We start from the raw sequence: 112,796 nt of genomic DNA on the forward strand, positions 1-112,796 counted from the left end.
CGCATATAATATTGCCACTTCTTATAATTGGTTAAATGCAATAAACAGGGGAATACCCTGATCAAAAAATTGATTTTTCTAAAGTCTTGTTAAGCAGGGGAAAAATGCCTGCTACAAATAATATTGATGTAAAGGTTGTAGACAATAGGATAACATTCAAATGGGATGAAACCATTATAAACGAAAGAATGAAAGGAACTGACAGGGTAATGTTACTGGCTTACTTACCCCAGGAAAATCGTGCAATATCTCTTATCGGTGGCGCAGAACGATTAGAAGGAGGTGAATATTTAATTATTCCGGAATGTAAAGAGGGGATTCATATGGAGACTTATGTTTCTTTTCTTTCTGCTGATTATAAAAGCATTTCCAATAGCGTGTATTGCGGAAGCTTTATAAAATAGTACAAAAAAAATGGCCGGAATTTCTTCCGGCCACGACTTCCCTAAGGCAGCCTTTAAAATAAATTATTTGAGTATCCACATGAGCTGATTATTATCATCGCTCCCATTATACTGACTAGCGATAGCTGCAGTAACATTACCCGAATTATAATTAAGTTCTGCCGATGGATAAAACCAGCGAACCGGAAAATTAGCAGACGGAATATTTAAACTCGTTGAAGCGTTCAGCTTGAAAAACGGATAGCCCGTTCTTCTATTTTCAAACCAGGATATAAATTTACTGCCCTGTAAGAAATTAGCCAGATATTTCTGTGTAATGATCTGTGAAATCTGCTGCTCAGATGAACCACTTAAAAGAACACCTTCTGTAGATGGGTACGCATTGATATAAGCATCATCCATTTTCATATTGTGGTGATAATCTGCCAGATCAGGCGTATAAACCGCAATAAATTTCATCGAATTAGAAATCCCTGCTGCATAATACGTCTGAGCCGAAGCTCCCCCAATCCAACCTCTCACAGTTGCCTCAGCAAGTGCGAACTGTAAATCCCAGTAACTAAAAACATTTACTGGTTCAGCATTTACCAATTGTGCATATCTGTTATTTAAATCAGAGTAATCCTTACTTCCTCTTGTGGTTTGCAATGCTGTAAAAGTATCTGATGGTTCTACACCAACATAGGCTTTATAAGCTGACTGATCTTCACCAGCAGCTATTTTAACTGGTGAAGGTTTTGCAAAATAGAACAACCGCTTATCCTTCATTACTTTCAAAGGATCAATCAATACGTTTGACAACATGGTATAATTTGACTTCACAAATGAGTTTCCTGATCCTGCAGGCACATCTGACCATGGATAATTCTGACCAGCCATTGAGGTATAAGCCAGGGCAAAATTATCTTTATAATCGCGCATCAACGGACGGTTGGCTACAATATCTTTAAAGCGCTCAATAACATTTAGGTCTGCATCACCTGTTTTTTTATACAAATTCAATAGCACATGCAACTGAAAACTATTAGCCAGCCTGCGCCAGTTGTCGGCCTTTCCACCGTAGATTGGATCCCCCTCAAAGTTAGCACCAGCAGCAAATAATTCATTTGCCTGATCCAGTTCTTTAAGAATCCCTAAGAAAACAGCTTTTTGTGTATCATACTTTGGCTGTAAAATACGATCTGATTCTCCTTTGTTTGCTTCAGAATATGGCATATCACCTACTTGCATTGTGTTGATAAAAAACTGATATGCACTGATGAAATGACCTAAACCTTCATAAGACTTCCTTAAACCATCACTCGTGGCATATTTTAACATTGGAGGAATGTTTCTTAAGACCTTTACAGAGTCAAAATCAGCTCTGCCCAGTTTATTATACTGAAAGCTTTCCTGCCCCTCGCCCCAGGTCAGATATTTACCCAGCAAAAATGGCTGCATAAAAGATTTCTGTGAGCTGATCGAATTCCGGGTAATATTCAAAATCAAAGTTGTAGCGAGCATAGATGAATTTACCTGCGTCGTTGCATTCGGATTAGTGTTAATTTCTTCATACTTCTGACAACCACCGATAACAACTGCTAAACCTGATAACAGTAAAATATATTTTAAAATCTTCATAATATCTTTCTTAAAAAAAATGCTAATTAAAACCCAACTCTCAGATTAAATCCGACCATACGCATTGACGGTGAATTCAGGTCTTCTTTGTTTACATCAGGATCAGAATATTTGAATTTTGTCCACATAAACAAGTTTTGTCCGGTCAGTGATAAAGACGCCGATTTAACTCCCAGCTTGCTGGTAAAAAAAGCAGGCACCCTATATCCTAATGAAACCTCTCTCAGCTTAATAAAGGAAGCACTTTGTATTCCCATATCGCCTCCTCTGTAGTTCTGAGCAAAATCCTGATAACCTACCTTCACATCGTTTGGCGCATATTGACGGGTATCACTGGTGATATTTCCATATTTATCATAGGTAGCCACTCCTGAGACAACTTTGACTTTGACTCCCTTACCTACATAATTATTCAGGCCATTGACCACCTGATCGTAACGATATTGGTTATCAGACTCTGGATTGGTACCGGAATCCCACATTTTATCATAGATATAGTTATACATCAGCCCACCGATCCTGCCATCTATATTAACACCAAGCATCCAGTTCTTATAAGTAAAGTTGTTAATGAAGCCAAAGCTAAAATCAGGTTCACTATAACCATACTTCTTATCGTAATCACTGCTTACGGGAATTCCATTATTATGGATCACATTTCCTGAAGGATCTGTCAGCCAGTAACTCTCTGTATAAGTGTCTAAACGCTGTCCTTCTTTTACCCATTGATTATCCTTTGAATAAACTGGGTCCAGCTGATCGTAATACCGGTGCTGATTAGACCAGTTCACTGTAGAATACCATTCAAAATTCTTGCTTTTCAGGATAGAACCATCAACTGTAATCTCCAGTCCACGACGTGTATAGGTTTCTTTTGTATTGACCAGTGTAGTTGCAAATCCCGAGGTAGCCGGAAGATTTGCATTGGTTTGCTGGTTGTAGTAATACTTGTTAAAATAGGCAACATCAAAATGCAGGCGCTTTTTAAACAAATAAGCAGCCGCACCAATCCCCCAGGTACGCTGTGTGAACTTGGCAGAATATCACTTGCCCCTGCCAGTTTATAAGGATAACTTGCCGAGTTTAAATTCCCCCATACAGCACTATTAGTTTTGTAAACAGTATTTGTTTCAAAAATACCAGCAGGTGTTTTAAAGACTGCAAATGATCCTCTAACCTTAAACATATCGATCACTTCCGGTAATTTAGCAAGCTGTGAAATCACCACACTTGAACCCACCGAAGGATATAAATAAGAACCTGTAGCTTTAGGCTGCGTTGAAATCCAGTCATTACGGCCGGTAAAATCTAAAAACACAGCATCATTCCATCCTACCGCAGCTCTTGCGTACAAACTACTGGATTCTTTAGGTGAAAAATAAGGAACTACTCTGGGCGGCTCTATAGAACCATTCAAAGAAAAATAAGTTGGTGAAATCAGCCCGTTTTTAGTTACGGCATATAACCCTTCATCTTCTTTATGAAAAAAGTTTCCTCCTGCCAGCGTTTCAAAAGAGAACTTATTTACTCTTCTTTTATTGTAAGACAGAATTAAGTCATTACTTGTACTATATCCTTTTGTATTGTTGATACTGTACATCCCTTTAGCATCCCATCCCCCACGGGTAGAGTAAATATTTGCTGTCGGATTACGCATGGTTTCCCTGTTACTATAATTATCATATCCCAAACGAAGCATTAAATTCAGGTCTGATGTAATTTTATAATTAGCAGTAATACTGGCGTTCACAGTGTTTTCCTGAATTGCATTCAGCTTTTCGTTGGCAATCAGGTAAGGATTGTCATACCAGTTGGTATACATCCAGTTTTGTGTCTGATTAGGTACTTTCCAGTAATCTTTATAATCCCGGATATCATATTCTGTACCAGTCCACATGACCAGCTGATATAAATAGCCTTGATTCTGATAACCACCACCCCATACCTGAGGAGCCGTACGTCTGCTTAAACCAAAATGACTTTCAATTTTAAACTTATCGTTGATTTTAATTTCACCACCAGAGGTTAAATTAATCATGTTCAGGGTCTGATTAGGAAATTGCCCTTTATTATAAACATGGTTAAAACCAATTTTAAAGCTCCCGTTTTCACCGGTTTGTGCAATGGTTATATTATTATTGGCAATAATCCCTGTGCTCGTAAAATTCTTCAGATTATCTTTCCCTACAGAACGCAGAGGCATATTATCTTCAAATTGTTTAGTAACCGGATTCCAGTCTCTTCCTGTTTTACCAATATCCAGATGCGGGCCCCAAACGTAATCATTGTTTAAATTTCCATTATCACCACGCGCATAAGAACTCTGAACTTTAGGAATTGCTAAATAGCCCAGCTGAAACATCGTATTGCTATTCACATCAATAGAAAACCCTTTTCCCGCTGCACCTTTCTTTGTCGTGATCAGATATACCCCGCCTTTTGCTCTTGCTCCATATAAAGCAGACGCAGTCGGGCCTTTCAGAATATCTATACTTTCAATATCATCCGTAGGAATATCTCTCAAAGTTAAATTGTCGTAATCAACACCATCCACAACTAAAATAGCTGCCTCACCTCTTAGTTCAAGTGTTGGTCTGGCATTAAATTCAGTAGAATTTTTCACTACCAAACCTGCAACCCTACCCGTTAAAGAAGTACCAATATCTACACCTTTCACAGATTGCAATTCCTTACCCGACACCTTTTGTACTGCATAACCTAAAGATTTTTCTGAACGTTTGATTCCTAAAGCTGTTACAACAACCTCAGTTAACTTGTTCTCTTCCGCTTTTAGCGTGATGGTATAGTGCTGATCATTACCTACGACAAGCTCTTTTGCACCATAACCAATAAAGGAAATTACAAGTGTAGTGCCCTGCGGAGCATTCAAATTGAAATTACCATTACTATCAGTAACCACCCCCGTTTTGGTTCCTTTGATTAAAATACTAGCCCCAATAACCGGCAGACCACTCTCATCAAGGACTTTCCCCTTAATCGGATCGAAAACAGTTTTTCTCAATGTCGTCTTTCCTTTTGAGTACAATGTTTTTTTCAAAGACTTTGTAAGTTAAAGGCTGATTTTTAAGACATAAATCCATTACCTGTTCTATCGAACCCTCATTAATATCAACAGAAATTTTCGCTGCGCTTTGCAGTTCCAGATTATCATATAAAAACAGATAATCACTTTGTTTTTCTATTGCTTTCAGTACTGTTTCTATGGAAACATTTTTTTGTCTGAGTGTAATTTTTTGGCTATACACACTGGCATGGACTTGCATAAGCCCTGTAAACAACAGGATTACAAATAGTTTCATCACTAGTAAAAATTGAGAAGATTTAAACTGTATTCGCGGTACAGTCTTAAAGAGTGCACTAAAATTCATAAATTGCAGTGGGTTTTAAAATATTATTGCTTAGATAATTTTTATTCCGGATCCCGGACAATTGTCCTTAAGGAATTTTAACCCTAATACAGCGGGGTTGGTTCGAACAACTCCGCTTTTTTTTATTGGTTAACCGTTTAACAGAAGAATGAGAGTAATGCTATTTCATATTAATGGGTTTTAAAGGTTCATAATTATTTGAGCTGACAATTCTTTAGCGCTGACTAACAATAATCTTATTATTTTCTACACGGCAGTGGATACCAGAATAAGAAAGCATCTCTATCAAAGTTTTCACATTAACGCTTCTTGGAATCTTACCGGAGTATTCTTTTCGGGGAATTTCGCCCTGGTACACCACATCGGTCGCATACCATCTTGATATTTGACGCATTAAAGAATGGAGATCTGATTTTTCAAATTGGAAATACCCGTTTTTCCAGGCAATTACGCCTGATGCATTTTCGATATCCCGGACACTGATCAAACTGGAAGAAATACCTGTTCTTGCCTGCTGACCAGGTTTCAACAATGATCTTTCTGTCCCTTTGCTTATTTCTACCGAACCTTCCAGCAAGGTGGTATGCTGCGCATTTTCGTCGGCATAAGCCATGATATTGAAATGCGTTCCCAGAACTAACTTCGGTTTGTTCCGTTTTCACAATAAATGCTTTTGACTTATCTTTTGCGACTTCAAAATAGGCTTCGCCTGTAAGAGATACCTGACGCTTGTCACCCGGAAATGCCGTAGGAAAAGTTAAAGAAGAATTGGCGTTGAGCCAGATTTTTGTACCATCAGCCAGCAGCAGCTGATATTGTCCACCGCGCGGCGTAGAGATTGTATTAAATTTCGCACCGGCATGGCTATCGCCGATAACTTTATAAATTAATCCGCCGTTCTCTGTTTTGGTCACGATAACACCTGCCTGCTGCGCAAGTTGCCCGTTTCCTGCATCCGACAGACTAATCTTACTGCCATCTGCTAAAGTTAGTATTGCTTTATTGGTTCCTGGAGTGATTGTATTGTTCACTGCATGAGCCAGATCAGCAGACTGATGTACTGCTGAACCGTTTGGCTTATTAAAATATAATAATCCAATATTAAATAATACACAGAGAATTGCAGCCGCAGCAATCCATGGATGGATATAGTCTTCCGGACTTCGTAGTCCGAACAGGGGCTGGCTGATTTTCGCCGATCTGTTCTTTTACCCTACTATATAATTGTTCTTTCAGATTGGCCGCCTCTGGCAAAACTTCCTCTTTATGGAGCCGTTCATACCAGTGTTCAACCAATGCCCTTTCTTCGGTAGTTGCTGTATTATTATTGTATTTGGCAATGAGTGCCCTGAATTGTTCCGTATCCAAAATCCGTTCGTTTCTTATCTATCCGCTGTGGAAGAAGAAAGTACTATACGGATTTGAAAAAAAATAGGATTTTTATCAAAATAATGGAAAGGCCTGCCAGATTAGGGTTGTATTCCCTTAATTTCAACCTTAAGCGATTATAGGCATTTTGCAACTGGTTCTTAATCGTTTGTTCTGAAAGGCCTAATTCTTCTGCAATTTGCTTAATGGAGAAATTATCATCCTTTTTTAAGACATAGATCTCTTTCATTCTGGAGGGCATCCGGTTGATTTCACCTTCAATAATTAATTTCAGTTCTTTTTCTAAAAGCAGTTCATGGGAACAAAGATCAAAAGAAGAATCTACCGGGCAGATTTGCAAAGCATGTTTTAACCGCACTGCGTCTTTTTCAAATATTTTAAGGATTTTATTTCTTAGAATACCATACAGATAACCAGGGATGTTAAAGCCTTCGTTTAAAGAATCGAGGTTATCCCAAAAAGCGATAAAAACGTCCTGAACAAGATCCTTTGCTAAATCTTCTGATTGCACTTTGCTATAAGCCTTGCGATATAGTGGCTGCCAGAATTCATCAAATAGTTTTTCGAATGCTTTATTCTTATCTAAATCAAGAAGAGAAAAAAAGTCACTTTCAAACGTTTCAGGCATAAATCAGGTGGCTTAAAGAGGTTAATTTCAGACCGCAAAAGTAATATGCTGCAATTAATTGAATATTAACTTATCAATAAATTACAGCCACCAGATACCGTTCATACATTGTTCTGATTTATACCTAATATATAGATAATCAGGCATAGCTAAAAGGAGGAAGGAGAAAAATTTCACGCAAACGTTTGTGTTAATTATTTACAGAGCTCCCAGGAACTTTCTGATTTCAGCGGTTTCTTCCGGACTGTTTACATTGGAAAGCGCACGCTGGTGAACAGGATTCAACAAAGTGATCTCATTTTTAAGCAAGGCACTGCGGGCGGATAAAAGCCCCGTTGTTAAGGAAGCCTTTAATATGGGATAAGCTAAAGGTTCCCATATCGCGATTAAAGGTTCAGGCAAACCATTTGCTGCTGCAAAAGCGGTTGCCATCAAAGCTGGATTTCGATGTGTACTGAGATAGTCTAAATGCTGCTTATCCATCAAAGGTAAATCGCAGGCGACAACCAGCCACGCCGTATTTTCATCTTGTTCAAAAGCAGATAAAATGGAGCCTAAAGGCCCTGAATCTGTATAATTATCATGCAGCGCAGCATACCCTCCCTGCTCAATTTCTTCCTTTTGATCTGCACGGCAGGAGATAAATACTTTTTGGCAATAAGGCTTGAGCAAATCAGCCATATATTCACGCTGAGGCTTACCATGCCAGTTGATCAGCCCTTTATCCTGCCCCATCCGGGTACTTCTGCCACCGGCCAGAACCAGGCCATTCAGCTCAGGAACCCGGGACATGTTTTTTAATTTTAATGACGATCAGTTTCCCTATCGGGGTATTACTTTGATCAGAAACACTGTTAATAGGCATCAGAACATTTGTTTCCGGGTAGTAAGTTGCGGTGTTACGCTCCGGTATACTGTAAGGAACCACCACAAATAGTCTGGCTATGCGTTCTACCCCATCCCCATAATTGAACATATCTACTTGATCTCCTTCCAAAAAACCAGCCTTGTCCATATCTTTCTGGTTCATAAACACCACACGGCGTTCGTTTTTGATTCCCCGATAACGGTCTTCCAAACCATAAATAGTTGTATTAAACTGATCGTGGCTACGGATAGAGGCCATCATCATGTATTCATGTATTCATCGTCTGCTAAATTATGTACTGGCAAATCTGTCAGTGTAAACGGTGCTTTATCAATAAACTTTTCAGTGATAAACTTGCCTTCCCTTGGCCCGTTTGGCAAATAAAAAAACCACCGGGTATACGTACTCTTTTATTATAATCCTCAAAACCAGGAATACACTGTTCTATTAAATCACGGATCGCATCATAATCATTCGCATATTTATCCCAGTTGACTACAGAACGGCTGCCTAAAGTAGCCTTCGCCATTTCACAGACAATCCGGGTTTCGTTCATCATCTGGTCAGAGACGGGGTCTAAAATTCCTTTCGAAGACTGTACTACGCCCATTGAATTTTCTGTACTGATAAACTGAGCTACACCATGATAAAGATCTTTATCACTCCGTGACAATGCCGGAAGGATGAGTGCTTCTTCGCCATGGATCAGATGACCGCGGTTCAACTTGGTAGAAACTTGTACGTTCAGCTTTAGTTTACGCATCGCATCGGCAGTATAATTTGTATCGGGCGTAGCCGAAAGGAAATTACCCCCCATTCCGAAAAACACTTTTACCTTACCTGCATGCATCGCTTTAATCGCGTTCACTACATCATAACCGTTTGCTCTTGGTGGTTCAAAACCGAAAACAGATTTTAACCTGTCCAGTTGCTTTTGTGTTGGCTTCTCTGAAATCAGCATCGTACGGTTTCCCTGCACATTGCTATGCCCGCGAACCGGGCACAAGCCTGCCCCTGGTTTACCGATGCTCCCTTTCAATAAAGTGATGTTAACAATCTCCTTTAACATGTCTACTCCATTTTTTTGTTGGGTCAGCCCCATTCCCCAGCAAAATATAAGTCTGTTTTTCGGGCCGATTATAGCTGCAGCTTCCCGGATTTGTGCTAATGGAACACCCGCTTGTTCAGCAAGATCTTCCAGCTGATAGTTTTTCAGATGATTCATAAAATCTCCGTAACCAACGGTATGATTAGCGATAAATTCATGGTCAAAGACTTTCCCGGGAGATTTGAGTTCGGCCTCATATAAAAGGATTTCCAGTGCTTTAAAGATCGCCATGTCACCGTTTATTTTCACCTGAAGAAACAGGTCGGCAAATTTTGTACCTGAACCGAGTACGCTCCTAACCTCCTGAGGATTTTTAAACCCCATTAAACCAGCTTCGGGCAACGGGTTAATAGCAATGATTTTGGCTCCGTTCTTTTTCCCTTTTTCCAAAGCACTCATCATTCTGGGCGCATTTGTTCCAGGATTCTGTCCAATAATGATAATGACGTCAGTATCGTAGAAATCTTCGAGTTTTACAGTGCCTTTTCCAATACCTATAGTCTGTGATAAAGCAACACCACTGGTTTCATGACACATATTAGAGCAATCCGGCAGGTTATTGGTACCGAACTCTTTGGTAAATAACTGGTATAGGAAAGAGGCTTCGTTGCTTGTCCTTCCGGAAGTATAAAATGCAGCTTCATCCGGCGACGCTAAAACTAAGATGTTGTTCTGCTATTTTTTTAAAAGCATTGTCCCAACTGATAGGCTGATAATGTGTCCCGCCTTTGGGCAGGTAAACAGGCTCAGTTAAACGCCCCTTCTTCCCTATTTCATAGTCTGATAATGCTGATAAATCAGCTACCGAATGCTGAGCAAAAAACTCAGCAGTAACCTTTTTTGTAGTTGCCTCTTCGGCTAAAGCTTTGACTCCGTTTTCACAGTATTCACCAAGTGCAGACCGGTCATCATCAGGATCTGGCCAGGCACAGCTTGAACAGTCAAACCCGCCTTTCTGGTTCATGGAAAACAAGGCACCTCCACCACGCAGGAGAGTGCTTTCTTCAACAATATCTGTCATTGCAGCAACCACAGCAGGAATACCGGCCGCCCAGGTTTTTGCTTTGGATACTTTTAAGTTCAGTAACTTTTCCGGATTCTCTGCATCGGGCAGTATTTTACCTTCGTCTTCCATGTTCAATATATTTGTGCCAGTATTAATTGTAGCAGCTAAAGGATTAGGGAAATTATCACTCTGATCTTCTTCTACATTGTCTAAACAGGTAAAGTCCTTTTCAATCAATAGGTATAAAGTATTTCCCTGATGACTAAACCCTACTTTTTCTGTATCTGCTAATTCCTGAACCATCGCTTTAGAAATTAATAAGGTAATCTGATGACCCGTGAATTCAGCTTCCAGCTGTTCAGTTTCTTTAACTTTTATGGCGTAAATCAGGGTCTGGTTTGCAAAAGCTGTACTTTCCTGTAAATAGCCACCCTGAACAAGAGCAGCAATGTCCGATCTTGTTAAACGATATCGCAGTGAGTTTCCTTTAATTCTTATCTTCATTCGTATAGGTATGTATTTTTGTAGTGTTTATAGCAATGCGATGTGCTCCGGTATAGATATTAAATCTTTGATTGCGCAAAAAACCAATCAGGGTCATCCCAAATTCTTCGGCTAATTGTACCGCCAGACTTGACGGTGCCCCTACTGCGGCAAAATAATCCGGATACCAGCCATTGCAGCTTTCTGTACCAGTTCAAAACTGACCCTCCCGCTTAATAACAGAATGGTTTGCGTCAGCGGGAGTAAATCTTTAGTTAAAGCAGCACCAATCAATTTATCAAGGGCATTATGACGGCCCACGTCTTCTCTTAAAAACAGTAATTCTCCGGAAGGGGTAAATAATGCAGAAGCATGTAAACCACCTGTGGCCTGAAAGACTTCTTGTTGTTTTTGCAGGGTGAGCGGTAATTGGTTCAGTGTTTCCTGACTGATAAATAACTGATCATCTTCTTCTTGCTGAAAAACACTGACTGTACGGATCGCAGCAATTGAACCTTTTCCACAGACGCCACAACTTGAAGTGGTATAGAAATTACGTTCCGCATTTTGCAACGCAGGGATCTCGTTTAAGGTCACCTGAATTACGTTTTCTTTGTTTTCAGCACACGCGATGAAGCAGTGGTCAACTGATGCCAGTATTTCTTTGTTCCTATAAATGCCTTCGGTAAACAAAAATCCTATAGCAAGTTCTGCATCATGGCCAGGTGTACGCATGGTGACAGAGATATTTTTGATAAGCTGTTGTCCACCTGAAAGATAACTCACCCGGATTTCCAATGGTTCTTCAATAGCGAGTTCGTCAGTTACCGGTGAGGTATCTTTTTCATTCACTTTGATAATCGAAAACCGCTGTATTGAATCCGCTTGCATTTTATAAATTTACGATTTATTTAAATGCTGTATTTAAGTTTAAGAGATAAAATTACCTGCAGGTCATTTTAGTCTTAACAGGAGGACACAATTGATATTTTGTTTAACTTGGTATTATTTCCCTAACTCTGATAATATGTTTATAGTATCCATAACCTATAAGGTTTCAATCGATCTAATTGAGACACATTTAGCTGCACATGTAACCTACCTGAAAGAACAATATGCACTTGGCAATTTTATTCTTTCAGGTAGAAAAGAACCCAGAACAGGTGGCATTATCCTGTCTAATGCAGACAGCATAACATCTCTTAAAGCCATACTGGATAAAGACCCTTTTAAAAAGCTTGATCTGGGAGACTATGTTATCACTGAATTTCTACCAAGCATGGCTGGAGAGGAATTTACTTTCTTATTAAATTATTAATGACAACATTCTTTTCTATTATCTCTTTTTTGAAAATTAGTTTTTGATTTCCCAGCCTCCTAACTGCTGTTTAATATTCCATAGATAATGGCATTTGAACAACTTTCGAAAAAAAAATAAATCCGTTCTGAAATCAGCTTACGAAGCAGACTGTATTCTTCTGTACAGCATTTTAATACTGCATTTAATAAGAAATTTGGTATTTCTCTGGGGAAAGTGAAAATGAATTAGTTATTTTGATAAGCTAATTTTCTCTTAAATGGTGTCCTAATCTTTTTCAAATAATGGAATACGAAGATCAATTGCTCAAAGAGTTTCTTGCTAAAAAGTCAGCACATTCCATTATTCTTTTTGAAGAACTGAATGCAGCATTCCAGCAAATTGGCAAAGTCAGTTTTCATTCCACTAAAACTATGATAGCTTTTTCTACGAGGATTAATTTTGCCTATATCATACAAATGGGTAAAGATTTCATTGATGTCGTATTTCCTTTTAAAGAGGTGTATGAACATAATTTATGCTTTCGTAAAATAAAACAAGTTCCAGGCAGTAGTGACTACAACCATCATATCAGGATTTACGCTAAAGAAGATCTGAATGAAGAAGTAAAAGGCTATATGATAAAAGCTTATGAAAATGGTCTATAAACAAGAAAAAGCTGCCTTTATCAAAAGACAGCTTTTTCTTATTAAATGATATTGTTTGTACAACCAGAATTTACCAGCCTTTAACAGCTCCGCCTTTGAATATTCTGGCAGCAGCTTCGGCTACTTCATCTGATTGAAATGCTTTTACAAATTTCCTGATCTTCTCTTCATCTTTGTTATCTTCTCTTGATACAATGATATTTACATAAGGTGATTTCTTATCTTCTACAATAAGTCCGTCACGGTCTGCAATTAATCCTACTGATGTAGCAAAAGTATTATTGATCACAGCGATAGTCACGTTCTGATCATCCAGAGCTCTTGGTAATTGAGGAGCTTCCAGTTCAAGAATTTTTATCTTTTTAGGGTTTTCAATAATATCATTTACTGTAGGTAATAAACCAACACCATCTTTAAGTTTCAGCAATCCTGCTTTTTGAAGAAGAAGCAAAGCTCTGCCCCCGTTTGTAGGATCATTGGGAATGATGATTGTGTTACCTTCTTTTAACTCTTCAATTTTCTTGATTTTTTTAGAATAACCTGCTAGTGGGAAAACAAAAGTATTTCCCTGAATAGCGAACTTATATCCGCGTTGTTTAGTTTGAACATCAAGATATGGTTTATTCTGAAATACGTTAACGTCCAGATCACCCTGGCTAAGTGCCTCATTAGGCATTACGAAATCGTTAAATTGTACCAGTTCCACTCTAAACCGACCGAATTTCTCTTTTGCTACTTTCTGTGCCGCCTGTGCCACTGCATATTCAGGCCCCGATTCTACACCAACTTTAATATGATTCGGATCATTCTTTTTGGCACCTCCTCCGCAACTGAATAAAGTAACCGAGGCCATAACAGCAACAGCTGCCAGTAATTGAATTTTTGTTTTCATTCGTATATTTTATTTTTTTTTCTTCGTAATTATTTCCTGTGGTCAACACGTTTGGCGATCAGGTCACCCGTAAATTGTATACAGAATACCAGGGCAACCAGCACAATTAATACTGTGTTCATGACCAGTACATCATAGCCCACATAGCCATATTGATAACCGATTTGTCCTAATCCTCCGGCACCAACCGCACCACCCATAGCTGAATAACCAACAAGGGTAATTAAGGTAATAGATGCGGTATTGATCAGCGAAGGCATAGCTTCCGGCAATAATACTTTATAAACGATTTGAAAAGGGGTTGCTCCCATTGCTCTTGCTGCCTCAACCAGTCCACCCGGTACTTCTATCAGGCTATTTTCTACCATCCTCGCGATAAAAGGAGCTGCCCCAATACTTAAAGGCACTAATGCCGCTTCAATACCAATTGAGGTTCCAACCAGCATACGGGTAAAAGGTATCATCCAGACAATCAGAATGATAAATGGAATAGAGCGGAAAACATTCACTAAAACTGATACCACATTATTCAGCGTTCTGTTTTCCAGTACCTGGCCTTTGCGGGTCAGATAGAGCATTACCCCGGTAGGCAGTCCGATGACAAAACCGAAAAATCCTGAGACGAAGGTCATGACTATAGTCTCCCATGTTCCTTTGAACATCATTAAAATCATAGACTCAGACATAACCTAAAACCTCCACTTTAATCTGTTTATTTTCATAATATGCTATTGCTTTCAGACTGTCTTCCTGTGTGCCGAAAACTTCAATGACCATTGCCCCGAATTTGACCCCTCCGGCATATTCAATTTGTGCGTAAATATATTGTTATTGAGATTGAACAATCTGCTCACTTCCGAAAGTACCGGATCATCTACCGACTGTCCTGTAAATTCAAGTTTCAATAAAGGTCTTTTATCTGCCGAAATGGTATCACTTAATCTTTCCAGATAAGTTTCCGGAATATTGATTTTTAAGGACGAAGCAATAAATTCGCGGGTAAGATCAGCTTTAGGATGTGCAAATATTTCACTGACAGTACCCTGTTCTATGAGTTTACCTGCACTGATTACTGCAACTTCATCACAGATACTTTTTACGACATCCATTTCATGGGTGATCAGTAAGATCGTAATGTTTAGTCTTTTATTGATATCTTTTAATAAAGTCAGGATAGATTTTGTAGTTGCCGGATCCAAAGCACTTGTAGCTTCATCGCATAAAAGAACTTTCGGATTGCTGGCCAGTGTCCTTGCAATTGCAACACGCTGTTTCTGTCCGCCTGATAAATTAGCAGGATAATCTTTTCCTTTATCTTCCAGCCTACTAAAGCAAGTAATTCTGCAACTCTTTTCTCAATTTGTTCTTTAGGAACCTTATCCAGCTCTAAAGGAAAGGCAATATTTTCAGAAACAGTTCTGGATGATAAAAGATTGAAGTGCTGAAAGATCATTCCGATCTGTCTTCTTTCTTTTGCTAATAAAGATGGCGACAAACCAATCAGGTTAAGACCGTCAACGATAACTTCTCCTGATGTGGGTCTTTCCAACAAATTCACACAGCGGATCAGGGTACTTTTTCCTGCACCTGATGCTCCGATCACACCATAGATTTTACCTTTAGGAACGGTTAATGAGACGTCCGACAAAGCCGTAATCTCCCGATTTTTCTGATGAAATTGTTTAGTTATATTTTTTAATACAATCATGTTCGCCGCAAAAGTAATAATAATCATCAATAGTCTATCATATTTATAGACTTTAACCATCAGGATGATAATAAAAGAGGCAACTGAAAGCTGCCTCTTTTATTTTTTTTTATTGTTCAATCTAGATTTTAAGATTTTTAATTCAATGATCATAAGATTACCCGCTTCTTAGTTCAATGATGCCATATCAATCACAAAACGGTAATGAACATCACCGGCAAGGGTACGTTCATAAGCTTCGTTAATCTGATCGATATTGATCATTTCCACATCCGAAGTGATATTGTGTTCTGCACAGTAATCCAGCATTTCCTGGGTTTCTTTTATCCCCCCTACTAATGACCCAACCAGGCTGCGACGGCCACCGATTAATTGAAAAGCATGTACATCCGAAGGTTTCGGCGGTACACCTAACAATACCATTACCCCGTTGGTACGCAATAAAGCAAGGTATTCGTTATAATCATGCTCCGCAGAAACAGTATCAATGATATAATCAAAATTGTTAGCCAGCTTTTTCATGGTTTCTTTTTCCGTAGTAATTTCGAAATGATGTGCTCCTAATTCCTGAGCATCTTTTTCTTTACTTTTAGAACGGCTTAAAACAGTCACCTCTGCTCCCATAGAAGCCGCAATTTTCACTGCCATGTGTCCTAATCCTCCTAAACCAACTACCGCCAGTTTATCTCCTTTTTTAACATTCCAGTGTTTCAGCGGAGAATAAGTAGTAATACCGGCACATAATAAAGGAGCTACTTTTTCAAGAGGCAATTTATCAGATACGCTAAGTACAAATTTCTGTGTAACTACGATATGACTTGAATAACCACCATAAGTAATTGTTTTTTTATCCTGTAACATAGAGTTATAGGTCTGTGAATGCCCATTTTCACAATATTGTTCATTGTCTTCTGCGCAGTTTCTGCAATGGCCGCAAGAGTCTACAAAACATCCCACACCAACAGTATCACCAACTTTAAAGCGGCTGACTTTGTCTCCAACACGGGTTACTTTACCTACAATTTCGTGTCCTGGGACAACAGGGTACATCGTTCCTGCCCACTCGTTTCTTGCGGTATGAATATCTGAATGACATACTCCGCAATATAAGATCTTGATCTCTCGTCATCGGCTCCCGGCTCACGACGGTCTAACTGATATGGAGCAAGAGGTTTATCTGCGCTATGCGCTGCATAGGATTTTACTGCTTTCATCTTTTTCAATTATTTAGTGTTACAACAAATATAAATACAAAAGTCAGCGCTATTTTGTTCATTATATTTAAGTGTATTATCAAATAATTACCCCCTGAGCTGTACATTTTGCTTATAAACCCTGCCGATTGGCAATTCATGCCCAAGCTTTAATTTTACCGTGCTGGAAGAATACGATTCAATATCCTGAGCAAGAACAAGGTAAGACTTATGTATCCTGATAAAACCAAGATAAGCATATTGTTCAGCGAACTCACTCATCCTTTGCAATAGTGTAAAATTCTTGAACCTTCCGACTAATTTAATATACTCTCCAAAGCCTTCAACCCAAAGTATATCAATCAGGCGCATCCGCTGGATCATATAATCAGATTTAAACATAATAATCTGCTCGTCCGCATCATTAAATGCTGTGTAAACCTTTTATATTCCATTGCTTTATTAACCGACTTTTCAAAACGCGCGAAAGGCACTGGTTTAATCAGATAATCGATTACATCCAGTTCATAAGCTTTTACAGCAGAGTGCAGGTCAGCGGTAATAAAAATACAAAGCGGTTTATAGTTAATTTGTTGTAACAACTCAAGCCCTGTGAATCCTGGCATCCTGATATCCAGTAACAACAAATCCACCTTGGTTTTCTCCAAAAACGAGATGGCTTCCTTTGAATTCGAGAACGTTTTGATCAGCTCTATTCCCGGCACCATTTCACAATACTCCTTCATCAGTTTCAAAGAAGGAAGTTCATCATCTACACAGACCGTTTTTAATCTCATAACAATTTTAACATAAGTACCGCTTGATAAACATCCCCCTGCGTATCAGTTTGCAGTGAATAATTACCAGATCCAATTTCAATATTCATTAGCTGTCTGATCAGCGTTAAACCTATCCCCTTGTATTCATAATGTACATTAATCTCCCCTGAACCAGAGACACTGTTCCGGACTTCAAAATGCAATTTATCTCCCTCAATAGCTATATTTACCTTAATCCACGCTTCAGGATTACTCCCAATCGCAGAATGCTTTAGTGCATTTTCATATAACGTTAAAAAAACTGCCGGAGGTATTTCTACCTCATCCATCCAGTCTTCCTCCGTATACTCGAACTGGATATCCAGTACATTTCCATGTTTCAGCTGATACAATCCAGTCAATGCCGTAATCATTTGCAGTTCCTTAGAAATACTGATTCTTTTATGATCAGTTTCATAAATGGTATACTGCAATAACTGGCTCAGGTTAAGCACTGATTGTGATTGCAGCTCATTGATATTATCCCCTATAGCATAAATATTATTCAGTGTATTCAATAAAAAATGAGGATTCACTTTAGACTTCAGCAAATTCATATCCGCCTCCTTTTTGATACTTTCAAGCAACACCAGGTCATTCTCAATCATAAACTTATGCTTTGATATCCCGAGCAGGCCCGATACTAAAATACAAATCCCATGAGAAGTGTAAATGAAGATAAATAGAAGCCCCTGTTCAATTCTGAGAGGTGGTCCCGCAGTCATTCCTGGTTCTATCAGGATCCGGAGCAGACTAAAAACGACAAATATCAAAATCGTATAAAGTATATACTGCGAATAGTTTTTGGTGATATAAAACTCCGGAACCAGCTTATTAAAGCTTATATAATAGATAAACGCATTACAGACCAGTGCAATCAAAATACAATACAAACTATACGGAAACCCAACAAATGAGATATAGAAATACACATTCACAAAAGAGAAGATCACCCAAAACAAGATGTGCTGCACCAAAAGTAATACAGGCCAATCCTTCTTTAATATCGATTCAATAATCTTTTTCTCAAAAGACAGCCTTAAAATCAGCACTAAAAAAATAATATTTATCAGCATTATCATCAATCCAAAGTTATAATTAAAAACCTAACCAACCTTCCTTCAAAAGCAATCCAACATGCGTCTCCTTAATCAATCCTCAAAAGTAATCCAACATGTATCTCCTTAAATCAACCTTCAAAAGTAATCTAACATGTGTATCCTTAAATCAACCTTCAAAAGTAATCCAACATGTGTCTCCTTAAATCAACTTTCAAAAGCAATCTAGCCAGCATCTCCTTAAATCAACTTTCAAAAGCAATCTAACATGTGTCTCCTTAAATCAACTTTCAAAAGCAATCCAACATGTATCTCCTTAATCAACCTTCAAAAGTAATCCAACATGTGTCTCCTTAATCACCCTTCAAAAGCAATCTAACCAGCATCTCCTTAAATCAACCTTCAAAAGTAATCCAACATGTGTCTCCTTAATCACCCTTCAAAAGCAATCTAACCAGCGTCTCCTTAAATCAACCTTAAAAATTAACCAGATCAGTTTCTTCTTAAATACCAATCCAACCAGTTTCGCCATTAACCAACAAACCTCCCATCAAGAAAGCAATAAATCAGCATCCAACAAGCTCCCAATCAGGAAAACCCTGTGAATTTCAAAAAGCAACATGCTATGTGATGGCATAGCATGGCCGTTGCCCCGAAGGGCAAAAGGAAATGCAGCCATCACATAGCATGTTGCTTTTTGAAACTACGTCGTTCACCTGATTTTCTTGTTGTTCGCTGAGTTTATTTCCGATCTAACAGTTATACCAGCATATTACAATCCGCAGCCAGATATTCCAACCTGATATCCATCTGCCACGACCATTAATTCTAACCAAATTAAACATGAAGCAAGTACTATTAAGCGCAATAATAGCACTGATAATCAACCTGTCAGCCTATTCCGTCGCCACTGCCCAACCAGGCAAATTCAATCAGTTTTACATGTTCCTTGCCAGAGCAAAAGTAGCCCCGCAATGGACAGTTACCTCATTGGTCCAGTACAGAGCATACGAAGGTGACATCACTGACACCAGGCTTTTTCTAATTAACACTTATGCAGATTACAAGTTAAAAAATGCCCCTGTTCAATTTGGAGGAGGATATATGTACCTTGAAATCTCACCCTATGATGAAACAGGAACAGAAAAGAAGACGATACTCGAGCACAGGGTTTTTCAACAGGTAACTATCGGTCATAAGCTAAATGATCGCCTCGATTTATCCCAAAGATATCGTTTCGAAGAGCGCTTCCTTTTTTCCGACCGCTTTATCCTGCGGGCAAGACACCTGTTAACTGCAAATTACAAACTTGGTAATTTGGAAACCGGTAAATGGACACTGATCGGAAAAAACGAGATCAGGATGAACCTCGATAAAGAAACAGCTTTTGATAGTTTTCGTTTATGGGGCGGTGCCGGATATAAAGTTACAAAAACCTTTGAAGTAGAATCCTATTGGATGAGTCAGTTCGAATCCGGAGGAATTTTCAATTTCGCTGTACTCTCACTGCGTAAGAGCTTCGATTTTACCAAAAAAAATAAGAATTAAGAACCCAATAACCTTATACTATGTTATGTTAGCTTTTTTAGGATTTTTGATGATCATTACTTTTATGCTCCTGATCATGAGCAAGAAAATGTATGCATTGACAGCTTTGATAATAGTCCCTATCATTTTTGGTCTGATCGGTGGCTTCGGAAACGAGCTCGGTGCTATGATGATGGATGGAATCAAAAAGATAGCCCCAACGGGCGTTATGTTGATTTTCGGTATTATGTATTTCAGTATTATGATTGACGTAGGACTTTTCGACCCGTTAGTTTCCAAGATTCTGAAACTGGTTAAAGGCGATCCTTTGAAAGTCACCATCGGTACAGCTATCCTTACCTTGATGGTATCTCTCGATGGAGATGGAGCAACCACTTATCTGATCGTCGTTTCGGCAATGCTTCCACTCTATAAAAGACTAGGTATCCCTGCCCTTAAACTCACTGCAATTATTATGTGTGCAGGTGGAGTAATGAATGTATTACCCTGGGGTGGGCCTACCGCAAGAGCAATGACTCTCACTGCACTTAGGCTCCGCAGAGTTATTTATTCCTGTATTACCTTCACTTGTTTTGGGAGGCATCTGGGTTATATTTATGGCCAGAATTTTCGGAATGCAGGAAAGAAGAAGAATGCAGCTGGCAGGCATTGATATCAATGCAGCAGAATTTGCAGCCGAAAATGATAACCATTTAAAATTTGGGGAATCAGGCGACCAGAGCCTGAAACGCCCTAAACTACTCCTATTTAACTTTTTACTTACAGCAGCCCTACTTGTAGCTATGGTTCTGAATGTGCTGCCTCTTACAGTCATGTTTATGATTGCTTTCGCCATTGCAATTATTATCAATTATCCACGACTGGAAGAGCAGCATGACAGAATACGAAAACATGCAGACAATGCCTTATCCGTATCAGCCATGATTTTTGCAGCGGGAATCTTTACAGGAATTTTATCCGGAACCAAGATGATGGATGCGATGGCCATGACTATGATTAGCGCTATCCCTGCACAGTGGGGCAGTCATTTACCATTGATTACGGGTCTTGCAACCCCACCGCTTACTTTTTTCATGAGTAATGATGCTTATTATTTCGGCATACTGCCATTAATAGGACAAACAGCGCAGCACTTAAACGTGCCCATTGCAGAAGTAGGAAGAGCAGCACTCTTTGGAGGTCCCGTACACTTACTTAGCCCGCTTGTACCCTCCACCTATTTACTGGTAGGCCTTGCCGGAGTAAGTTTTGCTGATCACATGCACTTTACCCTCAAATGGGCCAGCATCACCTGTCTGGTTATGCTGGCAGGAGCATTTCTATTTGGTGTGATCTCTTTTTAAAAACTATATAATGATAAATTCGTTAGATTTGAACGATAAATTTTTAAATACCTGATAGATTGCGGAAGATATTTTCCAACCTGGCCTTCCAGGTACTTATAGCCTTAATTGCCGGTATAGCTGCAGGGATCTATTTCCCTGCATTTGCTATAAAACAGCGTTTTATAGGTACCTATTTTATAAGTGCAACAGAGTGGTTTGTTGCTCCGGTTATTTTTCTCTCGATTACTACGGGGATAGCCGGTATAGCCAGTCTAAGGAAACTGGGACGTATAGCATTGAAATCAATTATTCTTTTCGAGGTGCTGACCACTATCGCCATCATTTTTGGTTTATCGATGGCTGCCTTGCTTAAACCGGGTACGATCAATAAGGGAAATCTACAGGAAATCATCAAAATTCATTTTAAGTTACCTTATCATGAAACATCTTCCGGATGGAGTAGCTTCCTCCCCGCTCAAAATGTATTGTGGATTTTAACCCTCGCTATGGCTGTAGGGCTCCTGCTTCACTTTCTTCCGAAAAAAGACAAGTATATAATGAAGCTGGAAAAGATAAGAGATATGATTTTCCGGGTAATCACGTTATTTTTCAGCCTTACGCCAATGGCTGTTTTTAGTGGTATGGCTTATACCATTGCTAGTTTTGGACTGCATTCTATTTTACCTATGAGAAACTGGTTGCAGTAATGTATCTGCTTGTTATCATTTTTGTTTTTGTCTTTTTAGGGCTGCTGTTACGTTATTATAAATTCAGTATCTGGCAGTTACTGGTATTAATCAGAGAAGAAATACTGATTGTTTTCGGTACATCTTCTTCCCGGACAGTGATCCCGTTACTGATTCCCCGCCTCGAAAATTACGGGTGCAGCAAACAGGTAACCGGTTTTGTGTTATCTATGGGTTATTCCTTTAACCTGATCGGCACCTCCATTTACCTTGGCTTGTGTACCATGTTTTTGATTCAACTGTATAATATAGAAGTAGATATGTATACCTATTTCAAGATCATCATGATTCTGATGCTTGTCTCTAAAGGTGCTTCCGGTGTGCCGGGTGCAGGATTTATAGCTTTAAGTTCTGCTATTTATATTCTACCGGAAATACCTTACGAAGGATTACTGTTCATTGTAGCCGTAGAAAGGTTTCTAAATGAAGCACGTTCAATTACCAATACGATTGGAAATGCGGCTTGTACTTTAGTGATTGCAAAAAGTGAGAACGAATTCGCAGAACAATAAAACCGCGGATATTCCTTAAAAAATACCCGTGGTTCATGAAAATAGTAACGGATTATTATCCGGAGATTAAAACCCTGTCCTTAGATAACGATTACCGTTTTACCCAAAGCCTTTCCAGTTTTACTTTTTGCTATAGCGCCCGGCGCCTCATTTAATGAAATCGTTTGAATTGGGATTTCAATACTTCCAGCTTCAATCATTTCACTTACCCCTTCTAGTAAAGCCACACTACCTTTTACCTCAAAATTACCGCCACGGATATTTCTGGCTTCCAGTTTTGCTGCATTCGCAGATCCGATAGTAGTAAAAGCAATTCCTCCCGGTTTCACTACCGATATTATCTGATCAAATGCATCCGAATTACTTGCCAGATCGATCAAGGCATCCACCCCTTCAGGATAAGCTTCTTTTACCTGCTGTGCAAGATCTCCTGTGAGTAATCAAAAGTATCAGAAGCACCTGCCTTTTTAATACTATCCTCCGCGTCTTCTCCCCTTGCTGTAGCTAATACTTTAATCCCATTTAAAGCAGCAAAAACAGTTGCAAATGTACCTACGCCACCAGTAGCCCCTACAATAAGTACAGTGTTTCCTTTACTCAGCCCAAGATTTTTTACCAGTTGAAAAGCCGTCATACCGGCTACCGGAGAAGCGGCAGCCTGCTCAAATGATAATCCTGGAGGCATTTTGGTAATGATAACCTTTTCAGGTACAGCAATGTATTCAGCATAAGTACCTTCTCCTATCGGAGCATGCAGCATTTGACCGTATACCTTGTCGCCAACTTTAAAACGACTGACTCCTTCTCCAACTTCTTCAACTATCCCAGCACCATCTACACCTAATATTAATGGGAACACATGCGGCATTTTCCCATCAAGCATACCATCTGCTATACGCCAGTCTGTTGGATTAAGTCCTGCGGTTTTAAGCTTAATCAATATATACCCAGGCTGTATTTCGGGTTTTAAACTTTCTATCAATTCTGGAGCATCCTTAAATGCTTTTACTGCAACTGCTTTCATAGGTTTGATTTAAATACTAATTGTTTTTCAGTCTATTAAGCAATATATATCGTGCCACAAGTTCGAAAACGAACTCCATTATGGCTTTTTTAATGAAAAAATTGAAATAATGGCACCATAAATGCTAAAACCCAATTATCATACAAAAAGGCCTCCTGCCTACAAAAACAAGATCATATGGATAAATTAGAACTCAACTTATCACGTTTGCTGGACACTTTTATCAGCAAAGTCCCTACCCTTTTACTTGCATTAGCTACTTTATTAATAGGTTTCTGGTTAATCAAATTTTTAGTCCGCTTTTTGAATAATTATCTTCACAAGGGCAAAATTGACACTTCACTTTCTAATTTTTTAATCAGTATTCTGAAAGTTATACTTTATATCCTTTTACTGGTTACAGTCGCTTCAACTCTAGGTATAGAAACAACTTCTTTTGTAGCTATTTTAGCTTCTGCGGGACTTGCTGTAGGTTTGGCACTGCAGGGAAGTCTTTCCAATTTTGCAGGCGGGGTATTAATCCTGTTATTCAAACCATTTAGAGTAGGTCATTTTATTTCTTCAAGCAATGGTGTAGATGGTACTGTTCTTAAGATCGATATTCTGTACACTACATTGAGAGCGAAAAACGGGACTACCTTATATGCGCCAAACGGGCCTTTGGCAAACGCAGTACTCAATAACGTTTCAGATAATGAAACCCGCATGCAAGAATACAGTATCGGGATTTCTTACCAGGCGAATATTGACATCGCCAGAAAAGTTATTTTAAGTACACTGGCAAATGACCCACTAGTCCTTAAAGATCCGGCACCAGTGGTTTTGGTTGCTTCATTAGGTGATAATGCAGTAAATCTGACTATCAGATCATGGTCTGCCAATGCCGATTTCTGGCCAACTTATCACCGCAATTTCCAATTGATCAAAGAAGCACTTGATCAGCATAACATTGGTATTCCATATCCGCAACGCGAGATACATATTATACCAGCCAGCACTGATTTACCAGACTAAACGAGCTCATGAGACGGGTTCAAAATTACCCGTCTCATTTATCCTTATCCCGTCAAATTTCTACCATGCCTTTTTTAAATAATAATTAAATTGATAGCTTTATCCAATGAAGCACTTGTTTATCTTTCTATTATCATTTATTTTATCCATTAACGTTTCCAAAGCTCAGGATAAATCTGCAGTCATTCAAACCTCTGCACGTCCATTCGAATTGGGTGTAACAGACGAGATCCAATCTTCCCAATTATCAGAGAAGAGAATCCTGAATATCTATTTGCCAGAAGGTTATGATCAGGATCTTAAAACAACTTATCCGGTTATTTATCTTTTAGACGGATCAGCCAGTGAAGACTTTATCCATATAGCTGGTCTGGTTCAGTTTTCTACAATGATACAGGCTATGCCAAAATCAATAGTTATTGGTATTGCAAATATTGATAGGAAAAGAGATTTCACCTTTCCTACTACTATTGCAAAAGATCTTAAGGATTTCCCAACTACTGGAAAATCAGAAAGATTCATGGCTTTTGTAGAAAAGGATTTACAGCCTTATATCCAGCAGAAATACAGAACCAATAGTTCCAAAACAATTATTGGCCAGTCACTGGGAGGTTTATTCGCTACCGAAGTACTGTTAAAAAAGCCTTCTCTTTTCAATAATTATATCATTATAAGTCCAAGTTTATGGTGGGATAATCAATCATTACTAAGCAAAGCACCTGAATTATTAAAATCGTTATCCGATAAGAGTATCAATGTATATGTATCAGTGGGTACAGAGGGTAAAGTCATGGAAAATGACGCAAGCAACCTTGCTGCAATTCTAAAAAAATCAACTGATAAAAATCTGCAGGTAACCTTTAACCCTATGCCGGCAGAAAATCATCTGACCATTTTACACAATAGTGTGTACAAAGCATTTGGAATATTAAATGCCAAAAAATAATTGATTTATCAGCCGATGCAAAATAGCCTGAACACAGAAAGATTGCTGATCAACACAGTTACCCTTGATGATGCCCCTTTCATTCTGGAACTGCTCAATACTCCGGGATGGCTTAAATTTATTGGGGACAGAAATGTTAAAACAATTGAAGACGCTAAGAATTACATTTTAAAATTAACAGGAGGTCCGGGTACAAACTACTTCCTTGTAAAATTGCTTGACCAGCAGGTTCCTGCAGGGGTTATCACTTTAATGAAGCGTGACTACCTTGATCATCATGATATCGGGTTTGCTTTTCACCCCGACCATGCCGGCAAAGGATATGCTTTTGAAGCTGCAAAAGAAGTTTTGGATCAGTTAAAAACCGACCCTTCCCATACTTATATTCAGGCTATTGTGTTAAAAACAAACACAAAATCCGTTCAATTAATTGAAAAACTAGGTTTAACTTATGAAAAAGATCTGAAGAGAGATGACGAGGATCTTTTCTTATATTCGCTTGCTACAAAAGATTTTCATACAGCCATTTAAACATGCAGGTATCACCATCCATTGATTTGTCAGCATATATTAAGCATTACCTTTTTTTAACTACTAAAAACAAGGAGGTTAAAAAATTACGCTTATTTTCTGATGGAAATACAGGGATGGTATTTTCTTTTAAAGATCAGCTGATCTCACAATTCAATAAACGGAACACTCCTTACTACTTGCCAGACTCTTTTATATATGGACAACTGAGTTCTTTTAAGGATCTGTATTGTATGGGTGAAACATCATTAATGATCGTTGTTTTTCATCCCCACGGCTTAAGTAATATTTTAGCCATCCCATCAGATGAACTCATAAACAAGAATATCAAAACGGATGAGTTATTTGGTTCAAAGGGTGACGAGCTGCACGAAAAATTATCTAACAGCAATAATATACAGGATAAAATTACCCTGGTGGAAAACTTTTTCAGAAAGACAATTGCAATCAGAAATCTCCCGAACCAACCATTAATCACCGCTTCTATTAACTACATTACACAAAATAAAGGTTTGCTTCCAATTAGCAGGTTAACAGAATTTACTGGTTATCACGAGAGGAAGCTTGAACGGACTTTTATTCAATCTATAGGAATCAGCCCTAAAAGATTCAGTAATATTATCAAACTGCATGTGTTTTTAAAACAGCTGAGAGATCAACCAGCTCAGGCTAATTTCACTTATCTTGGATATGAAGCCGGTTATTATGATCAGCCCCACCTTATCCGGGAATTCAAAAAATATACCGGGCTGACTCCCAGCCAGTATAATAGTATCACAAATCCGCTGGCTATCAATTTCCTGGGATTCTAAAAAATCGTTACACTGTCGGATTTGTACATTTTTTAAAAATCCTCCTATCCTATCTTTGTTAAAAAAATTGATAAAGATGGAGAAACTCAAAATAGCCACAGCACAATTTGAAACAAAAAGCGGAGATAAGAAATATAATCTTTCTGTAATAGCGGAACTTGCCGGTAAGGCAGCAGCCGATGGCTCACAGGTAATCGCTTTTCATGAGTGTTCAATCACAGGATATACTTTTGCCAGAAATCTATCCAAAGAACAAATGCTTGATTTAGCAGAATTAATCCCCTCAGGAGAAAGTATTTTAGAACTTACCGCCATAGCGACCAGATACAATATCGCAATTCTGGCTGGTCTTTTTGAAAAAGACGCTGAAGGTAATCTCTTCAAAGCTTACGTATGTGTAGACCAAAATGGGTTGGTTGCTAAATTCAGAAAGCTGCATCCTTTTATTAATCCTTTCCTTACACCGGGTGATGAATACTGCATTTTTGAGCTTTATGGATGGAAATGCGGTATTTTAATCTGTTACGACAATAATATCATTGAAAATGTAAGGGCTACAAAACTGCTTGGTGCAGATATTATCTTTATGCCTCATGTAACGATGTGCACTCCTTCGACAAGACCAGGAGCAGGATTTGTAGCTCCAGAACTTTGGAAAGACAGGGAAAACGATCCTACCTCTCTTCGTCTGGAATTTGAGGGGATGAAAGGTCGTGACTGGTTAATGAAATGGCTACCTGCAAGATCTTATGACAATGCCATTTATACCGTATTCTCTAATCCGATTGGTATGGATGATGATCAGCTAAAAAATGGATGTTCCATGATTATTGATCCTTTTGGGGACGTATTAAGTGAATGCAAAACTTTGGGTGATGGTTATGTAACTGCCGTTCTGACTCCTGAAAAACTGAAACAAGCTGGAGGCTATCGTTACATTCAGGCCAGAAGACCAGATCTTTACAGCCATATTATCGGCAGCCCGCATAAATCAGAACAAAAAGTAGTCTGGCTTAATGAATAATCAGCATATAGCCTACCCCTCTGATATTTAAAATTTCAATTTTAGGATCCGATTTAAGATAAGACCTGAGCCTGGATATAAAAACATCCAGGCTTCTTCCTGTAAAAAAACTTTCATACTCCCATAACTCCGAGAGGATATCTGATCTTTTTACAATCTGGTTCCGATGTTCCAATAGCATTCTTAAAAGTTCTGATTCCCGATATGACATTTTCCTTTCTTTACCATTTACAGATAGCGTGTTGTACATCGCATCAAAAGAATAATTGCCAATCACATATTTAGTAGGAATAACTTTATCTAATCGTTTTAGCTGAGCTTCCATACGAACAATTAATTCTTCAATACTATAAGGTTTTTTCATATAATCATTAGCCCCAATACCAAAGCCCTTGAGTACATCAGCTGTTTGAACCCTTGCTGTCACGAAGATAATTGGGATTTTATGATCTATTTCCCTGATTTTTCTCGCCAGATCAAAACCGTCTAACTCCGGAACCATGACATCTAAGATCACTATGTCTGGCTTAATACTTGTGAAATGCTGAAATGCATCAGCTCCGTTAGTATAATGGGTAAGAATATCCCCTTAAATTTAAGACAATCCGATACGATTTGGGCCAAATCCATTTCATCCTCAACAAATAATATATCAGCCATAGTTTAAATTATTTAACAGGAATTAAGATTGTAAAAATACTGCCACTCTTTTCATTACTGAAAAGAGCAATTGTACCACTATGCTGATCAACAACTTGCTTAACATAAGAAAGTCCCAGACCAAACCCTTTAACCCTTAGCAATCTTTTGTCAGGAACCCTGAAAAACTGGTCGAATACACTTTTCTGGTAAATTTCGGGAATACCAATTCCATTATCACTTACAGTCAGAAGCCATCCTTTTTTAGTAGTCTGGCTCCTGATTACAATCTGAGGCTTTATCAATGTATATTTTATTGCATTGTCTATCAGGTTTCTGATTGCATTTCCAAGATGAACAGGATCAGCCAGTATTTCGGGGGCATCATCCAGGTATAAATGTATATCGGCAGGTTCTTCCGCCAGGGAGTATTTCTTAACTATACTACTGATCAAATGATTAATATCAATAAGCTCTCTGAACAGAATCATTTTATGGTGTTCAAAAACTGAAAGCTCCAATATCATTTCTATCAAACGGGAAAGATGATCCAGTTCATTTTTAGACACATTTAAATACAAATTGGTCTTATCTTTATCTTCCAGAATCTCATAGTTTCTCATCGCTTCAATAGCAACGGAAACCGTTGAAAGCGGTGTTTTCAACTCGTGGGTCATGTTGTTGATCATATCGTTTTTAACAACTGATAATTTCCGCTGCATAAAAATGGTAACCAGCATATAGATAAAACAAGAAGTAGTAAAAAGGATCAATAGAATCGAAGCTCCGAATTGCCATTTCATCTTTTGCAACACATGTAAGATCGGAGCTTTATAGGGAACTGCCCGGTAAATTTTTGCAGCACCACTTTCTTTAACTATGTAATTTTCGGTTGTGTTCCTCGATTTAAGATCTCCAGGAGATAATTTTCTTGCTGCAATTATAGGACTCGAAGTCATCACGCTATTCTTTCTATTAAATTTGGCGGGCAAAGCTTCAATAGCTAATGTTGCAGGGTACGCTACTATCGCTGATAACCCTGGAGTTACAGTTCCTGGCTGCATATTTTCCATTCTTTCAGCTGGCCTTGTGGTTCTGCCAAACGTAACTGGGCTTGCTTCTACTGTTGTTGAGAAAGCAATTATAGACTTCGCGTCCGCAGGCTGAGCTCCCAGTGTTTGCACTGGCAGAAACATATCAAAATCTTTTGAGAACAGGGGCTGTCCACTATAATAAGTATAATCTTTATATAACCAAAGCCCCTGAGTAAGTATCACACCTAGTATACAGATGGTCATTAAACCTAAGATATATTTTATGCGGTTTGTCATCTTCTTTTATCTTCGATCATGGCAGCAAATGTAATTTGCTCATCTTAAGTAACACTATCACTTAACTCTTTTTAACATATTGTAACCTTCATTAACACTATTCCAGCTCAGCTCTATTTGACCAAATAATTTTAGTTAAACATGAGACACACTTCTACATTTTACCGATTAACCTGTCTGGCATTTTGCTTTACTGCCATTCTACTTAGTGCTTGTAAAAAAGGTCAGACGTTCAGCCCGGGAGCTCAGGATGAACTCCATGTAGAAACCGTAGATACCGTTCAAGTCAAGGCATCAACTTATCTGCTGGATTCATTACCTACCTCAAATAATGGAGTAATACTTCTGGGACAAATAGATGATCAGGATTTTGGAAAACTAGCTGCATCTTCTTATCTGCTGCTTATTCCTCCCCCGTCAGGTACACCTGATATCCCAAAAGGAGCAACATTTGACTCGTTCACACTGGTATTAAAATATAATAAAGCTTATTCAGGAGATACATTAACCCAACAAAACCTATCAGTTCATCGTCTGACTGAGGAGATGGTTTTACGTAAAATCCCTGGCCCCACTGAAAATGAACAAATCCCCTTATATGTTAAAGCACCTGCACTATATAGTACGACTAAGTTCAAACATGAAACTATCCCAATGGGTAATTTAGGACTACAGGTCAAACCTTTGGGCGGAGATAGTGTCATCATCCCGCTTAGTGAAACCTTAGGAAGAGAATTTTTAGACCTTATGGCTAAAAAAGACAGCCGTTTTGCAAGTGAGACTGAATTTATTAAATACTTCAAAGGAATCGTTCTCAAAACGACACAAGGAAACAGCATCACTGGATTCAAAGCGGATGCGGTCAAACTAAATGTCAACTATAACTATGTCAATTCAGGTGGATTCTCCAAAAAGGATCAGGTGATTTTTTCGGCAAAAACCGTTGATTATCAATTCAATCATTTTGATACAGACAGGAGTCAGACCAAACTTAAAGCACTAAGCAATACAAACAAAGAACTGAGTGCCTCACTTACAGGTCAGGAGCTATTTATTCAGGGAGGTACAGGTCTGGTAACTAAACTTCAGTTTCCTACGCTTGTCAATTTTCTATGAATCAAAAAAAGTAGTTAACAAAATAGAACTGCTCATTGAGACAAAACCTGCCTACTATTCTATTTTCAAGGCGCCTCCATCTCTTGTTTTATTTATTGCGAACTCAGCAAATGTACCTAAGACTATCCTGCAAAATGATTATAAAGAAGGAGATCAGACAGCTGCATTTGAGCCTGGTAACGACGTTGGATCAACTGGAAAATATCGGTTTTTACTGACACAATATGCGTCCGAATTAAAGAAAGGTACCTATAAAAATACTTCACTAATGTTAAGTATGCCAACAGATCAGCTATTGAGCTCTGTTAGCAGAGCTCAGCTGTCTACCAGTACAACAGCCCATGCTATCAAACTAGTAATTACATACACTAAATATTAAATTCTAAAACAATGATTAAAAAACTATTATCCGCTTCGTTTATTATCGCGATCATATTATTAGGAAGCTGTAAAAAAAAAAAGATAAAGACGACGACCCAAAAGAATGGGTAAGAGGGTCAGATTTTGAAGGCTCTCCCCGTAGTGCAGCAGCGAGCTTCGTTATAGATGGAAAAATCTATATAACCGGCGGATTTAACGGAGAGAAAAGATTGAATGACCTTTGGATGTATGACCCAAAGCTAACCAACTGGTATAAAATAGCCGATGCCGACTTTCCTGGCATAGCCAGAAATTATGCTGTAGCATTCAGTATGAATGGAAAAGGCTATGTAGGAACAGGTACAGACGGTACTAACTCTTTAAAAGATTTCTATCAGTTTACTCCTGAAACCAAACAATGGAAAAAAATTGCAGACTTCCCAGGCGAACCGAGATATGGCGCGATTGCCTTTTCCGGTACAGGTAAAGGTTATGTAGGTTCAGGTACTTCAATTAATGGTGACCTAAAGGATTTCTATAGTTACAACCCACTTTCAGATACCTGGGCGCAGGTTACTAGTTTACCAGGTACAAAAAGAGCATATGCTTTTACCTTTACACTTGGTGATCTTTCTTATATCGAAGTGGAACAAATAACGGTTCCAATTTATCAGATTTCTGGAGTTATAATACTCAAAATGATACCTGGATCAAAAAGAATGAAATCTATCGGGATGATAAAATAGAAGGCAATAAAAAATATCAGTATGATCTTAGACGCAGATCTGCTGCAACCTTTATAATTGGTAATAAAGCATACATTTCAGGAGGAATTTCCAGTGGTATAACCGGAACAACATGGGCTTATGATTCTACGATAGATCTTTGGGAACAACATCAGGATCTTGGTGGTGTCTCTCGTGAATCTGCAATTGGTTTTGGAATAGATGGCAAAGGTTATATTGCAACCGGAAAAAATGGAAGCTATTTTGATGATTTATGGGTATTCACTCCTAATAAATAATAATTCATGAAATTGATACTCTTTGTATTAAAAGAGTATCAATTTATTAATATACATTAACGATAACAGGCTATTTATTTTTCGGAATAACTACTGTAGCTTCTATCTCAATCAGGATATCATCTCTGAAAAGTTTGCTAACCTGAACAAGTGTGCTTGTCGGAGGAGTTTTGATATTAATGAATTTATCCCTGACTTCCCGCAAGAGCTTTATCTCTGAAACATTGATCATATAATAATTAAGCTTCACAATATCATTCATTGAGCCACCCGCCGCTTCAACGATGTGTCTGATATTTACAAAAACCTGTTCAGCCTGTTTAGACAGATCATTATTTCCCACCAGCTCACCGGCTTGATTTAAAGGAACCTGCCCCGAAAGCATAATCATTTTACTCGGCCCAAGATCAATTTCTACTGCCTGGCTATACCCCTTAGCTGAAGGTACTTTGACCGGATCAAAAAACTTAACTGGCTTTGAAGCTTCCTGTGCAAGACATGAAGAAGAAACACCTATAAAAATTAAACAAAGAAATCGGTTCATATGTCTTGTCTTTCTAATTGATTACCTGCTAAATTTAACCGTTTATATACAGAATTTCAAATCGATCATCCTTATTTTATAGCTTTTCAAAAGATACAATCAAATAATTCTTGCAGAATTAAATCTTTATGTTTTACTTTGTAATTCAAAGTTCTTTTAAAATGCAAGAAAAAGATATTTATTCAGAGCTCAGTTCTATTCGTAACCTGATGGAACGCTCCAGCAAGTTTATTTCACTAAGTGGTTTATCAGGAATCATGGCTGGGATATACGCACTGATTGGTTCCTTTATAGGCTACAAAATAGTTTACAATGACCACGGTGGTCTGCAATACAGAAGCAGTTATATCAGTCAGCCAGAAGTTTTGTGGCAATTAGCCCTGATCGCAGCACTTGTTCTGGTTTTTTCACTGGTTACAGGAATCTGGTTAACTATCCGCCAGGCGCGTAAAAAAGGAGAGAAATTCTGGAACCCGGTAAGTAAACGTCTTTTAGTCAATATGGCTATTCCCCTATTGACAGGAGGATTATTCATATTAATCCTATTGATACGCGGTGATTACGGAATTATAGCATCTGCCTGTCTGTCTGATCTTTTATGGCCTTGCACTCATTGCTGCAAGTCATTATACACTATCGGATGTGAAGTGGCTTGGCTTCTGCGAAATTGCTCTTGGTTTAGTTGCAGCATTACTTCCCGGATATGGCATAGTCTTCTGGACAGTTGGTTTTAGCATTCTGCATATTCTTTATGGTTCAATCATGCACTTTAAATACAACCAGTGAAACCATCATGTGCAGCAGAACACTAACCGAAATGAACCGAGCTTTTAGCGAGTTCCTGAACACAAATTCAAAATAAGAGCTAGTGAAAAACAAAATTGGGTAGCACATGATAGCTTCATCACCGATAAAACCACGTAGTGCTCTTGAGAACCATTAAAAACTTAAACACCACGAAAAAAAAACAATTATTATACTGATGAAAATCTCTTTAGAATCTTTCGATAAAGCCTTTGAAAACCGGTTGCGCCTACAGATTATGAGCGTACTGGCTGCCAATGATTATTATGATTTTAATGCTTTGAAAGAGCTGCTGAATGCAACAGACGGGAATCTTGCCTCCCACCTAAAAGCTTTGGAAAAAGAAGAATATATTACAGTCAATAAAAGTTTTATTGGCCGTAAACCCAATACCCAATACACTGCTTCGGCAAAAGGGATTATTGCATTTAAAAAACACCTTGAGGCACTTGAAAATTTAATTAAACAACAAAAGACATAATATTTTTTTTCTACTTATACTTTGAAATTCAAAGTACTTTTAAATAGCTAATATGAACAATCAACAACAACCACAGCAAAATGGATTCAGAACCTGGTTCTCAGAATCGGTAATAGTCAAATTATGTCTTATAGGCATTTTAACCCTGCTCCTGCTCATACCCTCGAGCCTGATACAGAACCTGATCGTTGAGCGACAGGCCAGACAGCAAGAGGTTAACAATGAAATATCAGATAAATGGTCTGGTAGCCAATTGGTAGAAGGCCCAATTTTAGTCATCCCCTATAAGACACAGTCAACCATAAAGACAGTGCAGGAAAAGTGACCGCTAAAGAAGTTTTAACCAATATTTACATCATGCCTGAAACTTTAAATATAGTGGGCAAAGCCGAGCCGCAGCTGCTCCATCGCGGGATATTTGATGCAGTAGTTTATAACTCCAAAATTAAAGTCAATGGTAAGTTCAGTGCTCTTGAATTAAGAAAATCGGGTATCAACCCCGATATGGTACAATGGGATAAAGCAAAAGTAGATATTGGGCTAAGTGATTTAAAAGGTCTGAAAAACAACCCGGTGATCAAACTGGCTAATAAGGATTACGCAGTTGAACCCGATTTCACCACACTTTCCTTATTTACAAATAACCTGATTATTCAGCCAGATTTGAGTGCGATTAAAAACACAGCACTTGATTTCAGCTTTGATCTTGATTTACGAGGCAGTAATGAACTCAACTTTCTGCATATTGGAAAAAGCACAACTGTAAAAATTGAAGGAACATGGGGCAATCCGAAATTTACGGGACGTTATCTTCCCGAACAGCGTAACGTATCAGCTACCGCATTTAATGCGACATGGAAAATGCCATATTTCAACAGACCTTTCTCTCAACAATGGATAGACGAAAACTCAACCCTGGTCACTGCTCCTTCAAAGAATAAAACTGCATCCAGAGAAACTGATGTTGAAACCCTGGTTCAAAATTCTTCAAGAGAAGGCGCTTTCGGTGTTCAGTTTATACTTCCCGTAGATCAGTATCAAAAAACTATGCGCTCTGGCAAATATTCAATTCTGATCATTATGCTAACCTTTATTTCGCTGTTCTTTACAGAGCTGCTGAACAAAAGAAAAGTACATCTTTTGCAGTACGTATTGATAGGTGCAGCAATGATTATTTATTATACTCTTCTATTATCATTTAGTGAACGGGTTGGTTTTAACATTGCGTATTTGATCGCCTCTGTTGCAACTGTTGCGCTGATAGGCTCCTTCATTGCAGCCTTATTGAAAACAAAAAAACCAGCAATGATATTTGTTGTTATCCTGACTATTTTTTATGGATTTATCTATGTGATTATCCAGCTGCAAGACCTTGCTTTACTTTTCGGAAGTATTGGTTTGTTCATTATTGTAGCTGCCCTGATGTTCCTGTCTGCAAAAATTGACTGGAACAGAAACCCATTAGCAGAACCAGAAGAGTCAGTTACGTCAGAACTGACTGAAACAACACAGAAATAACAAAACAGAGTCTTCAACTTAAAAGAATAAAAACAATTCTTCTAAAATAAGGAGGCCTTTGCCGGCCTCCTTTAATCTCAAATCCTTCTAAATATGTTTAGTTTTAACAAATACTACTTCGGGCTTACCCTCTTGTTATTTATTACCGAAGTCCTTATAGCACTATATGCACATGACCAGATTATCCGTCCATATGCAGGCGATTTTCTCATCGTTATCTTTCTCTATTGCCTGATCAGAACATTCTTGAACGCTCCGGCCAGACCAGTAGCTATATCAGTTCTATTATTCTCCTATCTTCTCGAAGCATCTCAATATTTCAACCTGATTCATCATTTAAACCTGGATGATTCAAAAATAGCTCCACTAATTTTAGGTAATAGTTTTAGCTGGATAGACATGCTTGCCTACACATTAGGAATCTGCGTTATTCTTATGTTACAATCATCTCCTGTGGTCTCACCCCCAATACGTTGAAAAACGTATTACTAAATGTAGAGACACTATCATATCCCACTTTTATAGCTACACTTTTAACATTTTCTCCGGAAATTGAGAGCAGTTCAACTGCTTTAATGATTTTATATAATTTGATATAACCAGCAACAGTTATTCCAATATCCTGCTTAAACAGCCGCTCCATAGTACGTGCAGAAAGATTGAAATTAGCCGCAACATCAGGTATTTTTATGTCATTAGCTACATTCTCTGTCAAATAATCAATCATACTCGCAATCCTTGGATTTCGAGGAACAGGTAACACAAGCGGTAAAGAAGTATCAAATGTTAAAGGAAGTATACCTATCAATGCTTTCAGGAAATCAAATTCCAGTGCGTCTTCCTCCTCGAGTCTTGACCATTGTTCTGTAAAAAGTATCATTTCTCTTAAAACCCTTGGTGTATGAAAGATATTCAGTTCCTTAAAAAACTTGTTATCTGCTGTTTTGCTTAAAAATATACAGCGCAGATATACAGGGCTTACAGGCGCAGACGTTTTATGCAAAAGTCCTGGCGGTATCCATGCACAATGATGGGTAGGCAATAAATAAGTTCTGTCCGGAGTATGCAAATATTGGACACCCTTTTCTACAAAAATAAGTTGTCCCATATGGTGAGAATGCCATTCGTCAGAAAACTTCCAATCAGCTTCGTGCCATACATAGGCCTCTTTTTGTACACTATCAACCGTTAAGTGGCAGAACCTTGATCTCTCCATTTGTCGTATTATAACATGCTATTGGCAAATATAGATATTTAAAGACATCAGGCTTTCATACCTTTGTAATCAATAATCCATAAAATAAATATAACATGAATTCAATAAATTTAATGCGTATAAAAACAAGCCTCCTTATTATGTTATGCATGTTTAGCGCTTCATTTTTAAAAGCACAAAGCAAAATGAAAGATGAACATTCAACTGTAAAAGTACTGGTACTCTTTAATACTGTAAATGGTGGAACTTATAAAATGGCTAAGGAAATTGCCGCCGGAATTGAGGATTTCCCGGGTGCTAAAGCTATATTAAAACAGGTTCCAAGAATTAAACCATTGGAAAATGAAGCTAAACAGCCATTCGCTGCTGTATCTTATGCAAACATCAATGAATTGCCAGATTACGATGGCATAGCTTTTGGATCTGCTGTACATTTCGGTAATATGAGTGCTGATATGCGTTATTTTCTTGATCAGTCTGTAAATATCTGGACATCCCGCAAACTAGAAGGAAAACCTGCAACCGTATTTATGTCATCGGGCAGCGGAGCAGGCAGAGAAGCAGCGATATTATCATTCTGGAATACATTAGCTATACACGGAATGATGATTGTACCAACCGGAATTATGGGAACAAGCGAAATAGATAAGTCTATCCCTCAGGGAAATACTGCATTTGGAGCTTCTTCGCTTGCAGGCATCCCACACAGTGAAAGACCTTCAAAAGGTGAGCTGCATATCGCCAGATTACAAGGTTATGCTTTAGCTAAAGCCGCCAAAGGTTATCAGTTAACAACTGATCATTCAGGCGGGCAAAAAATTGCTGGTCCGGGCGAACAAATATCTTCAGCGTCAAAAGAAGTACAGCAAACAAGTAACATAGAGACCAAATTAAAAGAACTGAATATCATTCTGCCTAAAGTACCTGCTCCGGTTGGCAACTATAAACCTTACCGGATCTCTGGCAAACAGGTTTTCATCAATCAGATTGCAATAAACAATGGTAAAGTAGATCACCCGGGGTTAATCGAAAAAGAAGTTACAGAAGAAGAAGCTAAATTAGCAACCCGTCAGACCATATTAAATGTTCTTGCGGTTTTAAAAGAAGCAGCAGGAGGAGATTTAGACAATGTAAAACAAGCAGTACAATTAACCGGTTATTTTTATACTCCGGCTGGTTATACAAAACATGCTGTACTGATGAACGAAGCCTCCAATCTTTTGGTACAGCTATTTGGTGAAAAAGGAATGCATACCAGGGCAACCGTAGGTGCCTCTTCGTTACCAATGAATTCATCTGTAGAAATTCAGGCAATTTTTGAACTGGAATAGATAAAACAATGATATGGTTCACCCCAGATAGGGCTGCGCCATATTATTTAAGCTACAAAATCTCTCAAATGATCTCTCAAATGATCTCTCAAAAAATCCTGGGAACACTTAAATCTGGCTACACTTGCAGCCTCATAGCCCTTTGCAGCTAATTCTATAGCCATATCCTCGTTTTCAGCAAACACGATTAACCATTTAAGTTCTCCTGTATCTGTGCAATTTCGTTCTGCTGCACTAAAATTGCTAATATGTATCTGTTCAGACGAATGGGCTTTACCAAATAGAAAATAAACTTTAAAAAATTTCATCAGAATATAGGTCAGATTGTAGATATACAAACGTATACTAAAACACTTTAGATGTCATTGAAATGTCATTTACAATATATGTATTTTAAGTATGTAATTGAGTCGCTATAGCAGCTAAATCTTTTAATCCTTTATCCAACCGGTCATTCCAGGGCGTACCATAATTTAACCGCATACAATGAGAAAATTGATTTTGAAGCGTAAAAAGCCTTCCTGGTGCTATACTAACCCCTTTTTTAATAGCGAGATCATATAGTTTGATAGTGTCAACCTTTTTATCAAACTCAACCCATAAAACCATACCTCCCTGTGGGCGGCTGACTTTTGTCCCTTGTGGAAAATAATCATTAATAGCCCGGATATATTGCAAGCTATTTGTATGCAAAATATTTCTGAGTTTACGTAAATGATGTTCATAGGGCCGGTTTCTAAAAAATTGGCAATAACTTCCTGCGTAATGCTTGTAGAAGCAATAGAGTGAAACAATTTCAGTCTTAAAATTTCAGATTTAAACTTTCCAGGTGATAACCAGCCTACACGATAACCGGGTGCGAGCGTCTTAGAAATAGAACTGCACCAGAGCACTAATCCACTTTCATCAAAACCTTTACAGGTACTCGGCCTGTTGGCACCAAAATATATATCTCCATAGATGTCATCCTCTATCAATGGAATATTATATTTTTGGATAAGTCTGACTACTTCTTTTTTATGCTCATCCGGCATCAGACTACCTAATGGATTACTAAAATTACTGACCAGTAAACATAAATTTATCTTATTAGCCTCTAATGCTTTTTTTAGTGCATCAATTTCTATTCCTGTTTGCGGATGTGTTGGCAGCTCCAATACCTTCAAACCAAGACTTCTGGCCAATTGTAAAACGCCAAAATATACCGGGCTTTCTACGGCTATCGTATCCCCCCAGGTTTTCCTAAAGCCATCATTGCATACGCAATTGCATTAATACAACCTGCTGTGGTAATAATATTTTCATGGCTTAAATCGGGCATATTGAAAGTGTGCCTAGCGATTTGCTTTCTTAATTTTTCATTTCCCTGGATTTCCCCATAAGCGGTACCGCTTCCTTTCAATTCCCGCATCGCCAGAATCAATCCTTTATTCAATTTGGCAATGGGTAATAATTCATCAGCTACAACAGCATGAGCAAGTGTAATGTTAATTGGAGCGGGATTACTATATACCTTTTCCAGTAGCTCTTCGATCACAATATTACCGCTCTCAGGGTCTGGCTGACTTGTTTTAGGCAGCTCAGGAATTCTTTTTAATGACCCGCTTATAAAGTAACCGGATTTAGGCCGTGTTTCAATAAGCCCCTTGCTTTCCAGTTCATAGTATACTTTAATAGCAGTAGTCTGGCTTGTGCCATAAATTTTGCAGAACTCACGAAGCGAGGGAAGTTATCCCCTATGGCCAGAACATTATTCTTAATTTGCTGTTCCAAACCTCTCGCTATCTTTTGATACAGATGATACTTCTGTGCTGATTTATTTTCCATAATCCACAACTGCTATGGTCAAATATATCAAAACTGCATCTGCTTTCACAACTATATTTAACTTAACTTTGTCTTAATTAATAAGATTCATTTATACAGAAATATCCGCAGAAAGAACATTTACTTATGGAAATAACCAATAGTACTCCAAAAGACATTGACGCAATCTTCAATCTTTATGATCAGGCAACCACACATCAGAAAAATATGGGGGCCGGATTGTATTGGCAAGGATTCGAAAGATCTCTTATTGAAAAAGAAATTGAAGAAAAAAGACACTATAAAATAACAGTAGACGGAGAACTTGCCTGTACTTTCTGTATTGCACATAAAGACCCTGCGATCTGGAAAGAGAAAGATAAAGATCCTGCTGTTTATATTCACCGCATCGCTACTAATCCTTTACTGAGAGGTAATTCATATGTAAAACACATTATTGCTTGGGCTAGTGAATTTGCAAAAGATAATCAACGTGATTTTATCAGAATAGACACAGGAAGCGGTAATGATAAACTAAATAACTACTACATCAGCTGTGGCTTTAACTATCTGGGTGTCACGCAGCTAGAGGATGTAAGCAGTCTGCCCGCACATTATAAACATGGTTCTTTCAGCTTATTTGAGATTCCACTTAACTAGATTATGAATAATTTAGAAATCCTCCCTCCTGATTTACCAATTCCTGCTGATGACGGAGCCTGTGAGCATTTACCAGGGTTAGCAATTCCAGGCCTTACTCTAAAAGCGACAAATAGAAAATTGATAGACCTTTCTGAGATTCAAGGGCGTCTGGTGATTTACTGTTACCCAATGACCGGACCTGAACATATTCCCCTTCCCGAAGGCTGGGATGCCATTCCCGGAGCCAGGGGCTGCACTCCCCAAGCTTGTTCTTTCCGTGATCATTATCAGGAGTTACAACAACTGAATACACAGGTTTATGGAATGAGCACACAATCAACAACTGATCAAATTGAATCGAAAGAGCGGCTGCATCTTCCATTTGAATTACTAAGTGATGAAAATCTGGCTTTTACGAAGGCATTAAATTTACCTCTTCATACTTTAGGGGATCTTAAATTCTTGAAACGTGTTACCCTAATCTTTGAAAACGGAATCATCGCTAAACATTTTTATCCGGTTTTTCCGCCTGATAAAAACATTGATGATGTACTTCAGTACTTAAGCTAATTTGATAAGAGTGAATTCCATTCACTCTTATCAATATAACCATTAAAAATCCACGCGTTCCAAAAACTCTATCACTTCACCATTTGGGCTGTAAACCAATGAATTGTGCACCGTAACAGCAGGATGACCAAGATGTAGTACCATCGGTGCATGGCAGGATGTTGCCCCACCTTCAAGAGCCATTTCATAAGCTTTTTTTGAATCTTTTACAGTCAGGCAGATGTGCAATAATGCTGTTTGAACAAATTCCTCCTGCTCCTGTTTTTTTCTTCCCTGTGCAGGAATATCAGCTGCACGGTCATATACTTCAATATAGCTGAGGCCATCGGGCGATTTTAACATAGCGGCCCGTTTAAGATTGAACTCAGGTAATGACCAGGTGTGACCAATTTTATACCCAAGGATTTCGGTATAAAAACCGACCGTCTGATCAAAATCTTCTGCCCTGATTGCAATATGATGTAAACCAGATAACCCGATATCATTTTTGGATGTTGCCATAATTTAAGAATTTATTGACAAATTTACAGATGGAGGTACCCACAACAATGAACTTACAAAATTGTAAGCGAAAACATAAACCTCTTCATCCAATGAAAAAGATCACCTCAACTAATTATATCAACGCAAAAACATTGCATGGACTATGTGATGCAGCTTATACTTTATCAATTCTCAGCGGCCGCTGGAAACTCACCCTATTAGTAAAATTAGGTGAAGGCAATAAAAGGTTTTCAGAGTTAAAAACACAACTTCCTGTGATTACTGAACGCGTATTAGCTTTACAATTGAAAGAACTGGAAAAAAGCGGACTGATTATCAAAAAAGAATCTGCTGTGAAAAGCAAATTATATAGCTATGAACTATCGCCAATAGGCAGATCACTGGATCAGGTAATCCAATCTCTTTCAAACTGGGGAAAAATCAATAATTTACAACCTGAATTGTAGTGTTGTTCTTATTGCAAAATTAGAAGGTGGTTCACCAGGTTCGCTTAAATGATCTCTTTGTGTTAGACGATGTAAGAAATCAATACGTATAAATTTAAAGATATTTTCGACTCCATAACCAACTTCCACATAAGGAACATTATTTAAACTGCGGTTCAGATTCGATCTGCCTCTTACAAAAGCCTCATTATTTTTGTTTGAAAGACTTCCCTGCAATACATTTAAAACAGCCACAGTACGCACATTTAATGATTTTAAAAGAGGAATACTATTGGTAATCAACCCTTCCATATGTTGCGTATAGTTCAGTGACACGAATCTGTCGCTGGTAAATTCCATAAAACGCATCGTGTTAAAACTATACCTGTGATTTTCCAGTAAAGGATAAGGCAACGCACTTGGAATAAATCCGGCAGTAAGAGAATAATCGCCTACTCCAAAAATCCCCAAACGTGGTCTCTGGCTAATATTAAAATAGAATTTATTATAATTAAAATCACCACATAAAGCTTTTGTACCTCTGATATATCTGAAAGTCAGGATCGGGTTACTATTCCCGTTACCGATAATCAATCTTTTATTAATTTTAGATGATTCCAGCAAACGTCTTCCGGGTGTCCATTGGATCTCTGTACCTATTTCAGAAACTTCATACCGGTTATATGTTCGCTGATCTGTCTGATCATGGTAATGAAAATTAAATAACGGATCAAATGTACGATGAGATAAAGTCAGCTTACCTCTTATCGTTGGCGTAATATCGGGTCTGAATGTAAGCCTGAGATATATTCTGTGTAAACGGCCCCCTTCTGATCACCCTGCCATTCCTGATAGAAGCCATAAATACATTATTAGCCTTATTAATGAAATTTTCGAACTGATAACCTGTCTGCCCGATATCATGCTGATAGGAAACCCCTGCCTGTACCCATGGTTTACGGGAAAAGATATAATCTACAGCCGCATTGTATTTAAACCGTTCATCTCTGAAACCATAACTTAAAAAGCCACTAAGAATTAGTTTATCACTAAAAGCTGGATTTGTAGTTGCCCCTACCCTGAGTACATTTCCCTCCAAATCATTGTAGCTATAAGTATAAGGGTATGGCCCAAAACTTACCTTGCCAACCTTATAATAACCATTGATCAGCATTCCTGCTATATCCGCATAAGTTTTAACCAAAGGCAGTTTTTTTTAACAGTATCTATCATTTTATACACTGCCTTATCCGCAGCAGTCAGTGAGTCTGCACGGTTTTTAATCAGTACTGATCATCTTTCTTATTGACATCATTGCTCATCACCAGGCTTTCTTTAAAATCAGCAACCGGGTAATCTTTATTGACTTCAATATTTTTATTAGACAGATAAAATTTTGCAATAAAACCTGATAATTTTTTCTGAGTTGTCCCCACATTGACTACAATACGGGTTTGTCCCGGTAACCAGTTAGTAGTCCCCGGAGCTTGCACCATGGCCTGCTGGATTCTGATCTTATTTAAAAAGTTCAGATTTGCATCCTGTGAGACCTTACAATCAATCTGATATAAAGCATAACTATCGCGTGTAATCCACATCACCCCATCAAATGCGAGATCATGCGATCTTTTGGGTTTGAACTCAATTTTATAGCATTCTCTGCCATTTATTTTATCATAGGAATCAATCAGCTCATAGTTATAATGGGTCTTCCAGTTATCACTTGTCGGCGATATAAAATCCTTATTAGCGAGTTTAAGAAAGTTATTATAAAAATTATACTGTAAAAACGTAGAGCCTACCAATTGAGAAATCAATGTTTCATCTTCGATCCCTACCCCGCTTACCTTAGTACGCAGCACATGTTCAGTTTTTCGTTCAGGGCTAGTCGTATACTTGTAATCAGACACCGTTTCAGACATAAATATAGGCAGAATTGGTGTTCCTTCTTCCCCGGCAATTTTCTGCAAGTTTTCCATCAATGGCAAAACCTGTTTGATCACCTTATTCTTCTTCATCTTTTCGCTGATATTCGTAACAGATATTTCGATACGGTTATAACTTTGATACTGATAACTTTTTAAATACTTCTGATCATTCAATGGTTTATTTTTAACCAGTTTATCCATGATTTCCCAGGCCGGGTTCACATACGTTTTAGGAGTAATTGTAACCCCGTTCAGGATGCGGCCGTTTACTGCCAACTGAAAATCGACCATCGTCTTAGGTGCTTTAGGCAATAATTTCTTCCCCGGTAAATAGCTGACGTACGCTGTATAAATAAATCATTGGCAATATCATGCGGGATAGCCAAATGATACAATCCATCAAAATCTGAAGCCGTAGCTCTCACTGTACCATTTTTAAGCTTTACAAATATAGTGGCATAAGGAATGGCTTCACCAGTTTGCGCATCAGTTATTTTTCCTGTTACAACAAGCGATTGTTGTGCATAGACAACATTAGCACATAAAACATTAAGGATTATTAATACAAGAAATGCATTACGCAGATTGCACCTTTTAGTAGAAAGCTGAAATAAAAAGAAAGTAAATTCTTTAACCTGCATAGAGTGATAAAAATTTTAAAACCGGGATATTATTATGTTACGCTAATCCTGAATATTTATTAGTAGAAAATTGTATCTGCTAATCCCCCTATTCCGGTCCATATCTATTACAATTTTTATAGATTAAAAACACAATGTAAAAAAAACTATTTACATAATGTCAATGCATAAAAAAAGAAAAAAGGAATGATAAAGAATCTGTGGGTTGCAATTATATGAGCGTCAAATGGTTATCTATTTCAAAAAAAGGTCACATCCTTCAAAACAACAATATCTGCTTCGAAACAAACCTGTTACAAATATAATGTTTGGTATAACGATTTAGGCCAAAAAGCTATTTGGTAATACAGATTTAACAAATTTTAACTTAATTCCTGCTATTTTACTGAAAGAAATATATCAACTTCACTATTATTCCAGTCTGCTGCTCTTTCATCATAAACTTCAAGATCTACTATATAGGCTCTTGGAAAATCCGTTTTCCAGATTTCTCTCCAACTATTAGCTACACAATCAGGAAATTTGCCTTTAGCTGTTATCTTCAGATAATTTCCAGATGGAATAATTAAAGTATCCAACCCTTCAGGAACTACAGTACCCTGGTTCACTTTACAGCCAATAAAAAAGGCATAAGGCTGTGTATAATCACCATCGTAAGCATAATAAGCAGCCAATACTTCATCATTCAGTTTATCAGGTATCTGTGCAGCAATACCATTACTACATAAACTAAACTCCTGCCACAGACCACCACAATCTATGCTGGATTGATTATTTTCGTTTGTTGTTTTCCCTTTCAGGGATAAACCAATTAATTGTACTTCCTGATACTCTGTATGATTCATGAAAAATTAGTTGAAAAATTTATATAATCTTAGAATTATCTATTTAACCATTCCGCTCTGGTAATTTTAAACCAGTCCTGCTCGTCCCCATCCAGATCAAATTTTTCTATATATCGCAATCCGATCTTCTCCAGAACAGCTCTCGAAGCTTTGTTCCCCGCATCTGCCCATGCATAAATTTCATTGAGTTTAAATCCTTCAAAACCATAATCAATTGAGGCCTGAGCAGCCTCTGTTGCATAACCCTTTCCCCAATATCTCTGGATAAACCGGTAACCGACCTCATAGTAATTGGTATGGTTATTATAAGAACCTTTGACTAACTTGAGTCCCGCCCAGCCAATAAATTCATTCGTGCCTTTTTTAATAACTGCAAGCCTGCCTGTTCCATGATCAACATATTGTTGTCTGATAAAAGCGATAGCTTCTTCAGTCTGTTCCATCCTGATAACGGGTTGGTTTCCTAAATATTTATGTACCAGCGGATCGGTATCCAGTTCATACATTCCATTTTTATCTGACAATAAAAGTTCTCTTAAGATCAGCCTGTCTGTCTCTGCAAAAAAAATTTTCATCCTATATTTTTTTCAGTAATAAGGTCAGTATTCGTGGAATAATTATCTTTTGATCATTATCAAAGTATTCATTAATATCTACGATTTCAAATCCATACTTTTTTGCAAGCTGAGTAAATTCCGAAACATGATGGTTATAACAAGTTACAACCTCTTGTCCTGCTTCTGTTTCAAAACGGGCCTTTCCTCCAGAATATTGTTTAAACGGATGTAGTTCACCTATATAAATATGTGCTCCTGCATCCATTACTTTCACTGATTTTCTAAAGATATCATCAAGATTTTCTATATGCTCCAATACCAGGCTAAAACTTACCAGATCATAGTTTCCTTTAATAAAGAACCACTCTTCAGTAATATCAGCCTGTATGAAATCAACAGCAGCAGCAGTTACTTTAACTTTTGCTTTTGCCAGCATTTGTTCAGAAAAATCTACCGCTGTAATATGTTTTGCCCTGGTTAGCAACCAGGCAGTATTTTTACCGGTACCGCAACCAATCTCTAAGCATCTTTCAAATGAAATCCCGGCCAAAGCTGTCTTTAAAACCTCGGCTTCCAGATCACGTGTTTTATTCAAATTTGTATCATATTGTTCCGACCAGCTATCATATGCTTTTCTAATACTCATACCCAAATTTAACAATAAACACCAATGGTGCAGAAAGATAAATTTATTTTAAATTAAACTTATCCCCAGAACCGTATATACTAAATCTTAAATTCTCAAAAGTTATCAAGTGATTTTCCCTGATTCTTACATGCTCAGGATCTGCTATTCTCAATACCTGGCTCACCCCAACTACAGTGATATTTTTTTTCCCCGTACTACAATGGCTGTTCCTTCATCAATACCAATACAATCAAATCCAGGATAAGCTGTAAGCGCAGACAACAAACGGTTATACCGGCTCCGCTTTATAAAATGCTGATCAATAATCACAGAATCCAGTAAGCCCATACCACTTTCAAACTCAATATTATCAGCTCTCAGCTTATTGAAAGTCTCCTTATAGTTCGTATCCAGCAATTGATTACCAGTAATCATATGTTTACTCATCACTGCTGCCCCGGCACTTGTCCCGGCTATAGTCGCTCCATTTTCATAAGCCATATGGATCGCATCATAAACCGGAGTATTCAATACCACTTTCATAAAACGGCTTTGGTCTCCACCAGTGATAAAAACAAGTCTTGCCCCCGCCAGAGAATCCAGCCATTGCTGATAATGAACTTTCTCTGCCGTAAAATTAAAACTGTAAATATTGTTATTAGCAGCTGCCGATAACTGTTTTTTAATGGCATCAAAAGAAGCCTCAGGCTCAGCAGTTGCCATAGGTAATACCACAATGTAATCATGCGGTCTCAGGTTAGCCGTTTTAATCAGCGCACTGATCAACTCCGCAGAACGGTCACCTCCCCCAATAATAAATAAACTGCCTTTTGATAAAACCGGCAATGCAGGTTTAGTTTTATATTGGCAAAACGACTGATTTACAGCAAACAACAAGACAAAAAGCAATGCATATTGAATGCGTGAACAAATTCTATTTAACATAATTTTACGCTATTTATAGATCAACACTTCAATTTTACCATCTGCCGTAACCGTCCCTCTGTACATTCCTTCAGTATTAAAAGGCATCGTTACATTACCTTTTGCATCTAATGCGATCAGCCCCCCATCACCGCCCATTTTCCCTACTTTATCCAATACCGCTTTTGCAGCCTCAGCTACGGGCATATTCTTATACTCCATCATCGCCGAAATATCATGCGCTACTACATTACGGATATAAAATTCGCCCCATCCGGTACGGTACAGGAAATCCCAGCAGTCACATTATTCGCATAAGTACCTGCACCAATAATCGGAGAATCACCAATACGGCCATATCTCTTATTGGTCATACCGCCAGTTGAAGTACCCGCAGCCAGATTTCCCGATTGATCTAATGCCACAGCACCAACAGTACCAAATTTATAATCGTGATTTATCGTGCCAAGTTTCATTGATTTTTTATTGCCATGATCTAAAACAGATTTAGTAGAATCTTCTTTTATAGCTTGCTGTAAACCATCCCAACGCTCTTTAGTATAAAAATATTTAGGATTGACAATTTCAATACCCGCCTGCCTGGCAAACAGTTCAGCTCCAGGGCCTACCATCATTACATGTTCTGATTTTTCCATGACCGCCCTCGCAGCGGATATAGGGTTTTTTAATCGTAGTCACACCGGCTACAGCACCGGCCATCAGTGTTTTTCCATCCATAATGGCTGCATCCATCTCATTTTTACCATCATGCGTAAATACTGCCCCTTTTCCGGCATTAAACAAAGGAGAATCTTCCATAATATGAATAGTAGCCTCAACAGCATCTAAACTTGTTTTTCCCGATTTCAAAACATTATATCCTGTTTGTAATGCTTTTGTTAACGCTGCGATATAAGCTGCTTCTTTTTCAGCACTCATATTTTTCCTGGTGATGGTTCCTGCACCTCCATGGATGACCATTACGTATTTTTGTTGCCCGTAAGCCATATTAGCTGCAAAACATAAGAGAAGGACAGCTATTGTTTTTAAGTTCTTATTGATCATTTTGGTTTGTTTTATTTTGGTTTAAGATTATCTTATGGAAGATAATGACAATTTTAGAAGCGTTTAAGTTTAGCCAGAAAAATCCTTCATAGCTCTTTAATAATTAGGATTTTGAACTGTTTTTTTATTTACAGAAATTTCCAGTGCAGGTATAGGAAGCGCATATTGCGCCTGAGCAGGTAATAATTTAACCGCACCAGAAGTATTTATTGCCTCTTCCGGCAATCTTTGTACAGGTAAACTTCTGCGTTTCAAATCAAAGAAACGATGACCTTCAAAAGCTAATTCTTTAAATCGCTCTGTATAAACAGCACTGATTAAATCATCCTTACCAGCAAAACTCACAGGAGCGTAATCTTTAATCCTGGCGGCACGCAAAGCATTTAAATCACCGGCAGCATCACCAGTACTTTCTGCTTCCGCCTCCGCTTTAATTAAGTACATTTCACCTGTCCGGAACATTTTAATATCTGCCAGGCCGGGAGCCAATATTGTACCCGGGTATTTACTAACCAGATATTCAGATTTTTTTGTTCCTCTTGTATTATCAAATTTGATATATGCCGTGTAACGGATATCATTCACCTTATCAAAAGAATTGATTAATTTAAAAGAAGGGGCATACAAAACCATTTTCGAAGCCTGACGATAAAACAAGTCACCTATCTTTGAATCATCCCCCAGCCTTTTAAGCTTCCAAAGCACCTCATGATCAGAAACATCTGTCCAGATATCCGGGAACTGCTCAGCTGTCGCCAATGGCATTGAATTGATAACCTCTGTAGCATAAGCAATTGCTTCTGCCCAGTTTTTCTCATATAATGCCAATCTCGCCTGCATAGCTGATACGGCAATTTTTGTCACCCTTGTTTTATCATCAAATGATAAAGGAATCAGTGCTTTAGCCGCCACTAGATCAGCCTTAGCATCAGCCACTACGATTTCAAAATTGTCCCTGCCAGGATAACCAATCGCAGAAGCTTTCATGTATGGCACTCCTAATCCCCCATTCTGATAGGCTGAGCCATACATTCTCAGTAATTCGAAATGACAAAATGCTCTTAATGCTAGTAATTCTCCACGGTAACGATCTCTGATTGCTGCATCTCCACCAGACACTGTTATCTTGTCCAGCCCCGCTAATACTCTGTTTGCCCTATCTATAGCCACATAATAACCATAATAGGAGTTTGTGACAGATCCATTGTCAGCTGTATAAATAAAGCCATCTGTGCGCGTCAGTATTGCTAACTGTGTTTTCTGCAGGCAACATCACTTCATCAGATATAATCGCGTTAATACCTATCAAAGCATCATCAAGCTGCGAATAAACCCCGATCAGCCCTAAATTGATATCATTTATATTTCGGTAGGCCTTCTCAGCATCTATCGTATCAGTAGGTTTCAAATTCAGCTTGCTACAGGAAGAAAAGAGTACAAATACAGAAAGTACTATTGTATATTTTATATGATTAATCATTGTCGTAATTTTAGAAGTTAATACTAATTCCTGCGGTATATGTTCTTGCATTTGGATATTGAAAAAGACCTGACACTCCATTATTTTCAGGGTCCAGTCCTCTCCATTTCGTCCAGGTCACCAGATTCTGGCCCTGTACAAAAACCTTTAAATTACTGACTATCTTTATTTTTTCAATCAGGGATTTAGGCAAGGTATAACTGATATTTACATTTCTTAACCTCAGAAACGAGGCATCCTGAATGTCTTTAGAACTAAAGTTTCTTGGAATATCAAAACGTTGTAATGTTTTCACATCACCAGGTTTCATCCAGCGATCATCAAGCATCCTGACAGATTGATTACTGGTAGCATAACGCTGATTTTCATTATAAAAATCTTCATTATTCCAGCGGGAAACACCAGATACAAAAGAAAACAAAGCACTTGCAGTAATTCCTTTCCAGCTTAAGCTAGTATTAAAACCACCTGTAAATGAAGGGTATAAACTTCCTGATTTGGCTACACTCTGCGTATTTGAATTATAAGTCGTGGTGATACTTCCATCCAGATTATAATACTGTGCCTCACCAGTTTGTGGGTTCACACCAGCCCATTGCGGCGCATAATAAGATCCATAAGGCAAACCAACTTGTAAAACCCGTGTATCTCCATCAGGATATGAATCAGCGACATCCGTTACATGAAGTACTACATTTTTATTATAACCTGCATTAACCCCAACTGTCCAGGTAAAATCTTTAGTTTTCAAAATGTCTCCACTCAAATCAAACTCTACCCCTCTGTTTCGCATCTTTCCTGTGCTCAAACTAAGAATAGGAAAACCAGCTGTAGCCGAAGGCGGCTGATCGATAAACATATTATCAGTGATTTTATTATAGTAATCGGCTGACAGACGTAATCTGCGGCTCTTCAATAGAGTCAGTTCAAAACCTGTATTGAACTCCTTCACATACTCCCAGTCGAAATTGGCATTACCTGCAGCTGACGGAACGATTCCAGGTTTACCACCATAATTTGCATTTACTATATAAGCAGGCAGGTATAAGAAATCTCCATTTCCAAAAGGACTGGCAGAAGTACCATAACTCACTCTGAAACTCAGGTCAGAAATCAGCTCACTATTTTTCACGAACTCTTCTTTCTTAGCGTTCCAGTTTGCTCCAACAGAGTAAAAGCCATGCCATTTATTTTGCGCTGCAACTTTTGTTGACCCATCATAACGGTAACTTCCTGTCAGGGTATATTTTACCATCATAAGTATATCTTGCTACACTCATCAATGAAGCCAGCGCACTGCTTGTTTTTGAACCTCCCACATTAGGCAGATAATCTATACTGTTGGTAATTGCAGCAGGCGTTTCCGGTAAACGGCCATCCAACCCAAAACCAGTAAAACCAAAAGAATTGTAATTATTATAGACATATTCATAAAAAGCAGAAGCTTCAAAATCATGTTTCCCATTAAATGTTTTAGCATAAGTCAATCCAGTAGTAGAAATGATATTAAAATTTCTCCTGGTTCCTTCGTCAAATCTTCCTTTTCCGCCTAAAGTGTTCGAATTATTGATCGATCCATAATAGGAATCGGGATTGATATAAGCCTGATCCGTTGAATTTCTATAATCGATGCCTGCTCTGGTTGTAATTTTCAGTTCAGGTATTATTTGATAAGCCAGGGCAACACCAATAATAGATTTTAACTGATCTGTTTTGCTGGATGAGTTAAACAAACGTTCCAATGCCTGGCTTCCTTCCCGCTGATCTGCGATAAAATACTGATCCTGATTACCAGGATGAATTAAAGTACCATCAGGAGCATAAGGGTTTTCATAAGGCAGTGCATAGTAAACTGCTGACATTGCTGTTCCTCCTCTGCTGCTGCCCTCCCCTTCAGTAAAACTCTGATTAGAATAGCCGATATTCAGGTTTACATTACCAGAGAACTTATCGGATTTAAAATCCAGGTTACTTTTCAAAACATATCTTTCTAAACCGGTACGTTTGGCAACACCATCCTGTTTGTAATAATTCAGGGAGTTATAAAAACGAACGTTCTCATTTCCACCGCTCACACTAACCTGTTGCTCCTGAAACTTACTCTGCTGATAGAATTCATCTCTCCAGTCAATATTGATATTTCTAATACTATCCAAGATATGATCTGCTCTTTGTCTGAAGGCTGCTGTCCCGGAAATATAGTCTGGATTTTTAGGAGAATATGTCCATCCCGGCCCAAGGTCTCTCTTCCAAAATCAACCCCCACCCCCTCTTCAAATGATAATCGCTGTGCAGTGTTCATCATTGTAAATTTGGGATCTGTCAGTTTCGAAAAACCATATTGAGAGGTGTACTGTACCTGTATTTTACCCGCCTTACCTTTTTTGGTAGTAATTACAATTACACCATTCGAACCTCTTGATCCGTAAAGTGCCTTTGCGGAAGCATCTTTTAATACCGTTACGTTTTCAATATCTGCTGCATTGATCGTTTGAAAAAAACTAGCTTCAATCGGTGTTCCATCCATAATGTATAAAGGTGCCGAAGAACCATTTACACTTCCAACCCCGCGAATAACAACAGCAGCACTTTGTCCCGGCTGACCAGAACTGGAAATCACACTCATACCTGCAACTCTGCCTTGTAAAATCTGGTCGAAAGTTAATCCTGCAACATCATTGATTTTATCGGCTGCGACCAGAGTTGCAGCACTTGCCGATTGAGTACGCTTATAATTTGTATATCCTGTTACGACCACTTCCTGCAAATTCCTGTTATCGCTTTTCAAAATAACATTGATCGTATTTCCATTGGCCGGAATGGTTTGTTTAATAAAACCTACATAAGAAAATTCAAGTATTGAAGCCCCATCAGGTACACGGATAACATAATTCCCCTTACTATCCGTTGTAGTAACCACAGTTGATCCGCTTAATTTAACAGATACACCCGGTAAAGGTAATCCCGCTTCATCCTCAACACTCCCGGAGATCACGACATCGTTTTGTGTTTTTGTGCCCGAATAAATAACTACGAGGTTACCCTCTTTCAGCATATAGGTTAACCGGGTTTCCTTTAAAATAGATTTCATCGCTTCATCCAATGTAACCTCATGCAGGTTCAATGTAGCCTTTTCATCTTTTGATAAAGTTTGATCACTATAAACAAACCGGTAATCTGTCTGCTTTTCAATAGTTTTAAGCAGACTCCTGATACTCATCTGGTCTGCACTAATGCTTATTTTCTGCTGTGCAAAACCGGAAGCAGAAACCTGCATACACATGATCAGTAAAATTAAGCCAGTAAGTTTCGTCAGCAGCAACATCCTGCTGCCTATCAAATACTTACCAGATTTCTCTAATAGTAAGGTTTTTCTCATATTGGTTAGTTTAAGGTTGTGGGTATAAATAGTATTGGTGGTTCGGGTTTTATTTGCTGATTGTAATCTTGTTTTGTTCAGCTTTAAATTCAAATGGATAGGCTATTTGTAAAGCTTCGAGCGTTTTAATCACACTCTCATTTTCAAACGTTCCGGAATAACGGTAATCTTTAACTTCTTTATTGGCGATATAAATTTCAATGCCATACCATTTTTGCAGTTTTTCTGCAATTGCAGCCAGTGGTTCGTTATCTATAATCATCCGGTTTCTCACCCATTGTATTTCTTCGGGTTTATGATCAGGGCGTTCGTGATCAAGTGATGAAACCAGGAATATCTTTTTAAGATCTGTACTTTTTCGGCAGAGAGATTATATTATTGTATAATAGTTTCTGGTCAGGTTTTAGTAATACAGTATATCCAGGATATCTTTTAGATTCTACCTGCACACTACCATGAATTAAAGAGGTTTCTATCACAGGCGATTGTGCATAGGCTTTCACATTGAAACTTGTTCCTAATACTTTAATATCATTCATAGAGGTATGTACAGTAAAAGGATGTCCGGCATCATGCTTCACCTCAAAAAAAGCTTCGCCTTTAAGCCAGAGTTCTCTTTTAACAGGGTTAAAATTCTCAATAAGCTTGATTTCACTGTTCTTATTTAAGGTGATGACTGTACCGTCCGTCAGTATTACGGTTTTTCTGATTGCATCGCCCGAAGAAAAAACCGATGCGGATAAAACTATTCCCGGCTGAGAGTTCTTTAGTGGCAAATAGTTTTGCTGAATAAAGTACAGAGAGGCCAGTATGACAACCGCCGCAGCTGCAAAACTTGTATACTTATAAAAACGATTGCGGGTCTGACTTAATTTTTCTTCCCCTTTACCCGGATTTAATAAAAGACTTAATGCTTCTTTCTGTTTAAACCCATTTTTCAAATCTTTGACTTGCTGTAGCCTGCTGCCTTGTTTGACTGTCAGTATATTGACCAGCTTTCTTGCATTTTCAATATCAGAAGCCCTTTCAGGTAAATTATTAACCCAATCTTCCCATAAAATATGATTTTCAAGACTTGTTCCTAAACAATACTGCTGAAAAGAGTCATTACAAATCAATTCTTCAATTAAAAAATCGTTCTCTGGCAATTGCATATCCTGGCTTTTCCTTATAGACGGAGAAATCCTGCTGTTTTCCTAAGAGAATCTGAAATATTTGTTTTTCACTAGCATTATTCAATGTTTCCTTTTTGCATGAGTTCCTGTAAAAAACAAATAAATGTTTCGATTTTAAAATAAGACAGTTTCGATTTTAAAATAAGACACAGCTGGGTACTGTAGGGTAAATATCATCAGGATAATAACCGCGTATTTATTTGAGCTCTTAATTTTATACTGAAACTATTTAAGGATTTTTCTGAGCATTTTTATTGCATCATAAACAGTATTATATGCAGTCTTTACTGTTTGGGAAGTCCGCTCTGCAATCTGCTCGTAGCTCAATCCCTCAAAGAATTTAAGCTGAATCAATTCAAACTGTCTTGGCGTAAGCTGTGCGATTGCAACTCTTAACTTATTTTTAGTTTCTTCATCCTGCTGTAAGCCAATCATAATATCTTCGTAAGAGAGCTCACTGGTTGTTTCCCCGTCACCCATTTTATTGACTGCCAGATTAGTACGATCGATATAAGCAAGCTGATCCAGCATACATCGCCTTAGGGAAGTCATCAAATACGATTTTACATTTTCGACCGGATTAAGTCTGGATCTTTTATCCCACAAATTCAGAAATACCTGATTAACGCAATCTTTGACCAGCTCATCATCAGCATTAATTTTTAAGCCAAAGCGGATCAGATGGAAATACAGATTATTATATATATAACCCAAATAATGCGTTCTTATCTCCAAGCCGCATTTGTTCCCAATATTTCTTGTCCTCTTCTGTGGGTAGCATAAATCGAACTGAATATATGCATTTATGGTAACAAAGGTTTCAGTGGTTTGAATTTTGTAACTAATGGGTTGAATTATGCAAACACCAGCCTCGCTATACGGGATATATTTGTATCATAAAAAAACATATTATGGAAAACAAGAAAGTATGGTTCGTAACCGGAGCCTCCAAAGGGCTGGGACTTACCTTAATTAAACAACTATTAGATCAGGGACATCAAGTTGCTGCTACCTCCAGAAGCATTGAAGAATTAAATGAGGGAGTGGGAGCAAAACTATCTGAAAATTATTTACCGCTTAGCGTTGACCTTCGCTCTGAAGAAAGTGTTGGACAGGCAATAGAGAATGCAATCAGTCGGTTTGGCCAAATTGACATTGTTGTTAATAATGCTGGATACGGGCTTGCGGGCAGTCTGGAGAACTGAGTGTGACGAAGAAGCAAGAGCAAATTTTGACATCAATGTATTTGGCTCTTTAAATGTGATCCGTAAAGTTATGCCGCATTTGCGTGCTCAACAATCCGGACACGTATTTAACATCTCTTCTATCGGCGGCTTTACTGGTTATTTCCCGGGATTTGGAATTTACTGCGCTACAAAATTTGCAGTACAGGGTTTTACAGAAGCCCTGGCAGCAGAAGTTAAACCATTTGGTATACATGCAACAATCGTTTCACCAGGATATTTCAGAACTAACTTTCTTTCTACAGGTTCTTTAAATGTTCCTAAAGATCAGATTGACGCCTATCAGGAAGTTCGTGAAGTACAAAACCAGCACCAGAACCTTATTGATGGTAATCAGGCGGGTGATCCTGAAAAAGCAGCTGCTGCAATCATTAAAGTAGCTACAGAAGAAAATCCACCGTTACATTTATTTTTAGGTCAGGATGCTTATGATCTGGCTTATGCAAAAAGATGCCGTAAAAAAAGGGGATCTTGAAAATCTTAAGGAGATGATTACCTCGACCGGTTTCTAATGGCTTACATGATAAATCTGGCGCTCCCGCCAACCCTTCCTGTTTGGCGGGAGTATCAGATTTTAATCAATTAATTGCTTTTTGATATGCTGAAGATCAGTTATGATTTCATCAATTTCGATAAGTTGCTTCTTTTGTTTTTTTAATCCGTACCATAAACAAACGCCCAAAATATATGCAGAGGTGGCTGAGAGCACTGTCCATCTGTAAACCGGAGGATGAATACTGGTGACCTCCCATAAATACATCATCAATGCCAGCCATAACAAAGCAAGATAAATCCAGTTGTATCTGGTGATCAGTCTCCGCTGCGAACTTAATTTATCAAGCTGATAGCTGATATAGCCCGAACTTGAAGCCTCCATATTTTGTTTTCTGAAAGCATATCCCTTCCAATATAAAAAGATAACAATCAATATTATTGTATACATAGCAGCAGCTATACTAACCTTAAACGGCCATCCGAACTGTTCGTGAAAAGACAAGTAAACCCATCCAAGAACGATCAATGTGACTGCGAGCAAAATATTAGAAATTATTATCCTTGTCAGCACTTTACGCTGATACTTTTGCCATTTAGTTTGTAAAGATGATTTAAGCCGATCCGTATTGACATTTATAGGCTGGCCTTGCCAGCTTTTCTGCAAGTCTTCAAAATTCATATTCCTTTTTTATTTTCCATGAGTTTAAGCAACCGTACTTTGATACGGTTTATCTTAACCCCAACGTTGTTAATATTCGTTCCTGTGATTTCTGCGATATCTTTATAACTCTTATCTTCCAGTACAAGCGAAATAATCAGCCGGTCTGATGTTTCCAGCTGACTGATGCAATACCGCAATTGATCCAGCTGTGTTTCTTGTTCTTGTTTTTGCAAAAGCGTCTCCTCATAAGGAACCTGAATAAAATCAGGAAGAGGTGAATGCTGATGTTTTTATTTTTTTGAGGTTGAAATTGATAGCCGTGTTTACCGCGATGCGATAAATCCACGTACCAACCTTTGCCTCGCCTTTAAAATTCTGAATGCTTTTCCATATCTGGAACAAGATTTCCTGATATAAATCATCTGCATGGGATACATCATAGAGATACGCTCTGCAAATACGATAAATGCTGCCATGATGAGCTTTTACCAGCTCATTAAACATTACTTCCTGTTGATCAAACATATATATGCTGGATATGGCAATTTAAACCCCTTTTATAAATGTATCAATTTCCCGATAATACCACTCAGGTGCATCGTACATAATAAAATGTTTTGAAGATGGTGTTACATGTACTTCACAGCTTTTACATTGCTGATATTGTTGCTCATATAATCCCTTAGCATATTCTTTGGTAAACATCGGATAACCAGGTTTAGGTCTAAATGCGGCCATAACCAGTACTGGAATTTTAATCGCTGAAATGTGCTGGCGCATATCATTTCCCAGCATTTCTGTCATAGTATAGGCCATTGTTTTGTGATCGGATTTTGCTCCCCATCCGGCTATCATTTCCCATTTGGTAAAATCTGCACATAGCGAACTGGTAATGATCATTTGACTGGCTTTCAGCTTTGTTTCATCCATTTGATCATAGTTAACTAACCTGGATTTAGCCCTGGCCTCATCAAAACCAGCTTTAGCATTCGGATTGAAGACTGCTGCGTAAAACGGCAATGCATCCACGACGATTACTTTCTGCAAATGATCTTTGAGTTCAGAAGCTATGCAAAGTGATATAAAACCACCAATGGAATGACCAACCAGAATTACCTTATTTAGTTTTTTATCATTGATGTACTTTATAATTTCCGTTTTATAAGTATCCAGATAAGCTTGTGAATTTATTGGGGCTACACCTGCATAACCTGCAAGCGTAAACACGTGACATTGATGATCTTTACTGTAACGTGCAACAGTTTCTTTCCACTCCTCTCCACTACAGGTCGCACCTGGAATAAATAAAATTGGCTGTCCTTTACCAGTTACAGTAACTTGAAAAGCTTTAGTTGAAGGAGTCTGTGCAAATAATGCGGCGCTGATGAATAAGAGCGCAAATAAGTTCGTTAACGTTTTCATAATCTTTTGTTTGAAGCTTTAGTCAAGAGACTCTTGACTTTATTACACCCCAAACTGAGATTTATTTTATTTCATCTTTTCATCCAGCCTGTCCCATCTGAATTTCGTTATCAGATAATTTAAAAAGGGTTCAGTAACCAAAACCCGTAATTTTTCTATCAGCGTACCACACAAAAACAATAACACAGCGATTAAGAAAAGGGTGATGTATACACTCCCTATTTTATAATTTGTTGCCAGCGTATTTAAATGATCTGTTAGAAAATCAGCTGACCGGGGATGCTCATGGATTAAATAGATTGCTAATACTGAGGAAGAGAAAAAGGAAATTATTTTGTACGATATTTTAAGATTTTTAAAGAAGAAAAAGAAAGAAATAGCTGAGATCAGTACCAAAGGGTTATTATAGAAAAATGCTCTCCACGCAAGCCCCACCCCTATATATTTCAAACTCATGAAAAACATTCCAAAAATCAGAAGCGAACAAATCACATATAAACTTAAATAGAATAACTTTCCTTTTTCAAAATTCAGGTAAGTACTAAATGCCTGACCATAAAAATAAATGCAGATAAAACTGAATAAGGAGTATCCGTTCAACACACCTAATGGGGTCGGATCCAGTGTAAAACCAATAATAAAGTTGATGACTGTGAGTACACCTAAAATGTATAAAAACTGGAATTTTGATAAATGCCGTTTAGCCAGATTGAGAAAAGGACTGAGCAGATAAAGGAAAAAATACGTCGTGATAAACCACCATTGTCCATTTGGGACAGAAAGGAATCCATTCAGGAATATATCAAAGGATATAGCCTCGCCATTAAATAAGCTAAATATAATATCAATACCAATACTATAAGTAATAGCCTGTACCAATAGACTGAGTACTGTTTTCACTCTTAACTTTATCCCATAATAACCAGATATAAATATGAAACAGTTGACAGTCATAATCAGAAAACTATCAATAAAAAGTCCATGCAGTGCATCATCATTGATATGGGTACTTTCAGAGGTGTATAATAAATGCAGCCCCCTTCCCCGCATTAAAAAATGATGGCAAACAATCATAATCATTAAGACAATTCTCAACAATTCAATATTAAGTTCTCTGTGCTGTTTAACCTTATTATTCATTTTTGTTCTGCCATTCTTTAGGACAAAGCAAATGTATTATTTTTAATACCCAAACAGCCTTTTCATTTATGATATTATAGGGTTCTTATTGTTAAAATTTCAATAATATCATGGGTTGTGCCGTTAACTATTTAGGCAACCCCGCCAGGAAGACTAATATGTCCTCACTGATTTCTTTATAATGGGTCTCTAATGCAAAATGTCCTGTTTTATAAAATTTCACTTTTGCATTTGGATTATCCTCCTTTTTATACCCTTGCGCTCCTGCTGGTAAAAAATAGGGATCTTCACTGCCCCAAACAGCAAGCAACTGAGGCTTATATTTTCTGAAATAAGCCTGAAAATCAGGATAAAGTGCCACATTAGTTCTATAATCTCTCAGTAAATCGAGTTGTCTGTCTGCACTGCCCGGAAGATCAAGAAAATGCTGATCTAAAGTATAAGTTTCCGGGGCTATTAATGAGGAATCACTCACTCCTTTATAGTATTGAAATTTAGTAGATTTCAAAGACACGAAATCTTTCAATGCTTCGCGATTTTCAGCAGATGGATCTTTCCAGTATTTCTGGATCGGGTTCCAGCCAGTACTCAACCCTTCCTCATAGGCATTACCATTTTGAGAGATAATACCAGTTATTTTCTCTGGATTGGCTAACATTAATCTGAATCCAACGGGAGCACCATAATCGAAAACATAAACTGTAAAACGCTTTATAGCCAGCTCATCAATAAATGACTGCATAGTTTTAGCCAGGTTCTCAAAACTATATTCAAATTGATCAGGGGTTGGTACGTCCGAATATCCAAAACCAGGCAGGTCTGGTGCTATCACATGATATTTTCCACTTAAAGCTGGTATCAGGTTCCTGAACATAAAAGATGATGCCGCATAGCCGTGCAGCAGTAAAACTATCGGAGCATCTTTAGGCCCTGCCTCACGGTAAAATATATTCAATCCGTTTGCTTTGATATTGCGATAATGAACGTCTTCTGTTTTCATACTTATTTTTTTTGAATTAACATTGGTGAACGACTGACCTGAAAGCCGACCGGCAGATAAAAAAATTACCATAGTCAGGATAAGGTGTAAATAGCTTTTATTCTTCATGAGTACTTGTTTGATTTGATACTTCAAAAATAATTCATACATTTAATCTTTAAAAACGATTAATAATGATATTATTAATCACAAAAAATGATTACATGAACACGAATGATTTCAAAATATTTGAAGCTGTAGCAGCAAATGGCAATTTTACTAAAGCAGCTGAGGCAATGTTCACAGTTCAGTCTAACGTGACGGCAAGGATTAAAAGCTTAGAAGATGAGTTTGCTGTTTCACTTTTCACCAGAACATCAAGAAAGGTAGAACTTACAGCTGCAGGTGAAACGTTAATGCATTATTTTAAGCAGGTAGGGCAACTGATTGAAGAAGCGAAAAGAGAATTATCTCAGAGCAATCAATTAATTGGTCATCTTAAAATTGGTTGTATTGAAACGACCATGGCCTTAAAAGCACCGGATATTATCAATAGGTTTAATGAAACTTATCCGGAGATTGAACTTGAATTTAAAGCTGATATGTCCGCAAATTTAATCAATGATGTTATAAACTATAAGCTGGATGCAGCTTTCGTATCCGCCCCGGTATCCATTCCCGATTTAGCACAACAAACTATCAAAGAAGAACAGCTGGTTTTGGTTACATCAGATAAATATGATAAAATCAATGATATCATACGTGATCAGCAAGTGAAAATTGTCGTATTTGATCAGGGTTGTAATTTTAGGGCCAGACTGGAATCATGGCTTAGTTTTAAAGGTATCATCAATTATAAAAGCATCATAGTTAATTCTCTGGAAGGGATAATCAATTTTGTAGAAGCTGATCTGGCCATAACAATATTACCTGCCGAATTAATAGCACAATACTATCAAAACAGAAGATTAAAAACATTTTCGATAGGTAAAGAGCTTGGTACATCTACTACTGTTCTTGTCTATAGAAAAAACCGTGCACAAGACAAATTATTAAAAGCATTTACAGAAATTTATTAATGCCCGGTAAATCCATAATATGGGATTAAAAAACAGAGCCCTAGTACTACCTAAGACTCTGCGAATCATTAAAAAAACTAAACTATAGCTAATCTATGAGGGTAACAACAAGTTGCCTTCAGCACCAAACGCATGATCAACTATAATCTTCCAGGTGCCATCAGTCTGCTCCTTCATTACTTCTATACCCTTAGCCCTAATCTTTACTTCATCGCCATCTGTAATATTCCATTCGGATCTTCCAACAGCAATATTTCCTGTTTGTAAACAATAGACTGTCTTAATTTCCATTTTACCTTTGATCGATAGAATGGCTTTGATGGATTCTTCAAATTTATCTTTACCAGAAACAGTTTTTTTCCTGGCTCCGGTACGATAATGCCTGTAGTATCATACATATTCATTACTGTGGCTACGTCACCTGTATTATAGGCTGCAGCAAGTGTTGCATGAGCATCTTCAGCTCTTCTTGGTAAATTCATTTTGATAGGTTTTTTATACTATGAGAAAATAGATGAGAAATTTTGATCACTAATAATTGTCTTTGATAGTTTACCCGCATCCTGATAAATTTTATTAAAAAGGAACCCACCCATGCTGATTCTTTTTACACCCAGCTCTTCCAGTTCTTCAAAATCCGGCAAATCAGGCATACACATGACATTGACAGGAAGGTGAGTTGAATTGACTACGGCTGCGATATCTGCCTTATGGGTAATACAAGGAACAAAGATTCCATGAGCACCTGCGTTTTGATAACCTTTAATCCGGGCTGTTGTTTCTTCAAGCGCCGTTTGTATACCAAGCAAAAACCCATCAGTTCTGATATTTAAAAATACTCCAAGTTTATTTCTGCTGATATAATCTGATATTCCCGAAATAATTTTCTGGAATTCAGTGGCTGACTGTAACTGTCGGCTGACTCCTGCAATGGTATCTTCCAGGTTTATGCCCACAACCCCAACGTCATGCAGTTGCTGTATGTTTTCTGTAATTCCTGCAATTGTCCGGCTATATCCACCTTCCATATCTACTGAAAAAGGGATACTGACTACCTCTACTACTCTTTTCGCTAACTGAAGAAGGATTTCAAACGGCAATTGTTCTCCGTCCTGATAACCAAATGAATTGGCTGCTGCCTGGCTGGAAACACCAATTGCCTTGTAACCATTAGCTTCAAATACTTTTGCACTATTTACATCCCAGATATTGCCTAATAAAAAAAAGGTGTGCGATTTTGATGCAGTTCCACAAACGTTTCAAAATGGTTCATACGATAAGGTTTATATTTTGTTTAATAATTAATTCTAAACAAAGATATTACTGGAGTAAACCTTAGAATTGTACAAATCGGAACTAATGAAAATTCAGGATTGTAAAAGTAAGTTCACAGGGGTTATGTGATCCATATAAGCAGACGGGGTAACGCCGGTAAAGGACTTAAAATCTCTTATAAAGTGTGACTGATCAAAATAACCACAGGCGTAAGCAATCGAAGTAAAAGGCTGCTCATTCTTCGCGATGAGCGTAAGACTATGCTGAAACCGGTTAATTTTATCAAATGATTTTGCAGAGAGACCGGTATGCTGATAAATTAGTTTTTGAAGATAGCGGGGTGTAATGTTATGTTTTGATGCAATATGATAGATATTATCTATTGATGAATTGCTTTTTATACTGGATAAAAAAATGGGGCTACTTTATCAATCTTAAATGCTTTCCGCTCATTACTGATCAACCTTTTCAATAAGAAAGTTTCAATAAGCCCGATTCTCTGAATCGTTTCCCTGGTTTCCAGAAGCTGTGCATGCAGAATTTCCGCAGGGCTGCCTATGATATCAAAAAGGTTAGAAACCCTGTCATTAAATACTCCCATTTCATCGTTAAAAAAAAAATAGGATGCAGAATGTGTAAAAAACTTGATGCCAAGCATGGTATGTTTGCCTTTTGATTTTATTGCCAGTGGCTTGGTAATCTGGCCCCATAACTCTATCGCAGGAGTCTTTAAGAATTTATTTTCAACCGATGATTCCCAGATGCCTTCACCTAAATTAAAAATCACTTCCATATCACCGCTTGGAAATACAGTATCCTCAAATTCAGTATCGGAGCCCGATTCAAAAATATAATAGTGCCTGATGTAAGGCTTTAAAATATCCGATGGCAAGAACTGTTTAAATTCCATATCTAAATTACTGAAATTTCGTTAAATCCAGCTTTTGTTCACACCAGCAAAGCTAATGTTGCCATGGCTCTTTAAATTGTACAAAACGGAACAAATCAGCTCCTTCTTTTCAATGGAGAAGGAGCTTCATTTTACAATTCGCTTAATAAGCTGGTTAGCAATTTCCAGATCTTTTCTACTGATTTGATTTCCACTTTTTCTTCAGGCGAATGCGCACCGTAGATATTAGGGCCAAAAGATACAATTTCCAGATTAGGATGGTGCTTAATAAACAGGCCGCATTCTGAACCGCCATGTCCCCCATTAATCCGTGGTTTTTGTTTAAAAATCGTTTCATAGACCGACGCCGCTTTTTGGACGATATCACCTCTTAAATCAGCTCTCCAACCAGGATAATCCCCCGTAAAAGTAACTTCCCAGCCAAAAAGGTTATAAAGAGCTTTGAGTACATTACTCAGTTCTTTCTTTTTTGAATCTACTGAAGACCGGCACAAATTAACCATGTTCAATTCACCGTCTTTAAGTTGTATCGTTGCCAGGTTATTAGACGTTTCTACCAGATCTTTTATTTCTGCGCTCATTTGATACACCCCTGTAGGATTAATAAATACAGCTTCGATAATTTGTAAAGAATCCTCTAAAGAAAGACTTTTCAGGTGATTATGATATGGTAATATATCAATGATCAAATCGGGTTCAGCAATTTGATATTCCAGCAGTATATCCTTTTTCAACTCTTCAAAAAACACTAGAAACTCAGTCGGGGTCTGAACTCCAAAAACAGCTTTTCCATCCCGGGGAATAGCATTCCGAAGCCCTCCTCCATCCAGATCAATCAATTTAAGACCTGAATTTACTCCCGCAAAAAAACGAAACAAAATCTTAATAGCATTACCCCGGTTCTTATTGATATCTGCGGCAGAATGTCCACCCTTTAAGCCTTTAATTACTATTTGAAAGACATCCCAGTCATTTTCTTCAACCTCATACTGATGTTTTGCCAATACATTTACAGCTCCGGCACTTCCAATCCGAAGCAGGTCATCTACCATGATATCCAGATTCAGCAGTCTGGAAGCAGAGAAGAAATCGGGTTCCATTTCATGTGCCCCCGTCATACCACTTTCTTCATTAATGGTAAACAAAGCCTCCAGGGGCGGGTGATCCATTTCTTTAGAATCCAGAATACTTAACATATAGGCCAGACCGATACCATTATCGGCACCTAATGTAGTTTGATCAGCAGTTACGAAATCTCCATCAATTTTCAGATCAATTCCCTCTTCATCGAAATCGAATACCTTGTCTTCGCTTTTTTGCTGAACCATATCCATATGTCCCTGCAAAGCGACCTTTTCACTATTTTTATTCTGCCCCTGTCCATCTTTGCTAATCAGAATATTTCCAGTAGCATCTGTTTTACAGAAAAGGTTTCGCTGAGCCGCAAATGAAATAAGATATGCGGCTATTTTTTGTTCTTTACGGGATCCCCGTGGAATGGCACTAATCTCTTCGAAGAAGTGCCAGACAGATTTTGGTTCTAATACAGAAAGGATACCCATTAATTGATTTTATTTTTTTTAAAAGTTCTTTTTTGATTCCAGCCATTCTCTTTTCAGCATACTCAATACAGCCGAATCTCTTCTTGCACCGTCAATTTTGTATCCGTTATTCCAAAGGATGCCTTCAAACGTACACCCAAGACTTTTTATAGCCTGCATACTTCTTTCATTCTGACTATCTAATCTGAATTCTACTCTTTCAAATTCCAGCTGTTCAAATATAAATTCAAAAAGCAGGTATTTACAGTGTTTATTCAGCCCTGTTCACTGCCTGCAAAGTGTAATCCATAACTCAGCCTCACCGACTCCGAATGCTTTTAAGGTTTCAAAATCAGACATTTCTAATGGTCTGAGCTGCACATAATCGTTCTCAAGTATATAGCTTTTATTCGTATCAAATATCTCCTTCATTTCAGTTAATTTGTTCCGATATAAATCTACAAGGTACATTATTACGTATTACAAATGAAATCCCGGTCATCTGCACTGTTTTCTTAATTAATCAGCTATAAATGACAATACATCTACTCTTTTTTTTACCCGACTTCTGTTATAAAATAATTTAATCACAGTTAGTAATAAGGCCAGGGTGATCAATCCTATACTTGCCCATACAGTATATTGAATACCCTTATTCATAATAATCCAGCCGCCAATTGTCGTTCCCAATGCAATGCCCAGGTTTGTAAAAGCAACACCCAGACTATTTGCAAATTCCTCCGCTCCTTTTGCAGCAGAACTAATCCACGACTGACCAATTAAAAAACAGCCCGTATGTACAAATCCCCAAACTGCTGTAAGTACAATCGTGTAAATATTATAACCGTTTGTGAAATACAGCATAGTATAAATCAGCGCAAGTATCAAAAGAGAAAACACCAATGTGGCGGGCAAACTTTTACTTAGCATTTTCCCCGCAACCCAGTTTCCGGCAACGCCTAAAATGCCAAACAACATCAGCATTTTACTGATCTGAACACCATTTAAGTGGTTAACTTTCTCCATAAAATCAGCGAAGTATCCATAGAGAGTAAACATAGCAGCAATCATCAATGAGGTAATGATAGCCTGCAAAAGAAAAGCGGGTTTCGCCAATAAACCTAATTGCGCACCGACTGATCTTTTTTGAGTAACCTGCATTTAACTGGCCTGGAAAACACAGCTACTTTAGCGAATGAAACCAACCAGATTGATCCGGATGTTGATGCAAATTTTGACACGATAATCAAGCAGGACCCTCATAGCGCTGTTGCCAGTTCAATTACTGCTTTCAGAAAGAAAATTAAAGAGTATGACGCGCAAAGTGATATTCGCAATAAACTTTATGATATAGCCAATTCAGTGATCAGGACTTCTTTAAATAAAAATGCTCATGCTCCATTATAACTCCCTTAGCTTTACGTTCGGCCTCCATTCCTCTTAACTCCACTCTTCTTATCTTTCCACTGATCGTTTTCGGTAAGGCAGTCACAAATTCAATAATCCGTGGCATTTTATAAGGAGAAAGTTTGTTTCTGGAATAAGAGAACAGTTCATCAGCCAGTGTCTTTGCCGGTTCATAGGCTGTATTTAAAATTACGTATGCTTTGACTTCTAAACCTTTGACTGCATGAGGGCTGCCAATAACAGCAGATTCAAGAACAGCCTCATGTTCAAGTAAAAAACACTTTCTACTTCAAAAGGCCCGATACGATAATCTGAAGATTTAATGACATCGTCATCCCGGCCCACAAACCAGATATATCCATCTTCATCCTGGTAAGCTTTATCACCAGTATAATATAATCCATGTTTAAAGACCTCTTTTGTCTTTTCCGGATGACCAGAATAATCTCTGAAAATGCCATTTGGTTTTCCCGTATCCATCTTCACACAGATATTCCCTTCTTCGCCCGCTGGCAATTCTACGCCATGCTCATCAGCTATGACCACATCATATAAGAAAGTTGGTTCCCCATCGACCCGAATTTAACTTCATAACCGGGTAAATTGGCAACCAGACAAGTACTCTCCGTCTGCCCAAAACCATCACGTATCAATAGACCTGTACCTTTCTTCCAGGTTTCAATCACTTCGGGGTTTAATGGCTCCCCTGCTGCAACACATTCCCTTAAATTGAATTGATAAGATTTCAGATCTTCCTGAATAAGCATCCGCAAAACTGTCGGAGGAGCACAAAAAGTACTGATTTGATGTTTTTCTATTAATGCCAGCGTTTCTTTCGCATTAAAACGCCCCGTTTGGTGAAAGGCAAAAATTGAAGCACCGACATTCCATGGGGCAAAAAAACTGCTCCACGCAAATTTTGCCCAGCCCGGCTGTGAGATATTATAATGAATATCTTCTTTTTTTAACCCGATCCACGAACTTGTAGTCAGGTGGCCAAAAGGATAACTGAGATGTGTGTGTATGGCTACTTTAGGCATACCTGTAGTTCCCGAAGTAAAAACAGGAACAGCGCGTCGTCTGACCGTGTGATTGCCGATACGGCCAGATCATCTTCCTTTTCGATATCTTCAAGCGTGTACCAGCCTGCCCGTTTTCCTTCGGCAATGATTTTCACCTTAATTTTTTTCCCGCACAGATTTTCTGCTTCTTCTATCTTGGAAGCGTTGTCAGCATCAGCAATAACGACCTCAGGCATTAACTTTTCGAACCGATAAACAAGATCAGGGACACCTAAAATATTAGCCGCAGGGATCATCCTGAAACCTCCTTTAATGGTAGCGAGCAAACTAAACCAGTTCAATGGCTGTAAAGACATTTGGGTTAGTATGATGTTATTTTCCTGGATCCCCTTGTTTCTAAGAAAGTTCAGCAGCTGATTGGTTTTCCGACTGATTTGCAGAAAGGTGAAATTAAGAACGACCTTTCCGTCCGTCCATAATAACGCATTTGCATCCGGTGTTTCTTTGACATGAATCCCCTCAAAAACATCATTTGCCCAATTAAAAGAATTCGGGCTTTATAATTTGAAGACTTTTGAGTTGTTCAAACTGCTGCGCTGCTATAAGTTCTCGTATTGTCCTGAATGTTCCTTCCATATTCGAAACCTAATTTAGCATAACAAATCTTAGATCCTGTTAAAAAGGATTATCTTCTTTCATTAAACACACCGAACTCAGCAATCTCAACTGTTGAACCGGTATTCTCGATTTGAATTCTCACTTTATCACCATATACCGTATCGAAACGGTGAATCTTGATTTTATGATCATTCACTCCAGAAAAAAATTGTCTTCCATACGCCATCTAAACGATATTCCAGTTTATACTTTTTAATGGTAACCGGAGTTTTATCCGCAATTACTACTGTATTGAAAGCTTTCTCTCTTCTGAATTCAATTTCATACCATGGTTTTTCAACTCTTGGGTTAACCCTCCAGGTTGTGTTGAAGTTATCATCATTTGCGAAATCCATAATATTCATATCCTCACTCCAGCTACTTTCGAAGGTTGATTTTTAGCAAGATTACTGGAAATCACAGGTGCATCTGCTGCCGGCAATTTTTGTGTAGCACCGTCATTTTTCCAGACTTTCCCTATTTCTTTTAATGCGGCCAATGCATTGTCATCAATCAATCCATCACGGTTTGGTGCCACATTCAGGATAAAATTGCAATACGCATTGTTGAATGGAATAATATTTTCATTTACCATTTTAAGCGGGTCTTTTAAAGCAGTTGTTGGAAAAGATGTTTTCCAGAACCAGTTTTTTTGCAATGGCAAACAAGAAAGAGCCGGCAGTTTATTGGTTTCTTTTGAAATATGCTGACCCGCTCCCTGCTCATATGATTTGATATCAGTATAGTACAATGCCTCTGCAGGATATTTGGCTGCATTTAAATCCATTACCAGACAATTCGGCTGGATTGATTTAATCAAAGTATAAATCTCTTCAAATGGAACATCATCATAAGATATTCTTGACCATGGGGCATCCCATCCGTCAATAATCAATGCATTGATTTCTCCATAATTAGTTAGCAGTTCTGTCAATTGCGCTTTGATCATTTTTATATGTTCGGGCGTAATCAGGTTTGGTCTTAACTTATGATGTGTATCCAGAATAGAATAATACAACATCACTTTTAACCCGTTTTTTCTAAAAGCATTGGCATATTCTTTAACCACGTCTCTTTTCAGCGGACTGTTCATGACGTTATAATCCGTTGTTTTTGTATCCCAGATTGCAAAACCACTATGGTGTTTCGTAGTTAAACAACCATAAGTCATGTTTGCAGATTTCGCCGCTTTTGCCCATTGCTCACAATCCAGCTTTTTAGGGTTAAAGATTGCAGGTGAAGCATCCGGATCAGGCCAATCTTCATCCGTATAGGTTGGAATATTATAATGGATAAACATTCCAAAACGCAGGTCAACAAAGTCTTGTTGTAACTTAGTAAGGTCTTTCCCTTTTTGCAGGGATTTACTTTGCCCCCATGAAAATCCGGGGCAAAAATGAGCAGTAGCATAGCGAATAAAAACTGGTTAGTTTTTTTTTTTTCATAATTGATTGGTTCTGGTTAGATGCCTGTTTAAATCTAAACAGGCATTAGGTTGCTAAATCATTAAAGCTAATTTATTTCCCTCAACCAAACAACTCTGATCGCTTATTAATACCCTGCCAGCACTTCATCCAGATGTGCAACAAAAGATGTGGCATTCTCTATATTAAATACCATTGGCGGCTTAATTTTCAACACGTTGTGTAAGGGCCCGTCTGTACTTAACAAAAACCCGCGATCCTTCATTTGTTCTACAATTCCGTTAATCTCGGGGACAGCCGGACTTAAAGTCTGATGATCTTTAATTAACTCTACTCCAACAAATAACCCTTTCCCCCTGACGTCCCCGATCAGTTTATGTTTTTTCATTAACTCTTTAAGGTTTTTAAGGAGGAAATCACCAGTTTCCATTGCTCTTTGTTGTAATTTCTCCTCTTGTATGACACGCATGACTGCAATCCCTGCTTCCATAGATACCGGGTTCCCGCCATAGGTATTGAAATATTCCATCCCGTTGTTAAAGGCTTTAGCAATTTCTTCAGTAACCACTACCGCAGCCAGCGGATGTCCGTTTCCTATAGGTTTCCCTAATACAACAATATCAGGTTCTACATCCTGTAGTTCAAAACCCCAGAATTTTTCGCCTACCCTTCCAAAACCAACCTGTACTTCGTCGGCGATACATAACCCGCCCGCGTTTCTCACCAGCTGATAAACCTCTTTCAAATATCCTTCCGGTAAAGGAATTTGTCCGCCGACACCCAAAAGTGTTTCACAGATAAAAGCAGCTATTCCAGTTCCCTTTTCAGCGAGTTGATCAATAGTTTCAGCTATAGATGCAGCATATTTCTTTCCGGCATTTTTATCACCATAACGGTAATTGCCGCGGTATAAATCAGGGTTCATTCCTTTATGAATATAAGTCTGCTGCCCCGCCCCGCCTGGCCCATCATTTATAAATTTATAGGGACTCAGTTCCATGGCAACCGTTGAAGTCCCATGATAAGCATGATCCAGTACAACCACATCTTTCTGGCCTGTAAAAAACCTGCTGATCCTGATTGCAAGATCATTCGCCTCGCTTCCTGAATTTGTGAAATAACAGACTTTCAATTTGGAAGGCATTGTGGCCGTGATCATTTTGCCATATTCAATCAGGCTATCATGCAGGTAACGGGTATTGGTATTCAATTTTGCCAGTTGTTTTTGCATCGCCATGACTACAGAAGGATGACAATGCCCCACATGGCTCACATTATTTACACAATCAATATAAGTATTGCCTTTATCATCATATAAATATTGCAAAGCACCTCTCACAATTTTAAGCGGCTTTTTATAACTGATACTCAGGTTCGCTCCTATAAATCTGCTTCTTTCTTCTTTTAAACCGGCATAATCATCATCCGTTTCAATTACAGTATCATATCCGCAACATTGATAAAAACGGTCTTTGCGTGCATCGGATTAATTTTAATCAATTGATACAGGAGCATCCAGGCTTGCATTTCAGATATAAAATGATGTTTATTATCACTCTGAGATCTTAGTCTGGCTGAAGTGGTTACACTTTTGCATAACCTCGCTGCGATCAGATAATATAAGACAGAAAGCTCTGTTTTGGTCAGCGGATACTCAGCGTGATAACTTTTGATTAGCTTTTCTGCGATAACCAGCGGATCGAACTGCCTGAACATGGCATAAGTACAAGCCACAGCCAGGTTATTAATCAGCGTGCTTTCTACCATGTCTCCAAAATCGATGATACCGGAGACTGTATCATTGCTGATCAAAACATTATAGTCATTGGCATCATTATGTATCACAGCTTTTCTTAAATCGGGAAGCAGTGGTACAACTTCCATTTCATATTGTAATAAGAAATATGAAGCCATCGTCCGCTTTTCATCATCTCTGATATATTTTAGGTTTTCCCGGCTATTTAAAACATTGGCCAGGTCCCATTCTGTAAAACGATAAGCAGCAGGGTGCACAAAACCGGCAAGATGTTTATCCAGCTGACCGAGCACATTTCCCAGACTTTCAAAAATCTCTGGCTGAGGAAACAACAAATCTCCAACACAAGTACCTGCCAGATAAGACAATACACGGACATAGAGGTTTTCTCCGTTTTCTTTGAGTGTTGTCAATGCGTCTCCATCTTTATTATCTATGACAGACTGTATCATATTACCTACCAGAGTATCTGACAAATGCTGCATGGCTTTTAACTGGGCATCCAGAAAATATGGATGTTCTAAGTCAGTATTTACCTTGCAAATGAATCTGTTGCCCTGGTTATCTGTTAATAAAAAATTCTGGTCTTCATAACCCGAAGTTTTTTCAACAGAAACTTCAAGATTGTAGTATTTACTGATTAGTTCTTTAATATAGTTTTCGGAAAATATCATAAAAAGATGTGTTTTGGGGATTGTATTGTGGCTCTATTGAGATCTGTATTTTTTTTTTATTCGTGCTGTAATATATTTCTTTTAATACAAATAATTTCATCTGGCAAATGCAAACAACGCCTGATTGTCACTTCACATCTTCTTTCAGCATCAGGAGTAAATGTGCAGCTGACCAGCTGAAATTAATAGCATTCAGGCCTTTGCCGGTTATCGGATGATAATTCTCTCTGATTGCACCTTGTCCGTTTAAGCCGTTTGCGTTTTTTAATAACCGGGCAAAAAAAGCTGAAGCTTCCTTGTGATAACCATATTGATGCAATCCATTCAAGCCAAAATAAACCTGATCAATCCACACCGGGCCTCTCCAGTAACCTTTTAAGGGATCAAAATTTGGATGATCTGCTGAAAGTGTAGGTAATGGAACCGCTGTATTAAACTTATCGTCCTTTTCCATCATCCGGAGTACAGAAGCGGCTTGCTCCTGATTTGAAATACCACTCCACAGCGGTATCCATCCCTCCGGCCCTGTCACTTCAATCCAGCTACCATCTATCAGTTTATCGTAATAAAACCCCTTATCCTGATTGTAAAAAGTATCATTGATCAGTTTTTTCAAAACGGGACGCTGTGCCTTCCACCGGTCAGCTTCCTGATTCAAACCTGTTGCAAAAGCTATTTTAGCCATATAATCTTTCTCTGCGTAGAGATAAGCATTGAGGTCTGCCGACTCCTGGTTTAAAGACCAGGCAGATTCATTATTTTTAAGCATTACGGTCTGATCAAATCTCACCGCATTATCCATCCCGCTTTCCCACAATGCAGCTATTCTTGTCCCATCTGTTGAACCATATTCACAAAGACCATTTTGATTATGATCTCTGTTCTCATACCACCATTGATGATAAAGTACCAATTTAGGATAGATGGTCTTCAAAAATTCCTGATCATGTGATCGCTGATAGATTTCCCATGCCGCCCAGGCTGCAAGTGGTGGTTTTGTATCCCGCCAGTTATTCTCTTTTTTATCGGTATAAATACAATCAGCTATCATTCCATATTTATCCTGATAGTCAAACATGGCCAGCATATTTTCTTTTGCCAGTGAAGGCAGAAAATAACTCAATCCTACTGCTTGTTTCCAGCTATCCCAACTCCAGAACCCATAAAACCCCTGGTAATTCAGCGAAGGAAATACCCCGTCATGCAATAAATCTTTCGCCTTGCTTCTCCAGTTGGTCATTAGTGTGACTATAGATTTGACAGCCAGTCTGCGCCGGATATGATCAGTAATCCTTGCTCCTGGTGCATCGAAAAAAGCATTTAAATACTGGTTCCAGCGTATCTTATTTGCCTGAAGAGCTTTATTAAAATTAACTTGTTCTGCCTTTAAAGCTTGTTTTCTCTCTGAAGGGGTATCCAGAACTTGTAACTCATACCTTTCTGTACGTGTGTATTCATGAACTTCTTTAGGTTTAAATAGCTTGCTGACCGTACTCGCTATATATCCATTAGGCATTAACTGGTAAGAAAGCTTTTCTTTACCCAAAAACCTATCTGAAACACATGTCCTTTATTAAAAACCACCTGTATACCATGAGTCTTTTGCTTTAACAGAACATCCTTGATCAGACAGCTGCCTGACCATGATAACTGAATATTTTTATGCTGCGCTGACTGGTTTGTAATGACAGTATGAATCATAGCAGTCCTGTTGGATACAAAAATCAGTTGCAACTGAATTTTTAGTCCTTCAACAAGAATTTCCTGTTCCAGCAGACCCGGAAAATAATGCAGACTTGCTTTCCCTTCACTCAGATCAATTTTTCGCCCCGAAAGGGTTACAGTTAGTTTAGACATTGTATTGGCCAGCCATTCCCCCTCCATATCCATCACTAAAGGCCCTATAAAAGAACCATAATCGGTTTGTTCGGAAGGCAGAGTATAAGCATGCCATGCACCCAAATCTGAAAACACATTGGCTTCAATTTTTGAAGGATGAAGAACCTGATAACCTAATTTCAAAACATCAGGATACTGATCCCTTGAACTTTGCCCAAAAGCAGTGCTCAGCATGAAGCTGAGCACTAAAAACATAAATAATTTCATTAGCAGATTTTGTTTGTATATCTATTTCTTTGCACGTGCTGTTAAAACCTGTTTCTTAAAGATTGGTCTTAAAGTAAAGGAGTATTTATAATCCTGATAAGGCAGGCGGTATTGAACATGTGTTTGCGCTCCCCAGCTATTATCTCCTCCAACACCTATCTGCTGAAGATCGATATTCCACCAGATCAGGTTATCATTAGTCATTGATCCTCCATGGACGTTTTCAGGAGCATCTTTATCAAAATCAAGCTTCTTCATATCAAAATGAAGTACACCTATACTGAGCTCAGGCGCACCTATAGCCATTAATCCCGTCCCTTCACTATTGAGAATTGCAGCCCATTGCACACCCGTGCGATAACCACTTTCCTGTGCTCTAGGATAAGGATAAAAAAGCGAGTCTGCACTCATTTGATACACATCGGTATGGGCAGCATTTTCTATCTGAATAGTTATCAAAAGGCCCTTTTCCCAACCAGCTTACCTGATCAAATTCAGGGTTCAAGATCATTCTCATCCCTACTCTTTGCATTTCTGGAAAATTGCCGCTACCTGTTTTGATTTGATAATTGACCTCCACGTCTCCATTGCTATGAATAGTATAAGTAGTTGTACAGGTAAGTTTAACCTCTGGCAGCTCATGTACAGTTATAATAAGAGCTTTATCTTTAGTCAGAAAGCTGTTTTTAAAAGATTTTAAAACTGCTTTTTTAAAAGCATTCTGCCAGATCTTACTTCTGATCTGCAAACTATTCCCAATATCATTATCAGTTGCTGCACGCCAGAAATGAGGTTCCAACGCTTCTTTGATCAGCTGTTTACCCGCAATAGTATAATCTTCCAATAACCCGCTTTTTTGATTAAACCTAACAGAAAACTCAGCGGTGTGATAGTTTAACTGATCACCTGAGGCATTGATTTCCAAAGGTAGAATTGTCTGAGATAATGGTTGTACAAAACCTGTTTTAACAGGCAACTTAAACTGCTCTTTAGCGATTACAAAGCTCTCAGGCAGCAGAGCCGATGCTTTTTCCACATAAACTTCGAGGCTTATATAATAATCCACACCGGGCTGAGATACAAAATCAGGAACTTTTAAACTGATTTCCTGTTCACTTTGAGGCTGCAAATCAATCTTCTCCAATACCCCCCGAGCAACCAATTGTCCATCGCCTTTAATAAACCACCTTAACTCATAAGCTGATAAATTTGAAAAGTCAAACCTGTTCTTTATTTTAAAAATATAAGTTTTAAGATCTTTAGCTTCAAATCCGACATTCTGATATACTTTTTGCAATTCGTAAGCCTGTGGGTGAAAAGTACGGTCTGCTGAGAGTAAGCCATCCGCACAAAAACTAGTATCGCTAGTTAAACCAACCTTTCCCATATCTCTGCCATAAGCCCAGATTTTATTACCCCGACTGTCTTTACGGGCAAAGTCTGATCGGCGAAATCCCAGATAAACCCTCCCTGCAATTGCGGATGTTTATAAATTAAATCCCAGTCATCCTTCAAATTCCCGCCGCTATTTCCCATCATATGGGCGTATTCACATTGAATCATTGGTCTTTCACGCCATTTTTTCACATAATCTCCCATGACAGTCAACGATTTATACATCGGGCAGTAGATATCCGAATACTGTGCTGGTTTTGCAGCCTCATATTGTACCGGACGGGTATCATCCTTTTTCTTTAACCAGTTGTAACCAGCAATCAGGTTCTCCCCAAAGCCACTTTCATTTCCAAGTGACCAGGTGATAATACAGCTAAAATTCTTATCCCTTTCCCACATTCTTTCTATCCTGTCCAGATAGGCATTTTTCCAGTCGGGTTTATCAGATAAGGTTTTCAATGGGGTAAAACTCATTCCGTCACATTCGATATTCGCTTCATCGATCACGTATAAACCATACTGATCACATAAAGAATACCATTTTTCTGAATTAGGATAATGGCTGCACCTAACAGCATTGATATTCAACTCTTTCATGATACGAATATCCCGCAGCATTCCTTCCTCAGTAATTACCTTGCCGGTCAGCATATCATGTTCATGACGGTTTACTCCTTTAATTTTCACAGGTTTACCATTGATTAGAAACAAGCCATTTTTAACTTCTGCTGTTCTAAAACCCAGCTGGTGAGTGATACTTTCGACAACCTGCCCTGCTCCATTCAACTGGATGATTTCTAATTTATAAAGCTCAGGATGCTCAGCATTCCAGCTTTTCACCTGCTCTATTTTACCTGAGAACTTAAGATTCTGAATATTTCTGATCCATTGATAAGATTGATAAACCAAATGACCAGAAGGATCAGATATTTTTGCAATTATTTTTCCCTGAACCGGACGATGCCCCCAGGGTTTGTTAAAGGTCACCTCCACATCAAACAGACCATCTTTATATTCCTGATCCAGCGTAGCCTTAACTTAAAATCAAAAATGTGAAATACTGGTCTTGCGATTAAAAAAACGCTTCTTTCAATGCCGCTTAATTTCCACATATCCTGTCCTTCAAGGTAAGTAGCATCGCTGAACCTGAACACTTGCAGCGATACTGTATTCTTACCTTTTTTTAACGCCCTGGTAATATCAAATTCTGTTGGCGTTTTACTGTCTTTACTAAAGCCCATATAAACGTTATTAATCCATAAATAAAAAAATGAGTTTACAGCCCCAAGGTGGATAAATACCTTTTTGTCCTGCCAGGAAGGGTCAATTGTAAAATCTTTCTGATAAGACCCTACCGGATTATAATCGTGGGGAACAAATGGTGGGTCTGGTGGAATAGGATATTCTACATCTGTAAAAATGTATTTATCAAACCCTTCTGTTTGCCAGTGTGCCGGTACTTTAATAGTCTCCCAGTTTTTAGTCTGAGCTGTGTTTTTAAAGAAGTCCAATGATCTTAGTGCAGGATTTTGGACCAGTTAAATCTCCATAATCCATCCAGAGATTGCATCAAAGGTTTGTTGGGAATAAACCATGCATGTGGGTGTACTACATTTAAAGAAGGTTTCAGAGGATTTTCCCAGTCAGGATCTTGTGCATTCAGTTTAACCGGGATAAAAAAAAGGTAACAGCTAATCAAATAAATCAGTTTATTCAAATTCATGGAAAAAGAGGTAATGAAAGGCTATATTGCTATAGCCTTTCTGGTCATCTATTTATTAAGAGCATCGGTTATTTTGCATCCGGGTTATTAATCACCTCTTTTAGCGGAGTTGGATAAAATGCCTGGGCTGGACTAAATTTTCTGCCCGCAGCCTGCATATTCTGACTGAGCAGCCCCCAGCGTCTTAAATCGTAAAACCTGCTGCCTTCCAACGTAAATTCCATAACTCTTTCATGTACAATCTGATTAAATACAGCTTGTTTATCTCCACTAACCGCATCTGGCAAACCAGCACGCTTACGTACCTGCGTAATATAGGTTAGTGCCTCTGTGCTCCCCTTTTCATTTAATACCTCAGCGTACATTAACAGGACATCTGCATAACGCATCAGCGGAAAATTAATCGCATTTGACATTCCTATTCTTGCAGGAGTTGCTGGAATCCATTTTCTAAAAGCAATGGTCTGGGCCCCTGCACCGAACATATCATCATAAGTACTTCCATACACCTGTGGATCAGCACTATTATTAAAATAAGCATCATTAAAATATAACGTCTGATATGCTCTCAGATCATAATTACCATTTGCTATTTTACCTTCTTTGAGCATTTCGGCTAATAATCGTGGAGTTCCATAAATCTCTCCATAGCCACCAAGTTCTGACGCTGCAACCCAATCGCTTAAATAAGACCGGTAAACTGCTCCGCTTGTGGCATCCGCCGATTGCTGCAATTCAAAAACAGATTCTGGACTATTCTTAGTCACCCCGTTAAACATCTCCAAAAATTTAGGGTCAAGGGAGTATTGAGTAGAAAGAATAACTTTCTGCAACCAGTTTTGCGCTTCTTTATAATATGCTGCTGCATTAGCTTTATCATCACCTGCACGGTATAAATAAACTTTACCTAAATAAGCTTGTGCAGCATTTTTCGTAACCCTGCCTAGTTCGGTAGCCGGTCGCTGAGCTTTTAAAGGCAAATCAGGTTCTGCTTCTTTAAGGTCTTTCAGAATGAATTCATAGACCTCTGACCTGGTAGAAAATGGTTTAGACAATTCAGCCTCCGAAGCCGGCACTTTATCTCTGATAATTACCTGGCTAAAGTTATTCAGCACTTTGAAATGGTAATAAGCCCTAAGAAATTTAGCTTCCGCTACGATCTGCTTTTTACTTATATCATCGATCGCGCTAGTATTCATTGCACCCACATGGTCGATTACCTGGTTGGCAAAGTTGATTCCACGATAGTTTTCTCTCCATAACAGATCAATGGCATAATTTCCAGAGGTAAATTCAAAAGTATAATGCTCTGTCCACCATGGATAATTATAGGCATCAGCTCCTGGAATCACATAATCTTCTCTGTAAAATTCTCTTACAGAGCGTGCTTCTACATAATTATCCCAGGCAACAAATCCTTCCAGCTGCGAATAGGCAGCCGCCAGACCAGAGAGTGCACGCTCTTTAGTTGTCCAGAAATTATCAACGGTCAACTGATCCGGAACACTTTGCTCCAGTTCACTTTTCTTACATCCGGCAGCTAACAGCCAAAGACATAATATGCTATATAATATTCTATTGTTCATATAATTCAGTTAAAAGGTCAATTGAATACCTGCCAGTAATCTCTTATTTTGGGGATACATCATTCTGTCTACACCAGTATCCAATGTGCTGAATGTTCCAATTTCCGGATCAAGACCTGAATATTTAGTGAAGGTGATCAGGTTTTGTCCGCTGACATAAACTCTTAACCTCGTGATTTTCATTTTTTGAAGGAGTGATGCAGGAAGTGTATAACCCAGTTGTACGACGAGCTTTAACCTGAGGTAAGCACCACTTTCAAGGAAACGAGTTGATTCACGTGCGTTTCTGTTTGGATCACCCAATACTGCACGCGGCATATCAGTATCCATGTTTTGCGGAGTCCAGGCGTTTAAAGTGCTGGTCAGGAAATTCCTGCCTGCATCCATTCCTTCCAGTTCAAAACGGTTACCGTTATAAATCTTATTTCCTCCTACTCCCTGCCAGAAAAGAGATAAGTCAAAGTTTTTGTAGTTTACTGCTAAATTTAAACTGTACTCATATTTGGCAAAACCTGAACCCTGATAAGTTTTATCAGTCTCATTGATCACTCCATCACCATTGGCATCTTTAAACCGGACATCTCCAGCTTTAGCATTAGGCTGCAAAACATCGCCACTGGCATTTTTGTAGTTAGCAGCTTCAGCATCTGATTGAAATAAGCCATTGGCTTCATACAGATAAAAAGCACCAATCTCTTTTCCAACTTTGGTCTGCGTAGGGATATGGTCTGTTCCCGTATCTTAAACCCGTACCATAAAGTACCTGGTTCTGATTAGCTAAATTGAGCACCCTGTTTTTCAACAAGCTAACTGCTGCGCCCAAATCAAAGTGCCAGTCGTTTCTGCTGAATTTATAATTGGTTTCCAGCTCTAAACCTTTATTTGAAATCTTACCTACATTCAGGATAGGGTCATTCAGTCCTGCTGATGGCGGAACTTCTTTGGTGATCAGTAACCCATCTGTGATATTATCAAAATAGTTCAGGGAACCTGTAAACTGATTATTAAATACGCCAAAGTCAAGACCTATATTCTTAGATTTGATAGTCTCCCAGCGCAGATCTCTATTTAATAAAGAATAACTGGCAGATCCAGGCCATGGTGTAGATCCTGAACCCTGGACATATCCTCCTGACCAGTTGTTTGCAGTGGTAACTAATGCCTGATGGTCATAAAACCCTAATCCGCCCTCATTACCCAATTCTCCATAACTAGCCCTGATTTTCAGACTGTTCAACCATTTAACTTCTTTCAAAAACGATTCTTTATTGATATTCCATCCTACTGATGCAGAAGGAAATACGCCGTAACGCCTGTTTTCTCCAAATACAGAAGACCCGTCTCTTCTGGCAGAAACCTGTAACAGGTATTTCTGATCATAAGCATAACTGATCCTGCCTAAAGTAGAAAGGCGGACATATTTATTATTAGAACCTGCGGCGTTAAAGGTTCCGCCCAAACCTGCGGTAATAGTATTAAAATCAGGATCACTGAACCCTCCCGGAACTTCAGTCTCCACAATCTTACCGTTTACTACAGTTCTGACAATAGTCTTACCATCGACAGTTGCACTTAAAAATCTGTTTGTTTTTTCCTGCGCGGTATAACCTGCTACCACTTTGATACTATGTTTATCAAAATCGACATCATAGTTTATCAAATGCTCTATCAGACGCTCTTTATAATTTGATATCCTGTTATATACCCGCGGATAAGAAACTAAAGGATCATCATTGCATTTGCCCTGAATGGAGGATTATGAGCATAATCTTCTGTCTGGCTGGTTATATAATTTAAGTTAGCAGTATAGGTAAGGCCTTTATATAACTTAAGCCCGAACCGTATATTCCCTCCCAGGTACCTGGTTTTGGTATAACCGTCAAGAAAATGATCTGCTGCAATTGGGTTTTGAAATTTAGGAAGGCCATTTTCGGTTAACCCGTAGCCGTATTTCTCATTGTTATCCATTACCGGCAGTAATGGCGATTGAAAGTAACTGTCTTTCGTATCAAACTTAGCTGCATCGGCCGAAGTTTCTGAGTAAATAATATTACTTCCCACAGTAAGAATCCCTTTGGTAAAATCGTTTCTCAGTTTTACAGATTTCTTATTGAAAGAGGAACCGATAAAAGTACCCTTATCATCTGTCAGGTCTCCGCTCAAAGCATAAGTCAGGTAGTCTCCGCCCCCGCTTAAATTCACATTATAATTCTGAGAAATCCCCTGACGGTTAATTTTTGCCAATCGGTATTGTTAGCACTGCTTTTAGTCAGATAAGCAGGGAAAGCTGAGGGTGAAATACCTGCATTAGTATACATCTGAGTATGCAGCTTTTTATAACCATCTGCATTCAGAAAACTGTATTTCCCAGTGGGGTTAACAGTGCTGTAATAAGCAGACACATCTATTACAGGTGTACCTTTTTTACCTTTTTTTTTGTAGTAATCAGAATAACCCCATTCGCACTGCTCGATCCATAGATAGAAGCTGCAGCCCCATCTTTTAAGACCTCAATAGAAGCGACATCATTATTACTCAGATAATAAGGGTTTCCTGGCACACCATCAATAATATATAATGGCTGATGTGTACCAAAAGTACCGATCCCTCTTAAACGAACATCAGCTACCTGCCCCGGATTTCCTCCCGGACTGCTGACTGTTAAGCCTGCGACACGCCCTTGTAAGGCATTTATTGGGTTGTTTGAGGCAACCTGCTGCAATTTCTCTCCGCTTACTTACAGAGCTTACCGCACTGGTCAGGTTACTTTTTCGCTGGGTTCCGTAACCGATGACGACTACTTCATCCAGCCCTTTCATATCCATCAGTAAAACAACCCGTATTTCCTTACCTGGGGTAACTGGTATTTCCTGTGTTTTGAAACTTACAGCCGAAAAAACAAGAATATCATTTGCAGCTGCATTGATCGTAAACCTGCCATCTTCGCCAGATTTTGTGCTGAGCACAGCACCTTTAATTTTTATATTAATCCCGGCAATGGGCTGATCAGCCTCATTTAGAATTTGTCCTTTTACCGGGCTATTTTGTGCGAATGCTGAATATGCGGTAAGCATTATGACAAACAGCCCGAAGAGTAAATGGATTGGCCATCGTAGATTTTTAATCATAATATTTGGTTTGGTTAGGTTGATCCCCGAATCTTATGATCCGGTTATTTATTTAATCAAACGTAATATTAACGTGACTCAAAAACGAGATATGAACCTCTACACGGTCTATGACCTTACCCCTACAAGACCTCTACAGCTGTCATTCAAAGCTCCCTCAAAACCTATTTAAAGTCGACTTCAAGCCCTCAAATGCAGATTAAAATGATTTCAGGAAGTCGTTCAGGTTTTCTTGCTGTGCGAGATCAAAATGCTTACGTAAACGATATCTTGCCATCTCTACAGACTTCACTGAGATATTATTTAAAGAAGCAATTTCTTTAATTGATAAATTTAACCTGATCTGTGCTGACAACCTGATTTCATTTTGAGTAAGTGTCGGAAATTTCTGTTTCAGGTTATAAAAGAAATCCTGATATTTTGCTTCAATCTGTAAATTGAAATCTTCCAGGTATTTTTCAATATTGATATCATATCTGAATTTATTGATCAGCTTAAAGAGTTTTGAGGATAACCCTTCAGGATAAGAGTGAGCAATAGCATTGATCTCTTCCATAAAACTAGTAATCAGCTCATTTCTATGTGACATATAAAGCGCATAGTTCTTCAATTTTCGGTATGATTGAATTCCAGCTTATTATTGAGAGCCATTTTATCTAAAACAGTCAATTCCAATTCCTTCTGAATCAGTTGTTGCTCCATTGCTGCCAGCTCAGCTTTCTTCCGCTGTCTTGCCCTCAGTTTATTGTAAAGCAAAAATCCAATAACGAATAACAGGACAATGATAATAGCTAATGTATTTCGCTGATAAGATTTAAGGCTTTTCTCTAATGACAATGCTTTAATTTCCCGTTCTTTTTCTTGCGCTTCTCTTTTCATGGTTAAGGTAATCAGTGCATTCACCTTATTTTTAGAGAGGAACTCTTCTCTTACAATATTGTATTTATCAATATTAATATAGGCCTGTTTATAATCGCCCGTGAGTTTATACAATTGTGAAAACACCTTATAATTATCAAGCAGGTTCTCCTTTCTGGAATTTGAGGTTGACTGATCAATATAAGCCCTGGCTTTGTTTAAAGCGACTAATCCTTCCGGATAACGACCCAATTTGATCAGGGAGAAAGCCATCTGGTTATTCACCTCTGCAAGTGATAAAAGCTTGCCCGTAGAGTGCTTGAGCGAAAGATTAAAATACTCAATTGCCCGGTTATACTCATTCAGATTATTGCTGCTTATACCCAGATTGTTATAAGCAGCACTGATTAAAGCCTGGTTCTCATACTGATCGGCAATAATCAATACCTTGTTAAAATAGTTATTTGCTTTTCGGAATTCATTTTTAAGCTGGTAGACCAACCCTATTCCATTTAAAAAGAAACTGCTGCTTTCTCTTCTTTTCCTATCTTTTTATACAATTCATAAGCCTGGGTATGATATTTCAAAGAGAACTCAGCATTCTCCACATCATAGTAAACCCATCCTAATAAAGTATAGGTTGCACTGATCTGTTCCTGATTTTCTTCTTTTTTATAGATTTCCAGCGCGTTAAAAGCGTATTCAAGAGCCAGATCATAAATATCATTATACAAATACCCTTCAGCTAAAAACATCAGCGCATCTGCTTCCTGTTCTTTAAGTTTATTCTCATAAGCAAGTAAATAGGCTTCGTAAGCATAGGCAATAGCCTGATTCGTAGAATCCCTGTTTAAATTTTTAGCTTTTTTAGTTAGCCGGCTAATTTTATCTTTGATAGGATCCGTTAAAGGTTTTGCTGGATCTGCATCTCCTTTTGCTGCAAAGCAAGAAAAACAAATCAAAAACAGCACAGTAAGGCAGGTCAGCGTTAAGGGTTTCACCCTTTTGGTAATTGTCAGCATATTTGGTTATTTCTGTTTGTTTTCGAGGCTTAAGACAAATCAGAAATTAAATATAGAGAATAAAAAATACCCTGCTTTATTTCTGGCATTTAATGCCCTCAAAAAGAGAACACGAACCAGAAATAAAGCAGGGTATTTTTTTATTCTTTTTAAGACTAAGGTTTCCCTGCGGTCAGGTAATCCCAGCTTGCTTTAGTCAATTCGGCCATAATTGAATCGGTTGCTTTTTCATCTTTTAGTCATCGATCGATACAAAGATAGCTACAGCGAAATGCTTTCCATCAGGAAGAGTTACAATACCAATATCATTCGAAGCGGTTGTTAACCCCGATTTATTCGTGCCGGAACTACCAGTTTTATGTGCAACCACAGTACCAGCTGGTAATAACCCTTTGATCTTATTTGGTCCCGTAGTTGTTTCTGTCATTACTTTCCATAAGAATTCATGTGATGTTTCAGAAAGTATCTTTTTACTATAAAACAATTTCAACAACTGTGTAGCTGCACCTGATGTAGTCCAGTTTGTAAACTGTACCTGATCATTCTGGTGCATCTGCTCTTCTGTGGCTGTAACAGCGACTTCTTTGATGCCCAGGCTATGGATATAACGGTTAACTTTTGCCGGGCCACCAATTAATCTGAACAGAATATCACAGCCATTGTTATCGCTCTGTGAAACAGTATAGCCTAAAATTTCTGACAAGGGAATTTGGACCTCTCCATTTGGGTACTTATCTCTTAAAGGGCTCCAGGTGTCTGGTAAAAGGTCACTCTTTTTAATCAGTATTTTTTGATCTAACTTCAATTTGCCCTGATCAACCTGGTTCAAAACTGCCAGTGCAAGATGAAATTTATACACACTTTGCATGGGTAGATGTTTTCCACCATTAACAGTTAATGTATCTCCATTCTGCAAATCTACCAATGAAAATCCAACTGTTGCAGCATGAGCACTCACAATTGTCTGAAGCTTTTCCCGCAAATCACTTTTTTGTGCGAAACCACTCACTGAAACACCCAGTAAAAACGCTCCGCAAATCATCCCTTTTATTGTAAAAAATCCTTTCATAATACTAAATAACGGATAATTTTCATTTAGCGTACAAATGTTTCCTGATAAAGTTCATCAGATAATCCTACCAATTAATCTTCTTTTTCTTAGCTGCTGGTTTTGAGATCCTAAGCGACGAATAAATTTCCTGTTGCGCTAAATGAGCTAATAAAATCATCGAAATTAAAAAAAAAGCTAAGTCACCACTTTTGAATAAAATATCCCCTATATTGCCTTTTAGGAAACATCATTAACCTCTACCTATGAAAATTATTTTACCTATAGCTAATTTTAAGCGGGCAATTCATGTCCTGGCATACCTTAGATCCAGGCAGAAGATTATCGAAAATTAAGAAGGAATATTCATCCCCCGGCTATGGAAAGTAAAGACAATGTCAAACACAGGAATAAAGAACTGACCAAAAGAAAACTTCTTCAGGCCGTAGGTGAAATTATTATTGAAAAGGGCTATTCAGGTTTAGGGGTGAACAAAATTGCGAATAAAGCAGGCGTGGATAAAAAACTCATTTACCGTTATTTTGGTGATGGCAATACACTGGTTGAAACTTATATTCTGGAAAAAGATTACTGGCTTGGTCTGGCTGACAAACTACAGGAATTCAATGACATTGAGACACCGGATAAAGCTAAAGAGATTATATCAGCAATATTAGAACGCCAGTTTTTCTTTCTTCTACGATGAAGAAGCTATGCAAAGACTGATTCTGGAAGAATTAACTTCCAAAAGCTCACTGATGGCCAGTATCTGCAATATTCGTGGAAATATAGGTGCAAGCCTGTTAAAGCATACCGATCCTCATTTTAAAAATTCTGAAGTAAACTTCAGAGCAGTAAGTGCTTTACTCGTCTCTGGTATTTATTACCTGGTTTTACAAGCCAGAATTAATGGAGGAACCATTTGCGATATAGACATCAATGACCCCGCAGGAAGAAAAGAAATCACTAAAACCATCCGTCATATCATCGAATGGGCTTACGAAGCACCTGTTAGTGGGCATAAAAAAAAACTTAAAGGAAACTAAAAACATTTTTTCAATAAACGCTAGAAATACAATGAAATATGAACTGCAGGAATTCAAGTCGATGGTTGACGCCTTACACGAAAGTGATGGCTTTGAAACCTGGATGACTGAGCAGCGTAATCCTATTGAAAATATGGCTATGGAAGCTGGAAGCTGGACGCATCTGTCAGAAATTTAAAGACGTCAGTTTACAAAAAGATGCAGTACTCTTCACCAAATATTTCCATCAGCATCAACATGCACTGGTCGTTATGGCCGATCAGGTTTATGCCTTTTTTTTAAAACAGCATGGCAATGATGAGGACGATAGTGAAAATGAAGCCGAGTTATCGCTACAACGACTATATAATGCTTTAGTCAGTATCCTGCAATTTATGCAGACACAGTTAAAGATATTTTTTAAAACAGATGGAAAAGTCCCTTCCAGCTTTATCGAACAACATCAATATCAGGAAGAACGAAATCATATTTTCATAGAGAAAGCATTGTTGGAAAGAAGCATAAATGCTACCATTGTGACACACCTGATCACCGTTTTAAGGTTCGAAGACCAACAGCCAAATGATGAAATATCTTTTGCTGTTTACACCTATGTATTGAAAGTACAAAAGGAATTATTAGTTTACCTGCAAGGAAAGGATGATGATGAAACAAATAACTAACTACAGGATACTCAAGTTACTAACCACTTTAAATCTCAATAGTATCGGAATCTATGAACATTATCATGGAGTAATCAATGATAATCAACTCCCCCATTTTAAAGCTACTGGTTTTCAAAAACCAACTGACCCTATTAAAATGTCCTTACTCCTGTTTATTATTACTGAAATAAATTCTTTGTATGCATTGAAGTTAATAGCAAAAGAGCTTTATCCTTTAGAAAACTAATCCGACTATTTGACTGCAGACAATACGTAATTCCTTTTCAGGTAAAAAAGAGTGCTATATTATCTTTATATAAATTTTAAACAGGTTCTGAAAATCTGTATCTTGATAATTATAATTTCAGCATGATTTGATTCAGAAAACTGAAGATGAATAAATATACAAAGTACTTACTGATATTTATTTCCATTACAGGATTTGCGGCTTGTGTAAACGCAGACCGCACAAGAGCTTTGTTTGATGCACAACTGGATGTTTTCAAAAAAAAAACGAGATTTATAAAGAGGTACAATCTACAACACACAAGACCCTTAAGAAATGGATAGCCGAAGACCTTGATGGTACTCATGTACTTAAGTCGTGTATCTGGAAGGTAGATGATGCGGTATTCTTCAACAGTAAAAAAGACAAATGTTACCTGTTATTGTTAATTCAGGACAAGAATACAAAAGCAGAATTGGATTACGTTTATGTCATGTATGGTGCATTGGAACATGACCAGTGGGTAATTTATTTTACTGGTCTGTCTACAATGGCCTTTCCAAGAAAAGAAGCCAGTGATGATAAATATACGCCGGTGTCTATGACTATCCTTTCCATGTTAAGCAGAGACGAAATACTTAAACATTATTATAAGGCAAACAGGCATATTAATGATGAATATGTAAACAAGGTCTATACGGCTGAATTAAAAAAGAAACAGGAATTATTTCTCCGAAAAAAACATTAGCTATATTTATTTCCAATCCCCAGGTTTTAATTCCCCAACAAACATCATTTTATTTTAATTTAAAAGAACGATTTATTTTTTCTAACGCAAACAATCGACAACCATTATTTGTTACTCGATACATAGCGTGACTATTTGATGACATAGTCTTTGACTGACCCGCTAAATTATCGGGTCAGTCAGCAAAACAAATCATAACTAAATAATAGAAAAAATGAAAAAAACCATCTTATCTCTCGCCCTCCTGGGCTTAACTCTTTCTTTTGGAGTACATTCTGCTACGGCACAAATCAAACTGAATAGCAAAGGCCTTGGCGCATTGCAAAAAGGTGCAAAGGCTGTCACTTTCTCGGATGCAGATGCAGCAAAACTTGCTGGTGAAGCCGTAACCTATATGGATGAGCATAACACTGTTGCCGGGCCTAAAGATCCCTATACAATCAGATTGAACAAGATATTTTCAAAACATGAGAATGAAGGTGGTCTTAAACTAAATTATAAAGTATACAAAGTCAAAGACATCAACGCTTTTGCTTGTGCTGATGGTAGTGTACGTGTATTTTCTTCGTTGATGGATATCATGTCTGATGATGAATTGTTAGGAATAATAGGGCATGAAATTGGACATGTGGCTAATAAAGATACAAGAGATGCTGTAAGAAGTGCCTATAAAAGAGAAGCCATATCAGATGCTGCTTCTTCTCAGTCAGGTGTAGTGAACTCGCTTTCACAAAGTCAGCTTGGAAGTTTTGCAAATGCACTTCTGGATAGCAAATATAATCGTAAACAAGAAAGTGAAGCTGATGACTACTCTTATGAGTTTATGAAAAAACACAATTATAAAGTTACTGCTTTAGCAAGTGCTTTTCAGAAATTCGCCGATATGGAGAAATCATCAGGCGCAGAAAAAACTAAAACAGAAAAAATGTTAAGTTCACACCCTGACAGTGGTTCACGCGCTGCGAAGATTTTAGAAAAAGCTAAAAAAGACGGATTGTCAAAATAAGACTAATCTGCCGGATAAGATATTTGATAGTATTTTATCAGCTTATTATAAAAGAAGCCGGATCTATTGAATCCGGCTTCTTTATTTTATACATTTTCTTGCACGATGGCTTTTTTAGTTGTTAACGTCGCTCCGGCACTTGCAATGATCACACAGGTAACCGCCAGCCACTGAGAAAAGGTAAGAACTTCATGTAAAAGAAGCAGACCATTTAAAGCTGCAACTGCTGGCTCCAGGCTCATTAAAATACTGAATGTCCTTGCAGGCATCTGGCTTAGCGCCTTCATCTCAAGCGTAAAAGGAATTGCGCTGGACAAAAGTGCCAATGCAAACCCCAATAAAAGTAATACCGGTGTTAAATGGGTTAATCCGCCGCTGCTTATTCCAAACGGCGCAACTACTAACGCAGCAAATAACATTCCTACTGAGACTGCATCCCCCCCTTTCATAATCTTAGAGATTCTACCACCCAATACAATATAACCTGCCCAGAACCCTCCCGCGAGCAGTGCCAATAAAACACCTATTAAATCAATTCCTTTATCGCTCCATGGTGCAATAAGGGCAATTCCTATCCCAGCCAGTACAATCCATAAATAATCTGTTATACGTTTAGAGCCAAATATGGCAACGATCAAAGGGCCTACAAATTCAAGTGTAACACCTAAACCCAGAGGTATTCTTTCAATCGCCATATAAAAAATCAGGTTCATTAATCCAAGGCATAAGCCATAAGGGATAACAGCCTTCCATTGTGCGGCAGTTAAGTTTTTTAAGTTTGGCCGGTTAACAGCCATCAGGATAACGGCAGATAAACCAATCCGAATTAAGGCCGTGCTTTGTGCCCCTAAAACAGGAAACAGGCCTTTCGCGATTGCGGCTCCACACTGTACACTAATAATTGATAAAAGAACGGCAGGTATTGGTGGTATATTAAAAGATTTATTGTTATTCATTTTCACCACAAAGCTAGTGATAAAAATATTTTTTTGATTAAATTAGAGAAGAAGAAGCGTCATCCTAAATTCAAATGAACTATCGCAGATCAATCAATCCTCCGGACCCTTAAAAAAAAACTATATCAGGTATTGCTGGGTACTAAAAAGCACGGATACAGCTAATTCGGTCAAAGTTTTCAGGACTATGGCTGACGGCTGCCCGGGTTTGCTTTTCCAGCCAGCAGCTAGTGGAATCTTGTATAAAGAGACGGATAAACTGCCTGAAACACTTCTTTTTGGTCAGAGTACAAAATATACAGTGTTGAATTTAACCGGAAGCTTTAATACTTTGGGCATCTATTTCTATCCCAACGCACTTCAATCCATATTTGGGATAAATGCAGAAGAACTAACTGATTCTTGTATGGATTTAAATCTGCTGGCAGAAAAAAACGGCTTTTATCTGAAAGAGCAGTTGTTAGCGACACCCGATATCAATGATCAGATCGCAATCTTATTTTCTTATCTAACCTTTCAGATCCGCAGAAACGATACGCAGGCTAATCCCCCTATGGATTACGCTTTATCCAGTATGATCAATTCAAATGGAGACATGCCATTAAAAATGATACAGGAATATTTACAGCTTTCAGAAAGAAGTCTCGAACGAAAATTTAAAGCACATATCGGTATTTCGCCAAAATTATTCTCCAGAATTTGTCGTTTCCAGGCTGCTCTGAGTCAGTTAAGGAATAGTGATTATGATAAGTTTTCTGATATCGCTTATGTAAATAATTATGCGGATCAATCTCATTTTATCAGGTCATTTAAAGAATTCGCCGGATTTTCTCCATTTCAGTATCAAAAGCAAGCCAAAGAAATCGTTCAGAATCTTTCTGAACTTATTTAAAAGTCTGTCGGCTTTGTTCTATTAACAAAAAACTGGTACGCTATAGTTTTATATAAAAATTATAAAACTATGCAATCATCAAAAAACACAGAGAAAAAAATATTAGTTCTGGGCGGTACAGGAAAAACAGGCAGCAGAGTTGTCACTCGTCTTTCACAGCTTGGTTACCCGGTAAGAATCGGTTCAAGAACAGCAGAAATTCCGTTCGACTGGGATAATCCTGCTACCTGGAAGCCTGCACTTGCGGATATCACAGCTGTATATATAACCTTCCAGCCTGATTTAGCTGTCCCTCTCGCTCCCGGATGCATTGAATCCTTTTCCAGGTTAGCCGTAGAAAATGGAGTAGAGAAATTAGTATTATTATCTGGGCGTGGAGAAGAAGAAGCACAGCGCTGTGAAAAAATAGTGATGAATGCGGGTGCTGAATGGACTATAGTCAGGGCAAGCTGGTTCTTCCAGAACTTTAGTGAAAGTTATTTTTTAGAAGATCTTTTAGCTGGTCAGGTGAACTTACCTGTTGGAGCTATCGGAGAACCATTTGTCGATGCGGATGATATAGCTGACGTGGCAATTGCTGCTTTAACGCAGGAAGGACATCACGGACAGGTTTATGAAGTTACAGGTTCTCGTTTGCTGACTTTTAAACAGGCTATAGAAGAGATCAATACCGCAGCCGGAAAAGCCATCCAATATCAACAGGTATCAGCAGATGAATATGTTGCCTCGCTTGTTTCCAGTCAAATCCCCGAAGAATACGTCTCTCTTCTTACCTATTTATTTACGCAGGTGATGGATGGAAGAAATTCATACACGGTTAATGGGATAGAAAAAGCAATAGGCAGAAAGCCTACAGATTTTAGTGAATACGCCCGCAAAACAGCAGCTACCGGAATTTGGAACTCATAAACAAAAAGAACTGGTTAACATGCTTAAGGTATTTATGTTGGAAGGGGGTTGGAAGGGCTAACCGCCCTTCCAACCCCCTTCCAACATAAATGTTAACAAGACCACAACCTGCCCCGTTACCTCACCAGCCTGATCATGAACTATTCAGCCAGACTAGTATAAGGTCTGTCTTGTTTCATTACCTTTTTGCGGTAAGCCCAGTAAAACACGATTGGGAAGATAAACAGGTTAAATAGGGTATCAGAAATCAATCCTCCTATAACTACTGTAGCCAGTGGTCTGGAAGTTTCAGAACCGATACCAGTTGACAATGCAGCTGGCAATAATCCAATGGCCGCCATCATTGCAGTCATTACCACCGGACGGATACGCGACTCTACCCCTATTCTCAAAGCATCAATAAATGTCCATTCGGGATGATTATACCGCATTTCCTTGATATTTGACTTGAACCTGGTAATCAGAATTACCCCATTCTGCACGCAGATCCCAAATAAAGCGATAAATCCAATCCCCGAAGAAATACTAAAATTGATTCCAGTGAGCAATAAGGCGAATACTCCCCCCACTATAGCAAACGGTACATTATTCAGAACAAGCAAAGAATCTTTGATATTACCGAACAGAATAAACAGGACAAAGAAAATAAGCAGGATACTAATCGGAACAACTTGTGTTAAACGGGTAGTTGCTCTTTGCTGGTTTTCAAAATCCCCCGCCCATTCTATGAAGTAACTTTTAGGCAGTTTCACCTGCGCGTTTACTTTTTCCTGAGCCTCTTTAATGGTACTGCCCATATCCCGTCCACGAACAGAAAACTTAATCGCTCCGTATCTTTTATGCTTATCGCGGTAAATCAGACTCGGGCCAACCAGTTTTTTAATATTAGCAATCTCTCTAAGTGGAACCTTATTACCCGAAAGTGTAGGTACACGTAAATCACCGATAGCATTTGCATTATTTCTGAAACTTTCAGGATAGCGGATCCGCAGATCAAACTTACGCTCACCTTCATAAATCTGTGTTGCGGCTTTCCCACCAATAGCTGTTTCAATAACTGCACCAGCATCTGCGGTTGTCACTCCGTAAAAAGCCATCTTTTCCTGATCAAGATCAATCTGCAATTCAGGCTGTCCAAGGTTACGCATGATTCCAAGATCTTCGACACCTTTGATATCTTTCATAATCTTGAAAATCTGCTCTTCTTTGCTTTCAACAAATTTGAGATCATCCCCAAATAATTTGATTACAATAGATCCTTTTACTCCGGATACCGCCTCTTCTACGTTATCTGAAATCTGAAATCGGTTGAGAAAAATTGAGATCAATCCCCGGATAAAACTTCAGCTTTTCCTGCATACGTTCAATCAGTTCTGCTTTGCTCTCTTTATTTTTCCATTCTTTTTGAGGATAAAGATCAACGTGAAACTCTAAATTATAAAAACCGGTAGCATCTGTCCCGTCATCCGGGCGGCCTGTCTGAGAAATAACCTGTTTGACTTCCGGAAAACTTCTGAAAGTTTTACGCATATCATTTGCCAGTTTCACAGATTCGCCCAGCGAAGTACTTAAAGGCCCGGTTGCCCTTACATAAATAGTCCCTTCATTGAGTTGCGGTAAAAATTCTGTACCTAAAAACTTAAAACAAAAAAGACTAATGACTAATATGATAATGGCTATTGGAAAAGCTACTTTTCTTCTTTTAAAACATAAATTGAAAAGACGCATTGAATTCCGGGTAATCCACTCGACAAAGAAATTCCGTTTTTCACGTACATTTTTGTTCAGCAGTACATTGCCATAACTGGTACCAGTGTAAAAGTCAGGATTAATGCACCCAGTAAAGCAAAACCAAGCGTCCATGCTAATGGAGAGAACATTTTTCCTTCTACTTTTTCAAAACTGAAGATGGGCAGCAGGGCGATAATGATAATCAGCTTTGCAAAAAAGATCCCTTTACCATTGATCAGACAGGCTTCTTTAATCATTCCGAGTTTACTGAGTTTATTGAATTTCTCCATTCCCTCTTTTTTTGCCCGGTGATCAAGCACGACGAAGATCCCTTCCATCATGACGACGGCCCCATCTATGATAATCCCAAAGTCAATCGCCCCCATCGAGAGTAAATTGGCAGACATTCCTTTAAACCTCAAACAGATAAATGCGAACAGTAAAGCCAGAGGAATTACAATAGCCACAATAATGGTGGTACGCCAGTCGGCCATGAACAGAAACACGATGACTGTGACGAAGATAATTCCTTCAGCCATATTGTGAAGAACCGTATTCGTCGCAAAATCCACCAGATCTTCGCGGTCATAAAAAGCATTGATCTTTACATCATCCGGCAGGATACTGTTATTCAGCTCGTCTACTTTTGCTTTAAGACTTTTAATGACTTCGCTCGTGTTCCCACCTTTAAGCATGACTACAATACCTTCCACCACATCCGGGTCACCATCCCGGCCAACCTGTCCAAGAGGCGGCAAGCTTGATTCTGTAACCTCACCGATGTTTTTCACAAAAATTGGTGTTCCTTTTACATTATCAACGATGATATTCTTAATCTCATTGATATTATTAAGCAGACCAATCCCTCTGACTACATAGGCTTGTCCGCTTTGCTCAATGACATCACCGCCAACATTAAGATTGCTTTTGGATACTGCCTCGTAAACCTGCAAAGGAGTAACTCCGTATTGCACTGCTTTTTCAGGATCAATCGTGATCTGGTAAGCCTTGGTCGGACCGCCGAAACTATTCACATCGGCCACACCGGGTACTGAACGGATTTCACGTTCTACCACCCATTCTTCTAACGTTTTAAGCTCCTTTACTGATTTCTTGCTGCTGGTTAATGTATACCGGAAAATCTCACCCGTCGGGCCATAAGGCGGCGAAATTTCAGGTTTAACACCATCAGGAAGATCGGCATCCCCAAGGTGGTTATTCAATTGTAAACGTGCATAATCATATTCAATATTATCCTCAAAAGTCACTTTGACCACCGAAAGACCAAACAAAGAAGATGACCTGATTGACGTTTTTTTCTGCGCCGGGTTCATCGCTATTTCCAGCGGACGGGTCACAAATTTCTCTACTTCTTCTGCACTGCGTCCGGGCCATTGGGAAATAATGGTCAATGAGGTATTGGTTACATCCGGAAAAGCATCTATGGCTATACTTTTAAAACTGAAATATCCTCCAATCAGCAAAAGAAACGTCATGAAAAATATGAAGAACTTATTCTTCAGCGAAAAAGCCAGTATTGATTTAATTACTTTATTCATTGCTTGAATTTAAACAGGTTAAGCGGATCATTTTATTTCAGGGATTCATACAGAAACAACTGCCTTGAAGCAATGATCTGATCACCTGGTTTCAAACCTTCGCTGATATAAGCACTGTCTTCTACACGTTTGGAAACGGTTATTGGCTGTATCCGTACCTGCGCTTTTCCATCTTTAACCACCACGTAATTACGGTCATTATCCAGGACAATTGAACGGGTATTAATTACTGGCAGGTTTTCTCCTGATTTTGCCTGTACAACCACATTAGCGAACATTTGTGGTTTCAGTAAGTTACCAGGATTACTGATTTTCACACGGGCACGCATCAGCTTATTGTCCCGGTCTATCATATTATATACCTTATCTATTTTTCCGGTGAATATCTTTCCGGGATAGGCCAGTGTCGTAATTTTAACCGGATAGCCAGTTTGCACACTGGTGATATCAGATTCATAAATATTGACAATGATATAAACTGAAGAAAGATCAGCGATGGTAAACAGGTTCTCGGTGTTATCTGCCCTGACCTGCATATTACTGGTCACGTTCTTTTCAACAATATAACCACTGATCGGAGCTTTAATCAGATAACCACGTTTATCACTTTTATTAATTGACATAACTGAACTGGCCCGGCTATTTTCTGCCAGTGCTTTTTTATAGTCTGACTTTGCCTGTTCCAGATCTTTACCAGAAGCCAGTCCGCTCTGATATAGATCCTGTGTGGCTTCGAGTGTTCTTTTAGTATCCCGTAAATCCGCTTCTGCACTAATCAGATCCTTAGAGAACCCGGCAACTTCAACACTGTGCATACTGGCCAGTGTTTGTCCCTTGCTGACTACATCTCCCAATAGCACGTTCACATTTTCTGTGACCCCGCTGACCATCGGGTAAATTTTAGCCACCTTATTTTCATCAGGCTCAATAGTTCCTGTTAATGTGATCTGGGACACTGCATTGGCTTGCTGAACGGTATCCACTAGTAAACTGCCCAATAAGCTATCTGTAACCTGGAATTTGTTATCCTCAGGTTTTAGTGCAGCGTCATGACGGGTGCAGGATGGAAATAATAAAGCAGTAGTGCCGATTGCAACTGCCATAGTCAATATTTTATAATTATGCATATAAAGAGGTTATTGCTGATTAAAAAATGGTGTACCTGTCACAAAATTCAGCTGTTCCAAAGAACTGATGCGGTTAAGCTGCAGATTGTTTAGTTGTATAGCATTGGTCTTATAAGAATCATAGAAATCCAGGAATTCAAGCAGACTGATATTATGTTTCTCATAGCTTTTATAAACTTCTGTGATCAAATGCGTAAAGTCTGTTTTAAATTTAGGATCGAAACTATTATATAACCGTTCCAGCCGGTCAGCTGCCTGGTAGCTGTTATCCAGATCAACTGACAACTGATCTTCCTGTTGTGCCAAAGCATTTTTACTGGCATCAATGGCAATCTTTGCCTGTTTAATATTGCCCTGGTTACGGTTAAAAAGAGGTATCGGGGGATACTCAATCCAAGCCCGGTATAATTACGCGTATATCCAGCCAGCCTGTCATAAGTAACAGATACAGTGACGTCTGGTATAGCCATAGATTTTTGCAGTCTCAGATTGAGATTGTTATATTCAATTACAGAATTCGCTAGTTTTAAATCGTATCTGTTTGTATAAGCAGAATCAAGCAGTTTTTGATAAGGAACCTGTCCGAGTACATTTTTACCATCCAGGTTAAATTCAAGCTGAGGCATAATGTGCTTTTTAGCATCGGTACGGATCAGCAGTTTAAATTCACTTTGTACGTCATCAATTTCATCTTTAAGCTCATTTAATTCCGATTGAAGCGTGTATAACTGTGATTGTATTCTTAATACTTCTTTCAGGGCAATATTTTCTTTAGCATATTGCTGTTTAAAGCCAACCAATGTTTTGGATAGCGAGCTGATTTCTTTAGCATATACTTTTGCAGATTGCTCCTGATAGTAGATCTTATAAAAATCTGTTCTCAGCGTATACTTAAGGGTACGCAAAAGATCGAAAAGCTGATACTCCGCCTGTTTCACCCCTATTTTAGCTAACCGGATATTCTTATTGCGTTTACCAGCAGTTTGAAAAAGCTGCGAAATACTCCCTGCCCGCTGACCAGATTCACGGCTTACATCCAGTATCTTTTTGTTTTCAGCATTGTAGAGTATGTTTTCATAGGATACTTCCGGATTTTCAAACAGCCGGGCAGTAATTACCTGCGCTCTTGCGTCATCAATACCATATTGACCGGCAATTAAACTCAGGTTATTTTTGAGAAAAAGGTCTTCTGCCTGTTTGATCGTGATACTTAAAGTATCACGGGGGGTATCATCATGTCCGTCATCCCTTGCAAATACTGAATTAACACCGGTAAAAAAACAGATATTCACCAGAATTACAGGGAGCACAAATTTCAATTGCATAGCTTTATTATTTTAACAACAAAGCTATGTTATGGGTATTAGGGAGTACTTAATATTGAGGTTATATGGAGATTAGAAGTTGATTAAAACTCTCTAATGTAAGCTTCGTATTTAGCCTAAAGGCAAAGAAATAGAAAAAACAGTACCCTGTCCCAGTATAGATTCCACCCGGATTGAACCATTATGCTGACGTACAATATTATTCGTTAAAGAAAGGCCAATTCCGTAGCCCGGAAAATTCAAGGCATTGGCAGATCTGTAAAAAGGCTGGAATATCTTTTTAAGATCATCTTCACTAATCCCTATACCACTGTCTCTGATGATGATAATTACATGATTATCTTTATAACTCACGCTACAGCTAACCTCTTTATTGCCGGAAAATTTCATTGCATTTTTAAGAATATTACTGATCGCGATGAACAATAACTGCCGGTTTCCCTGCAAAGTTCTTTTGGATTGATCACCCGGCAAATCATAGGATACTTTGATATGATCAACCATGGTTTTAAAAGGCAGTTCATCTGCTATTTCCCAAATCAGTTCATCTATCCGGATACTTTTGAAAGTCCTTGTTATCTAAATTGGTTTGCATCAGCTCCATTAAGCTGTTAATAATATGATTCAATCTTTCGACACTGCCTACAATCTCCTCCAGCGCATGTTTGTATTCCTCAGGCTTACGATCTTTCATTAAAGTGATTTCGGCTTCTCCCAGTATAGAAGTTATCGGTGTCCTTAATTCATGAGAGGCATTCGCAACAAAAGATTTCTGGCTCTCGAAAGATTGCTCAAGGTGTTCCAGCAACTGGTTAATAGCCGAAGACAGGTTATCTGTTTCGTCAGTTTTAGCCGCATTAACTGGTAACCTGTGATGTAAACTGGAAGCTCTTATTCTTTTCAGGTTCCCTGTGATCGAGACTATTGGCTGTAAAGAAATACGCGCAAAAATACGCCCTATAAAAAATGTAATGAACAATGAACTGATGAAAAACATGGTCATAATCAGCCTTAACTGTTCCATATCATGTAACCCTCTGTCATCAATTGCGGAAACGACAACTATAAAATTACCGGAGTTATCCGGATAGTAAATACCTGTGATCTGCGTTTCTCCCTGACGGATATGAATTGATTTCTTTTTAACGACCTGTGCTAAAAAATCATGTTTCCAGCTGATAGAATCCTCACGGGTAAATTTAGAATTGAACTGGTCATCATAAATCCTGATTGATTCATGAGTAAGTGACTGAGGAAACTTTTTGGCTACCTGCTTAAATATATCTTTTGACAGGTTATCCTCAGCGAGATAAAACTGGGCAACAATAACAGCTCTTTCATCGAGCTTATTCATAAAAGACTTTAAACGATTATGCTCTACAAACAAATAAATACCCGTTAGAACCACCAAAAGTAAAATGGCGAACATAAATGTAAATTGCAGTGATAACCTGTTTTTAACTTTCATCAAAATATAATCGTGGTTTAACGGCGGTTCTCTTCAAATTAATCTTTGATCACGTAGCCCATTCCAATAACGGTATGTATTAAGGGCTATCAAAACCTTTATCAATCTTTGCACGCAGATAATTGATATAAACATCAATCAGATTGGTACCTCTGTTAAATGAGATCCCCCAAACTGCCTCAGCAATATATACTCTGGAAAGCACCCGCTCTTTATTGGCCATGAGTACTTCAAGCAGAGTGAATTCTTTAGCGGATAGAATAATATTTTTGCCCTGACGGCTCACTGTCTTTTTATAACAATCCATTTCCAGATCATGGATTCTAAAAACAGTACCGGGAAGTACCTGGTCCCTGCGTCTGCCTAAAGCTTTGATACGCGCTAATAATTCAGCGAAGTGAAAGGGCTTGGTTAGATAATCATCAGCACCGTTCTCTAATCCCTGTACTTTATCATTTACTGTATTTAATGCAGAGAGCATTAAAATAGGAACTTCTTTTTTTAACTGTCTGATTTGTTTACAAACCTCCATACCATTGATATATGGAAGTATAACATCAAGTATAATCAGCTCATAATCATTTTCAAGTGCCATTTTTTACAACCCATACTCCCATCATAGGCGACGGTCACGGTATTCAATTGTTCTTCCAGCCCCTTTTTAATAAATGCAGCAACCTTCGGCTCGTCTTCAATCATTAAAATATTCATATTCTTTGGGTTTTATTAACGCAAATCGCGCGTCTCCAAAGATAGCCTGTACGGACACGGTTTTAACCTACATTAAAGGATTTTAATGTTGATTATCAATTTATTAGATAAAACAAGGATAAGAAAACGAATACTTCTGAGAATGAAGCTTCTGGAAATTAAAACGACATTAAAATAGTTATAGAGAAAACATGCGGCTCTTGAAAAAGACAAGAGCCGCATCGGATTTACTCCATATAATCGGCCTGACGGCTCAATAAAGCACGGTACTTATTAAATACTGCTGTTTTGGAAACAAAGCCGATATATTGTTCCTGTTCATTCAGAACAGGTAGTAACCAGGCATTCTCTTTTTCCATCTTCTTCAGGACAGTTTTCATTGAATCAGAAAAAATAAATACAATAGAAGGAGCGGTCTGCATCAGATCATGTACCGTTAAATCTGGATTAGCCGGATTATTGATTGCTTTCTTCAGGACGTCTTCTACATAAATCAGTCCTTTGAAAGTATTATCCTCCGCAATTACCGGAAATATATTTCTTTTGGATTGAAGGATTTCAGGTAGTTTCTCTGCAATGGTTTCCTCTTCATTCAGGGGCAGGTAATCTTTCTCTACCAGGTATTTCAACTTCATCATATGTAATACAGTCGTGTCTTTGTCTTCATGAGACATCAGCTCACCACTCTCAGCAAGAGGTTTAGTATAGATGGAGTATTTATTTGTACTTCTGTTGATCAGGTAAGCGATAGCCGAAGTGATCATTAATGGAACCATCAGTATATAGCCACCTGTAATTTCAGCAATCAGGAATATTCCGGTCAGCGGTGCATGCATAATTGCACTTAATGAGGCCGCCATACCTGCTACAATAAAATTGGAAACATTTCACATGGGCGATACCCAGGGTGTTAATAGTAAAAGCAAGAAGGAAACCAATCAGTCCGCCCATAATCAAACTGGGTGCAAAAATCCCCCCGTTACCACCTGCACCCAGAGTAACCAGGGTAGCAGCCGATTTTGCAAATACGGTGATCGCAGTGAATAAAATAACAACAGTAGGTATATTACCATAAGATGAAAAGATACTGTTCGTAATTACCGTAGTATAATTTCCACCTAAAAGGTTCTTGATCGTCACATATCCTTCTCCGTATAATGTAGGAAACAGGAAAACCATTGCCCCCAGAACTATACCACCAACTATAACCTTTTGATAAGGATGTTTGATTTTGTAGAACAGGCCTTTGATAAAATAATTGGCTTTCGTGAAATACATCGAAAACAGGCCGATCAGGACAGCCAGTACAACATACCAGATCAGTGAATTGAATTTCCATCCTTCGGTAACCAGGAAGAACAATTGTTCATTATAAAAGAAACGTGCTACAACCGCAGCCGTAGCCGAAGAAAGTAACAGCGGTATAAATGCCGGAATGGTAAACTCAGGTAAAAGTATTTCAATCGCAAAAACTATTCCCGCAATAGGGCTGTTGAATGCACCTGCAATACCTGCCGCTGCACCACATGCCAGCAGCATGGTAGTTTCGCGGTAAGAGAGGCCTAAAAATCGGCCTACGAAAGATCCTATCCCTCCACCACTGGTTACAATTGGTGCTTCCAGTCCGGTTGACCCTCCAAAACCTACAGTCAGCGCCGCAGTAATAATCTGTGAATAGATGTTATGCGGTTCTACCCTGCTTGATTTTTTAGAGATCGTGTACAGCAAAGGAGTTAACCCGGTTTCAAATTTTCCCTTCCGGATAAAACGCCTGACATACATGACAGAAAGCAAAATACCAATAAAGGGAAATACCAGGAATAGATAATACTTGTACTGCCAGTGAAAACCATCCTGCAGAAAATCTTCAATATGATGGGTAATCGTTTTGAGCAGTGCTGCGGCAAGTCCGGCTAAAACGCCAACTATCATGGCCGCTATCACGAGGAAATTCCTGTTAGAGATTTTTGTCCTTCGGTATTGATTTACGGCGTCAAGATAGTTGACCATTCTTACATACATTTCTTATGGGTTTAGCAATCGAATTTATCTAACAATTTTATCAGTGTTGCGAAGTCTTTAGGATATGGCGCATCAATTTCGATATCTTCACCATCCAGCCCTTTAAATATAACATGTTTGGCATGCAGGGCGAAGCGCTTCATAATTGGCAGCTCTTCATCATCTTTCGCAATCCGGTATCCTTTTTTGATACTGGACAAAAATACAGGTTTGCCTTTATAAAGGGTATCGCCGCAAATTGCAGCACGCTGCGTAGCCAGGTGAATCCTGATCTGGTGCATACGCCCCGTAATAGGCTTACATTCTACTAAAGTATAATGTCTGTAAAATTTAATGGAATTAAAAATCGTTTCTGCGCGTTTTCCTTCCTTACGGTCGATAGTAACGCTTCTGTTTCCATCATTTAAGATAGGCAGGTCGATAAAAAGCTCATTAAACGTAAACAATCCGTCAACAACGGCATGATATGTTTTCTTTACTTTACGTTTCTCAAACTGCATAGAAACTGAACGGTAGGCTTCCGGATTTTTAGCAATGATAATTGCACCTGAAGTCTCTTTGTCTAAACGGTGACAAACCTGAGCATCAGCTGAATACTGTTTTGCAAGGCGAAGTATATTAACTTCGCCGGAGCCGCCACGCTCGTCTAATGAGGCAACAAATGGCGGCTTATTTACAACGATATGATTATCGTCTTCGAATAGAATGAGGTCTTTGAATGAAGGATATTTCAATGGTGTGGATTTATAAAACAGTACAAAAGTACAATTTCATCCTTTACCATTTGAAATAAGAATGTAAATGATTAAGAAAGTTCGAATTTATAGCCTACTCCTTTTACGGTTGCAACGTAAGTTTCGCCAATTTCTCTCTCAGTTTACGGATATGCACATCTATAGTCCGGTTTGTTACCACAACAGAATCTTCCCATATATTTTTAAGGATAGATTCTCTTGTATATACTTTACCAGGTTTAGAAGCAAGCAGATAAAGCAATTCAAACTCTTTCTTTGCCAGTACTACTTTCTGTCCGCTCTGATAAACAAGATAAGCCTCTCTGTCGATCACTAAATCTCCAATTTCAACTTTGTTCTCTGAAACCTCATCATTACTTACGTTTCTTCTCAGAATTGCATTGATACGGCTTACTAAAGCACGTGGCTTAATTGGCTTAGCGATGTAATCGTCCGCACCTACATTAAAACCAGCAATTTCAGAATACTCTTCACTTCTTGCAGTAAGAAAAACCATGAAAGTATTTTTGAACTCAGGAATAGCACGCATCAGACGGCAGGCTTCAATCCCATCCATCTTAGGCATCATGATATCCAGAATGATCAGATCAGGGTGCACTTTTTTCGCAAACCGCTATCCCATCCTGTCCGTTGCTCGCCAGATAAACCTGGTAACCTTCTTTTTTAAGGTTATATTCAACTAACTCTAAGATATCAGGTTCATCATCAACTATCAGTATCTTTTGTTTTACGGCGCTCATGTCTTTAAATATTTGTTACGAAATTAAGTAATCATTTGTATAACTAGGTTAAAAGTAAGTTAACAAATTGTTAATGACGCCCCTAAGTTTAACATTGAATTAGGGTTAACGTAAAGTCTTCCCTAAAAATGTGTCAAGTTCTTCTGCTCTAAGGTTTTTAGCGATGATTTTACCCGTTGGATCTAATATAAATGAGCTTGGAATAGCCTCTACCTGGTACATTCTTACCGTAGGACTCTCAAAATCTTTCAATTCACTGGCATGTGTCCACGTCAATCCATCTGCAATTACCGCTTGTTTCCACGCTACAGGGTCTTTATCTAAGGATACACCCAGAATGGTGAATTTCTTTTCTTTATATACTTATTATATACTTTAACTACGTTCGGATTTTCCTGTCTGCAAGGCTGACACCATGAAGCCCAGAAATCAAGCAAAACATATTTACCTCTTAAATCTGATAATTTAACCGTTTTTCCGTCGATCGTATTCATGGTAAAATCTGGTGCAAACTGTCCGATCTGTACAGATTTTAGCTTAGCCATTCTTATCAGGAAGTCTGTTACTGCTTCATTTTTGTTGAAATTACTCTTGATTTTTTCTGAATAAGCAATCATTTCCTTCTCGTAGTCACTTGGGTTCAGAGAATTGATCGCATAAAATCCGGCCAGAGATGTCGTATTGTCCATAGCGAATTTCAGGATGTAATTAACCAATCCTTCATTTTCTTTAATCAGGGCTGGTCTCATCTGGTTTGCAATCGCGTCTCTGTTATGTGGCTGGTTAGCTACATTTTCTTCAAACTGCGCCTGTAAGGCTGCAAGCTTTGCTACATACTGGTTTTTGTTTTTATTCAGTTCTTCCAGTTTATCGGCCTCTGCTGCTCCTGATAATTTATAAGCAAGCGTCTTATCTGCAAGATCTGCATCTAATTTGATCACATCGCCATTTTTAGCAATCAGCATATATTCACTGTTATCGATCTTCACTCTAAAAAAATCTACTTCTGGCGTGCTTTTGCTAAACTTAAATTCTCCTTTATTTGATAACACCGTTGAATCCAGTGGTGTTTCACTTGCTTTATTAATTCCGTATAAATAAACCTTTGATTGTGGTTTCGCATGTTCAAATTTCCCGCTGATCTCAAATTTACTTTTGTCATTACAAGCGGCAAACGCAACACATACGATTAAAAGGGTGGCTATTTTGTTCATATTTATATAATATATAGATTAATCCTTATTTCAATTTTTCCAATAACAGTTCGTTAATTTTTGCAGGGTCTGCTTTCCCTCTGGCCATTTTCATCACTTCACCAACAAACAAACCAAGAACTCCTTTTTTACCGGTTTTATAGGCAGCAACCTGTGGTTTGAATTTTTCCATAACCTGATCCACAAAACCAGACAGCTCATCATTATTCTCAACAATCAGCAGGTTCATTTTTCCGGAAAGTTCCATGGCATCCGCTTCCGGGTTTGATTGAATAGCTGGTAGTAACTGTTGTAACGCAATTTGCTGGGTTATCTTCTTTTCTTCTACCAGATTAACAACCGCAGCAAGCTGTGCAGGGCTCACCTTAAAAGTAGTAATCGTTAAAGCCTGTTCATTTAACAACGCTCTGATCGGACCGGTTAACCAGTTAATCAGGTTTTTAGGGCTCTTTACTAACGCTAAAGCAGCATTCAGATAGTCCAGTAATTCTTTATCCTCTGTAAAAATGGATGCTTCAGAATTATTCAAACCGAAGTCTGCCATCAGCTTTGCTGTAATTTCACGGGGTAACGCTGGCATTCCTGCTTTCAGTACAGCAAGCCACTCATCTGATATATGTAAAGGCGGAAGATCCGGGTCTGGAAAATAACGATAGTCATTCGCCATTTCTTTAGTCCGCATCGGCGCAGTTGTTCCCTGATCTGCATCAAAGGTTAACGTGCTCTGAATAATTGTCCCTCCTGCTGTGATCACTTCGATCTGACGGTTAAATTCGAATTCCATCGCCCTGCGCACATTACGGATTGAGTTTAAATTCTTTACCTCACACCGTGTCCCAAATTCTGTAGTCCCGTTTTCACGGATCGAAATATTGGCATCACAGCGGAAACTTCCTTCTTCCATATTTCCATCACCTACGTCAAGGTGCCTGACCAGCTTCCTCATTTCGGTCAATAGTACAGAAGCTTCCTCCGCAGAGCGGATATCAGGTTCAGTGACAATTTCGATCAAAGGCACCCCTGCCCTGTTCAGATCTACAAAAGAAAAGTTATCATCCTGATCATGCAGACTTTTACCTGCATCTTCTTCCATATGGATCCTGTTGATCCCTATCCGTTTTTCAGTACCATCACTTAAGACCAGATCAATATAACCATTCTGGCTGGCAAATTGGTTTGTTGTCCTGTGTGATCTGATAACCTTTAGGAAGATCGGCATAGAAGTAATTTTTTCTATCAAAATAGTTTGTCTGATTAATTGTACAGTTCAGGGCCAAACCCATTCTGATGGCTTTTCCGACTACTTCTTTATTCATTTTTGGTAATGCACCAGGCAAAGCCAATGAAACAGGAGAAATATGCGCATTGGGTTTTGCACCAAATGCCGCGCTATCTGAAGAGAATATTTTCGATTTTGTATTTAACTGGACGTGAATCTCTAAGCCTGATACCAATTCAAATGCTGTGGAAGAAATAGCAGTTTTCGTACTCATTTAAGGGCAATAAATTAAAAAATGTCGTGAATTACTGTCTCACAAATATAACCAAATAAGTTTATGACCATTGGATTAGAACGCAATTATAATCATGGCACAAACTTTGACAAATAACATACACACACAAATTTGAACCATTATGAAAAAATTACTTTTAATAGCTGCTATCGGGATCGCTTCCCTTGCAGCTGCACCAGCGGCAAAAGCCCAGGTGAGTTTAAGTATTAATATTGGGTCACAACCTCAATGGGGGCCCAGAGGTTACGATCACGTAGATTATTATTATCTGCCTGATGTAGATAGTTATTATTACGTACCTACCCAGCAATTTGTTTATTTAAGTGGCAGCAGATGGATTCATGCCCGTTCTCTTCCTTCAAGATACAGGGGTTACGATTTATATGGCGGCAGAAAAGTAGTGATTAATAATTACTCGAATCCATGGAGAAGACACAATTACTACAGAACACAATATGTAAGTAATAACTATTATAGCAGACCATCCAGAGTAGTGGTTAGAAATAATTACCGCAACGACCACAGAGATTACAATAGAGGAAGAGGTAATGGTTGGGGAAATGGTCACGATAGAGGAAATGGCTGGGGAAGAGGCAATGACAGAGGCGACAGACATGACCGTGGAGACAGAGGTAATCACGGTGGTGGTGATAGAGGCCATGGTGGTGACAGAGGGGATCACGGAAGAGGTGGCAGAGGCCGCGGCTAACAGATATTACTAATAAATTACCTATATATTTTAAAGTATCACGATCTTTGGGTTGTGATACTTTATTTTTATACGCTGTTTGCAGCGCTGTATTAACCCGTATACCATGACCGAAAACATAGAAGTAATCTTAAAGCAGAAAAACATCAATCCTACAGCAATGCGGTTACTGGTATTGGATTTCCTGTTAAAACAGACTTCAGCTATTAGTTTAACGGATTTAGAAAAAGGGCTAGACCCTTCTGACAGAATTACCCTATACCGTGCTTTAAAGAAGTTTGAAGAAAAAGGCCTGGTTCATAGTATTGATGACGGCTCTGGTGCGACTAAATATGCGCTTTGTGAAAATGATTGCGAAGCCGGACATCACCATGATTTACACGTTCATTTTTTCTGTAATACCTGCCGGGAGACCTCCTGCCTGCCTAAACACCATATTCCACAGATCCCTTTACCAGATGGTTTTAAAACTGAAGAGGTAAATCTGATTGTCAAAGGTGTTTGTAATAAATGCGTTTAATTTTTGCAATACTATTGCGCTCCTGTTTAAAGTACCTTTGTTATAGAGAATCAGAAAAAGCGTAGCTTAATGGCTCTCTTTTGACTTAAGATACTATTATGGCCTCAAAAAACATAGGCAACTGCTGTGAAACAGAAGTGGTTGCAGACAGAAAACCTGCCGTAGCGCAGAAAGAAAACAATTCCAAACTACATACACATAGCCACGAAGGTCATACACATGACGGACATAGTCACGATGATCATAATCACGATGACCACGACCATGACGGGCACAGCCACGGTGGTGGAGATTCTGGCTGGAGAGGCCAGATTCCCCTATTATCTTCTTTAGCTATACTGGCAATCATGCTGACACTGGAATACGGTTTCAAAATTATACCGGAAAACCCGATATCCCTGATTATTTTCGGCGCAGCTATTTACTAGCTGGTTACGAGGTGCTGAAGCTTGCTTTCAAAAAAGCAATGCATCTGGATTTCTTCAACGAATTTTTCCTGATGAGCGTAGCCACTATTGGTGCTTTCTCTATCGGTTCTTACAGTGAAGGGGTAGCGGTAATGGTATTTTATTCTATAGGTGAATGGTTTCAGGATGTAGCAGTTGACAACGCAAAACGCAGTATCAAAGCTTTACTGGATATCCGCCCGGACACAGTCGATGTGATCAGAGATGGCAAAGTTGTGACGGTAAAACCGGCAGATGTTGAAATTGGTGAACTAATCCAGGTAAGACCCGGAGAAAAAGTAGCTTTAGATGGCGAACTGGTGTCAGACAAAGGAACCTTTAATACATCTGCGATGACCGGAGAGAGCAAACCTGACTCTAAAACAAAGGGTGATAGCGTATTAGCCGGGATGATTAACCTGAATACTGCGGTTGAAGTGAAAGTACTTGCTTTATTTAAAGATAGTAAACTGAACAGGATACTTGAAATGGTACAGGATGCAACAGCACGAAAATCAAAAACACAACTGTTCATTTCCAGATTCGCAAAAGTCTATACCCCAATTGTATTCGCTTTAGCGGTACTGGTGGTAGCTCTGCCTTATTTATTTGTATCAAATTATGTTTTTGCTGACTGGTTATACCGCGGCCTTGTTTTTCTTGTAATCAGCTGTCCATGTGCACTGGTTGTTTCTATCCCATTAGGTTATTTTGGCGGGATAGGTTTAGCTTCAAAAAACGGGATTCTGTTTAAAGGATCGAATTTTCTGGATGTGATGACCACGATTAATACAGTCGTGATGGATAAAACAGGGACCCTGACTAAAGGCGTATTCAAAGTACAGCGGGTAGTTGCTGTAAATGGCGATGAAAAGGAATTATTACGCTTAACTGCTGCTATTGAGAGCAAATCGACCCACCCTATTGCTATGGCTGTAGCTTTACACGCTGGCGATGTATTAAAAGGCACAACGATTGGTGAGGTAGAAGAAGTACCGGGAAAAGGGCTTAAAGGTTTGATTGATGGTAAACAAGTCCTTGCAGGAAATGCAAAATTACTGGATCAGTTTAACATCAAATACACTGACGAAGTCGCTCAGGAAGAGGACACCGTTGTTGTTGTGGCAATAGATGGTGTATTTGCAGGTTTTATTACAATCGCTGATGAGTTAAAAGAAGATGCAATACAGGCAGTAAAAGAAATGCATGAGATGAAAATCCAGACTGTGATGCTAAGTGGCGATAAACAGGCAGTGGTTACTAAAATAGGTCGCCTGTTAGGCATTGATCGTGCTTTTGGAGATCTGTTACCAGAAAATAAGGTAGAAAAAGTAGAAGAACTGAAACAACAAGGCAAACACATTGCTTTTGTTGGAGACGGGATTAATGATGCACCGGTTGTCGCATTGGCTGATGCAGGTATTGCCATGGGCGGACTGGGAAGTGATGCAACTATCGAAACTGCTGCTGATATTGTAATAATCCAGAATGATATGCCTTCAAAGATTGTCACAGCAATTAAGATCGGAAGACTGACTAAAAACATTGTCTGGCAGAATATAGCCCTTGCAATGGGCGTAAAAGTGATTGTCCTGATTTTGGGTGCCGGCGGGGTTGCTACTTTGTGGGAAGCCGTAATTGCAGATGTTGGTGTTGCCCTTCTGGCGATTTTAAATGCTGTAAGAATTCAAAAAATGAAGCTGTAATTTAATTAACTTCATCCCCTGACATGAATTATTGCAGGCAACAAAGAAACAAATGGAAATTAAGCCTGATTATATTCAGCTTAATTTCCTGCGGTAATCCGCAGGACCGGATTTACCAGGCAGAATTGTTTACTGAAAAGACAGATCTGATTACACCTGCAAAAAGCGCCGGCCAGACTTTCAAAAGGCTGACGCTTACCAATAAAAAAGAAGAACTGATAGGCGGAATATTGGGGCGTAAGGGTTATATGTCCTGGAACATAATCAATTACAAAGACACAACGATCCATTTCAATCCCAATATAAAAAATGTCATTGATGATTATCAGGCTGATGAGATACCTGTATACGATTTTTCAACTATCTATTACCTAAACCCGCAAAAGACTGCGTTTCTTGCAGATATTCCAGGGCCTTCCCGTATTAGCGGCCGGGCTTTTGTATTTTATGCAAGGCCGGACGGCTTAAAGGTTTACCGGATTGAACGTCCTTCCAATGAACAAGGTTCTTCAGGAGACGAGAACCACCACAGAGGGATCTCTAAAATAGGCGGTAACCTTTTGTTGGTTGACAATGATTATCTTTTTAATCAGCGAACCGGAAAAGCTTACCTGATCAAAAGACCAGATCCAAAAGAAAGAATGCAAGCTGACTTCACTTCCCTGTCACCCGATGGAAAAACTGCGGTCTTTAATGCAAAAGGAAGCTCCTCTGATCATTTTGACTATATCTATCAATTTCATTATCCGAGCGGAAAGTTTGAAACAGATAGTAGTATTCCGGCTGATCAATATCAAAGTCCTCTGCAGGATAAGCAAAAGAAATGGCCGGAAACCCATTATAACTGGGTAACTGATAGCAGCGGAAGGATGTTTCTTAAACCCAAATCTGCATTTGCGGTAAAATAATGCACAGATCTTAAAATTCTAATTCGAAAACACTTTTCAGATTTCCTTGTTTAGCTATTATGGAACACTTACTACCTGAACTTAAACAGATAAACTTACTTTGGGAAGGACACAAGTATAACTCTATAGAGAATTGTGTAGTGACCATGAGTGAAAAAGGAACTGAGATTACTTCTGTGATTATAGGAGGTTCTGGCGACAAACCTTTTCGCCTCGACTATACCATCAGGACTAATCAAAAATGGGAAACAGTCTTTTTCGATATTAAAAGCCAGTTTAACAACAAAAGAGTCGAGCTAAGTTTTGAAAGCGATGGAAAAGGCAACTGGACTGATCATGGAAGACCCCTTGAAGAATTTAAAGGCTGTATAGATATTGATATTTCCCTCACTCCTTTCACTAATACATTACCAATCAGAAGGCTTGGCACAAAACTGAAGACAGAACAGGAGATTAAAGTGATCTACTTTGACATTCTGAATCAGCTGGTCAGGCCAAACCTGCAGGAATATACTTCACTTACTGATTTCTGTTATCAATACAGAAACGTTGATAATGGCTATGAAGCCTTACTGACGGTGGATGAGCTGGGGCTTGTAGTTGTTTACCCGGCGCAATTTACCAGAGGTACTCATGTGGAAAGCAATTATTAAATTAAACAACAACAGGCTATCTTTTTAGAGATAACCTGTTTTCTGTTGGATGCTGAATCCTGACTTGTCAGGACGATTTATGATTATTGGATTAACGTTGCCGCTTTCTCCAGAACTTTTGATAGTCCGTCTTTATTCTTTCCTCCGGCAGTAGCGTAGAAAGGTTGTCCACCCCCGCCACCCTGAATATCCTTAGCCAGTTCTCTGACCATATTTCGAAGCATTCAGTTTCTTTTCAGTAACCAGGTTATCAGATAACATCACGCTAATTCCAGGCTTATCATCAATTAGCGTAGTGAAAACCAAATACAGGTTATCAACAATATCTTTGATTGAAAAAGCCAGATTCTTCACGGCATCAGCATTTGGAAGATCCACATGAACAGCAATCATATTGATACCATTAATCGTTTTCATATGATGAACGATTTCATGTTTAAGATTTCCGGAGCGTTCAGTAACGGCTTTTTCCGCTTCCTTTTTAAGCTTATTATTTTCTTCCACCAGAGCAGTCACCGCAGCCGATAGATCTTTATTTCCTTTAAGTAGCGTCCTTAACTGACTGATTTCCTTACCTTGATTTACGACAAACTCTTCCGCACGATCAGCAGTAATTGCTTCTATACGTCTTACACCAGCAGCTACGGCACTCTCAGAAATGATTTTGAAATAGCCGATCTGACCGGTAGCCTGCACATGTGTACCACCACATAATTCCTTCGAATAGTTATCATCGAAAGTAATGATGCGGACAAAGTCACCGTACTTTTCACCAAACAAAGCAGTCACTCCGCTTGATAAAGCCTCTTCATAAGGAACAAGTCTTTGCTCTTTCAGGGAGATATTATCTCTTACTCTCTCTCTTATTAACAATATGTTCAATCGCTGCTAATTCTTCGTCGGTGATCTTTGTAAAGTGTGAGAAATCGAAACGCAGGTAATCCGCGTTTACTAAAGACCCCTTTTGATTCACATGATCGCCCAGGACGCTTTTTAATGCCGCATGGAGTAAATGTGTCGCCGAGTGATTATTATTCGTTTGTACACGCTTATCTTCGTCCACAACAGCCCAGAACAAACCATCTATGTCCTCAGGTAATGAATCTGCGAAATGTACGATCACTCCATTCTCTTTTTTGGTATCAGTAATCTCAATAGAGAACATTCTGCTATGATCTTCCAGTCGACCGGTATCTCCTACCTGACCACCGCTTTCACCATAAAAAGGAGTTTTTTGCAATACGATCTGGTATTGCTCTTTTCCTTTCGCAGTAACCTGTCTGTATTTTAATATTTTAGTTTCAATCTCCAGGAAGTCATACCCTACAAATTCCGTCTCAGGATCATCATGTACCGTGATCCAGTCACCTGTATCGATTGCGGTAGCAGCTCTTGATCTCGCTTTCTGTTTTTGAAGGCTCTTATGGTACTCATCCATATCCACAGTCCATCTTTTTTCCCTTGCCATCAGTTCGGTAAGGTCAATCGGGAATCCATAGGTATCCTGTAATTCAAAAGCGAAATCACCGGAAATCACCATCTGATCTTTCAGGATGCTGTAAACCCAGGCATCCTCAAAAGATTTCTCCAGATCAATCGCATTTTCAGACATCAGGAATTCTGCTTGCTTAACCGTATAGTTTTCAAAACGCTGAATCCCCGTAGCCAGTGTTCTTAAGAAAGAAACCTCTTCTTCCAGCACTACCTTCTGAACAAAATCCTGCTGTAGAACCAATTCTTCAAAAACGCCTTTGAACTGCTCAGC

At 38.5% G+C, this 112,796-nt stretch carries 134 protein-coding genes and 15 pseudogenes (2 of these 149 only partly in view); 43 read left to right on the forward strand and 106 right to left on the reverse strand.

Translation table 11 applies throughout. The features are described from left to right. Both ACWYN3_RS15005 and ACWYN3_RS15010 read left to right on the forward strand, forming a co-directional pair. Positions 1-61: the 3' portion of a DUF6266 family protein gene (locus tag ACWYN3_RS15005; protein ID WP_456221861.1), read on the forward strand. The gene continues 239 nt to the left of window position 1, outside the view; 61 of the gene's 300 nt are visible here — the last part of the coding sequence; its start codon lies off the left edge, out of view; it ends in the stop codon at positions 59-61. A gap of 43 nt (positions 62-104) precedes the next feature. Then, the gene (locus ACWYN3_RS15010; RefSeq protein ID WP_456221862.1) at positions 105-404 is read left to right on the forward strand and encodes a DUF6266 family protein; all 300 of its coding nucleotides are present in this window, start codon (positions 105-107) and stop codon (positions 402-404) included. Between the two features lie 63 nt (positions 405-467). Here the strand turns inward: ACWYN3_RS15010 and ACWYN3_RS15015 are convergent, their stop codons facing one another. The 13 genes from ACWYN3_RS15015 to ACWYN3_RS15075 form a co-directional block, all read right to left on the reverse strand. Further along, positions 468-2,024 carry a SusD/RagB family nutrient-binding outer membrane lipoprotein gene (locus tag ACWYN3_RS15015; protein WP_456221863.1) on the reverse strand — a complete coding sequence of 519 codons (1,557 nt, stop codon included), beginning with the start codon at positions 2,022-2,024 and terminating at the stop codon, positions 468-470. 820 nt (positions 2,025-2,844) lie between these two features. Then, positions 2,845-5,046 carry a SusC/RagA family TonB-linked outer membrane protein gene (locus ACWYN3_RS15020; RefSeq protein WP_456221864.1) on the reverse strand — a complete coding sequence of 734 codons (2,202 nt, stop codon included), beginning with the start codon at positions 5,044-5,046 and terminating at the stop codon, positions 2,845-2,847. Beyond that, the gene (locus ACWYN3_RS15025) at positions 5,018-5,344 is read right to left on the reverse strand and encodes an STN domain-containing protein (RefSeq protein ID WP_456221865.1); all 327 of its coding nucleotides are present in this window, start codon (positions 5,342-5,344) and stop codon (positions 5,018-5,020) included. The genes ACWYN3_RS15020 and ACWYN3_RS15025 overlap by 29 nt, the downstream gene beginning before the upstream one ends. A 283-nt stretch (positions 5,345-5,627) precedes the next feature. Continuing rightward, positions 5,628-5,807, reverse strand: a complete 180-nt coding sequence (locus ACWYN3_RS15030; RefSeq protein WP_456221866.1) for a DUF4974 domain-containing protein — start codon at positions 5,805-5,807, stop codon at positions 5,628-5,630. Positions 5,808-5,829: 22 nt separating this feature from the next. Continuing rightward, entirely contained in the window at positions 5,830-6,444 is a 615-nt protein-coding gene (locus ACWYN3_RS15035) for a FecR family protein (RefSeq protein WP_456221867.1), read from the reverse strand. A 70-nt stretch (positions 6,445-6,514) separates the two neighbouring features. Further along, on the reverse strand, positions 6,515-6,781 hold the full coding sequence (locus tag ACWYN3_RS15040; protein WP_456221868.1) for a hypothetical protein: 267 nt from the start codon (positions 6,779-6,781) through the stop codon (positions 6,515-6,517). A 43-nt stretch (positions 6,782-6,824) separates the two neighbouring features. Then, on the reverse strand, positions 6,825-7,430 hold the full coding sequence (locus ACWYN3_RS15045) for an RNA polymerase sigma factor (RefSeq protein ID WP_456221869.1): 606 nt from the start codon (positions 7,428-7,430) through the stop codon (positions 6,825-6,827). Positions 7,431-7,628: 198 nt separating this feature from the next. After that, complete coding sequence (locus ACWYN3_RS15050) at positions 7,629-8,222, reverse strand: NTP transferase domain-containing protein (RefSeq protein ID WP_456221870.1); 594 nt, start codon at positions 8,220-8,222, stop codon at positions 7,629-7,631. After that, complete coding sequence (locus ACWYN3_RS15055; protein WP_456221871.1) at positions 8,206-8,562, reverse strand: molybdopterin dinucleotide binding domain-containing protein; 357 nt, start codon at positions 8,560-8,562, stop codon at positions 8,206-8,208. Before ACWYN3_RS15055 ends, ACWYN3_RS15050 begins: the two co-directional genes overlap by 17 nt. 46 nt (positions 8,563-8,608) lie before the next feature. After that, complete coding sequence (locus ACWYN3_RS15060) at positions 8,609-10,072, reverse strand: FdhF/YdeP family oxidoreductase (protein ID WP_456223027.1); 1,464 nt, start codon at positions 10,070-10,072, stop codon at positions 8,609-8,611. Beyond that, entirely contained in the window at positions 10,047-10,916 is an 870-nt protein-coding gene (locus tag ACWYN3_RS15065; RefSeq protein WP_456221872.1) for a DUF7009 family protein, read from the reverse strand. Before ACWYN3_RS15065 ends, ACWYN3_RS15060 begins: the two co-directional genes overlap by 26 nt. Continuing rightward, the gene (locus ACWYN3_RS15070; protein WP_456221873.1) at positions 10,900-11,013 is read right to left on the reverse strand and encodes a hypothetical protein; all 114 of its coding nucleotides are present in this window, start codon (positions 11,011-11,013) and stop codon (positions 10,900-10,902) included. Before ACWYN3_RS15070 ends, ACWYN3_RS15065 begins: the two co-directional genes overlap by 17 nt. Before the next feature lie 44 nt (positions 11,014-11,057). Then, positions 11,058-11,786, reverse strand: coding sequence for a formate dehydrogenase accessory sulfurtransferase FdhD (locus ACWYN3_RS15075; RefSeq protein WP_456221874.1), 729 nt, complete (start codon positions 11,784-11,786; stop codon positions 11,058-11,060). A 136-nt stretch (positions 11,787-11,922) separates the two neighbouring features. Here ACWYN3_RS15075 and ACWYN3_RS15080 point away from each other — a divergent pair, with 136 nt between their 5' ends. Both ACWYN3_RS15080 and ACWYN3_RS15085 read left to right on the forward strand, forming a co-directional pair. Beyond that, positions 11,923-12,213 carry a YciI family protein gene (locus ACWYN3_RS15080; protein WP_456221875.1) on the forward strand — a complete coding sequence of 97 codons (291 nt, stop codon included), beginning with the start codon at positions 11,923-11,925 and terminating at the stop codon, positions 12,211-12,213. Between the two features lie 284 nt (positions 12,214-12,497). Continuing rightward, the gene (locus tag ACWYN3_RS15085; protein WP_456221876.1) at positions 12,498-12,860 is read left to right on the forward strand and encodes a DUF5655 domain-containing protein; all 363 of its coding nucleotides are present in this window, start codon (positions 12,498-12,500) and stop codon (positions 12,858-12,860) included. A gap of 70 nt (positions 12,861-12,930) precedes the next feature. On the opposite strand, the gene metQ is transcribed toward ACWYN3_RS15085, so the two are convergent. The 9 genes and pseudogenes from metQ to ACWYN3_RS15130 all read right to left on the reverse strand — a co-directional run bounded on the left by metQ (position 12,931) and on the right by ACWYN3_RS15130 (position 18,553). After that, positions 12,931-13,752 carry a methionine ABC transporter substrate-binding lipoprotein MetQ gene (gene metQ, locus ACWYN3_RS15090; protein ID WP_456221877.1) on the reverse strand — a complete coding sequence of 274 codons (822 nt, stop codon included), beginning with the start codon at positions 13,750-13,752 and terminating at the stop codon, positions 12,931-12,933. A gap of 29 nt (positions 13,753-13,781) precedes the next feature. Next, positions 13,782-14,417, reverse strand: coding sequence for a methionine ABC transporter permease MetI (gene metI, locus ACWYN3_RS15095; RefSeq protein WP_456221878.1), 636 nt, complete (start codon positions 14,415-14,417; stop codon positions 13,782-13,784). A gap of 13 nt (positions 14,418-14,430) precedes the next feature. Further along, entirely contained in the window at positions 14,431-14,529 is a 99-nt protein-coding gene (locus ACWYN3_RS15100) for a hypothetical protein (RefSeq protein WP_456221879.1), read from the reverse strand. Continuing rightward, positions 14,490-15,011: a hypothetical protein gene (locus ACWYN3_RS15105; RefSeq protein ID WP_456223028.1), complete on the reverse strand. Its 522-nt coding sequence runs from the start codon at positions 15,009-15,011 to the stop codon at positions 14,490-14,492. Before ACWYN3_RS15105 ends, ACWYN3_RS15100 begins: the two co-directional genes overlap by 40 nt. Then, the gene (locus ACWYN3_RS15110; protein WP_456221880.1) at positions 14,921-15,520 is read right to left on the reverse strand and encodes an ATP-binding cassette domain-containing protein; all 600 of its coding nucleotides are present in this window, start codon (positions 15,518-15,520) and stop codon (positions 14,921-14,923) included. The genes ACWYN3_RS15105 and ACWYN3_RS15110 overlap by 91 nt, the downstream gene beginning before the upstream one ends. A 108-nt stretch (positions 15,521-15,628) precedes the next feature. Continuing rightward, positions 15,629-16,674, reverse strand: a pseudogene (locus tag ACWYN3_RS15115) (NAD(P)-dependent alcohol dehydrogenase). A gap of 87 nt (positions 16,675-16,761) precedes the next feature. Beyond that, entirely contained in the window at positions 16,762-17,055 is a 294-nt protein-coding gene (locus ACWYN3_RS15120; RefSeq protein WP_456221881.1) for a LytR/AlgR family response regulator transcription factor, read from the reverse strand. After that, complete coding sequence (locus ACWYN3_RS15125) at positions 17,034-17,450, reverse strand: LytR/AlgR family response regulator transcription factor (RefSeq protein ID WP_456221882.1); 417 nt, start codon at positions 17,448-17,450, stop codon at positions 17,034-17,036. The genes ACWYN3_RS15120 and ACWYN3_RS15125 overlap by 22 nt, the downstream gene beginning before the upstream one ends. Beyond that, positions 17,447-18,553, reverse strand: a complete 1,107-nt coding sequence (locus ACWYN3_RS15130; RefSeq protein ID WP_456221883.1) for a sensor histidine kinase — start codon at positions 18,551-18,553, stop codon at positions 17,447-17,449. The genes ACWYN3_RS15125 and ACWYN3_RS15130 overlap by 4 nt, the downstream gene beginning before the upstream one ends. 819 nt (positions 18,554-19,372) lie before the next feature. On the opposite strand from ACWYN3_RS15130, the gene ACWYN3_RS15135 reads away from it, so the two are divergent. From ACWYN3_RS15135 to ACWYN3_RS15150, 4 genes and pseudogenes are all read left to right on the forward strand, one after another. Beyond that, positions 19,373-20,077 (forward strand): DUF2490 domain-containing protein, encoded by a 705-nt coding sequence (locus tag ACWYN3_RS15135; RefSeq protein WP_456221884.1) that lies wholly within the window; start codon positions 19,373-19,375, stop codon positions 20,075-20,077. A 25-nt stretch (positions 20,078-20,102) separates the two neighbouring features. Further along, a complete protein-coding gene (locus tag ACWYN3_RS15140) occupies positions 20,103-20,729 on the forward strand; it encodes an SLC13 family permease (RefSeq protein WP_456221885.1) in 627 nt (208 codons plus the stop codon). Next, the gene (locus ACWYN3_RS15145) at positions 20,650-21,420 is read left to right on the forward strand and encodes a citrate:proton symporter (protein WP_456221886.1); all 771 of its coding nucleotides are present in this window, start codon (positions 20,650-20,652) and stop codon (positions 21,418-21,420) included. Before ACWYN3_RS15140 ends, ACWYN3_RS15145 begins: the two co-directional genes overlap by 80 nt. Before the next feature lie 59 nt (positions 21,421-21,479). Further along, positions 21,480-22,660, forward strand: a pseudogene (locus ACWYN3_RS15150) (cation:dicarboxylate symporter family transporter). 80 nt (positions 22,661-22,740) lie between these two features. Here the strand turns inward: ACWYN3_RS15150 and ACWYN3_RS15155 are convergent. Both ACWYN3_RS15155 and ACWYN3_RS15160 read right to left on the reverse strand, forming a co-directional pair. Beyond that, a pseudogene (locus ACWYN3_RS15155) lies at positions 22,741-23,058 on the reverse strand (zinc-binding dehydrogenase); the annotation flags it as partial. Between the two features lie 11 nt (positions 23,059-23,069). Then, positions 23,070-23,684: an NADP-dependent oxidoreductase gene (locus ACWYN3_RS15160; protein ID WP_456221887.1), complete on the reverse strand. Its 615-nt coding sequence runs from the start codon at positions 23,682-23,684 to the stop codon at positions 23,070-23,072. Positions 23,685-23,861: 177 nt separating this feature from the next. Between ACWYN3_RS15160 and ACWYN3_RS15165 the strand changes: the two genes are divergently transcribed. The 5 genes from ACWYN3_RS15165 (at position 23,862) to ACWYN3_RS15185 (ending at position 28,011) form a co-directional block, all read left to right on the forward strand. Beyond that, positions 23,862-24,698, forward strand: coding sequence for a mechanosensitive ion channel family protein (locus ACWYN3_RS15165; protein WP_456221888.1), 837 nt, complete (start codon positions 23,862-23,864; stop codon positions 24,696-24,698). A 106-nt stretch (positions 24,699-24,804) separates the two neighbouring features. Next, positions 24,805-25,644 carry an alpha/beta hydrolase gene (locus ACWYN3_RS15170; protein WP_456221889.1) on the forward strand — a complete coding sequence of 280 codons (840 nt, stop codon included), beginning with the start codon at positions 24,805-24,807 and terminating at the stop codon, positions 25,642-25,644. After that, positions 25,645-26,175, forward strand: a complete 531-nt coding sequence (locus ACWYN3_RS15175; protein WP_456221890.1) for a GNAT family N-acetyltransferase — start codon at positions 25,645-25,647, stop codon at positions 26,173-26,175. Positions 26,176-26,177: 2 nt separating this feature from the next. Then, on the forward strand, positions 26,178-26,987 hold the full coding sequence (locus ACWYN3_RS15180; protein WP_456221891.1) for an AraC family transcriptional regulator: 810 nt from the start codon (positions 26,178-26,180) through the stop codon (positions 26,985-26,987). 76 nt (positions 26,988-27,063) lie between these two features. After that, complete coding sequence (locus tag ACWYN3_RS15185) at positions 27,064-28,011, forward strand: nitrilase family protein (RefSeq protein WP_456221892.1); 948 nt, start codon at positions 27,064-27,066, stop codon at positions 28,009-28,011. On the opposite strand, the gene ACWYN3_RS15190 is transcribed toward ACWYN3_RS15185, so the two are convergent. Further along, entirely contained in the window at positions 28,001-28,528 is a 528-nt protein-coding gene (locus tag ACWYN3_RS15190; protein WP_456221893.1) for a response regulator transcription factor, read from the reverse strand. The genes ACWYN3_RS15185 and ACWYN3_RS15190 overlap by 11 nt on opposite strands. A 151-nt stretch (positions 28,529-28,679) precedes the next feature. After that, complete coding sequence (locus tag ACWYN3_RS15195) at positions 28,680-29,981, reverse strand: sensor histidine kinase (protein WP_456221894.1); 1,302 nt, start codon at positions 29,979-29,981, stop codon at positions 28,680-28,682. 141 nt (positions 29,982-30,122) lie between these two features. Between ACWYN3_RS15195 and ACWYN3_RS15200 the strand changes: the two genes are divergently transcribed. The 3 genes and pseudogenes from ACWYN3_RS15200 to ACWYN3_RS15210 form a co-directional block, all read left to right on the forward strand. Beyond that, positions 30,123-31,097, forward strand: coding sequence for a DUF4270 family protein (locus tag ACWYN3_RS15200; RefSeq protein ID WP_456221895.1), 975 nt, complete (start codon positions 30,123-30,125; stop codon positions 31,095-31,097). Then, positions 31,081-31,476, forward strand: coding sequence for a hypothetical protein (locus ACWYN3_RS15205; protein ID WP_456221896.1), 396 nt, complete (start codon positions 31,081-31,083; stop codon positions 31,474-31,476). Before ACWYN3_RS15200 ends, ACWYN3_RS15205 begins: the two co-directional genes overlap by 17 nt. Before the next feature lie 145 nt (positions 31,477-31,621). Beyond that, positions 31,622-32,203 (forward strand): annotated as a pseudogene (locus ACWYN3_RS15210) (Kelch repeat-containing protein); the annotation flags it as partial. 348 nt (positions 32,204-32,551) lie between these two features. Here ACWYN3_RS15210 and ACWYN3_RS15215 read toward each other — a convergent pair. Next, entirely contained in the window at positions 32,552-33,025 is a 474-nt protein-coding gene (locus tag ACWYN3_RS15215; protein WP_456221897.1) for a RidA family protein, read from the reverse strand. Positions 33,026-33,186: 161 nt separating this feature from the next. Between ACWYN3_RS15215 and ACWYN3_RS15220 the strand changes: the two genes are divergently transcribed. From ACWYN3_RS15220 to ACWYN3_RS15235, 4 genes and pseudogenes are all read left to right on the forward strand, one after another. After that, positions 33,187-33,759: a hypothetical protein gene (locus tag ACWYN3_RS15220; protein ID WP_456221898.1), complete on the forward strand. Its 573-nt coding sequence runs from the start codon at positions 33,187-33,189 to the stop codon at positions 33,757-33,759. A gap of 248 nt (positions 33,760-34,007) precedes the next feature. Then, entirely contained in the window at positions 34,008-34,310 is a 303-nt protein-coding gene (locus ACWYN3_RS15225; protein ID WP_456221899.1) for a winged helix-turn-helix domain-containing protein, read from the forward strand. Between the two features lie 52 nt (positions 34,311-34,362). Then, positions 34,363-35,828 (forward strand): annotated as a pseudogene (gene creD, locus ACWYN3_RS15230) (cell envelope integrity protein CreD). A gap of 93 nt (positions 35,829-35,921) precedes the next feature. Beyond that, a complete protein-coding gene (locus ACWYN3_RS15235) occupies positions 35,922-36,305 on the forward strand; it encodes a ribosomal maturation YjgA family protein (RefSeq protein WP_456221900.1) in 384 nt (127 codons plus the stop codon). Here ACWYN3_RS15235 and ACWYN3_RS15240 read toward each other — a convergent pair. Further along, positions 36,262-37,044 carry a helix-turn-helix domain-containing protein gene (locus ACWYN3_RS15240; protein WP_456221901.1) on the reverse strand — a complete coding sequence of 261 codons (783 nt, stop codon included), beginning with the start codon at positions 37,042-37,044 and terminating at the stop codon, positions 36,262-36,264. The genes ACWYN3_RS15235 and ACWYN3_RS15240 overlap by 44 nt on opposite strands. 185 nt (positions 37,045-37,229) lie before the next feature. On the opposite strand from ACWYN3_RS15240, the gene wrbA reads away from it, so the two are divergent. Next, the gene (wrbA, locus tag ACWYN3_RS15245; protein WP_456221902.1) at positions 37,230-38,375 is read left to right on the forward strand and encodes an NAD(P)H:quinone oxidoreductase; all 1,146 of its coding nucleotides are present in this window, start codon (positions 37,230-37,232) and stop codon (positions 38,373-38,375) included. A 47-nt stretch (positions 38,376-38,422) separates the two neighbouring features. On the opposite strand, the gene ACWYN3_RS15250 is transcribed toward wrbA, so the two are convergent. The 4 genes from ACWYN3_RS15250 to ACWYN3_RS15265 form a co-directional block, all read right to left on the reverse strand. Then, positions 38,423-38,683, reverse strand: a complete 261-nt coding sequence (locus ACWYN3_RS15250) for a hypothetical protein (protein ID WP_456221903.1) — start codon at positions 38,681-38,683, stop codon at positions 38,423-38,425. Between the two features lie 219 nt (positions 38,684-38,902). Further along, entirely contained in the window at positions 38,903-39,559 is a 657-nt protein-coding gene (locus ACWYN3_RS15255) for an aminotransferase class I/II-fold pyridoxal phosphate-dependent enzyme (RefSeq protein ID WP_456221904.1), read from the reverse strand. A 35-nt stretch (positions 39,560-39,594) separates the two neighbouring features. Then, positions 39,595-39,912 carry a hypothetical protein gene (locus ACWYN3_RS15260; protein WP_456221905.1) on the reverse strand — a complete coding sequence of 106 codons (318 nt, stop codon included), beginning with the start codon at positions 39,910-39,912 and terminating at the stop codon, positions 39,595-39,597. 68 nt (positions 39,913-39,980) lie between these two features. Beyond that, positions 39,981-40,202, reverse strand: a complete 222-nt coding sequence (locus ACWYN3_RS15265) for a hypothetical protein (RefSeq protein WP_456221906.1) — start codon at positions 40,200-40,202, stop codon at positions 39,981-39,983. A 126-nt stretch (positions 40,203-40,328) separates the two neighbouring features. On the opposite strand from ACWYN3_RS15265, the gene ACWYN3_RS15270 reads away from it, so the two are divergent. Then, on the forward strand, positions 40,329-40,841 hold the full coding sequence (locus tag ACWYN3_RS15270) for a GNAT family N-acetyltransferase (RefSeq protein WP_456221907.1): 513 nt from the start codon (positions 40,329-40,331) through the stop codon (positions 40,839-40,841). A gap of 3 nt (positions 40,842-40,844) precedes the next feature. Further along, the gene (locus ACWYN3_RS15275) at positions 40,845-41,393 is read left to right on the forward strand and encodes a peroxiredoxin (RefSeq protein WP_456221908.1); all 549 of its coding nucleotides are present in this window, start codon (positions 40,845-40,847) and stop codon (positions 41,391-41,393) included. 42 nt (positions 41,394-41,435) lie between these two features. Here ACWYN3_RS15275 and ACWYN3_RS15280 read toward each other — a convergent pair whose 3' ends face one another. Next, positions 41,436-41,894, reverse strand: coding sequence for a VOC family protein (locus ACWYN3_RS15280; protein WP_456221909.1), 459 nt, complete (start codon positions 41,892-41,894; stop codon positions 41,436-41,438). A gap of 92 nt (positions 41,895-41,986) precedes the next feature. On the opposite strand from ACWYN3_RS15280, the gene ACWYN3_RS15285 reads away from it, so the two are divergent. Next, positions 41,987-42,343 carry a winged helix-turn-helix transcriptional regulator gene (locus tag ACWYN3_RS15285; protein ID WP_456221910.1) on the forward strand — a complete coding sequence of 119 codons (357 nt, stop codon included), beginning with the start codon at positions 41,987-41,989 and terminating at the stop codon, positions 42,341-42,343. Here ACWYN3_RS15285 and ACWYN3_RS15290 read toward each other — a convergent pair. The 19 genes from ACWYN3_RS15290 to ACWYN3_RS15380 all read right to left on the reverse strand — a co-directional run bounded on the left by ACWYN3_RS15290 (position 42,326) and on the right by ACWYN3_RS15380 (position 55,658). Continuing rightward, on the reverse strand, positions 42,326-43,132 hold the full coding sequence (locus tag ACWYN3_RS15290; RefSeq protein ID WP_456223029.1) for a DUF5686 family protein: 807 nt from the start codon (positions 43,130-43,132) through the stop codon (positions 42,326-42,328). The two genes, ACWYN3_RS15285 and ACWYN3_RS15290, sit on opposite strands and share 18 nt — an antisense overlap. After that, on the reverse strand, positions 43,080-43,526 hold the full coding sequence (locus tag ACWYN3_RS15295) for a hypothetical protein (RefSeq protein WP_456221911.1): 447 nt from the start codon (positions 43,524-43,526) through the stop codon (positions 43,080-43,082). Before ACWYN3_RS15295 ends, ACWYN3_RS15290 begins: the two co-directional genes overlap by 53 nt. A gap of 79 nt (positions 43,527-43,605) precedes the next feature. Then, complete coding sequence (locus ACWYN3_RS15300; RefSeq protein WP_456221912.1) at positions 43,606-44,541, reverse strand: DUF5686 family protein; 936 nt, start codon at positions 44,539-44,541, stop codon at positions 43,606-43,608. Continuing rightward, complete coding sequence (locus tag ACWYN3_RS15305; protein ID WP_456221913.1) at positions 44,517-44,891, reverse strand: hypothetical protein; 375 nt, start codon at positions 44,889-44,891, stop codon at positions 44,517-44,519. Before ACWYN3_RS15305 ends, ACWYN3_RS15300 begins: the two co-directional genes overlap by 25 nt. Before the next feature lie 377 nt (positions 44,892-45,268). Then, on the reverse strand, positions 45,269-45,736 hold the full coding sequence (locus ACWYN3_RS15310; protein WP_456221914.1) for a GyrI-like domain-containing protein: 468 nt from the start codon (positions 45,734-45,736) through the stop codon (positions 45,269-45,271). Positions 45,737-45,771: 35 nt separating this feature from the next. Then, positions 45,772-46,311, reverse strand: a complete 540-nt coding sequence (locus tag ACWYN3_RS15315) for a GNAT family N-acetyltransferase (protein WP_456221915.1) — start codon at positions 46,309-46,311, stop codon at positions 45,772-45,774. Position 46,312: 1 nt separating this feature from the next. Further along, the gene (locus ACWYN3_RS15320; protein ID WP_456221916.1) at positions 46,313-46,939 is read right to left on the reverse strand and encodes a class I SAM-dependent DNA methyltransferase; all 627 of its coding nucleotides are present in this window, start codon (positions 46,937-46,939) and stop codon (positions 46,313-46,315) included. Positions 46,940-47,110: 171 nt separating this feature from the next. Further along, a complete protein-coding gene (locus ACWYN3_RS15325) occupies positions 47,111-47,866 on the reverse strand; it encodes a cyanophycinase (protein ID WP_456221917.1) in 756 nt (251 codons plus the stop codon). Positions 47,867-47,875: 9 nt separating this feature from the next. After that, positions 47,876-48,070, reverse strand: coding sequence for an isoaspartyl peptidase/L-asparaginase (locus tag ACWYN3_RS15330; protein WP_456221918.1), 195 nt, complete (start codon positions 48,068-48,070; stop codon positions 47,876-47,878). Positions 48,071-48,090: 20 nt separating this feature from the next. Then, positions 48,091-48,480 carry an isoaspartyl peptidase/L-asparaginase gene (locus tag ACWYN3_RS15335; protein WP_456221919.1) on the reverse strand — a complete coding sequence of 130 codons (390 nt, stop codon included), beginning with the start codon at positions 48,478-48,480 and terminating at the stop codon, positions 48,091-48,093. Further along, entirely contained in the window at positions 48,458-48,910 is a 453-nt protein-coding gene (locus tag ACWYN3_RS15340) for an isoaspartyl peptidase/L-asparaginase (protein ID WP_456221920.1), read from the reverse strand. The genes ACWYN3_RS15335 and ACWYN3_RS15340 overlap by 23 nt, the downstream gene beginning before the upstream one ends. A gap of 96 nt (positions 48,911-49,006) precedes the next feature. Beyond that, positions 49,007-50,080 carry a RagB/SusD family nutrient uptake outer membrane protein gene (locus tag ACWYN3_RS15345; RefSeq protein WP_456221921.1) on the reverse strand — a complete coding sequence of 358 codons (1,074 nt, stop codon included), beginning with the start codon at positions 50,078-50,080 and terminating at the stop codon, positions 49,007-49,009. Positions 50,081-50,117: 37 nt separating this feature from the next. Beyond that, entirely contained in the window at positions 50,118-50,390 is a 273-nt protein-coding gene (locus tag ACWYN3_RS15350; protein WP_456221922.1) for a hypothetical protein, read from the reverse strand. A gap of 10 nt (positions 50,391-50,400) precedes the next feature. After that, on the reverse strand, positions 50,401-51,648 hold the full coding sequence (locus ACWYN3_RS15355; protein WP_456221923.1) for a hypothetical protein: 1,248 nt from the start codon (positions 51,646-51,648) through the stop codon (positions 50,401-50,403). Beyond that, on the reverse strand, positions 51,608-52,546 hold the full coding sequence (locus ACWYN3_RS15360; RefSeq protein ID WP_456221924.1) for a hypothetical protein: 939 nt from the start codon (positions 52,544-52,546) through the stop codon (positions 51,608-51,610). Before ACWYN3_RS15360 ends, ACWYN3_RS15355 begins: the two co-directional genes overlap by 41 nt. Then, positions 52,462-53,769 (reverse strand): TonB-dependent receptor plug domain-containing protein, encoded by a 1,308-nt coding sequence (locus ACWYN3_RS15365; RefSeq protein WP_456221925.1) that lies wholly within the window; start codon positions 53,767-53,769, stop codon positions 52,462-52,464. The genes ACWYN3_RS15360 and ACWYN3_RS15365 overlap by 85 nt, the downstream gene beginning before the upstream one ends. A gap of 49 nt (positions 53,770-53,818) precedes the next feature. Continuing rightward, positions 53,819-54,031: a FecR domain-containing protein gene (locus ACWYN3_RS15370; protein ID WP_456221926.1), complete on the reverse strand. Its 213-nt coding sequence runs from the start codon at positions 54,029-54,031 to the stop codon at positions 53,819-53,821. Between the two features lie 79 nt (positions 54,032-54,110). Then, the gene (locus ACWYN3_RS15375; RefSeq protein WP_456221927.1) at positions 54,111-54,923 is read right to left on the reverse strand and encodes a FecR family protein; all 813 of its coding nucleotides are present in this window, start codon (positions 54,921-54,923) and stop codon (positions 54,111-54,113) included. 246 nt (positions 54,924-55,169) lie between these two features. Then, positions 55,170-55,658 (reverse strand): RNA polymerase sigma factor, encoded by a 489-nt coding sequence (locus ACWYN3_RS15380; protein WP_456221928.1) that lies wholly within the window; start codon positions 55,656-55,658, stop codon positions 55,170-55,172. Positions 55,659-55,855: 197 nt separating this feature from the next. Here ACWYN3_RS15380 and ACWYN3_RS15385 point away from each other — a divergent pair, with 197 nt between their 5' ends. Both ACWYN3_RS15385 and ACWYN3_RS15390 read left to right on the forward strand, forming a co-directional pair. Then, positions 55,856-56,149: an SDR family NAD(P)-dependent oxidoreductase gene (locus ACWYN3_RS15385; RefSeq protein WP_456221929.1), complete on the forward strand. Its 294-nt coding sequence runs from the start codon at positions 55,856-55,858 to the stop codon at positions 56,147-56,149. Beyond that, positions 56,112-56,663 (forward strand): SDR family NAD(P)-dependent oxidoreductase, encoded by a 552-nt coding sequence (locus ACWYN3_RS15390; RefSeq protein WP_456221930.1) that lies wholly within the window; start codon positions 56,112-56,114, stop codon positions 56,661-56,663. Before ACWYN3_RS15385 ends, ACWYN3_RS15390 begins: the two co-directional genes overlap by 38 nt. 99 nt (positions 56,664-56,762) lie before the next feature. Here the strand turns inward: ACWYN3_RS15390 and ACWYN3_RS15395 are convergent, their stop codons facing one another. The 6 genes from ACWYN3_RS15395 to ACWYN3_RS15420 all read right to left on the reverse strand — a co-directional run bounded on the left by ACWYN3_RS15395 (position 56,763) and on the right by ACWYN3_RS15420 (position 60,906). Then, positions 56,763-57,362, reverse strand: a complete 600-nt coding sequence (locus ACWYN3_RS15395; RefSeq protein WP_456221931.1) for a hypothetical protein — start codon at positions 57,360-57,362, stop codon at positions 56,763-56,765. Beyond that, positions 57,359-57,577, reverse strand: a complete 219-nt coding sequence (locus tag ACWYN3_RS15400) for an RNA polymerase sigma factor (RefSeq protein WP_456221932.1) — start codon at positions 57,575-57,577, stop codon at positions 57,359-57,361. Before ACWYN3_RS15400 ends, ACWYN3_RS15395 begins: the two co-directional genes overlap by 4 nt. Before the next feature lie 31 nt (positions 57,578-57,608). Next, positions 57,609-57,869, reverse strand: coding sequence for an RNA polymerase sigma factor (locus ACWYN3_RS15405; protein ID WP_456221933.1), 261 nt, complete (start codon positions 57,867-57,869; stop codon positions 57,609-57,611). A 21-nt stretch (positions 57,870-57,890) separates the two neighbouring features. Further along, complete coding sequence (locus ACWYN3_RS15410; protein ID WP_456221934.1) at positions 57,891-58,766, reverse strand: alpha/beta fold hydrolase; 876 nt, start codon at positions 58,764-58,766, stop codon at positions 57,891-57,893. 66 nt (positions 58,767-58,832) lie between these two features. Next, on the reverse strand, positions 58,833-59,906 hold the full coding sequence (locus tag ACWYN3_RS15415; RefSeq protein WP_456221935.1) for an acyltransferase family protein: 1,074 nt from the start codon (positions 59,904-59,906) through the stop codon (positions 58,833-58,835). A gap of 127 nt (positions 59,907-60,033) precedes the next feature. Next, the gene (locus tag ACWYN3_RS15420) at positions 60,034-60,906 is read right to left on the reverse strand and encodes an alpha/beta fold hydrolase (protein ID WP_456221936.1); all 873 of its coding nucleotides are present in this window, start codon (positions 60,904-60,906) and stop codon (positions 60,034-60,036) included. 173 nt (positions 60,907-61,079) lie between these two features. Here ACWYN3_RS15420 and ACWYN3_RS15425 point away from each other — a divergent pair, with 173 nt between their 5' ends. Beyond that, positions 61,080-61,964: a LysR family transcriptional regulator gene (locus ACWYN3_RS15425; RefSeq protein ID WP_456221937.1), complete on the forward strand. Its 885-nt coding sequence runs from the start codon at positions 61,080-61,082 to the stop codon at positions 61,962-61,964. 203 nt (positions 61,965-62,167) lie between these two features. Here the strand turns inward: ACWYN3_RS15425 and ACWYN3_RS15430 are convergent, their stop codons facing one another. From ACWYN3_RS15430 to ACWYN3_RS15465, 8 genes are all read right to left on the reverse strand, one after another. After that, entirely contained in the window at positions 62,168-62,446 is a 279-nt protein-coding gene (locus ACWYN3_RS15430; RefSeq protein ID WP_456221938.1) for a hypothetical protein, read from the reverse strand. Between the two features lie 18 nt (positions 62,447-62,464). Beyond that, complete coding sequence (locus ACWYN3_RS15435; RefSeq protein WP_456223030.1) at positions 62,465-63,172, reverse strand: isocitrate lyase/PEP mutase family protein; 708 nt, start codon at positions 63,170-63,172, stop codon at positions 62,465-62,467. Between the two features lie 159 nt (positions 63,173-63,331). After that, positions 63,332-63,655 carry a helix-turn-helix domain-containing protein gene (locus tag ACWYN3_RS15440; protein WP_456223031.1) on the reverse strand — a complete coding sequence of 108 codons (324 nt, stop codon included), beginning with the start codon at positions 63,653-63,655 and terminating at the stop codon, positions 63,332-63,334. Continuing rightward, positions 63,637-64,149, reverse strand: a complete 513-nt coding sequence (locus ACWYN3_RS15445; RefSeq protein WP_456221939.1) for a DUF6597 domain-containing transcriptional factor — start codon at positions 64,147-64,149, stop codon at positions 63,637-63,639. Before ACWYN3_RS15445 ends, ACWYN3_RS15440 begins: the two co-directional genes overlap by 19 nt. A gap of 131 nt (positions 64,150-64,280) precedes the next feature. Then, positions 64,281-65,711, reverse strand: coding sequence for a beta-Ala-His dipeptidase (gene pepD / locus ACWYN3_RS15450; protein WP_456221940.1), 1,431 nt, complete (start codon positions 65,709-65,711; stop codon positions 64,281-64,283). 18 nt (positions 65,712-65,729) lie between these two features. Then, positions 65,730-65,870: a hypothetical protein gene (locus ACWYN3_RS15455; protein ID WP_456221941.1), complete on the reverse strand. Its 141-nt coding sequence runs from the start codon at positions 65,868-65,870 to the stop codon at positions 65,730-65,732. A 105-nt stretch (positions 65,871-65,975) separates the two neighbouring features. After that, entirely contained in the window at positions 65,976-66,122 is a 147-nt protein-coding gene (locus ACWYN3_RS15460; RefSeq protein WP_456221942.1) for a hypothetical protein, read from the reverse strand. 87 nt (positions 66,123-66,209) lie between these two features. Continuing rightward, positions 66,210-66,851, reverse strand: a complete 642-nt coding sequence (locus ACWYN3_RS15465; protein ID WP_456221943.1) for an MFS transporter — start codon at positions 66,849-66,851, stop codon at positions 66,210-66,212. Here ACWYN3_RS15465 and ACWYN3_RS15470 point away from each other — a divergent pair. Further along, a complete protein-coding gene (locus ACWYN3_RS15470; protein ID WP_456221944.1) occupies positions 66,837-67,097 on the forward strand; it encodes a hypothetical protein in 261 nt (86 codons plus the stop codon). The genes ACWYN3_RS15465 and ACWYN3_RS15470 overlap by 15 nt on opposite strands. Here the strand turns inward: ACWYN3_RS15470 and ACWYN3_RS15475 are convergent. From ACWYN3_RS15475 to bla, 23 genes and pseudogenes are all read right to left on the reverse strand, one after another. Further along, positions 67,057-67,335 (reverse strand): AMP-binding enzyme, encoded by a 279-nt coding sequence (locus tag ACWYN3_RS15475; RefSeq protein ID WP_456223032.1) that lies wholly within the window; start codon positions 67,333-67,335, stop codon positions 67,057-67,059. The two genes, ACWYN3_RS15470 and ACWYN3_RS15475, sit on opposite strands and share 41 nt — an antisense overlap. Then, entirely contained in the window at positions 67,305-67,643 is a 339-nt protein-coding gene (locus ACWYN3_RS15480; RefSeq protein WP_456221945.1) for a hypothetical protein, read from the reverse strand. The genes ACWYN3_RS15475 and ACWYN3_RS15480 overlap by 31 nt, the downstream gene beginning before the upstream one ends. Next, a pseudogene (locus ACWYN3_RS15485) lies at positions 67,634-68,634 on the reverse strand (AMP-binding protein). Before ACWYN3_RS15485 ends, ACWYN3_RS15480 begins: the two are co-directional and overlap by 10 nt. Positions 68,635-68,925: 291 nt before the next feature. Further along, complete coding sequence (locus tag ACWYN3_RS15490) at positions 68,926-69,141, reverse strand: discoidin domain-containing protein (protein ID WP_456221946.1); 216 nt, start codon at positions 69,139-69,141, stop codon at positions 68,926-68,928. Further along, on the reverse strand, positions 69,138-70,076 hold the full coding sequence (locus ACWYN3_RS15495; protein WP_456221947.1) for an alpha-L-fucosidase: 939 nt from the start codon (positions 70,074-70,076) through the stop codon (positions 69,138-69,140). Before ACWYN3_RS15495 ends, ACWYN3_RS15490 begins: the two co-directional genes overlap by 4 nt. Before the next feature lie 251 nt (positions 70,077-70,327). Then, on the reverse strand, positions 70,328-71,539 hold the full coding sequence (locus ACWYN3_RS15500; RefSeq protein WP_456221948.1) for an aminotransferase class III-fold pyridoxal phosphate-dependent enzyme: 1,212 nt from the start codon (positions 71,537-71,539) through the stop codon (positions 70,328-70,330). A gap of 95 nt (positions 71,540-71,634) precedes the next feature. After that, complete coding sequence (locus tag ACWYN3_RS15505; protein WP_456221949.1) at positions 71,635-72,630, reverse strand: phosphotransferase; 996 nt, start codon at positions 72,628-72,630, stop codon at positions 71,635-71,637. Between the two features lie 127 nt (positions 72,631-72,757). Next, complete coding sequence (locus ACWYN3_RS15510; RefSeq protein WP_456221950.1) at positions 72,758-74,176, reverse strand: MGH1-like glycoside hydrolase domain-containing protein; 1,419 nt, start codon at positions 74,174-74,176, stop codon at positions 72,758-72,760. Then, complete coding sequence (locus ACWYN3_RS15515) at positions 74,146-74,736, reverse strand: hypothetical protein (RefSeq protein WP_456221951.1); 591 nt, start codon at positions 74,734-74,736, stop codon at positions 74,146-74,148. Before ACWYN3_RS15515 ends, ACWYN3_RS15510 begins: the two co-directional genes overlap by 31 nt. 21 nt (positions 74,737-74,757) lie before the next feature. Further along, a pseudogene (locus ACWYN3_RS15520) lies at positions 74,758-75,712 on the reverse strand (beta-galactosidase small subunit). Between the two features lie 23 nt (positions 75,713-75,735). Further along, a pseudogene (locus tag ACWYN3_RS15525) lies at positions 75,736-77,124 on the reverse strand (beta-galactosidase domain 4-containing protein); the annotation flags it as partial. After that, positions 77,115-77,642, reverse strand: a complete 528-nt coding sequence (locus ACWYN3_RS15530; RefSeq protein ID WP_456221952.1) for a sugar-binding domain-containing protein — start codon at positions 77,640-77,642, stop codon at positions 77,115-77,117. The pseudogene ACWYN3_RS15525 and the gene ACWYN3_RS15530, both read right to left, overlap by 10 nt. A gap of 5 nt (positions 77,643-77,647) precedes the next feature. Further along, the gene (locus ACWYN3_RS15535) at positions 77,648-77,854 is read right to left on the reverse strand and encodes a hypothetical protein (RefSeq protein ID WP_456221953.1); all 207 of its coding nucleotides are present in this window, start codon (positions 77,852-77,854) and stop codon (positions 77,648-77,650) included. 68 nt (positions 77,855-77,922) lie between these two features. After that, positions 77,923-79,440 carry a RagB/SusD family nutrient uptake outer membrane protein gene (locus ACWYN3_RS15540; RefSeq protein ID WP_456221954.1) on the reverse strand — a complete coding sequence of 506 codons (1,518 nt, stop codon included), beginning with the start codon at positions 79,438-79,440 and terminating at the stop codon, positions 77,923-77,925. A 9-nt stretch (positions 79,441-79,449) separates the two neighbouring features. Then, positions 79,450-80,046, reverse strand: a complete 597-nt coding sequence (locus ACWYN3_RS15545; RefSeq protein WP_456221955.1) for a hypothetical protein — start codon at positions 80,044-80,046, stop codon at positions 79,450-79,452. 64 nt (positions 80,047-80,110) lie between these two features. Then, the gene (locus ACWYN3_RS15550; protein WP_456221956.1) at positions 80,111-81,100 is read right to left on the reverse strand and encodes a TonB-dependent receptor domain-containing protein; all 990 of its coding nucleotides are present in this window, start codon (positions 81,098-81,100) and stop codon (positions 80,111-80,113) included. A gap of 59 nt (positions 81,101-81,159) precedes the next feature. Beyond that, the gene (locus tag ACWYN3_RS15555) at positions 81,160-81,684 is read right to left on the reverse strand and encodes a hypothetical protein (RefSeq protein ID WP_456221957.1); all 525 of its coding nucleotides are present in this window, start codon (positions 81,682-81,684) and stop codon (positions 81,160-81,162) included. Between the two features lie 163 nt (positions 81,685-81,847). Next, complete coding sequence (locus ACWYN3_RS15560) at positions 81,848-82,162, reverse strand: TonB-dependent receptor plug domain-containing protein (RefSeq protein WP_456221958.1); 315 nt, start codon at positions 82,160-82,162, stop codon at positions 81,848-81,850. After that, complete coding sequence (locus tag ACWYN3_RS15565) at positions 82,062-82,568, reverse strand: carboxypeptidase-like regulatory domain-containing protein (protein ID WP_456221959.1); 507 nt, start codon at positions 82,566-82,568, stop codon at positions 82,062-82,064. Before ACWYN3_RS15565 ends, ACWYN3_RS15560 begins: the two co-directional genes overlap by 101 nt. Before the next feature lie 199 nt (positions 82,569-82,767). Continuing rightward, positions 82,768-83,178: a helix-turn-helix transcriptional regulator gene (locus tag ACWYN3_RS15570; protein ID WP_456221960.1), complete on the reverse strand. Its 411-nt coding sequence runs from the start codon at positions 83,176-83,178 to the stop codon at positions 82,768-82,770. Continuing rightward, on the reverse strand, positions 83,175-83,927 hold the full coding sequence (locus ACWYN3_RS15575; RefSeq protein ID WP_456221961.1) for a hypothetical protein: 753 nt from the start codon (positions 83,925-83,927) through the stop codon (positions 83,175-83,177). The genes ACWYN3_RS15570 and ACWYN3_RS15575 overlap by 4 nt, the downstream gene beginning before the upstream one ends. An 11-nt stretch (positions 83,928-83,938) precedes the next feature. Next, a complete protein-coding gene (locus tag ACWYN3_RS15580; RefSeq protein WP_456221962.1) occupies positions 83,939-84,448 on the reverse strand; it encodes a tetratricopeptide repeat protein in 510 nt (169 codons plus the stop codon). 155 nt (positions 84,449-84,603) lie between these two features. Then, positions 84,604-85,490, reverse strand: a pseudogene (gene bla / locus ACWYN3_RS15585) (class A beta-lactamase, subclass A2). A gap of 385 nt (positions 85,491-85,875) precedes the next feature. Here bla and ACWYN3_RS15590 point away from each other — a divergent pair. From ACWYN3_RS15590 to ACWYN3_RS15620, 7 genes are all read left to right on the forward strand, one after another. Next, on the forward strand, positions 85,876-86,202 hold the full coding sequence (locus tag ACWYN3_RS15590) for a TetR/AcrR family transcriptional regulator (protein WP_456221963.1): 327 nt from the start codon (positions 85,876-85,878) through the stop codon (positions 86,200-86,202). A gap of 7 nt (positions 86,203-86,209) precedes the next feature. Then, a complete protein-coding gene (locus ACWYN3_RS15595) occupies positions 86,210-86,542 on the forward strand; it encodes a hypothetical protein (RefSeq protein ID WP_456221964.1) in 333 nt (110 codons plus the stop codon). A 31-nt stretch (positions 86,543-86,573) separates the two neighbouring features. After that, complete coding sequence (locus tag ACWYN3_RS15600) at positions 86,574-86,720, forward strand: hypothetical protein (RefSeq protein ID WP_456221965.1); 147 nt, start codon at positions 86,574-86,576, stop codon at positions 86,718-86,720. Positions 86,721-86,793: 73 nt separating this feature from the next. Beyond that, on the forward strand, positions 86,794-87,204 hold the full coding sequence (locus tag ACWYN3_RS15605) for a hypothetical protein (protein ID WP_456221966.1): 411 nt from the start codon (positions 86,794-86,796) through the stop codon (positions 87,202-87,204). Further along, a complete protein-coding gene (locus ACWYN3_RS15610) occupies positions 87,182-87,433 on the forward strand; it encodes a hypothetical protein (protein ID WP_456221967.1) in 252 nt (83 codons plus the stop codon). Before ACWYN3_RS15605 ends, ACWYN3_RS15610 begins: the two co-directional genes overlap by 23 nt. Before the next feature lie 454 nt (positions 87,434-87,887). Continuing rightward, positions 87,888-88,160 (forward strand): hypothetical protein, encoded by a 273-nt coding sequence (locus ACWYN3_RS15615; protein ID WP_456221968.1) that lies wholly within the window; start codon positions 87,888-87,890, stop codon positions 88,158-88,160. Positions 88,161-88,374: 214 nt separating this feature from the next. After that, positions 88,375-89,166: a M48 family metallopeptidase gene (locus ACWYN3_RS15620; RefSeq protein WP_456221969.1), complete on the forward strand. Its 792-nt coding sequence runs from the start codon at positions 88,375-88,377 to the stop codon at positions 89,164-89,166. Between the two features lie 86 nt (positions 89,167-89,252). Here the strand turns inward: ACWYN3_RS15620 and ACWYN3_RS15625 are convergent, their stop codons facing one another. Further along, positions 89,253-90,122 carry an EamA family transporter gene (locus ACWYN3_RS15625; protein ID WP_456221970.1) on the reverse strand — a complete coding sequence of 290 codons (870 nt, stop codon included), beginning with the start codon at positions 90,120-90,122 and terminating at the stop codon, positions 89,253-89,255. A gap of 124 nt (positions 90,123-90,246) precedes the next feature. Between ACWYN3_RS15625 and ACWYN3_RS15630 the strand changes: the two genes are divergently transcribed. After that, positions 90,247-91,014, forward strand: coding sequence for a DUF6597 domain-containing transcriptional factor (locus tag ACWYN3_RS15630; RefSeq protein WP_456223033.1), 768 nt, complete (start codon positions 90,247-90,249; stop codon positions 91,012-91,014). 69 nt (positions 91,015-91,083) lie between these two features. Continuing rightward, the gene (locus ACWYN3_RS15635) at positions 91,084-91,923 is read left to right on the forward strand and encodes an SDR family oxidoreductase (protein ID WP_456221971.1); all 840 of its coding nucleotides are present in this window, start codon (positions 91,084-91,086) and stop codon (positions 91,921-91,923) included. 140 nt (positions 91,924-92,063) lie between these two features. Here ACWYN3_RS15635 and ACWYN3_RS15640 read toward each other — a convergent pair. From ACWYN3_RS15640 to ACWYN3_RS15710, 15 genes and pseudogenes are all read right to left on the reverse strand, one after another. Further along, a pseudogene (locus ACWYN3_RS15640) lies at positions 92,064-95,213 on the reverse strand (efflux RND transporter permease subunit). 32 nt (positions 95,214-95,245) lie between these two features. Continuing rightward, positions 95,246-96,316: an efflux RND transporter periplasmic adaptor subunit gene (locus tag ACWYN3_RS15645; protein WP_456221972.1), complete on the reverse strand. Its 1,071-nt coding sequence runs from the start codon at positions 96,314-96,316 to the stop codon at positions 95,246-95,248. A gap of 33 nt (positions 96,317-96,349) precedes the next feature. Continuing rightward, the gene (locus ACWYN3_RS15650; protein ID WP_456223034.1) at positions 96,350-96,733 is read right to left on the reverse strand and encodes a TolC family protein; all 384 of its coding nucleotides are present in this window, start codon (positions 96,731-96,733) and stop codon (positions 96,350-96,352) included. A 41-nt stretch (positions 96,734-96,774) separates the two neighbouring features. Continuing rightward, positions 96,775-97,665: pseudogene (locus tag ACWYN3_RS15655) on the reverse strand (TolC family protein); the annotation flags it as partial. A 111-nt stretch (positions 97,666-97,776) separates the two neighbouring features. Further along, positions 97,777-98,169, reverse strand: coding sequence for a sensor histidine kinase (locus ACWYN3_RS15660; protein WP_456221973.1), 393 nt, complete (start codon positions 98,167-98,169; stop codon positions 97,777-97,779). A 40-nt stretch (positions 98,170-98,209) separates the two neighbouring features. Continuing rightward, positions 98,210-99,133 (reverse strand): histidine kinase dimerization/phospho-acceptor domain-containing protein, encoded by a 924-nt coding sequence (locus tag ACWYN3_RS15665; RefSeq protein ID WP_456223035.1) that lies wholly within the window; start codon positions 99,131-99,133, stop codon positions 98,210-98,212. 79 nt (positions 99,134-99,212) lie between these two features. Next, a complete protein-coding gene (locus ACWYN3_RS15670; protein WP_456221974.1) occupies positions 99,213-99,728 on the reverse strand; it encodes a response regulator transcription factor in 516 nt (171 codons plus the stop codon). Further along, positions 99,701-99,832 (reverse strand): hypothetical protein, encoded by a 132-nt coding sequence (locus ACWYN3_RS15675; RefSeq protein WP_456221975.1) that lies wholly within the window; start codon positions 99,830-99,832, stop codon positions 99,701-99,703. Before ACWYN3_RS15675 ends, ACWYN3_RS15670 begins: the two co-directional genes overlap by 28 nt. A gap of 239 nt (positions 99,833-100,071) precedes the next feature. Further along, a complete protein-coding gene (locus ACWYN3_RS15680; RefSeq protein ID WP_456223036.1) occupies positions 100,072-100,620 on the reverse strand; it encodes a CBS domain-containing protein in 549 nt (182 codons plus the stop codon). A 12-nt stretch (positions 100,621-100,632) separates the two neighbouring features. Further along, a pseudogene (locus ACWYN3_RS15685) lies at positions 100,633-101,866 on the reverse strand (chloride channel protein); the annotation flags it as partial. Between the two features lie 11 nt (positions 101,867-101,877). Then, positions 101,878-102,600: an RluA family pseudouridine synthase gene (locus ACWYN3_RS15690; RefSeq protein WP_183884591.1), complete on the reverse strand. Its 723-nt coding sequence runs from the start codon at positions 102,598-102,600 to the stop codon at positions 101,878-101,880. Positions 102,601-102,671: 71 nt separating this feature from the next. Continuing rightward, positions 102,672-103,361, reverse strand: a pseudogene (locus ACWYN3_RS15695) (response regulator transcription factor). Between the two features lie 105 nt (positions 103,362-103,466). Next, positions 103,467-104,575 (reverse strand): annotated as a pseudogene (locus ACWYN3_RS15700) (redoxin domain-containing protein). A 25-nt stretch (positions 104,576-104,600) separates the two neighbouring features. Then, positions 104,601-105,794, reverse strand: a complete 1,194-nt coding sequence (gatB, locus tag ACWYN3_RS15705) for an Asp-tRNA(Asn)/Glu-tRNA(Gln) amidotransferase subunit GatB (protein WP_456221976.1) — start codon at positions 105,792-105,794, stop codon at positions 104,601-104,603. After that, positions 105,721-106,068 carry a hypothetical protein gene (locus tag ACWYN3_RS15710; RefSeq protein WP_456221977.1) on the reverse strand — a complete coding sequence of 116 codons (348 nt, stop codon included), beginning with the start codon at positions 106,066-106,068 and terminating at the stop codon, positions 105,721-105,723. Before ACWYN3_RS15710 ends, gatB begins: the two co-directional genes overlap by 74 nt. A gap of 142 nt (positions 106,069-106,210) precedes the next feature. On the opposite strand from ACWYN3_RS15710, the gene ACWYN3_RS15715 reads away from it, so the two are divergent. The 6 genes from ACWYN3_RS15715 (at position 106,211) to ACWYN3_RS15740 (ending at position 111,031) form a co-directional block, all read left to right on the forward strand. After that, positions 106,211-106,798 (forward strand): hypothetical protein, encoded by a 588-nt coding sequence (locus ACWYN3_RS15715; protein ID WP_456221978.1) that lies wholly within the window; start codon positions 106,211-106,213, stop codon positions 106,796-106,798. 106 nt (positions 106,799-106,904) lie between these two features. Next, positions 106,905-107,318, forward strand: a complete 414-nt coding sequence (locus ACWYN3_RS15720; protein WP_456221979.1) for a Fur family transcriptional regulator — start codon at positions 106,905-106,907, stop codon at positions 107,316-107,318. A gap of 98 nt (positions 107,319-107,416) precedes the next feature. Continuing rightward, positions 107,417-107,746, forward strand: a complete 330-nt coding sequence (locus ACWYN3_RS15725) for a hypothetical protein (RefSeq protein ID WP_456221980.1) — start codon at positions 107,417-107,419, stop codon at positions 107,744-107,746. Positions 107,747-107,757: 11 nt separating this feature from the next. Then, on the forward strand, positions 107,758-109,470 hold the full coding sequence (locus ACWYN3_RS15730; RefSeq protein ID WP_456221981.1) for a heavy metal translocating P-type ATPase: 1,713 nt from the start codon (positions 107,758-107,760) through the stop codon (positions 109,468-109,470). Positions 109,471-109,493: 23 nt separating this feature from the next. Continuing rightward, entirely contained in the window at positions 109,494-110,378 is an 885-nt protein-coding gene (locus ACWYN3_RS15735) for a hypothetical protein (RefSeq protein ID WP_456221982.1), read from the forward strand. Positions 110,379-110,437: 59 nt separating this feature from the next. Continuing rightward, positions 110,438-111,031, forward strand: coding sequence for a putative glycolipid-binding domain-containing protein (locus tag ACWYN3_RS15740; protein ID WP_456221983.1), 594 nt, complete (start codon positions 110,438-110,440; stop codon positions 111,029-111,031). 83 nt (positions 111,032-111,114) lie between these two features. Here ACWYN3_RS15740 and alaS read toward each other — a convergent pair. Next, positions 111,115-112,796 (reverse strand): annotated as a pseudogene (gene alaS, locus ACWYN3_RS15745) (alanine--tRNA ligase) (it continues 1,028 nt past the right edge of the window).

This window comes from Pedobacter sp. NJ-S-72 (genome assembly GCF_053890575.1).

Excerpts from the sequence above, each read along its gene's own strand:
- ACWYN3_RS15010 (WP_456221862.1), top strand. The coding sequence starts at position 105 with ATGCCTGCTACAAATAATATTGATGTAAAGGTTGTAGACAATAGGATA.
- ACWYN3_RS15015 (WP_456221863.1), bottom strand. The coding sequence starts at position 2,024 with ATGAAGATTTTAAAATATATTTTACTGTTATCAGGTTTAGCAGTTGTT.
- ACWYN3_RS15025 (WP_456221865.1), bottom strand. The coding sequence starts at position 5,344 with ATGAAACTATTTGTAATCCTGTTGTTTACAGGGCTTATGCAAGTCCAT.
- ACWYN3_RS15030 (WP_456221866.1), bottom strand. The coding sequence starts at position 5,807 with ATGCGTCAAATATCAAGATGGTATGCGACCGATGTGGTGTACCAGGGC.
- ACWYN3_RS15045 (WP_456221869.1), bottom strand. The coding sequence starts at position 7,430 with ATGCCTGAAACGTTTGAAAGTGACTTTTTTTCTCTTCTTGATTTAGAT.
- ACWYN3_RS15050 (WP_456221870.1), bottom strand. The coding sequence starts at position 8,222 with ATGTCCCGGGTTCCTGAGCTGAATGGCCTGGTTCTGGCCGGTGGCAGA.
- ACWYN3_RS15055 (WP_456221871.1), bottom strand. The coding sequence starts at position 8,562 with ATGATGATGGCCTCTATCCGTAGCCACGATCAGTTTAATACAACTATT.
- ACWYN3_RS15065 (WP_456221872.1), bottom strand. The coding sequence starts at position 10,916 with ATGAAGATAAGAATTAAAGGAAACTCACTGCGATATCGTTTAACAAGA.
- ACWYN3_RS15070 (WP_456221873.1), bottom strand. The coding sequence starts at position 11,013 with ATGACCCTGATTGGTTTTTTGCGCAATCAAAGATTTAATATCTATACC.
- ACWYN3_RS15075 (WP_456221874.1), bottom strand. The coding sequence starts at position 11,786 with ATGCAAGCGGATTCAATACAGCGGTTTTCGATTATCAAAGTGAATGAA.
- ACWYN3_RS15080 (WP_456221875.1), top strand. The coding sequence starts at position 11,923 with ATGTTTATAGTATCCATAACCTATAAGGTTTCAATCGATCTAATTGAG.
- ACWYN3_RS15085 (WP_456221876.1), top strand. The coding sequence starts at position 12,498 with ATGGAATACGAAGATCAATTGCTCAAAGAGTTTCTTGCTAAAAAGTCA.
- metQ (WP_456221877.1), bottom strand. The coding sequence starts at position 13,752 with ATGAAAACAAAAATTCAATTACTGGCAGCTGTTGCTGTTATGGCCTCG.
- metI (WP_456221878.1), bottom strand. The coding sequence starts at position 14,417 with ATGATGTTCAAAGGAACATGGGAGACTATAGTCATGACCTTCGTCTCA.
- ACWYN3_RS15100 (WP_456221879.1), bottom strand. The coding sequence starts at position 14,529 with ATGGTCATTGAAGTTTTCGGCACACAGGAAGACAGTCTGAAAGCAATA.
- ACWYN3_RS15110 (WP_456221880.1), bottom strand. The coding sequence starts at position 15,520 with ATGGTTAAAGTCTATAAATATGATAGACTATTGATGATTATTATTACT.
- ACWYN3_RS15120 (WP_456221881.1), bottom strand. The coding sequence starts at position 17,055 with ATGTTTAAATCTGATTATATGATCCAGCGGATGCGCCTGATTGATATA.
- ACWYN3_RS15125 (WP_456221882.1), bottom strand. The coding sequence starts at position 17,450 with ATGAGATTAAAAACGGTCTGTGTAGATGATGAACTTCCTTCTTTGAAA.
- ACWYN3_RS15130 (WP_456221883.1), bottom strand. The coding sequence starts at position 18,553 with ATGATAATGCTGATAAATATTATTTTTTTAGTGCTGATTTTAAGGCTG.
- ACWYN3_RS15135 (WP_456221884.1), top strand. The coding sequence starts at position 19,373 with ATGAAGCAAGTACTATTAAGCGCAATAATAGCACTGATAATCAACCTG.
- ACWYN3_RS15140 (WP_456221885.1), top strand. The coding sequence starts at position 20,103 with ATGTTAGCTTTTTTAGGATTTTTGATGATCATTACTTTTATGCTCCTG.
- ACWYN3_RS15160 (WP_456221887.1), bottom strand. The coding sequence starts at position 23,684 with ATGAAAGCAGTTGCAGTAAAAGCATTTAAGGATGCTCCAGAATTGATA.
- ACWYN3_RS15165 (WP_456221888.1), top strand. The coding sequence starts at position 23,862 with ATGGATAAATTAGAACTCAACTTATCACGTTTGCTGGACACTTTTATC.
- ACWYN3_RS15170 (WP_456221889.1), top strand. The coding sequence starts at position 24,805 with ATGAAGCACTTGTTTATCTTTCTATTATCATTTATTTTATCCATTAAC.
- ACWYN3_RS15180 (WP_456221891.1), top strand. The coding sequence starts at position 26,178 with ATGCAGGTATCACCATCCATTGATTTGTCAGCATATATTAAGCATTAC.
- ACWYN3_RS15185 (WP_456221892.1), top strand. The coding sequence starts at position 27,064 with ATGGAGAAACTCAAAATAGCCACAGCACAATTTGAAACAAAAAGCGGA.
- ACWYN3_RS15195 (WP_456221894.1), bottom strand. The coding sequence starts at position 29,981 with ATGACAAACCGCATAAAATATATCTTAGGTTTAATGACCATCTGTATA.
- ACWYN3_RS15200 (WP_456221895.1), top strand. The coding sequence starts at position 30,123 with ATGAGACACACTTCTACATTTTACCGATTAACCTGTCTGGCATTTTGC.
- ACWYN3_RS15215 (WP_456221897.1), bottom strand. The coding sequence starts at position 33,025 with ATGAACCGATTTCTTTGTTTAATTTTTATAGGTGTTTCTTCTTCATGT.
- ACWYN3_RS15220 (WP_456221898.1), top strand. The coding sequence starts at position 33,187 with ATGCAAGAAAAAGATATTTATTCAGAGCTCAGTTCTATTCGTAACCTG.
- ACWYN3_RS15225 (WP_456221899.1), top strand. The coding sequence starts at position 34,008 with ATGAAAATCTCTTTAGAATCTTTCGATAAAGCCTTTGAAAACCGGTTG.
- ACWYN3_RS15235 (WP_456221900.1), top strand. The coding sequence starts at position 35,922 with ATGTTTAGTTTTAACAAATACTACTTCGGGCTTACCCTCTTGTTATTT.
- ACWYN3_RS15240 (WP_456221901.1), bottom strand. The coding sequence starts at position 37,044 with ATGGAGAGATCAAGGTTCTGCCACTTAACGGTTGATAGTGTACAAAAA.
- wrbA (WP_456221902.1), top strand. The coding sequence starts at position 37,230 with ATGAAAGATGAACATTCAACTGTAAAAGTACTGGTACTCTTTAATACT.
- ACWYN3_RS15250 (WP_456221903.1), bottom strand. The coding sequence starts at position 38,683 with ATGAAATTTTTTAAAGTTTATTTTCTATTTGGTAAAGCCCATTCGTCT.
- ACWYN3_RS15265 (WP_456221906.1), bottom strand. The coding sequence starts at position 40,202 with ATGGAAAATAAATCAGCACAGAAGTATCATCTGTATCAAAAGATAGCG.
- ACWYN3_RS15270 (WP_456221907.1), top strand. The coding sequence starts at position 40,329 with ATGGAAATAACCAATAGTACTCCAAAAGACATTGACGCAATCTTCAAT.
- ACWYN3_RS15275 (WP_456221908.1), top strand. The coding sequence starts at position 40,845 with ATGAATAATTTAGAAATCCTCCCTCCTGATTTACCAATTCCTGCTGAT.
- ACWYN3_RS15280 (WP_456221909.1), bottom strand. The coding sequence starts at position 41,894 with ATGGCAACATCCAAAAATGATATCGGGTTATCTGGTTTACATCATATT.
- ACWYN3_RS15285 (WP_456221910.1), top strand. The coding sequence starts at position 41,987 with ATGAAAAAGATCACCTCAACTAATTATATCAACGCAAAAACATTGCAT.
- ACWYN3_RS15300 (WP_456221912.1), bottom strand. The coding sequence starts at position 44,541 with ATGGTCGATTTTCAGTTGGCAGTAAACGGCCGCATCCTGAACGGGGTT.
- ACWYN3_RS15305 (WP_456221913.1), bottom strand. The coding sequence starts at position 44,891 with ATGCAGGTTAAAGAATTTACTTTCTTTTTATTTCAGCTTTCTACTAAA.
- ACWYN3_RS15310 (WP_456221914.1), bottom strand. The coding sequence starts at position 45,736 with ATGAATCATACAGAGTATCAGGAAGTACAATTAATTGGTTTATCCCTG.
- ACWYN3_RS15315 (WP_456221915.1), bottom strand. The coding sequence starts at position 46,311 with ATGAAAATTTTTTTTGCAGAGACAGACAGGCTGATCTTAAGAGAACTT.
- ACWYN3_RS15320 (WP_456221916.1), bottom strand. The coding sequence starts at position 46,939 with ATGAGTATTAGAAAAGCATATGATAGCTGGTCGGAACAATATGATACA.
- ACWYN3_RS15325 (WP_456221917.1), bottom strand. The coding sequence starts at position 47,866 with ATGTTAAATAGAATTTGTTCACGCATTCAATATGCATTGCTTTTTGTC.
- ACWYN3_RS15330 (WP_456221918.1), bottom strand. The coding sequence starts at position 48,070 with ATGATGGAGTATAAGAATATGCCCGTAGCTGAGGCTGCAAAAGCGGTA.
- ACWYN3_RS15335 (WP_456221919.1), bottom strand. The coding sequence starts at position 48,480 with ATGATGGTAGGCCCTGGAGCTGAACTGTTTGCCAGGCAGGCGGGTATT.
- ACWYN3_RS15340 (WP_456221920.1), bottom strand. The coding sequence starts at position 48,910 with ATGATCAATAAGAACTTAAAAACAATAGCTGTCCTTCTCTTATGTTTT.
- ACWYN3_RS15350 (WP_456221922.1), bottom strand. The coding sequence starts at position 50,390 with ATGATTAATCATATAAAATATACAATAGTACTTTCTGTATTTGTACTC.
- ACWYN3_RS15355 (WP_456221923.1), bottom strand. The coding sequence starts at position 51,648 with ATGATGGTAAAATATACCCTGACAGGAAGTTACCGTTATGATGGGTCA.
- ACWYN3_RS15365 (WP_456221925.1), bottom strand. The coding sequence starts at position 53,769 with ATGAGAAAAACCTTACTATTAGAGAAATCTGGTAAGTATTTGATAGGC.
- ACWYN3_RS15370 (WP_456221926.1), bottom strand. The coding sequence starts at position 54,031 with ATGATTATAGATAACGAACCACTGGCTGCAATTGCAGAAAAACTGCAA.
- ACWYN3_RS15375 (WP_456221927.1), bottom strand. The coding sequence starts at position 54,923 with ATGCAATTGCCAGAGAACGATTTTTTAATTGAAGAATTGATTTGTAAT.
- ACWYN3_RS15385 (WP_456221929.1), top strand. The coding sequence starts at position 55,856 with ATGGAAAACAAGAAAGTATGGTTCGTAACCGGAGCCTCCAAAGGGCTG.
- ACWYN3_RS15390 (WP_456221930.1), top strand. The coding sequence starts at position 56,112 with ATGCTGGATACGGGCTTGCGGGCAGTCTGGAGAACTGAGTGTGACGAA.
- ACWYN3_RS15395 (WP_456221931.1), bottom strand. The coding sequence starts at position 57,362 with ATGAATTTTGAAGACTTGCAGAAAAGCTGGCAAGGCCAGCCTATAAAT.
- ACWYN3_RS15405 (WP_456221933.1), bottom strand. The coding sequence starts at position 57,869 with ATGTTTGATCAACAGGAAGTAATGTTTAATGAGCTGGTAAAAGCTCAT.
- ACWYN3_RS15410 (WP_456221934.1), bottom strand. The coding sequence starts at position 58,766 with ATGAAAACGTTAACGAACTTATTTGCGCTCTTATTCATCAGCGCCGCA.
- ACWYN3_RS15415 (WP_456221935.1), bottom strand. The coding sequence starts at position 59,906 with ATGAATAATAAGGTTAAACAGCACAGAGAACTTAATATTGAATTGTTG.
- ACWYN3_RS15420 (WP_456221936.1), bottom strand. The coding sequence starts at position 60,906 with ATGAAAACAGAAGACGTTCATTATCGCAATATCAAAGCAAACGGATTG.
- ACWYN3_RS15425 (WP_456221937.1), top strand. The coding sequence starts at position 61,080 with ATGATATTATTAATCACAAAAAATGATTACATGAACACGAATGATTTC.
- ACWYN3_RS15430 (WP_456221938.1), bottom strand. The coding sequence starts at position 62,446 with ATGAATTTACCAAGAAGAGCTGAAGATGCTCATGCAACACTTGCTGCA.
- ACWYN3_RS15445 (WP_456221939.1), bottom strand. The coding sequence starts at position 64,149 with ATGGAATTTAAACAGTTCTTGCCATCGGATATTTTAAAGCCTTACATC.
- pepD (WP_456221940.1), bottom strand. The coding sequence starts at position 65,711 with ATGGGTATCCTTTCTGTATTAGAACCAAAATCTGTCTGGCACTTCTTC.
- ACWYN3_RS15455 (WP_456221941.1), bottom strand. The coding sequence starts at position 65,870 with ATGCAGGCTATAAAAAGTCTTGGGTGTACGTTTGAAGGCATCCTTTGG.
- ACWYN3_RS15460 (WP_456221942.1), bottom strand. The coding sequence starts at position 66,122 with ATGAAGGAGATATTTGATACGAATAAAAGCTATATACTTGAGAACGAT.
- ACWYN3_RS15465 (WP_456221943.1), bottom strand. The coding sequence starts at position 66,851 with ATGCAGGTTACTCAAAAAAGATCAGTCGGTGCGCAATTAGGTTTATTG.
- ACWYN3_RS15490 (WP_456221946.1), bottom strand. The coding sequence starts at position 69,141 with ATGAATATTATGGATTTCGCAAATGATGATAACTTCAACACAACCTGG.
- ACWYN3_RS15495 (WP_456221947.1), bottom strand. The coding sequence starts at position 70,076 with ATGTTTATCCATTATAATATTCCAACCTATACGGATGAAGATTGGCCT.
- ACWYN3_RS15505 (WP_456221949.1), bottom strand. The coding sequence starts at position 72,630 with ATGATATTTTCCGAAAACTATATTAAAGAACTAATCAGTAAATACTAC.
- ACWYN3_RS15515 (WP_456221951.1), bottom strand. The coding sequence starts at position 74,736 with ATGAAATTATTTATGTTTTTAGTGCTCAGCTTCATGCTGAGCACTGCT.
- ACWYN3_RS15535 (WP_456221953.1), bottom strand. The coding sequence starts at position 77,854 with ATGAATTTGAATAAACTGATTTATTTGATTAGCTGTTACCTTTTTTTT.
- ACWYN3_RS15540 (WP_456221954.1), bottom strand. The coding sequence starts at position 79,440 with ATGAACAATAGAATATTATATAGCATATTATGTCTTTGGCTGTTAGCT.
- ACWYN3_RS15565 (WP_456221959.1), bottom strand. The coding sequence starts at position 82,568 with ATGATTAAAAATCTACGATGGCCAATCCATTTACTCTTCGGGCTGTTT.
- ACWYN3_RS15580 (WP_456221962.1), bottom strand. The coding sequence starts at position 84,448 with ATGCTGACAATTACCAAAAGGGTGAAACCCTTAACGCTGACCTGCCTT.
- ACWYN3_RS15590 (WP_456221963.1), top strand. The coding sequence starts at position 85,876 with ATGGAAAGTAAAGACAATGTCAAACACAGGAATAAAGAACTGACCAAA.
- ACWYN3_RS15595 (WP_456221964.1), top strand. The coding sequence starts at position 86,210 with ATGCAAAGACTGATTCTGGAAGAATTAACTTCCAAAAGCTCACTGATG.
- ACWYN3_RS15600 (WP_456221965.1), top strand. The coding sequence starts at position 86,574 with ATGAAATATGAACTGCAGGAATTCAAGTCGATGGTTGACGCCTTACAC.
- ACWYN3_RS15605 (WP_456221966.1), top strand. The coding sequence starts at position 86,794 with ATGGCCGATCAGGTTTATGCCTTTTTTTTAAAACAGCATGGCAATGAT.
- ACWYN3_RS15610 (WP_456221967.1), top strand. The coding sequence starts at position 87,182 with ATGATGATGAAACAAATAACTAACTACAGGATACTCAAGTTACTAACC.
- ACWYN3_RS15620 (WP_456221969.1), top strand. The coding sequence starts at position 88,375 with ATGAAAAAAACCATCTTATCTCTCGCCCTCCTGGGCTTAACTCTTTCT.
- ACWYN3_RS15625 (WP_456221970.1), bottom strand. The coding sequence starts at position 90,122 with ATGAATAACAATAAATCTTTTAATATACCACCAATACCTGCCGTTCTT.
- ACWYN3_RS15635 (WP_456221971.1), top strand. The coding sequence starts at position 91,084 with ATGCAATCATCAAAAAACACAGAGAAAAAAATATTAGTTCTGGGCGGT.
- ACWYN3_RS15645 (WP_456221972.1), bottom strand. The coding sequence starts at position 96,316 with ATGGCAGTTGCAATCGGCACTACTGCTTTATTATTTCCATCCTGCACC.
- ACWYN3_RS15660 (WP_456221973.1), bottom strand. The coding sequence starts at position 98,169 with ATGGTTGATCATATCAAAGTATCCTATGATTTGCCGGGTGATCAATCC.
- ACWYN3_RS15665 (WP_456223035.1), bottom strand. The coding sequence starts at position 99,133 with ATGAAAGTTAAAAACAGGTTATCACTGCAATTTACATTTATGTTCGCC.
- ACWYN3_RS15670 (WP_456221974.1), bottom strand. The coding sequence starts at position 99,728 with ATGGCACTTGAAAATGATTATGAGCTGATTATACTTGATGTTATACTT.
- ACWYN3_RS15675 (WP_456221975.1), bottom strand. The coding sequence starts at position 99,832 with ATGATTGAAGACGAGCCGAAGGTTGCTGCATTTATTAAAAAGGGGCTG.
- ACWYN3_RS15680 (WP_456223036.1), bottom strand. The coding sequence starts at position 100,620 with ATGGTTCCATTAATGATCACTTCGGCTATCGCTTACCTGATCAACAGA.
- gatB (WP_456221976.1), bottom strand. The coding sequence starts at position 105,794 with ATGCCGATCTTCCTAAAGGTTATCAGATCACACAGGACAACAAACCAA.
- ACWYN3_RS15710 (WP_456221977.1), bottom strand. The coding sequence starts at position 106,068 with ATGAGTACGAAAACTGCTATTTCTTCCACAGCATTTGAATTGGTATCA.
- ACWYN3_RS15715 (WP_456221978.1), top strand. The coding sequence starts at position 106,211 with ATGAAAAAATTACTTTTAATAGCTGCTATCGGGATCGCTTCCCTTGCA.
- ACWYN3_RS15720 (WP_456221979.1), top strand. The coding sequence starts at position 106,905 with ATGACCGAAAACATAGAAGTAATCTTAAAGCAGAAAAACATCAATCCT.
- ACWYN3_RS15725 (WP_456221980.1), top strand. The coding sequence starts at position 107,417 with ATGGCCTCAAAAAACATAGGCAACTGCTGTGAAACAGAAGTGGTTGCA.
- ACWYN3_RS15735 (WP_456221982.1), top strand. The coding sequence starts at position 109,494 with ATGAATTATTGCAGGCAACAAAGAAACAAATGGAAATTAAGCCTGATT.
- ACWYN3_RS15740 (WP_456221983.1), top strand. The coding sequence starts at position 110,438 with ATGGAACACTTACTACCTGAACTTAAACAGATAAACTTACTTTGGGAA.